Below are 115,343 nucleotides of genomic sequence, written 5' to 3'. Positions count from 1 at the left end.
GGAGCACACCTGGGCCGCGCTGGAGGACGCCGGGTGCCGCCCGGACCGGCTCGCGGGCGGCCGGGTGTGCGTCTTCGCCGGGGTGCAGTTCACCGACTACGAGTCGATGGTGCTGCGCGGCGAGCACGTCAACGCTCACGCCGGCACCGGTCTGGCCCGCACCATGCTGGCCAACCGCATCTCGTACCTGCTCGACCTGCGAGGCCCGAGCGAGAGCGTCGACACCGCCTGCTCCAGCTCGCTGGTCGCCCTGCACCGCGCCGTGCGGTCGCTGCGCGCGGGGGAGAGCGACCTGGCCATCGCCGGCGGGGTGAGCCTCGTGCTGTCCCCCGAGACCGTGGTCGCCGGCAACCAGCTCGGCGTGCTCGCGCCCGACGGCCGGTGCAAGGCGCTCGACGAGCGGGCCGACGGATACGTCAAGGGCGAGGGGGTCGGCGTCGTCGTGCTCAAGACGCTGTCGCGGGCCCTCGCCGACGGCGACCGGGTGCACGCGGTCATCCGCGGCAGCGCGGTCAACCACGGTGGCCGCGCGTCGTCGCTCACCTCACCGAACCCGCTCGCCCAGGCGGACCTGCTGGTCGAGGCATATCGGGACGCGGACGTGCCGATCGAGACGGTGTCCTACGTCGAGCTGCACGGCACCGGCACCGCCCTGGGTGACCCGGTCGAGATCGACGGCCTGATCCGTGCCCAGCGCACGCTGGCCGCCGGGCCCCCGGTCACCTGCGGCATCGGCACGGTCAAGAGCAACATCGGGCACCTGGAGCCGGCCGCGGGCATAGCCGGCGTGATCAAGGTGGTGCTGGCGATGCGGCACCGGCAGCTGCCGCCGACCCTGCACCTGTCCCGGCTCAACCCGCTGATCGAGCTGGACGGCACCCCGTTCGAGCCGGTTCGCGAGACCCGGCCGTGGGCGCCGAACGACGCCGACGGCACGCCCGTGCCGCTGCGCGCCGGGGTCAGCTCGTTCGGCTTCGGCGGGGTCAACGCCCATGTCGTCCTGGAGGAGCCGCCCGCAACGTCCGCGCCGGTGGAGTCGGCCGAGCCGGAGATCTTCCTGCTGTCGGCGCGGGACGAGGCCGCCCTGCACCGGTATGCCCGGGCACACTGGACCTTCCTTGGCGACCAGCAGCCCGCGCTCTCCTCACTCGCCCACACCTCGCAGGTGGGCCGGGTTCCGATGCCGGTGCGCCTGGCGCTGGTCGTCACGTCCGTGGCCGCACTGCGGGACCGGCTGGCCGCCTTCCTGGCCGGTGATATCGAGGCGACCACCGTGACCGGCGCCCACGACTGGCTCACCGAGCCGGAGGGCGTCAGCTACCTGCGCCGGCTGGCCCGGGAGGGGCGGCTCGACCGGATCGCCCGGCTCTGGCAGGACGGTGCGGCCGTGGACTGGGCCGCGCTGCGCACCGATCGGCCCGCCCCGACCTCCATGCCGACATACCCGTTCGCACGGGAACGGCACTGGCTGCCGAGCCCATCCGCCCCGCCGCCGCAGGACGATGCGCGACGCCTGCTGGTCAAGGCGTGGGAACCGGCGCCGGCGTCGTCCGGGCCGGCGCCGCACGCACCGGTGGTCCTGGTCCGGCCCGAGACCGAGGCGCTGGCGACGGCGGCGTTCGGGGACGCGGCCCGGGTGGTCCGCCTGGACGACACGGACGAGGAGACCGGTCTGCGGGCCGCCGCGTCGATCGGCCGGGCGCCGGTCGTGATCGACCTCGTCGACCTGTCCGCGGTGCCGGTGTCCGACGTACGCGTCGACTGGGCCCGCATCGTGCTGGCCCGCGAGCTGATCGCGGCGAACCGGACCGCCGGCTTCGCGTATCTGCACATGACCCGGGGACTTGTGTCCTTCCGCGCGCACAGCCCGACGCTCCGAGGAGCGGCGTTCGCGGGGCTGGTCCGGATGCTCTCCGCCGAGTACCGCGGGGTGTTCGCCCGTACCGTCGACGTCGACGTCATGGATCCGGACGCGCTGCGGGACGTGGTCGCCGCGGAGCTGGCGGCGACCGACCCGGTCACCGAGGTGTGCGTGCGTGACGGCGCCCGGTACACGCCGGCGCTGCGTCCCACCGGCAACTCCCCGGCGCCCGCCCGGTGGTCGGCCGATCTCGCCGGGCAGCCGGTGGTGATCACCGGTGGAACCGGCGCGCTCGGCCGCCTGCTGGCCGCCGAGCTCGTCGAGCGGGGAGCGGACCGGCTGGTCCTGCTCGGGCAGTCCCCGCTGCCCGCCCGCGAGAACTGGGCGGAGCTGCTGACCGCGCCCGACACCGATCCGGCGCTGGCGGCCCGGCTGCGCGATCTCACCGCGCTCGAACGCCCCGGGGTGCGCCTGCTGATCGAGAGCGTCCCGCTGGAGCGCGCCCGGGAGGTGCTGGACCGGATCCGGCAGGAGTGGGGACCGATCGCCGGGATCGTGCACTGCGCCGGTCTCGGTGTGATGACCGACCCGGCCTTCGTCGGCAAACGCACCGCCGACATGCGGCGGGTGCTGGAACCGAAGACCACCGGCTTGCAGGCGCTGCTGGACGCGTGTGCGGACGACCCGCTGCGCTTCGTGGTGCTGTACTCGTCGGTCGCCGGTCAGGTGCCCGCGCTGGCGGCCGGGATGAGCGACTACGCGCTGGCCAACTCGGTGCTGGACCGGGTGGCCGAGTACCGGAGCGGCACCGGCACCGACACGCCGGTCTTCCGGTCGGTGCAGTGGCCGAGCTGGCAGGCGGCCGGCATGCCGGAGGTGGACACCCCGGCGTACCGGGAGCTGGGGCTGCGGACGCTCAGCCCGCGGGACGGCGTGGCGCTGCTGGACGCGGCGCTGGCCGGGCCCGACCCGGTCGTGCTGCCGTGCCTGGTGGACACCACCCGGTTCGACGCCGACGCCCTCCTGACGGTCGCCACGCCCGAGGCCCCCGCGCCGGTCGCCACCCCTGAGGCCCCCGCGCCGGTCGCCGCCGCGGACACGCCCATGGCGTACGGGACCCGGACCGGTAACGGCGTGCGAAGGCTCACCGAGGTCTTCGCGGCGACGTTGCGCCTGGACGCCACGCAGATCCGGCCCGACGCCGACTTCGCCGACCTCGGTGTGGACTCCATCATGATCGCCCAGCTGCTCGCCGCGCTGGAACGTGACCTCGGGGTGGTCGCCGAACCGTCGGCGCTGCTGGAGAACCCGACCATCGCCCAGCTGTCCGCCGCCCTCGACGATCAGCTGCCGGATCAGCCGGTGCCCGAGGAGCCGGAGCCAGTGCGTACGCCGGAACCGGTGCGTACGCCGGAACCGGTGCGTACGCCGGAACCGGTGCGCCCGCCGGAGCCGCACCTCCCGCGGGTGGAGCAGCCGGAGCGGGGCATCGCGGTGGTGGGCATCGCCGCCCACTTCCCCGGAGCGCCCGACCACGCCACGTTCTGGCGCAACCTGGTCGGCGGCGTGGACTCGGTGACCGAGGTGCCGCCGTCGCGCTGGGATGCCGATCGTTTCTGGCACCCGGCCCCGCAGCCGGGCAGGACCGTCAGCAAGTGGGGCGGATTCCTGGACGCCATCGAGGACTTCGACCCGGACTTCTTCCGGCTCGACCCGGCCGGGGCCGCCCACGTCGACCCGCTGGTGCGGCAGTTCCTCGAAGCCGGAGCGGAGTGCCTGGCCGACGCGGGCCTGACACCCGCCGATGTGGCCGGTCGCCGGGTCGGGGTCTTCGCCGGTGCCCGGGCGGCGAACTTCGGCGCGCACCATGCCGCCGCGACGACCCACTCGATCAGCGGCATGGCGCAGAACTTCATCGCCGCCCACCTCTCGCACTACCTCGACGTGCGCGGTCCCGCCGTGGTGGTCGACAGCGCCTGCTCCTCGGCGCTGGTCGCGGTGCACCTGGCCGCGCAGAGCCTGCGCACCGGCGAGTCCGACCTGGTGATCGCCGGCGGCGTCGAGATCCTGCTCGACGAGGTGCCGTTCGTCGGCATGAGCGGCGCCGGGGCGCTGTCGCCCAGCGGCCGGTGCCACACCTTCGACGAGCGCGCCGACGGCATCGTCCTCGGCGAGGGCGTCGGCGCCCTGCTGCTCAAGCGGGTCGAGGACGCGGTCCGCGACGGCGACCGGGTGTACGCGGTGATCGAGGGCAGCGCCGTCAACAACGACGGCCGCACCATGGGCATCACCACGCCGAACCCCCGGGCGCAGCGTGAGGTCATCGAGTCCGCGCTCGCCGCGGCCGAGGTGTCCCCGGCGCAGCTCGGTTACGTCGAGGCGCACGGCACCGGCACCATGATCGGCGACCCGATGGAGCTGAAGGCGCTCACCGAGGTCCTGCGCCAAGCCACCGACGAGGTCGGGTTCTGCGGTGTGGGCAGCGTGAAGACCAACATCGGGCACACGCTCAGCGCGGCCGGGATCGCCGGCCTGATCAAGGTGGTGCTGTCGGTGCACCACGGGCAACTGCCGCCGACCCTGCACTGCGCGACGCTCAACCGGCGCTTCGCATTCGACCGGTCGCCGCTGTTCCCGGTCCGCGAGCTGCGGGACTGGCCCGGGCGGGACGGCGTACGCCGAGCCGGGGTCAGCTCGTTCGGCTTCGGCGGCACGAACGCCCACATGGTGGTGGGCCAGGCCCCGGACGGCTATGTCCCGCGGCGCGAACCCCTGGACCCGCCGCGGTATCGGCGGCGCCGGTTCTGGTTCGACGTGCCGGTGCCGGTGCCGGTGCCGGCCTCCGCCAACGGCAACGGGCGCCACGACGGCCCGACGCCGCCGGCGCCGTTCTTCCAGATCCAGTTCTGATGCGCGGGGGAGAGAACCTGATGGACTCCTTGGACGGGCTGACCTGTACCGTCGTGATCCGGGGCAGCGACCCCGTGCTGCGCGACCACCGTGTGCACGGCACCCGGATCCTGCCCGGGGTGTCGTTTCTCGACATCATCCTGCGGGTGGTGCGAGCCCGGGGCGCCGATCCCGGCGGTGTCGAGCTGCGCCGCGTGCTGTTCCGCAACCCGGTCGCCGCCGGGCCGGACTTCGACACCGAGCTGACGCTGCGCTTCGCCCGCGACGACGGGCACTTCCGGGTGTCGGTCACCGGCACCCGCCGCCCCTCCGGGCAGAGCGAACCGGTCCTGGACTGCCAGCTGTACCTGGGCCTGCCGTTTCCGCAGCGTCGGCGGGACCTGGAGGCCCTGCGCGCCGCCGCACGGCAGACCGTCGACATGGCCGACCTGTACACGACGGTCCGCGCGACCGGTATCGAGCACGGCGAGTTCATGCGGGCTCTCGGCACCCTGCACGCCGGGCCGGACGAACTGCTCGCGGACCTCTCGCTGAGCGCCCAGGCCGCCGAGTACGCCGAGTACTTCCACCTCCATCCCGCCGCGCTGGACTCCTCGACGCTGCTGCCCACCCAGTTCGCCGAGGCCGTACCGGGCGACGAGGCCCGCCCGTACATCCCGATGCTGATCGAATCGGTGCGGGCCGTGGGACCGCTGGGCTCGCAGACCCTGGTGCACGCCGCCCCGCCGCGCCCGGCCGGGCCCGACGGCGACCTGACCACGTGTGACCTGGAGTTCCACGCCCCGGACGGGACCGTCGTCGCCTGGCTGCACGGCCTGACCTCCAAACGGATCCGGGACGCCGCGGCGATCACCCGCCTTGAGGCACGCCCCCCGGCGGCGCAGGACACCGACCGGATCGTCCGTGAGCTGATCGAGGCGAGGACCGGCCGCGCCGACTTCGACGAGACAGCCGGGTTCTACGAGCTCGGCCTGGACTCGACGGCGCTGCTGGGGATCGCCGCCGACCTGGAACGGGTCTTCGGCGTCGACTTCTCCCCGACCCTGCTGTTCGAGCACAACACGTTCACCCTGCTGGCCGACCACCTACGGCAGTACGAGGTCGTGGCGGCCCCGCCCGCGGAACCGGTGACCGAGACGACCGCCGAGACCACGACGACCGCCGACACCGAGGTGCCCGCCGAGGTGGTGTGGTTCGAGGCGCACTGGCACACGGCCGCGCTGCCGCCGCCCGGAGCGCCTGCGACGCACTGGGTCACGACCGGCGTGCACAACCGGGCGCACTGGCCGTCCGCGCTCGCGGACACCGCCGCGGCCGGTGTGCTGTGGCAGCCCTCCGATCCGGCCGACCTCACCGGTGAGGCGGTCGCGCTGAGCGAGTTCCTGGCAGCCGCGATCCGCGCGGGGCGGAGCACCCTGCGGCTGGTCTGCCACGTCGAGGACGACGACGCGCCGGTCACCGCTGTCGCGGGCCTGTTCCGCACCGCGGTGCGGGAGAACCCGGGCATACGGGCCGCGGTGGTCCGTTCGCCACGCCGGGCCGACGCGCTGGCCGAGCTGGCCGCCGGGGCACCGGACGTGGAGGTGCGCTACGCGCACGGCACCCGCCAGATCCGGCTCGCCCGGCCCATGCCGACACCGACGGACAGGGCGTCGCTGCGAGAGCGCGGCGTCTACCTGATCACCGGAGGGCTCGGCGGGGTCGGGCTGGCCCTGGCCCGGCATCTGGCCCGGTCGGTACACGCCCGGCTCGTCCTGGGCGGCCGCACCCCGGCCGATCCGTCCGTGACCGCCGAGCTGACGGCCCTCGGCGCCGAGGTGGTCACCGCGGTGATGGACGTGACCCGCGCGGACGACGTGGACCGCGCGGTGCGCACCGCGGTGGACCGCTTCGGAGTGCTGCACGGGGTGGTGCACGCCGCCGGCGTGCTGCGTGACGGGTTGCTGACGGGGAAGAAAGCCGATGACGTACGGGCGGTGCTCGCCCCCAAGGTCGACGGCGCCCGTCACCTCGAGGCGGCCACCCGGCGCCTGAGCCTGGACTTCCTGGTGCTCTGCTCGTCCACCGCCGGCACCTGGGGCAATCCGGGTCAGGCCGACTACGCGTGTGCGAACGCGTACCTGGACCTGTTCGCCGGCACCCGCCGCGACATCGTGTCGGTGGGCTGGCCGGCCTGGGCGGAAGGCGGCATGCCGGTCGATGACGCCGCGTTGCGCCGGATGGGCCTGCGGGGGATGGAGACCCCGGCCGCCGTCGACGTGCTGCTGGCCGCCGTGGGCAGCGGCCGCTCCCACGTCGTGGTCCTGAACGGGGACGCGGCCCGGATCACGGCCGAGTTCACTCCGCCGGAGGCGGACCGCGAGCCGGTCGGCACTGACGACGACGCGATCGCCGTAGTGGGCATCAGCGGCCGCTACCCGATGGCCCGCGACCTCGACGAGTTCTGGGCGAACCTGCGCGACGGCCGTGACTGCATCAGCACGGTGCCGGCCGACCGCTGGGACCACGCGGCGATCTACTCCGAAGACCGCCGGACGCCGGGACGCTCGTACGGCAAATGGGGCGGGTTCATTTCGGGGGTGGACGAATTCGACGCGGGGTTCTTCCACATCTCGCCGAACGAGGCGGCCGTGCTGGACCCGCAGGAGCGGCTGTTCCTGCAGGAGGCGTGGCACGCGTTCGAGGAGGCCGGCCATGCGCCGTCGGCCTGGCGCGGCCGGTCCGTCGGCGTGTTCGCCGGGGTGATGTACAACCAGTACCAGCTGTACGGCGTCGGCGCGGAGCCGGGCCCGGTGCCCTCGTCGTTCAGCGCGTCGATCGCCAACCGGGTGTCGTACTTCCTGGACCTCCGCGGACCGAGCATCGCCCTGGACAGCATGTGCTCGTCCTCGCTGACCGCGCTGCACCTGGCCGTCGAGGCCATCCGCCGGGGGGAGTGCGAGGCGGCCCTGGCCGGTGGCGTCAACCTGGCCGTGCACCCGAACAAGTACCTCCTGCTGAGCCAGTCCTCCTTCCTGGCCACCGACGGGCGTTGCCGCGCCTTCGGCGAGGGCGGGGACGGCTACGTGCCCGGCGAGGGCGTCGGCGTGGTGCTGCTGCGCCCGCTGCGGGACGCGCTGCGCGACGGCGACCATGTGCACGCCGTCATCCGCGGTACCGCGGTCAACCACGGCGGCCGTACCGCCGGATTCTCCGTGCCGAACCCGGCATCGCAGGCCGCCCTGATCGCCGGGTCGCTGCGGCGCGCCGCGGTCGACCCCGCCCACCTCGGCTACCTGGAGGCGCACGGCACCGGCACCAGCCTCGGTGACCCGATCGAGGTCGCCGCGCTGGAGGACGCCTTCGACCGGATCGGCGCCGGCCCGGGCCCCTGGCCGATCGGGTCGGTCAAGTCGAACATCGGGCACCTGGAGTCCGCGGCCGGCGTCGCGGCGCTCACCAAGGTCGTACTCCAACTGCGCCATCGGGAACTCGTCCCGTCCCTGCACGCCAACCCGCTGTCCAGCGCGGTGCGGTGGGAGACCGCCCGGTTCCGGGTGCAGCGCGAACGGGCGCCGTGGCCGGGACGCGCGGACGCGCCGCGGACCGCGGCGATCAGCTCTTTCGGTGCCGGCGGGGCCAACGCGCACGTCGTCCTCGCCGAGTGGCCGACGCCGCCGGCCGTGCCGGAACCGGCCGAGCCGCGGCTGTTCGTGGTGTCCGCCCGGGACACCGCCCGCCTCGACGAGAGCATGGCCCGGCTGGTGACCCACTTGGAGGGCGCCGGCGGAGATGTGGCCGCGGTCGTGACCGCGCTGCTGACCGAGGTCGGTGCGACCGCGGCACGGCCCGACGAGCCGTTCGCCGAGCTGGGCTTGGACTTCCCGCAACTGGCCGACCTCGCCCACCGCGTCCAGGCGGTGTTCGGAACCCGCCCGGCGATCGACGGAGAGACCACCGCCGACGGCCTGGCCGCCGCCCTGACCACGGCCGCCGTCGCGGTGGACCCGGCAGCGCTGGCGTACACCCTGTGGTCCGGGCGTGAGCACCTGGACGAGCGGCTCGCCATCGTGGCCACGACCACCGCCGAACTCCTGACGGCGCTGCGTACCGGGGTCGGCTGCCATCGGGGCCGCCGGCGGAAACCGGCCGCCGCGGTGACCGGTGACGACCTCGACGCGCTCGCCGCCGCCTGGGTCACCGGGGCCGAGATCACCCCGCCGATGCCGGCGCGAGCGCGCCGACTGTCGCTGCCCGGCTACCCGTTCGCCCGGGACCGGCACTGGGTGACCACCGGCACGGACCCCGACCGGGCGCGGGCCGACCTGGTGGAGCTGCCCGGCGGGCACGTGCTGTCGGCCAGGGTCTCGCGCGACGGCCACGGCTGGCTGGCCGACCACGCCGTCGACGGGACCACGCTGGTGCCCGGCACGTTCTTCGCCGACCTGGCCCTGCAGGCCGGTGCCCTGCTCGGCCGGCCGGTCGTGGCCGAGCTGGTGATCGAGGCGCCGCTGCCGTTCGGCGACGCCGACCTGCGGCTCACCGCGGCACAGCCCGGCGACGACGGGCGGTGCGCCTTCGAGGTGCACGCTCGCGCCGCCGGAGAACCGGGCTGGACCCGGCACGCGACGGGCGCGCTCGCCCCCGCAGGTGGCGTCGCGGCCGAGCCGCCACCGCTGCCCGGCGACGCCGAGGAACTCGACCTCACCGGCTTCTACGACCGGCTGCCCGGCTACGGTCCCGCCTTCCAGGGGCTGCGCCGCGCCTGGCGGGCCGGCGACACCGTGTATGCGGACGTCACCGTGCCCGGAGGTGACGTCGGCCCGTACGCCGTGCACCCGGTTCTTCTCGACGCGGCGCTGCACGCGGTGGCTCTCGGCGGATTCGTCCCCGGCGGCCGGGTCCACCTGCCGTTCGCCTGGTCCGCGATCCGGGTCGCGGCGAGCGGCGCGGTCGCTGCGAGGGCCTGCGTCGCCCCGGTCCGGCCCGGTGTCGTTTCGGTGCGGCTCACCGATGCTGTCGGCGGGCTGGTCGCCTCGGTGGACGCGGTGACCCTGCGCCCTGCCGGAGCCTCGGCCGACCCGCTGCACCACGTCGACTGGGTGCCCCTCGACGACATCGGCCCCGGCTCGCCCGGCCGGTACGCCGTCGTGGGCCCGGACCGGGACGGCATCGGCGCGGCGCTCACCGCCGCGGGCGTGACCGTGACCCGAGCCGACACTCCGACGGCGCTGACCGAACCCGCCGAGGTGGTGATCGTGCCGGTCGCCGCGACGGGGACCGCGGCGTCCGCCGCGTTCGAGCTGACCCGTGACGTCCTCTCCCAGGCCCGGCACTGGCTCGCCGAGACCCGCTTCGGCGGCGCCCGCCTGGTCTTCGTCGCCACCGATCCGGGCCCGGCCACGGCCGCCGCATGGGGGCTGCTGCGCTCGGCGCAGTCCGAGCACCCCGGCCGCTTCGGTCTCGTCGAGCTGTCCGGGACGGACGCGGCGCAGATCCTGCCGCGCGCCCTGGCCACCGGCGAGCCGCAGCTGGCGGTCCGCGACGGGCGGGTGCTGGCGGCCCGCCTGGTGCGCGCCCCGGCCACCGAGGCGCCGCCGCCGCGCCGGCCGGGCACACTGCTCGTCACCGGCGGCAGCGGTGGCCTCGCCACCCCGGTGGTACGTCACCTGGTCGCCGCACACGGATTCACCGACGTGCTCCTGGTCAGCCGTAGCGGGCGCGTCCCCGCCGGCCTCTCCGGGCTGAACGCGCGGATCGAGCCGGTCGCCTGCGACGTCGGTGACCGGGATGCGCTGGCCGCGCTGCTGGCCGGCCGGACGATCGGCACCGTGGTGCACGCCGCCGGGGTGCTCGACGACGGTGTGGTGACCGCGCTGGACACCGGCCGACTGGAGACCGTGTGGCGGGCCAAGGCCGATGGCGCCCACCACCTCCACGAGCTGTTGCCCGAGGCCGAGCTGGTGCTCTTCTCCTCGGCGGCCGGCGTGCTCGGCGGGCCCGGCCAGGGCAACTATGCCGCGGCCAACGCGTATCTGGACGCGCTGGCCCGGCACCGGGTCGCGGCAGGTGGCCGGGCGGTCTCGGTGGCCTGGGGGCCGTGGGACCTCGACGACGGTATGACCGCCGACCGCGAACGGCTGGCCCGCGCCGGCCTCGCACCGCTGACGGTCGAGGCGGGACTGCGCCTGCTGGACGCCGCCCTGGCCGGTACGGAACCGGAGGTGGTCGCGCTGCGGTGGGGCCCGGACACCCCGGCGGTCGTGCCCCCGATACTGCGCGGCCTGGTGAGCGCCGCACCGGCCGTCGTCGCCGACCCGGGCCTGGCCGGGCTGGGATCCGCGGAGCTGCGCGCCAGCCTCTCCGGCCTCGTCCGCGGCGAGGCCGCGGCCGTGCTCGGCTACGCCGGTGCCGCCGCGATCGACCCGGGGCGCTCCTTCCAGGAGCTGGGTTTCGACTCGCTGAGCTCGGTGGAGTTCCGCAACCGCCTCGGCGCGGCGCTCGGCCTGACGCTGGAGGCGACCCTCGTCTTCGACCATCCCACCCCCGGCGACCTGGTGGAGCACCTCGCCGGGCGGTTCGACGGCGACACCGGCGGGGCCGACGACCTGCCGGCGCTGTTCGCCGACTTCGACCGCCTCGCCGCCGGCCTGACCGGGGCGGCCACCGACGAGGTGTTCCGCGGCCGGGTGGTGCAACGGGTGCGTGAGCTGCTCACCGCCCTGAGCCCGGAGACCGCCGAGGCGCCCCTGGACGTGTTCGCCACCGCCACCGACGACGAGGTGTTCGCCCTGATCGACGCCGAGCTCGGCAGCCCCATTCCGGGTCAGGAGGACCGATGAGCAGCGAAGACAAACTCCGTGACTACCTGCGCCGTGTTACTGCGGAGTTGCAGGTCACCCGCCGGCGGCTGCGGGAGGCGGAGAGCCGGTCCGCCGAGCCGATCGCCCTGGTCGGCATGGCCTGCCACTACCCGGGCGGCGTCGAGTCGCCCGAGGACCTCTGGTCGCTGGTCGCCGAGGGCCGCGACGGCATCACGGGATTCCCCCGCGACCGCGGCTGGGATGTGGACGGGCTGTACCACCCCGACCCCGACCACCCCGGCACTTCCACGGTCCGTGACGGCGGATTCCTGCACGACGCCCCGGCCTTCGACGCCGGCTTCTTCGGCATCTCGCCGAAGGAGGCGCTGTACACCGACCCGCAGCAGCGGCTGATCCTGCAGACCTCGTGGGAGGCGGTGGAGCGGGCCGGTCTCGACCCGGCGGTGCTGCGGGACACCCGTACCGGGGTGTTCACCGGGGTGATGCACCACGACTACCACGGCGCCCAGGGCGGCGGCAGCGTCGTGTCCGGGCGGGTCGCGTACCAGCTCGGGCTGCGCGGCCCGGCCGTCACCGTGGACACCGCGTGCTCGTCGTCGCTGGTCGCGCTCCACCAGGCGGTCCGCGCCCTGCAACGCGGCGAATGCGACATGGCGCTGGTCGGCGGGGTCACCGTGATGGCTACGCCGAGCGCGTTCGTCGAGTTCAGCCGGCAACGCGGGCTCGCCCCGGACGGGCGGTGCAAGCCCTTCGCGGCGGCCGCCGACGGCACCGCCTGGTCCGAGGGCGTCGGGGTGCTGGTGCTGGAACGGCACTCCGCCGCGGCGGCTGCCGGCCACCGGGTGCACGCGATCGTCCGCGGCGTCGCGGTCAACTCCGACGGCGCCAGCAACGGCCTGACCGCCCCGAACGGCCCCGCGCAGCGCCGCGTGATCCAGGACGCCCTGGTCGACGCCGGCCTCACCCCGGCCCAGGTCGCGGCGGTGGAGGCGCACGGCACCGGCACCCCGCTGGGTGACCCGGTCGAGGCGCAGGCGGTGCTCGCGGTGTACGGCGGCGACCGCCCGCGACCGCTGTGGCTGGGCTCGATCAAGTCCAACCTCGGGCACACCCAGGCCGCGGCGGGCGTGGCCGGGATCATCAAGATGGTGCTGGCCATGCGGCACGGGGTGCTGCCGCGCACGCTGCACCAGGACCGGCCCACGCCGTACGTGGACTGGTCGGCCGGAGCGGTCGAGCTGCTGGCCGAGCCGGTGCCGTGGCCGGCCGGCGACGAACCGCGCCGCGCGGCCGTCTCGTCCTTCGGCGTCAGCGGCACCAACGCGCACGTCATCCTGGAGGAGCCCGCGGCGGCCACCCCGACACCCGGCATCGAGCCCGCGGCGACCACCCCGGCACCCGGCACCGAGCCCGCAGAGTCATGGCCGTGTGCCTGGGCCGTGTCCGGCCGGTCGCCCGCAGGGCTGCGCGCCCAGGCCGCCGCGCTCGCCGCCGATCTCGCCGCCCGGCCCGACCGGGACCCGCGGGATGTCGCGTCGTCCCTCGTCACGACGCGGACCGCGCACGAGCACCGGGCCGTGGTCTGCGCCGCCGACCGTGACGGACTGCTGGCCGGTCTCGCCGACGTCGCCGCCGGACGGCCGTCACCGACGGTGGTGGAGGGCGTCACCGGAGCGCCCGGTCCGGTGGCCTTCCTCTTTCCCGGCCAGGGATCGCAGTGGCGGGAGATGGCGGTGCGGCTGCTGGAGAGCAACACGGTCTTCCGGGACCGGATCGCCGAGTGCGAGGCCGCGCTTGCGCCGTACGTCGACTTCGAGCTGACCGCCGTACTGCGCGGCGAGCAGGACTACGACCGGGTCGACATCGTGCAGCCGGTGCTGTTCGCGATGATGGTGGCCCTGGCCGAGGTGTGGCGTTCGGTGGGCGTGACCCCGGCCGCGGTCGCCGGCCACAGCCAGGGGGAGATCGCCGGCGCGTACGTCGCCGGTGCGCTGACCCTGCCGGACGCCGCCCGGGTGGTGGCGCTGCGCAGCCAGGCGCTGGTGGAGCTGTCCGGCCTCGGCGGCATGATGTCGGTGGCGCTGCCCGCCGAGCAGGTCCGCGAACGCCTGCGCGCCTGGGGCGGGCGGCTGTCGCTGGCCGCGGTCAACGGCACGTCCTCGGTCGTGGTCTCCGGTGACGGTGACGCCCTGGACGAGCTGCTCGCCGAGCTGGAGGCCGAGGGGGTACGGGCCCGTCGGGTGGACGTGGACTACGCCTCGCACAGCGCGCACGTGGAACGCGTACAGGAGAGGGTCCGCGCCGCGCTGGCCCCGGTGGTCCCGCGCCCACCGGCCGTACCGTTCTTCTCTTCGGTCGAGGGCCGGTGGATCGACGCCGACGACGCGTTCGACGCCGACTACTGGTACCGCAACCTGCGCGAGCCGGTCCGTTTCGACGAGGCCGTCACCGCACTCGCCGGCCACGGCTGCACCACGCTGCTGGAGGTCAGCCCGCACCCTGTGGTGGCCACCGGCGCCCAGGAGACGGTGGATGCGATCGGTGCCGAGGTTGCCGTCCTGCACACGCTGCGCCGCGACGAGGGCGGACCGGACCAGCTGGTCCGGGCGCTGGCGCAGCTGCATGTGCAGGGGGTCCGTCCGGACTGGTCCGCGGTGTGGCCCGGGGCCCGGCCGGTCGAGTTGCCCACCACCGCGTTCGTGACCGAGCGGTACTGGCTGCCGGCTGGCGGTGGAGACCCGTCCGCCCTGGGCCTGGACGCCGTCGAGCATCCGGTCCTGCGGGCCGCCGTGCCCGGGGCCGACCGGCTCGTGCTGACCGGACGGCTGTCGGCCGCGACCCACCCGTGGCTGGCCGACCACACCGTCGAGGGGCATGTCGTGCTCCCCGGCGCCGCCATGGTGGACCTGGTGTCCCGGGCCGGTGACGAGGCCGGTTGCCCGGTGATCGACCAGCTGACCCTGCTCGTCCCGGTCGTGGTGCCGGAAGACGCCGAGGTCCGGCTGCGGATCGAGGCCGGCGAGCCCGGTACGGACGGGTCACGGGACGTGACCGTACAGGGCCGGGTCGGTGCCGGTGGCTGGACCCTGCACGCCACCGCCGTCCTCACGCCCGGCGGTGACCCGCCGCCGCCCGCGGCGACCGCCTGGCCACCGGCCGGCGCCGAGCCGCTCGACGTGGACGAGCTGTACGAACGGCTGGAAAGCGCCGGACTGCGGTACGGGCCGGTGTTCCGCGGCGTCCGCGCACTGTGGCGCGACCGGGCCGGGGACCTGTACGCCGAGGTCGCGCTGCCCGGCGCCGAGCCGGGCGGGTTCGGCGTCCACCCCGCGCTGCTGGACGCCTGTCTGCACCCGCTGGCGCTCAACGACCTCCGCACCGGGGCGCAGGACCGGCCCGCGCTGCCGTTCGAGTGGACAGGGGTCCAGGTGCACGCCGTGGGCGCGGACACCGTCCGGGCCACGCTCACCGGCGCCCGGAACGGCGCCGTCCGCATCGAGCTGACCGACCCGGCAGGGACGCCGGTCGCGTCGGTGCGGTCCCTGGTGCTCAGCCCACTCCCGGACGGCGCACTCGGCCTGCCGGACCGCGGTGACCTGCTGCTTCCGCAGTGGGCGCCCCTGACGCTGGCGGACAGTCCCGGCGCCGGGTACGCGGTCCGTGATCCCGCCCTCGCCCGGTTGCTGCGGGTGTCGCCGAGCGACGACGTCGCGCCGTTCGTCCTGGTCCCGGCCCCGTCCGGCCCGCCCGCCGCGGCTGCCGAGCGGGCGCTCGCCCTGGTGCAGGAGTGGCTGGCCGACGAGCGCCGGGCCACGTCCACTCTCGTCGTGGTGACCCGGCGGGTGCTCGACGATCCCGGCGAGGCCGCGACCGCGGCGCTGGTCCGCTGTGCCCAGCTGGAACATCCGGACCGCTTCGCGGTGCTCGACCTCGCCGACGGCGACGACGCCACCGTCGCTGCGGTGCCGGCCGCGCTGGCCGCCGGCGAGCCGCAGGTGGGCCTCGCCGCCGGCGCCGCGCGGGAGCTGCGGCTGGTCCGGGTGTCCCCGGCGGGCGAACCGGCCGGCGACTTCGGCACCGTCCTGGTGACCGGTGCCTCCGGCACGCTCGGCGGGATCGTCGCCCGGCACCTGGTGCACGACCTGGGCGTCCGCGACCTGGTGCTGGCGAGCCGACGGGGGCCGCAGGCCCCGGAGGCGGCAGCCCTGGCCGCGGAGCTGACCGCCGCCGGCGCGCACGTCGCCGTGGTGGCGTGCGACGTCGCGGACCGGGCGGAGCTGACCGCGCTGCTCGACACGACCGACGTCGGCACGGTGGTGCACGCCGCCGGGGTGCTCGACGACGGGCTGGTCGCCGACCTCACGCCGGAGCGGCTGGCCCGGGTGCTGCGCCCCAAGGTCGACGCGGCCTGGCTCCTGCACGAACTGCTCCCGCAGGCCCGGCTCGTCCTGTTCTCCTCCGCGGTGGGTGTGCTCGGCGGTCTCGGCCAGGCGAACTACGCCGCGGCCAACGCCGCCCTGGACGCGCTGGCCCGGATACGCCAGGCCGCCGGGCTACCGGGTGTCTCGCTGGCCTGGGGCCTGTGGGCCGACGAGAGCACCATGACCGACGGTGCCGACCTGGCCCGATTCCGCAGCTCGGGGTTCCCGCCGCTCCCGCGCGACGCCGCCCTGGCCGTGCTGGACGCCGCCCTGACCGTCGCCGAGCCGGTACTCGTGCCGATCCGGCTCGACCTGGCCGCGCTGCGTGCCACCGGCGACGCCGTGCCGCCGGTCATGCGGGCCCTCGCCGGGACGCCGGCGCGGCGTACGGCCACCCGCGGCGGTGCCGCCGACTCCGAGTTGGCGGCCCGGCTCGCAGGCAAGAGCCCGGCCGACCGGCACCGGGTGCTGCTCGAGCTGGTGCTGGGGCACGCCGCCGCCGTGCTGGGGCACGCCTCACCCGACACGATCGACCCGGACCGGGCGTTCAAGGACGCCGGGTTCGGCTCGCTCAGCGCGGTTCAGTTGCGCAACCGGCTCTCCGGTGCGACCGGGCTGCGGCTGCCGGTCACGCTCGTGTTCGACCACCCCAACCCGGCCGCGCTGGCCCGGCACCTCGGCGACCGCCTGGCCGGCGCGGAGCAGCCGAGTGCCGCCCCGGTGAGCGCCGGCACCGCGGACGACCCGGTGGTGGTGGTCGGCATCGGCTGCCGGCTGCCCGGCGCCGTCCGCGGCCCGGACGACCTGTGGGACCTGCTGGTCTCCGAACGGGACGCGATCGTGCCGTTTCCGGACGACCGCGGCTGGCCCCTCGCGGAGCTGCACGACCCGGACCCGGACGCGCCCGGCACCTCGTACGCCCGGTCCGGCGGGTTCGTCTCCGGCGTGGCCGAGTTCGACGCCGCCTTCTTCGGGGTGTCGCCGCGGGAGGCCGTGGCGATGGACCCGCAGCAGCGGCTGCTGCTGGAGACCGTCTGGGAGACGTGTGAGGACGCCGGCATCGACCCGGACACGCTGCGCGGCACCGGCACCGGCGTGTTCATGGGCGCCATGTACCAGGACTACGGCCGGCTGCTGGAGGGCGCCGCGGCCGAGGGGTTCCTCGCGCCGGGCGTCGGCGGCGGCGTGCTGTCCGGAAGAGTGGCGTACACCTTCGGGCTGCAGGGGCCGACCGTCACCGTGGACACCGCCTGCTCGTCGTCGCTCGTCGCGTTGCACCTGGCCGCACAGGCGATCCGGGCCGGAGAGTGCGACCTCGCGTTCGCCGGCGGGGTGACCGTGCTCGCCACGCCCGTGGTGTTCGTGGAGTTCAGCCGCCAGCGCGGGCTCGCCGCGGACGGCCGGTGCAAACCGTTCGCCGCGGCCGCCGACGGCACCGGCATGGGCGAGGGCGTCGGCGTGGTCCTGGTCGAGCGGTTGTCGCGGGCCCGCGAGCACGGTCACCAGGTGCTGGCCGTGCTGCGCGGCAGCGCGGTCAACTCCGACGGGGCGAGCAACGGGCTCACCGCGCCGAACGGCCCGGCACAGGAGCGGGTGATCCGGGCGGCGCTGACCGCCGCCGGGCTGGGCCCGGCCGACGTCGACGCGGTCGAGGCGCACGGTACGGGCACCGTCCTCGGCGATCCGATCGAGGCGCAGGCGGTGCTCGCGGTGTACGGCGGCGACCGCCCGCGACCGCTGTGGCTGGGCTCGATCAAGTCCAACCTCGGGCACACCCAGGCCGCGGCCGGTGTGGCCGGGGTGATCAAGGCGGTGCTGGCGCTGCGGCACGGCGTGCTGCCGCGCAGTCTGCACATCGACGAGCCGTCTCCGCACGTGGACTGGACCGCCGGCGACGTGGCGCTGCTGGCTTCGGCGCAGCCCTGGCCACAGCACGAGGCGCCGCGGCGCATGGGGGTGTCCTCGTTCGGCATCAGCGGCACCAACGCTCATGTGGTGATCGAGGAGGCGCCGCCGGCGACGGACGCGGAGGAGGAACGGCCGGTTCTCGACGGGGTGCCGTGGCTGCTGTCGGCACGGTCCGAGGCGGCGTTGCGCGAGCAGGCCGCCCGCCTGGCGGCGACCGCTGCCACGGATCCGTCGGCGGTCGCGTACGCGCTGGCCACCACCCGCGCCGTCCACAAGCACCGGGCGATGGTCACCGGCGCGGACGAGACCGCGCTGCGGACCGGGCTGGCCGCCCTCGCCGAGGGGAACACCGTGCCGGCCGTGCTGCGCGCCACCGCCGCGCGGCACCGGCTGGTCCTGGTCCTCACCGGCCAGGGCAGCCAGCTGCCCGGAATGGGGCGCGGACTGTACGAGACGTTCCCTGAGTACGCGCGGGCCTTCGACGAGGTGAGCGCGCACTTCACGCTGGACACGCCGCTGCAGGAGGTGGTGTGGGGCGACGGCAGCCTGCTCGACCGCACGGAGTACACGCAGCCCGCCCTCTTCGCGCTCCAGGTGGCCCAGTTCCGGCTGGTCAGCACCTGGGGATTGCGGCCGGAGATGCTGATCGGCCACTCGATCGGCGAGCTGTCCGCGGCGTACCTGGCGGGCATGCTCACGCTCGACGACGCCGCCACGCTCGTCACCGCCCGAGGGCGGGCCATGGCGGGGCTGCCGGCCGGTGGCGCGATGGTGTCCGTCCGTGCCGCCGAGGCGGTGGTCCTGCCGCTCCTGGCCGGATATGCCGACCGGGTGTCGATCGCCGCGGTGAACGGCCCGGACGCGGTCGTGCTCTCCGGGGACGAGGACGCCGTGCTGGAGCTCGCCGGCGTGCTGTCCGATCGGGGGCATCGCACCCGCCGTCTGCGGGTGGGGACGGCGTTCCACTCGGCCCGGGTGGAACCGGCGCTCGCCGGGTTCCGGGCGGTCGCCGAGGCGGTCACGTTCCAGCAGCCCCGGATTCCGATCGTCTCCACGGTGCGGACCGACGAGAAGATGATCTCGCCGGCGTACTGGGTGGACCAGCTGCGTGGCTCCGTTCGCTTCCTCGACGCGGTGCAGGAGGCGGACCGGGCGGGTGGTACCGCGTTCCTGGAGCTGGGCCCGGACGCGGTGCTCGCTCCGGCCGTCCGCGCCTGTCTGCCCGCGGCGCCGGTTCCCCCGGTGGCGCTGGCCCGGCGGGACCGCCCGGACGCCCGGGCCGCCCTCGGCGCGCTCGGCGCCCTGCACACATACGGGGTGCGCGTCGACTGGCCAGCCGTGTACGCGGGCCATGAGCCGCGGCGCTGCCCCCTGCCGGGGTATGCGTTCCAGGGCCGCCGGTACTGGCCCGAGCCGGTACCACCTGCCCCGGCTCCGGCCCCGGCATCCGACGCTCTCTGGTCGGTGCTGGACTCCGGCGACCCGGCGGCCGCGCTGAGCATGCTCGGCCTGCGCGGCGACGAGACACCGCACCAGGTTCTCGCGGCCGTGGCACGGTTGCGGCCCGGCACCGGTACGACCCGGCGACCGGTGCGGTGGCGACTGGTCCCGGACGCCGTGCCCCCGGTCCTGGACATGACCGTAGCCCTGGTGCCACCGCCCGGGGACGACCAGGACCTGACCGATGCGCTGGCCGGCGCGCTGGCCAGACACGGCGCCCGGGTGACGGTCGACGCCGCCGAGCGGCCCGATCTGGTGATCGTCCTGCCCGGCGCCGAACCGTCCGGGACGCCCGGGGTGCCGTCGTGGGTTCTCACCCGGGACGGCTCGCTGCCGGCCGCGGATCACGTCGTCGACCTTCCGCCGGAGATGGATGCCCGGGCCCGGGCCCGGCTGTGCGCCGTGATCGGGCAGGGGCACACCGCGGCACGGATCCGGCCGGAGGGGGTGTTCGTCGCCGAGTACGGGGACGAGGATCCGGCTGCTCCGGCTGCTCCGGCTGCTCCGGCTGCTCCGGCGCTCCTGAGCGAGGCGGCGCCCGAGCCACCCTCGGGCGCCGAGCCCTCGGTTGCGCCCGCAGGGTCCGGTCCGTCCGGCGGATTGCGGGCGGCGCTGGCGCGGCTGCCCCGCGACCGGTGGGACGCCGAGGTCCTGACCGGAGTGCGGGAACTGGCAGCGGCCGTGCTGGGGCACGACTCGGGCGCCGAGATCGGCGCCGGCGACGAGTTCTTCGATCTGGGACTGTCCTCGGTCACCGCGCTGGAACTGCGTGATCACCTGGGCACGCTGACCGGTCTGGAATGGGCGGCGGATGTGCTTTATGAATGCCCCACTCCGCAGGCTCTCGCGGATCTCGTGATTGCGCGAATGAGTGAGGGGGAATAGTCGGTCGGCTGACGGGCGAATCATTTATTTCGGCGGGACCCGTACCGGGTCTTGCCTGCTGGGGCATGCCAAAAAATGTTCGAAAAATGCCCCGGAAAATCGAGGTGGACAACGCCCCGATTGGTTAATAGCATCGGCGAAGAACGGCTCCGGCGATGCGTGAAAAATTGCCCTGCGTTGATATTTCGATATTCAGGAGAATTGCCAGATGCCAAGCCCTGCCGTGTGGAATGTGGTGCTCGACGCAGCATCGGACGCCGACGTCGTGCTCGCCACCGACTTCCCGGTGACGGGCCGCAACGAGGGCGGCTTCACCGACCTGACGCCCAGCCTGGGACTGGACTGCGCCCTGTGGCAGACCGTCGCCCCGGCCCGGGTCCCCGGCCCCGGCATCGACCAGGACGAGTACCTCGCGCCCTGGCTGGCCGAGGTCGCCGCGAGCGGACGTACGGTCCGGGCGGTCCTCGGCTACTGCGCCGGATCGGTCTTCGCCGGTGCCCTGGCCGAGCGGATCGCCGCCCGGCAGCCGACGGCGCCGCAGGTGGTCGTCTTCGACCCCGAACTCGTCGACGTGCCCACCGTCCACCTGCAGTTCGGCCGGGTCATCGGCAACATGACCGCCGTGCTGACCCCGGCCGAGGTCGACGAGCTGGCCGGCGCGGCGGAGCGCCTGGCCGCCCGGCCTGGCATCACACCGGCCGAGTTCGCCGCCGAGCTCTACGCGATCTTCGAGCCGATCGGCTCGGCCGCGCTGCGCCGCGCCGGCCTCGACGAGGGCTACGCCGGTGAACTGGTGGCACTGGTCGGCTCGTTCATGACCTATCTCGGCGTCGCCGCCGGACTGGACCCGCGGCCCGGCTGGTCCCGGGCCACCGTCATCACCTCGGCGAGCCCGGCCAGCGGACTCAACCGGATGCGCGCCACCCCCGGCCTGGCATCGATCGGAGTCGCCGACGAGGTCCGGTTCGACGTGGAGCACCGCGACCTGTTGCGTACCCCGGAGGTCGCCACGACCGTGGCCGGCCTGCTCGGCGCCGGCTCGCAGGCCCGCCGATGACGGCCGGCGCCGCGGACGCCCACGTGCGCGCCTCGCGCAAGGAGACCGCCCTGTGGCTGCTCGACGACCTCGTGCCCGGCAGCGGTGCCAACAATCTGTCGCTGGCCTTCCGTGTCGCCGGCCGCCTCGACCCGACGGCCCTGGCCGCGGCACTCGACCTGCTGCCACGCCGATACGAGGTGCTGCGTACGGTCTTCCACCGCACCGACGACGCCCTGACCAGGACCATCCTGCCCAGCATCGGCATCGAGCCGGAGCAGGCCGCTGGGCACGGTGACGAGCGCGGCACGCTGACCGCTTTCGTGGCCCGCCCGTTCCGGGCCGACGGGAGCCCGCTGCTGCGCGCCCTGCTGCTGCACGGCCCCGACGAAGACGTCTTCTGTCTCGCACTGCACCACGCCATCGCCGACGTGCAGTCCACCGCCCTCCTACGCGCCCAGTTCGTCGAGTTCTACGAGGCGGCACTGGCCGGCCGGACCCCCGAGCCGGACCCGGTGCCCGCCTGGCACGAGCCCGAGCCCTCCGAACAGAGCGTGACGTTCTGGCGCGACACCATGGCCGGGTTCCGCTCGTCCGGCTTGGAGCTGTGGTGCGAGAAGCCGGCCCTGGCGACCACCACGCTGCAGGGCGACGAGGTCACCCACGTCCTGTCGCCCGAGGCGCACGAGGTCGTCCGGCGGCTGCAACGCGAGCTGCGCGCGCCCGAGTCGGTCGTCCTCCTCACCGCGTACGCGGTGCTGCTGGCCGGGCACGGCGCCGGCCCGGATCTGACCATCGGATCGCCGGTCAACTCGCGCGGCCGGGAGGCGGCCGGGGCCGTCGGCTACCACAGCAACCTGGTCACGCTGCGCCTGCTGACCGAGCGCACGGCCGGTTTCCGGGAGCTGGTCGGCCGGGCGCGCCGGGTGTTCATGGAGGCGATGGCCCATGCGGACATGCCCGCCGACGAACTGCTCGACGTGATCGAGCGCGACGGTTCCGGCTGGCGCAACGTGTTGTTCCGCCATGTGTTCAACTACGTGCCGTTCACCGCCGACCAGCTCACCTTCACGGTGGCCGGCGCCGCGGCGGAACTGGTCGTGGTCGAGAACGGGTTCAGCCAGTTCGACCTGGAATTCTTCGTGACCTCCGACCGTGACAGCGCAACCGTGCGCGCGGCGTTCTACACCGGAGTCCTGGACCGGGCAGACGTCGAGCTGATGGTCCGTCGCTATGACGCGCTGCTGGTCGCCGTCGGCGCCGCCCTGGACACGCCGGTCGGCTCGCTGTCGATCTGGTCGCCCGAGGACCACGCGGTCATCGAAGCCGCCAACGCGACCCACCAGCCGATCGACCTGACGTCGGTGCTCGCCGGATTCGCCGAGCGCGCCGCGGCCGAGCCGGACGCCATCGCGATCCGGGACGGCGATCAGCTGGTGAGCTACGGCCGCCTGTGGTGCGCCGCCGTGCACACCGCCGAGCGACTGACGGCGGCCGGTGTCCGCCCCGGCAACGTCGTCGCGCTGCTCGTGCCGCGCGGTGCGGCGCTGGCCGCCGCGGTGTTCGGCACGTGGCTTGCCGGAGCGTCGTACCTGCCGCTGGACCCGCACCACCCGGCGGAGCGGATCGCCTACCAGCTCGACGACGCGGGCGCCCGGGTGGTGGTGACCGGCGACGGGCTCACCGCGCCCGGCGACCGGCGCACGATCCCGGCCCCTGACGTCGACGCCGCCCCCACCGTCCCCGTAGACGCCGGCATGGCGGGCGTGGCCGGGCCGGACGCCCTCGCGTACGTGATCTACACGTCCGGATCGACGGGACGGCCGAAGGGCATCCCGATCACGCACGGGAGCCTGGTCAACCACATCACCGACTACGCGGTGCGCTTCGGCGTCGCCACGACGGCGCGGCCCACCGGCTGGCTCAGCACATACAGCTTCGACACCTCGTCGCTGGAACTGATGATGCCGCTGCTGCACGGCGGCCACACGGTCGTGCTGCCCGACGAGGCCCGCACCGACGGAGCCCTGCTGGCCGAGGCGATACGCGCCCACGACATCGGGTTCCTCCAGGCGACACCGACCACCTGGCGACTGGTCGCCGACCGCATCACCGATCTGGTCGCCGGCCGCACACTGCTCAGCGGCGGTGAGCCCCTGCCCGGCGGGCTGGCCGCGACCCTGACCGCGGCGGGCGCCGAACTGTGGAACGTCTACGGCCCCACGGAGAGCACGATCTGGGCGACCGCGGGCCGGGTACCGACGGATCCCGGCGACCGAGTGGACGTGGGGACGCCGATCGCCAACACCCGTGTCTTCATCGCCGGCCCGAACGGGGAACCGTTGCCGATCGGCCTGCGCGGCGAACTGTGCGTCGCCGGAGTCGGTGTCGCCTCCGGCTACCACGGACGGCCCGACCTCACCGCCGAGTGCTTCGGGGTGAACTCCCCGTGGGGACGCTTCTACCGCTCGGGAGATGTGGCGCGCTGGCTGCCGGACGGCCGCATCGACCTGTTGGGCCGCATGGACCGGCAGGTGAAGCTGCGCGGCAACCGGATCGAGCTGGGTGAGATCGAGGCGGTGCTGGCCGATCATCCGGACGTCGAGGCGGCCGCCGTGCTGGTGGTCGGCGACCCCGCCGCAGACGGCAGCCTGGCCGCCTTCGTACAGGTGCCGCACCGGCCCGAGGCGGTGGACGAGCTCTGGGAGCACGCCCGGCAGCGGCTGCCACGCTCGGTGGTGCCGCACCGGTTCCTCGCGGTGGAGGCGTTCCCGCGCACCGGAAGCGACAAGGTCGACTACCTGGCACTGGCGGCCCTCGCCGCGCGACAGCCGGCCGCGGCCGGCGGCGACACCGCGGGTGCGGCCGGCGGCGACGCGCTCACCGCCACTCTGACCAAGCTCTTCGCCGAGTTGCTCGGTCGGCCGGACCTGGACGCCGACGCCCACTTCTTCACCAGCGGCGGCCACTCGCTGCTCGCCGCTTCGCTCGCGCAGCGCATCAAGGACGAGACCGGCGTCCGGCTGGCTCTCACCGACGTGTTCGAGAACCCGACCCCCGCCGCGCTGGCCGGCCGCCTGCGCGGGCTCGCGTGAGCGACCGAAGAGGACCCCTCACCATGCTGACACCGGTCTTCCTCTTCGCGGGCCAGGGCTCCCAGTACCACGGCATGGGCCGGTGGCTCTACGGTGCCGACCCGGTCTTCCGCGACACTCTGGACTCTCTGGACGCGGTGGTGCGCGATGTCCACGGCGACTCGGTCATCGCCGCGATCCACGGCGACGGCCGCGGCGCGGAGACGGCGATGACCCGTCTGTCGCTCACGCAGCCGGCCATCTTCATGGTCGAGTACGCGCTGGCCCGCATGCTGCGCGCCCGCGGCTTCGAGCCGGAGCTGGTGCTCGGCGCCAGCCTGGGCGAGGTCGTCGCCGCCACGGTGGCCGGCATTTTCGACTCCGAGGAGTGCCTGCGCTCGCTGCTGGACCAAGTGGCGCTCTTCGAGGCGGAGTGCCCGCGCGGCGGGATGCTGGCGGTCCTCGCCGACGCCGCCCTCGTCGACCGCGATCCCGCGCTGGCCGGGGCACATCTGGCCGCGATCAACGGGCCGGACAACTTCGTGCTCGCGGCCACGGCCGACCGGCTCGACGACATCGAGCGCCACTTGAACGCCTCAGGTGTGCTCTGCCAACGGCTTCCGGTGCTGTACCCGTTCCACTCACCGCTGATCGACGGCGTGCGCGACGCGTTCACGAAGCTCGTGGGCGGTCTCACCCCGCGACCCGCCACGATCCCGCTGATCTCCGGAACGACCGGTGCCGAGATACACCGCCCCGACTCGGACCACTTCTGGCAGGTCCTGCGCGAGCCGTTCGACCTGACACGAGCCCTCGAACCGCTGCTGGCCCGCGACGACCTGCTCTTCCTGGACCTGGGCCCGTCCGGGTCGATGGCCAACCTGGTGCGGGCGCGGCTTCCCGAGGGCAGCCGGTCCCGGGTGTTGCCGCTGCTCTCCCCGTACGCCCGGGACGAGGTGCTGTACCAGGCGGTGCTCGACACCCGCTCGCTCATCGCCGCACCGGCTCGACGAACCGAGGTGACCACCATGACCGTTCAGACGCCCGTGGCCGACCCCGCCACCCCGGGCGACGGCTTCGACGTCTATGTCTTCCCCGGCCAGGGTGCTCAGGCCAAGGGAATGGGCCGAGACCTGTTCGACCGGTTCCCCGAGCTGGTCGAACAGGCCGACGCCGTCCTGAGGTACTCGATCCGGGAGCTGTGCCTGGAGGACCCCGGCCGCAACCTGCGCGACACCCGGTACACCCAGCCCGCCCTGTACGTGGTCGATGCCCTCACCTGGCTGGCCGCCCTGCAAGAGGGTGGCCGCCTGCCCGACTACCTGCTCGGGCACAGCCTCGGTGAGTTCGCCGCCCTGTTCGCCGCGGGCGTGTACGACTTCGAGACCGGGCTGCGCCTGGTCGCCGAACGCGGCCGGCTGATGGGACAGGTCACCGGCGGCACGATGGCGGCGGTCTCGGCCGTCGACGCCGACCTGGTCCGGGAGGTGCTGCGCGACGCCGAGCTGTCCGGACTGGACATCGCCAACTACAACGCGCCGACCCAGACAGTCGTCGCGGGCCCGGCCGACGCGGTCAACCGTGCGCTTGCGGTGTTCAAGGACAAGGGTGCCCGCTGTGCCCCGCTCAACGTCAGCGCCCCCTTCCACAGCCGCTACATGGCGCAGGCCGCGGAGGAGTTCGGGCGCCTGCTGGATGCCACGACGTTCGCCGCCCCGAAGATCCCCGTGATCAGCAACGTCGACGCCCGGCCGTACGCGCCGGACGCCGTGGCCGCCACGCTGCGCCGCCAGATCGTCTCCCCGGTGCAGTGGACTGACAGCATCCGGCTGCTGATGGGCCGAGGTGACTTCCGGGTCCGTGAACTGGGCCCGGGGCAGGTGCTGACCAAGCTGATCGCCCGGATCAGGGAGGAGGCCACACCGCTGCGACCCGAGCCGGAACGGATCGTGGCGCTGACCGAGCCGGTGAGTGCTCCGGCGCCGCAGCGCGCGGAGCTGGGTTCGGCGGCGTTCCGGCGCGACCACGGGGTTCGGCACGCCTACGTCGCCGGTGGCATGCACCACGGCGTCAGCTCCGTCGAGCTGGTCGCCCGGCTGGCCCGCTCCGGCCTGCTCGGCTGTTTCGGTGCGGCCGGGCTCCCGCTCGCGGACGTCGCCGGCGCGATCCGCGGCATCCGAGCGGCAGCCGGGGCCGCCGCGCCGTTCGGGGTCAACATCACCTATGACCCGTTCAACCCGCGCGCCGAGGCCGACCTGGTCGACCTGCTGGTCCGTGAGAACGTGTCCCTCGTCGAGGCGGCCACCTATGTCGAGGTGACCCCCGCGCTGGTGAGGCACCGTCTGACCGGTGCCCGCATCCTGGCGGACGGCACCGTGCACGCCCCACGCAAGCTGCTGGCCAAGGTGACCCGCCTGGACACCGCCCGCCTGTTCTTCGCGCCGCCGCCGCGCTCTCTCGTGGAACGGCTGGTCGACGACGGACTGCTCACCGCCGAGGAGGCCGCGGCCGGCGAGCGGATCGCCCTGGCCGACGACATCTGCGCGATCGGCGACGGGGCCGACTACACCGACCAGGGCGCACTGCCCGCGCTGCTGCCCTCGGTGCGCCGGCTGCGGGCGCAGCTCGGCGGGGTCGCCGTCGGCGTACGCGTCGGTGGCGGTGGAGGCATCGGCTCTCCGGAGTCGGCCGCCGCCGCTTTCGTACTGGGCGCCGACTTCGTCCTCACCGGATCGATCAACCTCTGCACCGCCGAGAGCGGGCTCAGCGAAGCTGCCAAGGACCTGCTGCCGAACCTCGACGTGCACGACACCGCGTACGCCCCGTACGGCGCGCTGTTCGAGCTTGGCGGCCGGGCCCGGGTGCTGCGGAAGGGCGTCCTCTTTCACGTACGCGCCGGCAAGCTCTACGACCTGTGGCGTACCTACGACTCCTGGGACGCCGTGCCCGGCCAGATCCGGTCCCGGGTGGAACGCGACTACTTCGGCGAAGGCTTTCAGGAACTGGCGTCGCGGGTCGTCCCCGCCGACGAGCCGGCCGACCCCAAGCGCCGGATGGCCCTGGTCTTCCGCTGGTACTGCGCCCAGGCCCAGCGGTGGGCGATCGAGGGCACCCCGGAGCGCGTCGCGGACTACCAGGTGGCCTGCGGGCCGGCGCTGGGCGCCTGCAACCACTGGCTGCGCGGCACCCCGTACGAGGCCTGGCGCGACCGGCACGCCGACGAGCTGGCCGACCGACTCATCACCGAAGCCGCCGAGATCGTCGGGTCCACCGGCGTCTAGCAAAGGAGAGCGTTGTGTCCGAGACCGTTCGTCCCGTCGACGGCCTGCCCATGACCCGTGGCACCTGCCCGTTCGACCCCGCACCCGAACTCGCCGAACTGCGCGCGGAGCAGCCGGTGGCCCGCATGGTCTTTCCGGACGGCCACCTCGGCTGGCTGATCACCGGCTACGACCAGGTCCGCCGACTCCTCGCCGCCCGGGGCATGAGCTCGCGTGGCGACCTGCTGCGCACCCCGATTCCGCTGCCGATGGCCGGGGACCGGACCGACTTGGCGCCGGGGATGTTCACGGCGATGGACCCGCCGGAGCACACCCACTACCGGCGCCGGCTGACCGCCTGGTTCTCGGCCCGCCGCACCCGGACCATGGAGCCGAGGCTGGCCGAGCACGTCGAGCTGTATCTCGGCAAGATGATCGAGGAAGGCGGCCCCACCGATCTGGTCGCCGCGTTCGCCGAACCGGTCGCCGGGCTGGTGATCTGCGAGTTGCTCGGTGTCCCCGCCGACCGGCGGGACGTGTTCGTCAAGGGCATCAAGGCGCTGCTGACCGTCCACTCCAGCGCGGAGGAGGCGATCGCCGGCTGGCAGAACGTCGGTGGGCAGCTGATGGAACTGATCCGTTCCAAACGCGAAGAGCCCACTGACGATCTGCTCGGCACACTGGTCGCCGACGGCGATCTCAGCGACGAGGAACTGGCGACCATCGGCAGCGTGCTGCTCGTGGGCGGCTACGACACCAGCAAGAACATGATCGCGCTGGGCACCTTCGCCCTGCTGGCACATCCGGACCAGTACGCGGCACTGGCCGCGGACCCGGGGGGCCTGGGCGCGGGCGCGGTGGAAGAACTGCTGCGTTACGTGACGGTCATGCACGCCGGCTCGATTCGTGCGGCCGGCGTCGACATGGACTTCGACGGGCACCGCTTCACCGCAGGCGACGCCGTGTCCCTGTCACTGGCCGCGGCGAACCGGGACCCGGCGCTCTGCGACGACCCGGACCGCCTCGACATCACCCGGCCGCCGGTGCCGCATCTGTCGTTCGGTTACGGCATCCACCAGTGCGTCGGGCAGCAACTGGCGCGACTGGAACTGCGGATCGCGTTCGAGGCGCTGGCCCGGCGGCTGCCCGAGCTGCGTCTGGCGACACCCGCGGACCGGATCCGCACGAACCCCGAATCGATCATCTACGGCGTCCACGAGCTGCCGGTGACATGGTGAACGGAGACCACCCGGTGTACCGAGAGATGCTCAAGTCGAAGATTCACCGTGCCACGGTGACGCAGGCGGACCTGCACTACGTCGGCTCGCTCACGCTCGACTCGACGCTGATGACCGCCGCGAACCTGCTGCCCGGAGAGAAGGTCGACGTCGTCGACATCGACAACGGCGCCCGGCTCAGCACCTACGTCATCGAGGGGCCGGCCGGCAGCGGCGTGGTCGGCATCAACGGCGCGGCGGCCCGGCTGATCAGCCCCGGCGACCTGGTGATCATCATCTCGTATGCGGCGATGACCGAGGAACAGGCTCGCTCGTACCGGCCGAGTGTGGTCTTCGTCGACGGCGGCAACCGACCGCAGAACGTCGGTTCCGACCCGGCCGAGGCACCCGACGGCGCCGACGACCTGATGCGCGGCGACACCGTCAACGCGTGACCGCACCGATCCGGCGAACTCGGAGACCACAATGAGCCAACCCGATGTGATGACCGCCTTCACCGCCGGTCTGGCGGACATCAACCTCGACGAGTCCAGAGCACCCAGCTCGGGGGTGAAGGCCGCCGGGATGAAGTCGGCCAGTTCCTCCATCTACGACATGGCGGCCACCCTGTCCGGCCGCGGCGAACTGTGGAACTGGGGGATGTACGACCCTGACCTGGCAGCCGAGATCGAGGCCCGGCTGCCCGGGTTCACCGAGTTCGGCACCGACGGTTTCAGCGAGCAGCTCTACTACCTGGCCCTGCGCGATCTTCCCGACGGTCTGGACGGGTGCGCCGGCCGGGCGGTCCTCGAGGTGGGCTGCGGGACGGGCGAGGGGCTCAACTTCCTGTCCCGGCTCGTTCCCGGCGCCCGGATGACCGGCCTGGACCTGTCGCCGAAGGCGATCGCCCGGGCCGAGGCCACTCTGGCCCGGGGCGAGAGCCTGCGCTTCGTGCACGGCGACGCCGAGAAACTGCCGTTCGAAGACTCCTCGGTGGATGTGCTGATCAACATCGAGAGCTCGCACACGTATCCCGATCTGGGCCGCTTTCTGCACGAGGCCGCGCGGGTGCTGCGTCCGGGCGGGACGCTGTCCCACATCGATGTGTTCACCCGTCAGCGGCTGCGGACGATGCGCGGGATCACCGAGGAGATGCCCCAGCTGAAGTGGATCACCGATCACGACGTCTCCGGTGAGGTCCGCGCCGCAGTGCGCCGCCGGATGGCCCCGGGCAGCCGCTTCCGCCGCACGCTGGACCGGCAGCGGATGAACCCGCTGGTGCGCACGATCGCCACGCACAGTCAGATCCTGATGTTCGGTGGCATGTTCGCCGACTACCAGCCGCCCGCCTCGATCAAGGTGCTCAGCCGACTGGGCCTCGTGCCGTGGATGAGCGGCCTGCCGATGGAGAGCTACCGGCACCAGGTCGCCGTCCGAGTGTGAGGGGGAGAAGTGACCGTACGGCTGTTCGCCGTCGCCGCCGAGACCGAGGACGGCCTGCTCGCCGCGATCCGCGGGCACGCCGGCCGGATCCGCGCCGGCCGGGATCTGCCCTCGCTGGCCCGGTACTGCCACGACGCGGCAGCCGGGACGACCGGCCTGGCACACCGGGCCGCTGTCGCCGCCGAGTCGTACGACGACCTCGCCGAGGGCCTGGACAAGCTGGTGCAGGGGTGGGCCGACCGGGCGTCGGCTCCGTCGCCGTCCCGCCGGCCGGGACTGGTGTTCGTCTTCGCAGGTCAGGGCGCTCAGTGGGACGGCATGGGCCTGGAGCTGCTGGCCACCGAGCCGGTATTCCGCGCGGCGCTGCGGCGCTGCGACGAGCGGGTACGTGAGCTGGCCGGCTTCTCGGTGATCCAGCAGCTGCGGGCCGGCCCGGCGGTGTCGCGGCTCGGTGAGATCGACGTGCTGCAGCCGACGATGGTGTCGTTGCAGATCGCCCTCGTGGCCCTGTGGCGCAGTTGGCACGTGGAGCCGGACGCGGTGACCGGGCACAGCATGGGTGAGATCTCCGCCGGGTACGCGGCCGGAGCGCTCACCTTCGACGACGCCCTGCTGATCGCATGCCGCCGCAGCGCTCTGCTGCGGCGGATCGCCGGCCGGGGTGCGCTGGCCACCACCGAGCTGTCACCCGAGGCCGCGCACGCCCTGGCCGCCTCCAGCGGAGGCCGTATCTGCGTCGCCGGGGAGAACAGTCCCCGCTCGACCGTGCTGGCCGGGGACACCGACACGCTGACCGCTGTGGTCGAGGACCTCGACCGGCGCGGCGTCTACTGCCGGATGGTGCGGGGCACGGTCGCCTCGCACAGCCACTACGTCGATGAACTCCGCGACGACCTGGCCACGGCGCTTGCCTCGCTGAGCCCGGTGCCGTCACGGGTGCCGTTCTACTCGACCGTGACCGCGGCGCCGGTGCCCGGCACCGAGCTCGGGCCGACGTACTGGATGCGCAACCTGCGGGAGCCGGTCCGGTTCGCCGCCGCCACCGGCCGGCTGGCCGAGGACGGTCATGAGATCTTCGTCGAGGTCAGCACCCATCCGGTGCTGCTCAGCAGCCTGCGGCAGACGCTGGAGAGCGCCGGACGGCCGGGGGAGGTGCTGCCCTCCGGCCGCCGGCGGACCGAACGCCGGGCCATGCTGTCGTCGCTCGGCACGCTCTTCACGTACGGCCGCGACACGCACTGGCCGATGTCCGCCCCGCCGGCGCCGGTGCTCACGCCCTACCAGGCCGCCGTCCTGGAGGCCGTCCGGTGCCCGCGGCCCTCGCCGGTTGCGGCGGGCTCAGGATGACTGCCGGGGCCCGACGAGGGAAACGAGCCGGTAGGCGCCCGACGCGCGGTGCAGGAAGCCGTCGTCGACCAGGAACCGCCGCAGCGAGACCGGGTCCACGGTGGTGCGCTCGCACCACGGCCGCAGCAGATCGGTCACGGTGCGTTCGTCGTACTCCCGGTCGGCCTCGAAGGTCGTCGCCGCCACATGGTGCAGCACGGCCCGCCGGGTCTCGTCGTCGTCCTCCGGCAACCGGACCAGCACAGTGCCACGGACGTAGCCGCGCAGCCCGGGATCGGGCTGTTCGGCCTCCGCCTGCTCCCGCTGACGGCGTCCGGCGATCTCGGCCGCGGCGTCCAGGGCGGCCTCGTCGACGGCCAGCCGACCCCGGCCCTGGGCGACGACCAGGCCTTCGCGCAGCAGTCGGCCGATCGCCGGGGCGGCCTCCGGGGCGGCGAGCCCGGTCGCGGCGAGAATCTCCGCGGACGTCGACGAGCCCAGGGCTATGGCCGAGAAAACCCGCCGCAGAGCGGAGTCGGAAAGGAGAACGGTGAATGTCTCGGGCGTCATCGTCCCCGCCGCTTGATCTTGATGTTTTCCAGGTCGGTGCAGACGGACCGCAGATCGCGCACATCGGCGCCGAGGTCCCGGACGGCGGCCGTGGCCAGTTCCTCGGCCCCGGCGATGACCTCGTCGATCTTGTCCTCGGCGTCGGCCTTCACGACACAGCGGAAGGTGAAGGTGAGCAGGGTCCGCTCATAGGTGACGGTGCCCTCCTCGGTGAACTTCGACTGGAACAGATCGTGCTTGTCGGCCACGGCCAGCAGCTTGGCGCGCTGCTCGTCGTCGAGCGGCGCGAATTTGCCGTAGACGATGATCTGGTAGTTCTTGCGGGGCATGGTGGTGCACCTCCGGGGTCGGGGGAACGGGGACGGTCAAGACGCGCCCAGCCGCCGCGGTTGCCGCGGCAGCAGGAACAGCAGGCAGATCACCGCGGCCAGGCCTGCGGACGCCCAGTAGAGCGCTTCGCTGAAGGTGGCGATGAACGTCCCGGAGTTGATGTCGGTCAGGGCGTTTCCGATCGCGGTCTGCTGGGCGGGGTCATCGGCGCCGAGGGCGCGGCAGGTCTCGGGCACGGCGGTGAGGTCGGCCTGGCTGTGGGCGTCGACGGCGCAGGCGCGGATTGCGTCCTGCTGCGAGGCGACGGCCGGGACGCTCGCCAGCACCCGGTCGGCTTGCGTGCCCGCATGGGAGGCGAGGCCGGAGAAGAAGATCGCACCGATGACGGCCACGCCGAGGGCGGCGCCGAGCTGACCGGCCGCGTTGATCAGGCCGGACGCCGCGCCGGCCTCCCGCGGCTCGACATCGTTGATGGTCATGCCGGTCAGCGGGGCCAGCAGCATGCCCATGCCGGAGCCGAGCAGCAGCATCGGGACGACGGCGTGCCAGGAGGTGATCCCGGCCCCGGCCAGGTGGGCGATCCACGCGTACAGCAGGAGCCCGGCCATCATCAGCAGCGCCCCGGCGAACAGGCAGTTGCGTCCATAGCGGGGGAACAGCTTGCGGACGGCGAAGTTGCCGGCGATCGGGACGCCCAGCGAGAACGGGATCGCGGTGAGACCGGTGTGCAGCGCCGACCAGCCGAGACCGCCCTGCAGATAGAGCGTCCAGCTGAGGAAGAAGCCGGCCGGGATGCAGCTGAACAGCAGCTGGGCGCCGACCCCGGCACCGAAGGTCCGGATCTTGAACAGGGAGAGGACGACCAGTGGCGATCCGTCCTTGGCGGTCTTGTACCGCTCGTAGTACACGAACGCCACGAGGACCGGCACGGAGGCGATGAGCGAGGCGATGCTCCAGGCCGGCCAGCCGAGTTCGCGACCGCGCAGCAGGGGCAGCAGCAGCAACAGCAGGCCGGTGGTCACCAGCACCATGCCGACCGGGTCCAGCCGGGTGGCGCGGGGCGACTTCGACTCGCGCATCCACATCGCGCCGGCGATCAGGGCGGCCACGCCGAACGGCAGGTTGACCAAGAAGACGGTCCGCCATCCCAGGCCGCCAGGATCCCAGGAGATCAGCACGCCGCCCAGCAACGGTCCGGCGACGATGGCCAGGCCGATCATGCTGGCGTACAGGCCGACGACCCGGCCGATCTCCTCCGCCGGGAAGGTCACATAGATGATCGCCAGGACCTGCGGCACCATGATCGCGGCGGCGATGCCCTGCAGGACCCGGGAGACCACCAGGACTTCGGCGCTGGGTGCGAAGGCGCACAGGGCCGAGGCCACGACGAAGCCGGCGACGCCGAACAGGAAGGCTCGCTTGCGGCCGAAGATGTCACCGAGACGGCCGCCGGTGATCAGGGTGACCGCGAAGGACAGGGTGTAACCGACGTTCAGCGCCTGGACGGCGGCCGAGGAGGCGCCGATGTCCTCCTGGATGCTCGGGATCGCCACGGTGACGATGTTGACGTCGAGCAGGTCCATGAAAGTCGCGGCAAGCAGGACGATCAGCGCCAGCCAGCGCTTGGGGTCCGGACCGTCGGCGGCGACGGGCGGTCCGAGAGCCGCCTCCGCCGTCGTCGACTTCGCTTCCTCGCTCATGGGGGGTACTCCAGTTCTTCGGTATGGCGTGGCCGGGAGAAGGGACCGGCCGACGGCTCAGGGGGTGGTGCCGCTCTCCGGGGCGGGCGGACCGGTGGGTTCGGTGGTCCCGGCGCGGGCCAGCGCGGTCCACGACCGCATCAGCAGATCCACCACGTCCATGACGCCCCCGGCCGGGCTCTCGCCGGCCGAGAGCACGCGCTGGATGGAGAGCCCGTCGTCCAAGGCGTGCACGATCAGGGCAAGCAGCTCCACCGGCGCGGGCGGGGTGACCGAGCGGGCGGCGAAACCCTGCGTGAGGGCCTGGGCCATCGCCTCGCGGGAACGGCGCTCGCGGTCGGCCAGCACGGACAGCACTGCCGGATCGCGCATGCCGTAGAGCCACAGCTCGGTGCGCAGGGCCAGCCAGCTCGCGAAGTTCTTGTCCCGCTCGCGGTGCCAGTTGCGCAGGTGCTCGATCGTCTCCTCGAACGAGTCGGCGTTGGCGCTGAGTGCCTGGACCTCGGCCAGTTCCCGCTCGGTGCGCTGCTCCAGGAGGGCCAGGATCAGCTGTTGCTTGCCGTCGAAGTTGCCGTAGAAGGCGCCCCGGGTGTACCCGGCGCGTTCCACGATCTGTTCGACCGAGGTGCCGTTGACGCCGCATTCGGCGAACAGGTCGGCAGCTGCCTGCAGCAGCTCCTGGCGCGTGATTTCCCGGCTCTCTTGCCGGGTGAGTCGTTTGCTGATGATCGGCCTCCTTCCGAGAACTCGGATACAGTATCGCATTCTGATACAGTCCTGCATCTGAATATCGCATGGTTCAACCCGGGGTGTGCCCCGCCGCTCGCCGGCGGCCCCCGTCAAGACCCGGATCAGCGTTGTGAAGCTAGCGAATGGGGATGTTGGTGACCGGAACATTCGATTGGACGGACGTCGAGTTCGACCTGTCCGACGTCAATTTCGTGACCGACCGCGAGGCGGGGGAACGCTGGACAGGAGCGCCCCGACCGGTGTGCCCGGGCCGCTTCTCCGACGGCAACGACGTCTACGTCGTCACCCGTTACGAGGCGGTCCGCAGCCTGTTCGCCGATCGCCGGGTCAGCAACCACCCGCCGGAGGGCGTCCACCTCGACAGCATGCGCCGCCGCGGCGTGCCCGAGGAACTGCTCAAGTACTTCGACTCGACGATCATGACGATGGTGCCGGAGGACCACCAGCGCGTGCGGTCCCTGATCGACCGGGCGTTCTCGGTGCGCCGGGTCAAGTCCCTGCGCCCCCGGATCGAGTTGCTCGCGGACCAGCTGCTCGACCGGATGGACCCCGAAGGCGAGACGGACCTCGTCGCCGAGTACGCCCACCCGATCTCCACCACGGTCATCTGCGAACTCCTCGGCGTCGACGACGAGTACCGCGACCAGTGGCTGAAGTGGTCCGAGGCGTTCACCACTTTCGTCCGCCCCGACCCGGAGATCCTGCCGCCCGCGCTGCACGGCATGGTCGACACGGTCATCCGGCTGATAGGCGCGCGCCGCGCCCAGCCCGGCGACGACCTGATCTCCGACCTGGTCCAGGTCAGCGACGAGACCGAGAAGCTCGACGAGGTCGAACTCGTCGCTCTGGTCCTGGTTTTGGTGCAGGCCGGCCTCGACACGGTCCGGCACTCGATCTCGCTCAGCTTCTTCAACCTCCTGACCCACCCCGACCAGCTGGAGCTGGTCAGGACGCAGCCGGAGAACACCGTCCGGGCGGTGCGCGAGCTGATGCGCTACTCCGGCCCGATCAAGATGGCCTTGCCGCGCTTCGCCGCGGAGCCGATCGAGATCGACGGGGTGACCATCCCCAAGGACGGCCAGATCCAGCTCGTGGTCGGCGCCGCAAACAACGACCCGGAGCGCTTCACCAACCCGCGCGTCCTCGACGTCACCCGCGCCGACAACCCGCAGCTCAGCTTCGCCGCCGGCGACCACTTCTGCCCCGGGGCGTCGCTGGCCACGGCGGAGACCGAGATCGCGCTGAACAAGCTGTTCGCGCGCTTCCCCGACGTGCGTCTGGCCGCCGACCCCGACGACGTCGGCCCGCGCTTCCTGAAAGCCGTCACACGACTGCCCGTCCGGCTCGTGTGACCACCGTTTCCATGCCCGACAACGACCAGCAGGATGAGTTGTGTTGCAAACAGTATTAGGAACGCAGTACCTGACCCCTCTGCGTGAGGGCGGATCGCTGCCCGGCTTGGTGGAAGCCGACAACGACGGCGTCTACGTCGTGAAGTTCCGTGGCGCCGGCCAGGGCACTGCGGCCCTGGTCGCGGAGATCGTCGTCGGCGAGCTCGGCCGGCGACTCGGCATCCGCGTCCCCGACCTCGTCACCGTCGACATCGACCCGGAGATGGCGCGCCGCGACCCCGACCAGGAGATCCAGGAGCTGCTGCGGGCCAGCGCCGGCGAGAACCTGGGCATGGACTTCCTGCCCGGGTCGGTCGGTTACGACGGTGTCGGGTGGGAGCCGCCCGCCGAGGAGGCCGCCAGGATCTACTGGCTGGACGCGCTGACCGCCAACGTCGACCGCACCTGGTCCAACCCCAACCTGATCATCTGGCACCGCCAGCTCTGGGCCATCGACCACGGTGCCGCACTGCTGTTCCAGCACTCCTGGCCGGCCGTCGCCGCTTGGGCCGAGCGCCGGTACGACCTGTCCCAGCATGTGCTCGCCGACCTGGTCGCCTCCCTCGACCCGGCCGTGCTGGCCAAACTCGACGCCGAGCTCGCCGAGACGGTGACCGCCGAGGCGCTGACCGAGATCACCGCCCTGGTCCCGGACAGCTTCCTGCTGGGCATGAACTCCGTTCCCCAGGACGCGAATCCGGCCGACCTGCGGCAGCGCTACGTGGACTACCTGCTCACCCGATGCGCCGGCGCCCGCGCGTGGTGGCCGGAGGAGGACGCATGACCACCGTCACGCCGTCCGTCCTCAGCTTCGACTACGCCCTGCTGCGTGCCGTCCCGCGAGTCGACCGCAGCGAGCAGATCAACGTCGGGGCGCTGCTCTACTGCCCCGGTGCGGACTTCCTCGGCGCCGCGGTCCATATCGACGCCGATCGGCTTCGCGCGCTCGACCCCGACATCGACATCGACATGGTCACCGCGGCCCTGGACACCATCCGCGCGGTGTGCGCGGGCGGCCCCGAGGGCGGTCCCGCCGGGGCCGGCACGCGCGGGGCGCGCTTCGGCTGGCTCACCGCACCCCGCAGCACCGTGATCCAGACCAGCCCCGTGCACGGTGGACTCACCACCGATCCGGCCGCCGAGCTCAAACGCCTGATGGGACGGCTCGTGCACTGACCCGGGCGGCGGCCCGCCGGTCCCCCTGCTTCCGCAGTCGCGTACACGGAGGAGCACAGATGCAAGACATCATCAGCGCCGTTCTCGACCCGGACACCAGGCCGGAGGACTTCGCCGCACTGCCGGTTCCGGAGAGCTATCGCGCGGTGACCCTGCACGCGGACGAGGTCGAGATGTTCGCCGGAGTCGCGGCCGAGGACCGCGATCCGCGCCGGTCGGTGCATCTCGACGAGGTCGCCGTTCCCCAGGTCGGGCCCGGCGAGGCGCTGGTGGCGGTGATGGCCAGCTCGATCAACTACAACACCGTGTGGTCGTCGCTGTTCGAGCCGTTGCCGACCTTCACGTTCCTGGCCCGGTACGGCCGCCGCTCACCCCTGGCCCGTCGTCATGACCTGCCCTACCACGTCATCGGCTCCGACCTGTCCGGAGTCGTGCTGCGTACCGGGCCCGGCGTGTATGCGTGGAAGCCCGGCGACGAGGTCGTCGCGCACTGCCTGTCGGCCGAGTTGGAGGCACCCGACGGGCACAGCGACACGATGCTCGACCCGGACCAGCGCATCTGGGGTTACGAGACCAACTTCGGCGGCCTGGCCCAGCTGGCGCTGGTCAAAGCGAACCAGCTGATGCCCAAGCCGGCGCACCTGACATGGGAGGAGGCCAGTACGCCCGGTCTGGTCGCCTCCACCGCGTACCGGCAGCTGGTTTCCCGCAACGGCGCCCAGATGAAGCAGGGCGACAACGTGCTCATCTGGGGCGCATCCGGCGGGGTGGGGGCGTTCGCGACGCAGTTCGCGCTGGCCGGCGGCGCGAAGCCGATCTGCGTGGTGTCCAGCCCGGCCAAGGCCGCCGTCTGCCGGGCGATGGGCGCCGTCGCGGTCATCGACCGTGCCGACGAGGGCTACACGTTCTGGAAGGACGCATACACCCAGGACCCGGCGGAATGGAAAAGGTTCGGCCGCCGGATCCGGGAGCTCACCGGCGGGGAGGATCCCGACATCGTCTTCGAACATCCCGGCCGGGACACCTTCGGCGCCTCGGTGTACGTCACCCGCAAGGGCGGCACCATCGTGACCTGTGCATCCACTTCCGGCTACCGCCACGAGTACGACAACCGCTACCTGTGGATGTCGCTCAAACGGATCGTCGGATCGCATTTCGCCAACTACCGGGAGGCGTGGGAGTCCAACCGCCTCATAACCAAAGGCAAGATCCACCCCACCCTCTCCCGAACGTACGCCCTGGAACACGCCGGTCAGGCAGTCGACGCCGTGTACCGCAACCGGCACATCGGCAAGGTCGGCGTGCTGGCCCTGGCACCGCACGAGGGGCTGGGCGTCCGCGACACCGCGATGCGCGACAAGCATCTCGACGCGATCAACCGCTTCCGGAAGACGGAGTCGCCCCGAGACCGTGAACTCGTATGACCGGCGATCCCCCGCTGAACGAGGAGACACCACGTGCCCGTACGCGATGGCGCTCTCCACGTCGTGAGCGACCTCTACATCAAGGAGGTCTTCGACCTGCGCCCCCGCCGCGCTCATCCGCGACCTGAACTGCTGCGCCCGGTCTACCAGCAGACCGCGACGTACGGGCACTTCGGCCGGGAGCTGCCGGACCTGAAATGAGAGAGCACCGAGCGCGCCCAGAGCCTCAAGGACATCGCGTCCTGACCGCACGCCTTCATGGAGGGGAAACAAATGACCGACAAAAACCTCGTCACGGTCCGCTCCGACGCCGATCTCGACCGAGTCTGCAATCTCCTCGAACAGGATGGTGCAGTCGTCGTGGAGGAGTTCCTGGACCCCGACACCCGACAGGCCCTCTGGGCCGACCTGGGTCCCGCGCTGGAGAAGTTCGGCTACGGCGACAATGAATTCTCCGGCCACAAGACCAAACGGATGTCCTCGCTGTTCGCCCGTAGCCGGCACATGGCCGCCGTTGCGCTGCACCCGTTGTTCCTCGGTGCTGCCCGCCGACTCATTCAGCAGCCCGTGCCGGTGTGGTTCAGCGGTCAGCAGGTGAACATCTCACCCAACATCCAGGTGAGTGCAACCCAGGTGATCCAGATCTGGCCCGACGAGGGTGCGCAGTGGCTGCACCGCGACGATACCTCTCACCTGCGGCCCTACCCCGCGCCCACCACCCGGGTCCAGGTCATGGTCGCGATGACCGATTTCACTGCGGAGAACGGCGCGACCATGACGATCCCGGGAAGTCACCGCTGGGACGACGAGCGGGCACCGCAGCGCGACGAGGCGGTGCCGGCCGAGATGCCGGCCGGATCCGCGCTGATCTGGCTCGGCGGTCTCTATCACGGTGGCGGGCGTAACGCGTCTACCGAGCCGCGTACCGGGCTGACCCTGTCGTATATCGCCGGCAACATGCGACAGGAGGAGAATCAGTATCTGGCGGTGCCGATGGATGTGGTCCGCGAGTACCCCGAAGAGTTGCAGCGTCTGCTGGGCTACGACGTCTGTCCTCCATTCCTCGGCTGGTACGAATCCAGTAACCCGCACACCCTGCTCGCCGAGCGCGCCGGTTGACGAGTTTCCCGTGTCGGCCGTCATCCGCCTTCGACTTCCGAGCCACGTCGCACCTCCTGGGTAACCGTTTTCAGGCTCGAAGTGGGAGGAGTACATGGGCAGGATCAGTGAGACCGACCGGACGCGAAACGAGGAAGCGATCCGGGCCGCCATGGATCGGCTCCTTCGCGGCGAACTCCCGCCTGGCGGACGATGCGACCTTAAGACCCTCGCAGCCGAGGCTGGAGTGACCCGCACCGGTTTCTATCCGAAGAAGGACCGTGATGGCAGCGTCAGAGAAGGGCCCTACCAGCACCTCGGCGACGAGTTCGTACGACGCCTGGTGGCTCTCCGGGAGGCCGGGAAGATGCCGGACCCCAGAGACGCTCAGATCGAGCGTCTGAAGGCCCAGAACGCCGAGCTGAAAGAGCGCGTCGCCGACAGGGATAGGACCATCGAAGACTGACTCAGTTCAAAAAGCTCGCGTTGTCCCGGCTTGCCGCCCAGCATGGGTAAATTACCCATTTGCGCGGCATTCTGCCTGACGCCCGCCTCATCGTCGTTCCCCGCGGCTCCACACCCATCGGGTCCAGTAGCTGACGCGTCAGGTCCGGTTGTAGCCCGTGCCTGCCTTGACGCAGGTCAAGGCAGGCACGCAGATGGCCGGCGCACTCCTAATGCGCCTGCCTAGGATGCGTCGCGCGGTGGCGTCCGAGGCTAGCGATCCCGCAAACAGCTTCCCCGGACAGGCTCCAAAAAGGCAAGTTCAACCTGGGACACCCTGGAACGCATTTGGCGCGTAGGTCGCTCCGCTCTGCGCGGCAATGACCGTGACCAGTGCAAACGGCCACCAAGCGGTCTTTGGGACAGCTTGGAACGACCTTTTGAACCCCGGATTCCGGTTGGTCCACAGCATGCACAGTGGGGCAGTATCTATTGCATACGCCGCACCACTGAGGGCTCCTAACCCTGTCTGCGTGGTACGCGGTGGCGTCCGAGGAAGCCGTCCGTTCTAGAAAGGCTCTGTCGTGAGTCGAGTTGTCCCTCGTATCGGTCCGACGATCCGCCGTGTCCGAAAATTCGGCATTGTTGCTGCCGTGGTAATCGTCGTGATTTTTGCTTTCTGCTCCACGACTTGGGAAATCCCTTCCATGGTCGAGATTGAGTTGATCACAGCAGTGATCAGCATGGTTTCTGCCCTGATTGGACTTCTCGTGGTGCTGGCACCTCGGTCGAAGTCCCAGGTCGCCTGACGAGTTGATCGATGGGGCATCACGTTGAGAAATCGACGGCTCCAACGCACAGTTTGCGCGATGTGGCGCGACAGCTAGAGCTGTCGCGCCAGCAAGCTGCGCTTTCTTATGGCCGGCTGTCCGCGATGACCGGATATGGCAAGTCTACTTTGCACCGGGCTTTGACCGGTAAACGCTGTCCGTGGGAAGTCGCCGAAGCCATCGCGAAAGCGTGCGGAGCGAAGGTAGACGAAATAGAGAGGGAATGGCTTGCGGCACAGAGTCATCTTTCGCCGGCACCGGCTCAGCCTAACCCTGACGCAATCAATACGTGGAGTGATCTCTACTCGGCAATGAAAGTGCTGCTGGCCAAAAGTGGGTTAAGCCTGCGGCAACTTGAACTTCGGGCAGGTTCGGGAAGGTTACCGAGAACCACAGTGAACGAGGTCCTGCGAGGTCATCGTCGGCCTCGCGAGGAAATGCTGCTCGATTTCGTCCGAACACTGGATGGAGAAGGCGAATTATCCACGTGGGGGGCGGCTTGGCAGAGGGCCCACGCCAGCCGCAGTAGCGGCTGGACACGATCGCACGAGCCGATTCTCGTCACACCCTCAGCCCGCGTTCTGAGCGCCCTGGGAGACATCGACATGAGCGAGGTGAACTGCTTTGCCGAGCTAGTGGATAACGCCATTGATGCCTGGGCGGCTGACAGCGAATTGATGGGCGCAATACCTAGGATATCGATCCATTTCGAGAGGGATGCCGCGCGGCGCCGGCAGGACATAGTTATCATCCGGGACAACGGCCCAGGAATGGATCGCGAAACTCTGACGAGCGCCGTGGCCCTATCGTGGGTGGGGCGCGCCAGGCAGGCAGGGTTGGGCCTGGGCTTCAACATAGCCACTGCCCGGCTAGGGCGGTACATCACAGTCCGAAGCGCCAAGATCGACAGCCCTGCGTGGACGGTACTTACGATCGATCTCTTAGGCATGAGTCAAAGCGGTAAATGGGATTTGCCGGTGATGACCCAGGAGAAAATCGAGTCGGACGACCATGGCACCGAAATCACGATCAGAGGCCTGCGGGAACCTTGGCAGGAATCCAAGGGGGGCGCGCTACGGAGACATTTGGGGGATCTGTATAGCTATCCGATCAGATCGGGCATGTTGGCGATCGAGGTGAACGGGCGTCAGGTGGGACCTCGCCAGCCCTGCATCTGGGGAGAAACTCGCTCGGTCTCTAGGCGTGGCGGGCCCGTCGGCGCGATGGTGAAAATCGACGTGCCGCTTAGCGATGCAGCGCTTTGCCTCGATTGCCAACACTCCAACCCGGCGAACTCGGAAGCGTGTTCGTGGTGTGGGAATTCCGGCCTCATGGTACAGCGGCGGAAAGTGTGGGGTTGGATTGGCGTCCAGCGATATCTGGACTCAAGCGATTACGGGATCGATTTCATACGCAACGGTCGGAAGATTCTCAGGCGCGACAAGAGCCTCTTCAGCTGGGAGGATCCGGATACGCATAGCAGTCAACTGGAATATCCGTTGGAAGTTCCCGGGAATCGGGGGCGGATCGTTGGAGAGGTTCACTGTGACCACGTCCCTGTGAGTTACAGAAAGGACGACTTCAATCGTGATAGCGCCGAGTGGCGAGCAGTTGTGGGCATCGTGCGCGGCGAAGGTCCTTTGAGGCCACTTTACGGCCGAAAGTATGGTTATCCAGTGAACGATAGTCCGCTGGCTGTAATCTTCAGGGCGTTTTATCGCAATGATCCGGGCCTCAAATGTCTAATTCCTGGCGACGGGATGAGGGCGATTCACTCGCAGGCTGCCGAATGGGCGCGTCTCTTTCATGGCGGAGTGCCGGAATATCAAAGTGATGAAGCGTGGTACCGGGCGGCTCAAGTGCATGATCAGATTCGTACTTCGGGAGGATCCGGCCTGGAACCCCCTGCTCATGAGATCGGTGGGTTGATCTGACGTCGAATGGTTGTGTCGGGAGCGGCTCGCTTTGGGGTGTGACCGAGGTACGCGCCAAAGGGGCAACGAAATGATCTTGAAGCCCTGAGGGCTCGGCCCCCCCCATTTCAGAGGGACACGCGCGCTGTTCTGCCAGCGGCAGAACACCGGCCGGACCGGGCTCGACGATCACTACAGTCCAGTCTCATGACGGCGATTACGACGCGTACGGTCGAGTACCCGGCGGACGGTTTGACGATGATCGGGCACCTCGCGCTCCCGGCCGGAATCGACCGCCGACCCGCGGTGCTGCTCGGACCAGAGGGCATGGGGCTCAGCGACGTCGAGCGCCGCCGGGCCGATGCTCTCGCCGAGCTGGGATATATAGCGCTGGCCTTCGACCTGCACGGCGGGCGCTATTTGGGCGACCCCGAGGAGATGCTGGCCCGTTGCATACCACTGCTCTCTGATCCCGACCGGATGCGGGGCATCGGCCATGCGGCGCTCGATGTGTTGCGCACCGAACCGCGGACCGACCCCGACCGGATCTCCGCCATCGGCTACGGCACCGGAGGCGCCGTCGGGCTGGAACTCGGGCGCGACGGCGTCAACCTGCGCGCGATCGGGACAGTCAACGCACTGACCACGGGCCGACCGGGCGAGGCAGCGCGCATTCGCTGCCCGGTGTGGGCCGGCGTCGGGTCGGAAGACCCGATCATGCCGCCCGCACAACGGAACGCGTTCACCGCCGAGATGCAGGCCGCAGGCGTCGACTGGCGCCTCGCGGTCTACGGCGGCGCCTTGCACGCCTTCCACCACCCGCCGGTCGACCACCCCACGGTCCCCGGCGTCGGCTACCACCCACAGCACGCGCAGCGAGCCTGGCGCGACGTCGTCGACCTGCTCGCCGAGTGCCTGCCCGTGAAGGAGGATCTGGGGGCATGACCCAGGCGAACATGCTGGCGCTAGGCCTGGTCGGCGTCGGGCACTGACAGTCTCCTCTCCTCAAGTCCGCACAGCAGAACCACATTCGGGCGGATACTCGATCGCGGAGACGTATTCACAACTGCCGGAGTAATACCGGATTTACTGCGACGGAGCCCCTGCCGTGATCGTCGCGATCTGCGGGGGTCCGTTCCGGCCGCCAGGGCGAGGTGTACGCATTCACTGCGGCTTCACTGTGCTGGCCACGTGCGAAGTCGCATCAAGATCAACTCATCGCCCCTTTGGTGCGTATCTCGGCTGTACCCCGCTTTGAGTCTCAGGGCGCGACCTGGACGGTGATCAATCACCGCAAAGGTGGCATTCGACAGGTTCGTCATCGAGACACTGATCTCCGGAACTACGCAACACGACTCTCCGCCCCGAACCTGATGAAAGAGACATGACCAGCGCGGGGACACGCTCACTGCTGAAACAAGCGCGGCCACATCCCCGGATCATGCTCCAGCAGCCCCGCATACAGATACGCCGGGAAGTGCGCCTTCAGATACGCGGACTGCAGGGCGGGGACGGCGAAGGCCACCGCGTGCGCGCGGCAGAAGCCGTACGCGCCGAAGGAGGCGATGATCTCCCACACCTCGTGCACCGCCGTGGCGTAGCCGCGCTCACCGGCCGTGCGACGGAACCACATCTCGACCTTCGGCAGCCGGTCGGGGTCGGCCAGGGCGCGGCGGGCGACGTCGCCGGCAGTGCGGTCGCAGCCGGTCATCGTCGTGAGGATCGCGATGATCTGCTCGTGCCAGATGCCCACGCCGTACGTATCGGACAACACCGACTCCAGGTCCGGGTGCGGGTAGGTCGGGGTGGCGCCGTGCCGGGCCGCGATGAAGAGAGCGGGCATGCCTCCGGAGACGGGGCCGGGCCGGAAGAGGCTGATGTCGGCGATGACGTCCTGCATGTGCCGGGGCTGCAGACGGCCCACCAGATCCTGCTGGCCAGGACTTTCGAGCTGGAAGAGGCCGACGGTGTCCGAGGCCCGGATCATCTCGAAGGCCTGTCTGTCGTTGAGGTCGACGTGGTCGGGGTTGTCGAGATCGATCGCGCGGCCGGTGGTGCGGCGGATCTCGGCGACCGCGTGCGCCATCGCGGACTGCATCCGAACACCGAGCACGTCGAGCTTGAGCAGCCCGAGGTCTTCGACGTCCTCCTTGTCGGCCTGCACCATCGGATACCCGGCCGGGGTCGGCTGCACCGGCAGCCGGTCCAGCAGCGCCGCGTTCGAGATGATCACCCCGCACGGGTGCATGGCGTACCCGCGCGGCAGCGCGTCCAGGCCCTCGGCAAGCTCCCACAGCGGCCCGAACTTCCCTGCCTGCGCCGAGAGTTGCCGCAGCTCCGGCAGCTCGGCCAGCGCGCCGGCCTGCACGGTCTTCCCGGCAACCGGCGCCCTCGCGCCAAGCACGTGACCCCATCCGTCACCGACCTGGTGGAGCGGAACTTCACCCGTCACGCCCGGGACCAGCTATGGGTCACGGACATCACCGAGCACCCCACCTTTGAGGGCAAGGTGTACTGCGCGGTCGTCCTGGACACGTTCTCGCGGCGTGTGGTGGGCTGGTCGATCGACGCCTCACCCACCGCGGCACTGACGACCAACGCCCTGGCCATGGCCATCGGCAACCGTTCCCCGCGGCCGGGTGGCACCATCATCCACTCCGATCACGGAGTGCAGTTCGGGTCCTGGGCGTTCACCCAGCGCGCGAGGGCATCCGGGCTGCTGATGCCGAAGGCGCGGCGGAGTTGCGCCATGTCGTGACGATCGCGTTCCGAGGGCTCGTAGCCCTGGTGGAAGTAGACCTGCTGTTCGGCGGACAAGCACGGGACTGGCGTCCCGTGGATGGTGCCTGTCACGAAGCATGAGGACGGGTAGGTGAAGGGACGCTCGGGTTCGGGTGATGCCTGCACTGCTGAGCCGTCGTCGGCGAAGACCAGCGGGTGGAGGTCGATCTCTCGTCCGTCCGGTGCCGTCACGACGAATCGGATGGGCCTCCAGTTCAGGGTCTCAACGAAACCGGCCTCCTGGAGGGCAGTCAACACGGCGTTTTCCTGGTCCTGGCGGTGCATCAGGTCCAGGTCGCGGTGGTCTCGCGTCTGCTCGCCGATCAGAGAGTCGATCCCCCATCCTCCGCCGATCCAGACGTCCGCCTTCGCCTGTCGTAGCAGGGCGAGGACGAACAACACGTCGTCAGCTGTCATCACCTGACGCAGGCTAGAAGCGTCCGCCCAAGGCCGCGAACGTTTTCCTGTCCTTCAGCCTTCCGCTGGCGACCGCACTGTGACTGGTCGAGATGGATGGCACCGGCTCAGCGGCCGACCTGGGCTTCAGTAGCTCAGTGGTCACGCTGCTTGTCACCAGATGGTCGGTCTTGTTGTCACCTGCTGCGGCTTGTCAGCTCAGTTGTCACCGAAGCGGACGGCGATTCCACTGCTCGAAAAAGGTTCCACCGGACGGTCAGAAGCTCCAGCTGTAGAGGCCACCACCCGTGCTCACCGCCGACGCCGCGAGCCGGGCAACTCCCTGCAGTACCGCCAGTAGATCATCGTCGGTCATATCGTCCCCGTCGGCAGATTTGAGTCTCGTGGTCCAGCGACCTGCTAGCTCCTCCAGTTCGGTGGGGCCGGCATTGGCCAACGCCCGGGTCAACCGCTGCGGTAGAGCGAATACCTCAACGCCATCGTTCAAGGGGGCGGTGACCCAATCCGGCCACGACCACCCAAGGAGCTGCTCAAGCGGCGGGACCTCGGCCGAGGGCTCCTCGAAGTACATGTCCCACTCGGCGATGGCACTGTCTGGCTCGATGAAACGGCAGGTCACAGACTCAAAGGCCCGACCAGGTCCCTGCAGGCGCGTCGCAGCGGCAGTCTCGTCGTCGGGAGCGAGGAAGAACACTATGTCGTGGGCCATCTCGGCATCATGGCAGCCCGCCGTACTGGCGCCGGTGACAGGTATCGCGACCAGTCACACGCACCCTCAGTCACCAGATCTTCGCCCGCCAACCAGAATTCAAATCCGCCAACTAACAATCAAAGTCACAGGTCCCGGCCTCCGCTCTGTCAGCTACTGCACTTGATTGGGTGATGTCGGGACCGGTCGACCGGCCTGAGTCGCCCGTCTCGCGGGCCTTTGGGTGTTGCCGGGCTGTCCGTCGGGAGAGGATCCTCCCGTGAGTCAGCCCCTGCCGCAGTTGCCGAAGCCCGAGTTCGTCTTGGTCTCCATTGAGGCCCCACCCGAGGTGCCCACCCAGATCGCTGTCGATCTCAGGGAGACTGGCATCCCAGGCGGGTTCATCGGATACGAGTACCGGCCGCTGAGCGAGCCGGTGTACTTCGGAGGCATCGGTGAGCGGGGGCTGGTCGCCATCGCGACGAGTGGCCTGTTTGGACGCATCGCCGTCGACGTGGCCAGTGGTCACCTGGTGCAGATTCCCATGACCGAGTCAGCGACAGTCAGTCACGTGAACAGAGACCTCGGCGCCTTCAACCGATCCGTCGCGGCCGTGATCGCACGCTTCCCGTTCTATGCAGAGGGCGACGAGGAGAGATGCGAGGAGGTGGCGGAAGAGCTGCGCGATCTCGTCTCCCGCATCGACGAGACTGCTCTCGTTCACGACGGGTTCTGGGAGACCTTCTGCGACGACGTGGCGATCGGGGACTACGCGGACTGGGATGGGTGATCTGGGACTGGTCCCCGCTCCGGTCAGCCGTCCAGGCTCAGGCCGGTGGCAGCGATGCAGCCGTCGACGAGGTCGGGGCGGTACTGGATCCCCTTGAGTCGACGTTTCGCGGCTCTGGTGATCTCACCGAGGTCCGCGGCAGCCAGGTTGCCCAGGTCGCGCTTGACCAGCGCCCAGATGCCCTCGGTCGGATTGAGGTCAGGGGCGTAAGCCGGGAGTTGGAACATGGTCAGCCACTCGGCATTCGCGTCGATGAATTCCTTCATACCGGCGGTCAGGTGGAGGCGGACGTTGTCCCAGACCAGCACGATCGGGCCCCCGAGCTGGGTACGAGCGCGGACGACCAGGTCGCGGAAATCCCGCCAGCCGAAGCCCTTCGGCTCGTCCTTACGGCCCCGATACTCGCGGATCGCATAGATGAGCCGGGACCGCCGGCCCGGCTTGAAGCAGGCCATGCCCGCCATCGACACCCGCCCGGAGCCCCGGCCCCGCACCCGCACGACCGGGGTCTGACCCACCCGACCCCAGGTCCTGGCACGCGGCGGAGTCATCGACTGCCCGGCCTCGTCCTCAAAGACGATCCAGGCGCCGCGCTCCGCCGCGATGCTCTTACCCGCGGCCAGGTCTCCTGCACCGGCAGGCGTGGCCGCCCGCCTTGCTGAGGCGATGGCCCGGGCTGGCGTGCAAGGGTAACCGGCCGGATTAGGTCGACGACCGGCCCATCGCCGTCACCGGAAGCGACGACAACACCGTCCGCGTATGGGACCTCACCACACGTCCTGTCCCCTCCGCGTCGTGGCCGTCCACGGTGTGGGCTATCACGCTGGCCGTTCCATAGGTGTGGCTCCTTTGGAGGGGCGAGCGTACCCAGGTGCGTTCCGCTGGTGGCGGGCTCTGCCCTGGGCCCGGCGGTCAGCGGTAGTAGGGCTCGACCGCGGCCCGTACCTCGTCGAGCAGCGCGGGGCCGTCCTGCGGCACGGGCGGTCGGCTGCTGCCCGGCCTGATGTCCAGGAGCTGTTCGTTGGACAGGGCGAACACCACTCGCCGCAGTCCTGCCCATTGGATGACGGCATTGCACATCCCACACGGCTGGCAGCTGGTGTACATGGTGGTGCCTGCCGCCGTCTGCGCGTCGAGTTCTCTTGCGGCCCACCTCGCCAATTTGAGTTCCGGGTGTGCGGTGACGTCGTTGTCGGTGAGGGTGGTGTTGTGCTCCTCGGCCAGGATCGTCCCGTCCGGTCCTGCCAACAGAGATCCAAAGGGCGGGTTGCCGCTCGTGCGTGCCTTGGCCGCGAGAGAGATGGCCTGTCGGAGGAGGGTGTGGTCGTCGGGTGTGGTCATGACTGCTCCATCGTGGTGCGGGGTGGGGTGTTGGGCGGGAGAAGGTGCACGGCCACGGTGGCGAGGGCTTGCCAGGCCGCCTGCGGGTGACATGTCGCGTGGGGGTCGCCCTGGTAGGTGTCGAGGACGACGGACTTGGCGCCCAGCAGCCGCAGTTGGTCGAGGTCGTCCATGATCTGGTCGATGGTGCCCTCACCGGCGAGCCGTCCCGCTCCGTCGACCGGTTCCTTGGTGAGTCGCAGGGCGATGCGGGGAGCCAGGGCGGGCACGGGCAAGTGTTGCTCGTCCGTGTACGTCTGCAGCCTGCCTGCGGCTTCGCGCAGCCACGGCATGGTGGGGTGCAGCGGATGCCATGCGGCTCCGAGTCGTACGGCCCGGCGCAGCCCCGCGTCGCTGTTGCCGCCGACCCACACCGGGATCCGGCGGTCTCCGTATGAGGCGGTGTCCTTCCAGGCGGCCCGGATGTCCCGCAGGTGGCTGTCGGTCAGCTGTCCGCGCTGTGAGAACGGGATGTCGAGGGCGGTGAACTCCTGCCGCGCCCAGCCCACTCCCACGCCGAGGATCAGCCGGCCGCCGCTCAGCTCATTCAGATTGGCCGCCATTCGGGCGGTGAGCAGCGGGTGCCGGTAGGGAGCGATGAGGACTGTCGTGCCGAGCTGGATACGGGTGGTGAGGCTGGCCAGCCAGGACAAGGTGGTGAAGGGCTCGTAGAAGGGGGCCGGGTAGCGCTCGGCGACATCCGGCGTAATGGCTATGTGGTCCGAGATCATCAGTAGGTCGAAGCCCAGGCCCTCCACGGTCTGGGCCCAGCTTCGCAACACTCCGGGGTCGGTGCCCGGGCCGAAATTGGGGACGTTCACTCCGATCTTCATAGGGCCCAACCCTAGGCAGGGCGTATGGGTCGCCAGAAGGGATTCTCGCCTGTTCAGAGGCGGTTCGGCCGTGGATCCGCCGGTAGAATGGGCGTATGACCGAGAGTCTCGACGTGACGGACTGGGCGATCCTGGCAGAAGTCCAACGGGACGGCCGGATCCCGTTCACCGAGCTGGCGCGGCGGGTGAACCTGAGCGCGTCGGCGACCAAGGAGCGGGTGCGTCGGCTCGAGGAGGCCGGGGTGATCACTGGGTACCGGGCGGAGGTGAACCCGGAGCGGACCGGTTACCCGGTGATGGCGGTGGTCCGGCTCAAGTACCCGGGGCCGGGAACCCGGCACCAGCCGCTGCGCCGGCTGCTGGAGGAGCGCTCGGAGATCCTGGAGTGCCTTCGCACCACCGGAGACGACTGCTACGTCATGAAGGTGGTGGCCACGTCGATGGCCCACCTGGAGGAGATCGTTGACGAGCTGGCCGAGTTCGGGAGCACCACCACCAACCTCGTCCTCAGCCGGACGCTCCCGTTGCGCGGTCCGGGGGTGCTTCGGGTGAACACCGTCAGGTAGGCGCTGACGTTGCGCAGACGCCACTCCATCGCTGGGGCCCGGCCTGGCGTCCAGCAGCGGCAACCATCAACTGCCCGTCATCCGCTGTCACATGGAGATGGGACCGAGGTCGGCGGCGGTCTGGGCCAGTGCGCGGAGGGTGGGGCCGTCGGCGGTGGATCGCCACGTGAGGGCCCAGTGCATGGTGGGGGCGTCGTGAACGGGGAGGAAGACGATGCCGGGGGGACGGTTGTAGCGGGCGGCGATCTCGCCCAGCGGGTGGACGCACTGTCCGGAGGCGACCAGGGAGAGAACCTCGTGGAAAGTCCGCGCGGCGGGCCCGCGCGGGATACGGCGGCCGAGCGGCGTACGCGTGGGGACCATGGCCGTGACCCAGTACTCGGGGGCGCCGGGGCCGAGGTCGACGACATGGTTGTCGCCGAGGTCTTCCAGCGACGCGGTGCCGCGCTCGGCCAGCGGATGGTCTGCCGCCACGGCGAGCACGCGGCCTCCGGTCAGCACGGTCGGACCGACCGTGAGGTCCGGTTCGGCCACCGGAAGCCACAGCACGTGCGCGTCGTGCTCTCCGGTGCGCAGCGCGCCGAACGGATCGCTGCCGTTGATCTCGCCGAACTGGACATCGCTGCCGGGGTGGCGGGAGCGGAAGGCCTCGATGAGGGGGCGCAGTTCGTGGCCGGCATGGCCGAACACACCCAGGCGCAGGGTCTGCCCCGTCGCCGCGCCGGCCGCTTCGGCGCGGGCGAGCCCCTCCCGGAGGAGGTCGACGGCTTGCTGGAGGTCCTCGCGCAGACGCCGGCCGACCGGGGTCAGGGCGACGCGTCGGCTTGAGCGGTCGAACAGGACGACGCCGAGGCGCCGTTCCTGCTTGGCGATGGCCTGGCTGACGCGGGCCTGGGACACATGAAGCCGCTCCGCGGTGCGGCCGAAGTGCAGTTCCTCGGCCAGGGTCAGGAAGATCTCGATGTCACGCAGCTCCATGCACAACCCCCACCCATGCATAACCGCCACATTATGAATAGCCCAAGGAACCTTACATTGTTCCGCCGGCCGCCCGCGCCGATGCTGGATCCATCACCACCAGCCAGGCGGCACGCGCCTGACGCACACATGGATGGGGAGGGAACCGATGGGCGACATGCGGGCCATCGCCGATCGCGTCGAGATAGAGGCGCTGCGAGCGGAGCTCACGGACGCGGTGATGATGCGTGACTTCGACCGCGCCGTCTCGCTGTTCACGCCCGAGGGCGCCATGCGCTGGCCGCACATCGACAAGGAGTTCGTCGGCCGCGAGGAGATCCGCGCGGGGATCGAGTGGGGCCAGTCGCTCTGGGAGTTCTTCGTGCAGAACGTCCACCCGGGCGTCATCCGGCTGGACGGCGACACCGCGGCCGGCCGGGCGCACATCCAGGAGTTCGGACGGATGCGCGACGGCAGCTCGCACCTGAACTACGCCTTGTACCACGACCGTTACGAGCGCACCGCCGACGGCTGGAAGTTCAGCGAACGCGTCTACGAGGTCCGGTACCTGGACTCCACCCCGCTCCGCGGCTCGGCGCCGCAGCGCCTCAGCTGATCCGTCCCACACGCCGTGACGGCGTGCCAAGTCGACATCTTGCGCGCCAAGTCGACATCTGGCGTGCGCATCCCTGAAAGCGGAGGAGATAAACCATGGCTGAGAACATCGAGGTCGTCGTGATCGGCGGCGGTTACGCCGGGGTCATGGCGGCCAACCGGCTGACGCAGCGCGACGACGTGACCGTGACGCTGATCAACGCCCGCCCGGACTTCGTCGAGCGCATCCGACTGCACCAGCTGGCGGGCGGGACGCACAAGGCCGTCAACGACTACCGGAAGGTCCTGGGCGAGCGCGTCCGGCTGGTGGTCGACACCGTGACCCAGATCGACGCGACGGGGCGCCGGGTGGAGCTGGCGAGCGGCGGCACGGTCGGCTACGACTACCTGCTCTACGCGGTGGGCAGCGGCAGCGCCGACCCGGGCGTGCCCGGAGCGGCCGAGTTCGCCCACCCGATCGCCACGTTCGAGGAGGCGCTGCGGCTGCGGTCGGTCCTCGACGCCGCTCCCGCCACGGCCCCTGTGACGGTGGTCGGAGCCGGTCCGACCGGCATCGAGACCGCGGCCGAACTGGCGGAGGCGGGCCGCACCGTGACCCTGGTCTGCGGCGGGCTGCTCGGGCCCTACCTGCACCCGAACGGCCGCCGCTCGGTCGCCGAGCGGCTGGCCGGCCTCGGTGTGACCGTGCTGCAGGGCCCCGACACGAAGGTCACGGAGGTGACCGGCGACACCGTGCGGCTCGGCGACGGCCGTGAGCTGTCGAGCGAGGTCACCATCTGGACCGCCGGGTTCGGCGTGCCGGACCTGGCCGCCCGCAGCGGGCTCAGCACCGACACCCTGGGCCGCCTGCTCACCGACGAGACCCTGACGAGCATCGACGACGAGCGGATCGTCGCCGCCGGGGACTCGGCGGCACCGTCGGACATGCCGTTCCGGATGAGCTGCCAGGCCGCCGGCCCACTGGGCGCACACGCCGCCGACACGGTGCTCAGCCGCATCGCGAGCAAGCGGCCCGCACCGATCGACCTGGGGTTCGCAGGCCAGTGCATCAGCCTGGGGCGCCGCGCGGGCATTTTCCAGTTCGCCCACAAGGACGACACCGCCAAGCGGCTCCACCTAGGCGGCCGGACAGGCGCCAAGGTGAAGGAGTTCGTGTGCAAGCACACCATCAAGCAGCTGGTGAACGAGGCACGCAAGCCCGGCTCCCACACCTGGGCCAAGGGCGAGCAGGGCCGCCGACTGCTGCGGGCCCAGCGCCGCGAGACGACGGCCACCGCCGAACAGTCCTGAACCACGCACCGGCAGCCGACGTGGGTCCCGGCACTCGGCTGTGTTCTTTGTGCGGCGCGGCGCAAGTTCAATAGCGACGAAGCTGTTGTAGTAGGCGGGTGTTCATTGCTGAAGAGAGTGACGCCGTAGCCAACTCCGTTGGCTGGTAGGTGTATCGGTACGACCTGGAGTGTGCCCGGCACTTCGGCGCTCGACTGATATGCGCCGGTGGTCAGCCGGTGAAGGACTCGGGGCCGAAACGGCCCCATGCGATGAAGGCGGCAAGGGCGAGGTAGATCAGGTCGCCGGCGATCGTGGCCTTCTCGCCACGGCGCAGACGCATGGTGACCGCGCAGGCGAACAGCAGAACGAGTCCGGTGGCGGCCAGCGGCACCAGCACCGGCGCGATGTCGAGCACCGCGGGCAGAATCAGGCCGACCGCAGCCAGCAGCTCGACGGCGCCGATGGCCTTGAGAGTCCCGGGGCTGAACTCCAGGACCCACTGCGCAGAGGAGCCCATCGCGGCCAGGTTCTCCTGCGGCACGAACATCTTGGAGCTGCCCACCAGGCAGACAGCGGCGAGCACCCCAGCGATGATCCACAGCGCGACGTTCATCATCAACTCCCTGATCGAGGACTTCCGTACCCGAGACGAGGCAGCGACTCGGCCTGTGACATGCCCGAACCCAGACAGTGGAGAGACGTGGGTCACACCGCGTCGTGTCACAGGCGTGAGGGCCGCCTCGTCTCGGGGGTGAAGGCATCGACGAACGTGGAGGAGCACACGATGGACGCGCGATTGAACTACTTCGCCAACCCGACCGCCGGCAAGGCGCTCAAGTACTTCATGTCGGCTGGCCGGGAGCTGAAGGAATTGCCGCTGTCGGCCACGACGCAGGAGTTGGTGGCGCTGCGCGTGAGCCAGATCAACGGCTGCGCGGTCTGCATCGACATGCACACCAAGGAAGCCGCCGCGGCCGGCGAGAGCCCGGTGCGGCTGAACTTGATCGGGGCTTGGCGGGAAGCAACGGTCTTCACCGAGGCTGAACGCGCCGCGCTCGCATTGGCGGAGCAGGGAACCCGGGTCGCGGACGCGGCCACCGGGGTCAGTGACGAGGTGTGGGCGCGTGCCGCCCAGCACTATGACGAGGAGCAGCTCACGGCCCTCGTGCTGCTGGTCTCGTTCATGAACACGGTGAACCGGCTGAACATCATCACCCAGCAGCCGGCCGGCGATTACCAGGTCGGCCAGTTCCACTGAACCGCCACCGCACCCCTGGCCCGGGTCAGGCCTGCCGGGGCCGGGACGCCATGCTCAAGGCCATCAGGTCGTCCGCGGGCGCGGGCGTTGTCCGCTCCGCTCACACATCGGATGATCTTCGAAAGATGCCTCGTCGGCGCGGGTCCGGCCGGGCACTCAGACCGCAAGGGGGAGTCGGCGTGAGCAAGGTCGAGGAGTTCGAGGAGCTGCGGCCGCTGCTGTTCTCAATCGCGTACCGGATCCTGGGCAGCGTGGGCGAGGCGGAGGACGCGGTGCAGGAAACCTGGCTCCGCTACGACGCCTCGACCACCCGGCCCGTGTCGGCCAAGGCGTTCTTGTCAGCCACGGTGACCCGGATTGCCATCGACGTGCTGCGCTCCGCCCGGGTGCGGCGGGAGGAGTACGTCGGACCGTGGTTGCCCGAGCCGCTGCTGGACGATCCGTACGAGGACCCGGCCCACGCGGCGGAGCTGGCCGACTCGGTGTCGATGGCGGCGCTGCTGCTCCTGGAGCGGCTCAGTCCGCTGGAGCGGTCGGTGTTCGTGCTGCGGGAGGTCTTCGCCTTCGGCTTCGACGAGATCGCCGCCGCGGTGGGGCGCTCAGAGGCCGCGTGCCGACAGCTGCTCGTACGGGCACGCCGCCACATGCACGAGGGACGGCCCCGGTTCGAAGCGGACCGCCAGGAGCGGCAGGAGCTGGCGAGGCGGTTCTTCGAGGCACTGACGCAGGGAGACGTGGACGGACTGCAGAATCTGCTGTCCGCCGACGTCCAGCTCATCGGGGACGGCGGTGGCAAGGCACCGCAGCTGGCCAGGGCCGTCACCGGCGCCGAGAACGTGGCCAGGCTGCTCGCCACCGTCTACCCGCTCATGGCCCGGATCGACATCACATTCGAACCTCACGAGGTCAACGGCCAGCCGGGCGCGCTCTTCCGCGACCGCGACGGCAAAATCCTCCACATCCTCGCCCTCGACACACTCGACGGGCAGATCCAGACCATCCGCGCAGTCATCAACCCCGACAAGCTCAGCCACCTCGGCCCGGTCGCCGACGCCTGGGCCGTCGACCAGGAAGTGAAGCAGACCCGTAAAACCCAGTGATCTCTCCCCCCGACCAGCCTGACAGGGCAGGAACGGGAGGTTTCAGTGCCGCATGCCGATGATCCTGGCGCACGGCTCGCCCGTGACGTCTTCCCGCGATCCGAACCGCGATCATCCACCGCGCAAGATCGACTATCGACACACCTACTGGGGGTTCAGTCATGATCCTGATTACCGGGGCCACCGGCGTCGTCGGCCGGGAAACCGTCCGCCTCCTGGTCGAGGGGGGAGCGGAAGTCGCCGCTGTCACCCGCGACCCGCACGCCGAATTCCCCGCGGGGACACAGCTCGTCCACCCCGCGAAGGTTCCCACCCTCGACGGCGTGGAGGCCATCCTGCTCAGCCCGCGTGCCGCCGGATCCACCGCTGTCGACCTGTTGGCCCGCGCCCGCGAGACGGGCGCGGCAAGAGTGGTCGTCCTGTCCGCCGTGACCGTGCAGTACCCGGCCGGGCACGCACGCTTCCGGAAGCAGTTCCACGCGGTCGAGGACGTCGCCAAGGGAAGCGGCCTGGACTGGACGATCCTGCGCTGCGCCGATTTCGCCGCCAACACCCGGGCCTGGGCCGGCCAGATCCGGGCGACCGGGACCGTGCGAGGGGCATACCCGCACGCGAGGACCTCGACCGTCGACGAGCGTGACATCGCCGCGGTGGCCGCCCTCGCCCTGACCCACCCGCAGCACCGCGGTCAGACGTACCTGCTCACCGGAGAGCAGTCGCTGAGCCAGCCGGAGAAGGTCGCCGCGCTCGGCGCGGCGCTCGACCGGACACTGTCGTTCGTCGAGGCCGCACCGGACGAGATCCGCCGCGGCATGCTCGCCGCCGGCCTGCCCGAGGAGGTACCCGACCGGCTGCTCGGCTCGCTGGCCGACTACGCCCGCGAAGCCGGGCCCACCACCGACACCGTGCGGCGGCTGCTGGGCCGCCCGGCACGCACGTACGCCACCTGGGCGCAAGACCACCGTGCCGCCTTCACCGCGGGAGGACCCCGATGAAACTCACGATCGTGGCCGCCACCGGCGGTATCGGACGGCACCTGGTCGAGCAGGCGGTAGCCGGCGGGCACGACGTGACCGCCGTGGCCCGCCGCCCACGTGAGCTGCCGGGCGGCGTCCGGGCGGTCGCCGTCGACCTCACCCGACCCGACATGCGGACGCTCGCCGCGGCGGTACGCGGCGCCGACGCCGTACTGTCCGCGCTCGGCCCGCGAAACCCACGCGCGGACGCGGGCATCACCTCGCGTGGCACCCGCGCGATCGTCGCGGCGATGCATGCCGAGCACGTCCGGCGGATCATCATCGTCAGCGCCGCACCCGTCGGACCGGTGCCGGTGCCTGGCCGGTCGACGCCACCCAGGCACGATCCCGGCGACGGCTTCTTCATGCGCTACCTGGGCGGCCCGTTGACCCGGGCCATGTTCGGCCGGCACTACGCCGACCTCGCCGTCACCGAGCAGACCCTGCGCGACAGCGGACTGCAATGGACGGTGTCGCGCCCGCCCAAGCTCACCGACAAGCCCCTGACCGGCACGTACCGGACCGCGTGGAACCGCAACATCCGGGGCGGGTTCTCCGTGCCACGCGCCGACGTCGCCCACCACATGCTCGCCATGGTGAACCAGCCGGACACCATCGAGCAGGTCGTCGGAATCGCGAACTGACGAATACCAGCCACGCACACGACCCGGGCTGCGGGTGAGAAGGCGAGCGACGATCCGCGACGGTAGCCAACAAGGTGGTGAAAATGCCTCGGCCGTCCCGCCCGTCACTTCGCCGTCCGGGTCACCCCTCACGAAAGAACGTGATCATGACGAAGTACGCCCGTTTCGTCAGCCTCGTGTTCGCGGGGCTGTTCGCCGGATTCCTCACGTCGGTCCTTGTCCTGGAACTCTCGCTGCGCAGCTTCGACAGCACCATCTACACCCAGGTCCGCCTGGTCGAACTCGACGCCCTCGACAAACTCGCCGTCGCCACACTCCTGCCGGCGCTGATCGCCACCGCGGTACTGGCTTACCAGACCTACCGAACAGACACCCGCTGGCTGACCGTGGCCGCGCTCGTGCTCCTGGTCTTCGTTCTCGGCCTCACGCTCATCGTCAACCTGCCCATCAACTCCGACCAGCTCCACTGGAACGCCCAGTCCCCGCCCTCCGACTGGACCGACGTCCGGGACCGCTGGCAGATCGCCCACGCCGTCCGGACGACGGCCGCGGTCCTCGCCTTCGCGGTCCTCGTCCTTGCGGCGCCGTCGCCTCGTACACGTCGTTCAAGCCCGCCGAACACCTCGACGCGGACGGATCGGCTGCGCACATGAGGTGAGGAAGCCCAACGTCATTGTGTGAAGACAGAGTTGGACTCCCTTGCGACCGCACTCCATGTGAAGACAGAGGATCTGCCAAGGGACTCGCCGCATCTCGCTCCGTGGCGGCCGACGGTGGAGATCACCCCGCCGCTGAGCGACGCCGAGCTGGTCACGCTCGCGACGATGCAGGCCATGCGCGGTCTCACCTCCGAGGCCAGGTGGCTCCGCCACCCCCGCTCCCACCTGCGGCATCTCTTCCCGTACCTGCCCCAACGGCCCCGGCTACAACAAGCGGCTGCGCAAGGCCGCCGAGCTGTTGCATCGGTCACCCCGGCTACTGGCCACCGACACCTCCGTGTGGAGCGACGACGTGTGGATCGTGGACTCCACGCCGGTGGAGTGCGGACGCTCCCTTGAGGCCGTGAAACGCTCCGACCCGGCCGGATGGGCCGAGTACGGGTACTGCGCCAGTCACAGCCGCTTCTTCTGGGGCCTGCGCCTGCACCTGGTGTGCACCCTCCGGGGCCTGCCCGTCGCTTTCGCCCTGACCGGGGCCAAGGCTGACGAGCGCGAGACCCTGCTGAACCTGCTCGCCGCCGAACCGGGCCTGGTCATGACGGGCATCCTCATTGGTGGCCACCCCTTCTTGCTATGGCGGGACCTCACCTTCGGGGAAAGGCACTGGGGCCCACTGAGGGTTCGTTCGGACCTCCGAGGCGGAGAGGCGATCGTGGTGGTCAGTTGCGCTGGGGACGGGTGGTCGGGATGCCGAGGGCGACGGGTGACCGATGTGCGAGTCGAGCGGCGTCGGCTTGTTTGGTGCGGACGAAGGTCAGGGTCATGTCGATGCCGTCGATCTCGCCGAGCCACTGCTCTTCCTCGGCTCTCTTGCGGCGGAGGATCAAGTCCTTCTCGATTTCGGCGAGTCGGGGCAGCATCAGCGACTCCTCGTACGGCGTGAGTCGGCCGAACACCGAGGTGAGTACGGCGGCCTGGGTCGGGATGCCCAGGGTGAGTACTCCCACCAACTGGCCGGCCGGGGGCGCGGCGGTGTCGATGAGGCCGTAGGCGAAGCGGACGGCCGGGTTTATCTGCAGCTGTCAAGCATGAGCACTGGTCAAGGACACGGAGCCCTGAAGTCATGTAAGGCACGATGCTGTCGTTGGTGAGCCTCCAGCCACCCGGCCCAATTCGTCGAGGAGGGGCTGTGGAGCAGAGTGGAAGCCAAGCGACGTCACTTGCCGAAGAGAGAGCCGAGATGTTCAATCGCCCGCCGGGTGAGCCGACGGCCGTCCATCCTTGGGGCATGACGCAGTTCCCCGCTTCCCCGGCACCACACAGCACGCAACGGATCACGAGACTCACGCGGCGCGATATTCTCGACTACCTGAGCGGTGAGGGTGGCCCCTGGTGGGGACGGTTCGACGAGATCGACTTCCTTGGTTCCCTGTACGACCCGACAATCGTCCGGCCAGAGTGCGGTGTAGTCGATCGACCGAAGGGGATGGAAGCGGCCGGTGCCCGTTCCGCCACCGATCAACCGCAGCAACAACCTTGTGGGTCAATGAACTCCCGAGATCATGGCGTCTCGTTCACACCGTAGTTGAGGTACCAGGCGCTGTCGGCGAGCCCGTAACGCAGGGCGGTGTCCCAGGCGTTGGGCCCGTGTGTGCTGGCGTGCTGGTCAGCGTCCTCTCGCAGGTGCGCGGCCAGCGCTGGTGGGCCGCCGTCGCGCCATATCTTCTGGTGGATCCACTGGCTGCTGGTCAGCGGCGATATGGAGAACTCGGCATATATCGCTGCGCTAGGGCGAAGACGCGGAAATGGTGTGCGACGCGCTGGCTGAGCTCAGCGTCCCATCCTGGCAGCGGCTGAATGCGGAACTGCACGGGCCAGCCCGGGACGTCAGCGATGAGATAGCGTCCCGCTGCACCCGGGCGGTCATAGTACAGGTGGAGGGTGCGCTGGCTCGGGGTGGTGCCGATCCGGTCCCCTTTGGCCTGGTTGCACTTGCCGCAGGCTGGCACCAGATTAGCGGGGCAGATGGTGTAGAGCGGGAGCGAGTCTTTGGGCAGGTGGTGGTCCAGCGAGCCGATTTCGGTGTTGCCGCACAGGAGACAACGACCGAACGGTGCTCGAGCCTTGAGCTCGTCATACTTGATCCGTCCGTTTTTCCGACCGACCAGCCCGGCACTGTACAGGCTCCGTAGCTGCTCACCATCGGGATCGGGGCTGTGCTTCTCTGCGGCCTGTGCTGCTAGGGCGAGAGCGTAGAGGCCGTTGTGTTCGGCAGCATCTGTGTACGCCTTCTCCGCAGCAGACAGATCTGACTCCCTGACCAGCAGCCTCTTCTTCAGGTCGAGGTCCTGCATGCCGGTGCAGCTAGGGGGTGTTTTGAAAGCCCCGCACAGCACCCGCGGCGCCCGGCACGCACCCTCGCCGCACCGGCCAAAGACCCAAGTAGCTCCTCCCCCACTCTCGGCTTCGCTCGAGCGGGGGGACCCCCATCGAGGGCCTTCGTCCGGCACGCCGAGGGCACGCACCGAACACCGCGGGCACCGCACTGGACTTTCAAAACACCCCCTAGCCGTCAGCGTGTCCTTGACATGCATGTCGGGGGGATCGAGCGAAATCATGTGGACGCCGCACCCCGGTTGAGGGTTAGGACACGTAGCAGGCCCCGGGCCTCGCTGCCCAGGGAGTCGAAGTCGTCGAGGATTTCCTGATAACTGCGGCCATCGGCCACCTGCTTCGCTAGGCCGTTTCTGATGGCTCTTGGTCGGCTGGATGGATCTCGTGGTTGGCCGGGCAGGACGCTCGTATGGTGCGGCGACACGAACTCACGGACGCGCAGTGGCAGAAGATCGAACCCCTCCTGCCCGGCAACGGAAAGCCGGGCGGGCAGTGGGCGGATCACCGCAGGGTGGGTGATCAACGGGGTACTGTTCCGGGCCCGGCCCGGGGTGCCCTGGCCTGACCTGCCCGAACGGTACGGTCCCTGGCAGACCGTCTACGAACGTCACCGTCGCTGGTCGGCCGACGGCACCTGGCAGGCCATCCTTCAGGAGTTACAGATCGAGGCCGATGCCGGTGACCCGGACAGGGCACTTGCTCGCCAGGCGGACCGGCAGGAGTGGGCCGTCAACATCGACTCCACCTCCTGCCGGGCGCATCAGCACGCGGCCGGAGCACCACGCAAGCCCACGGCCGACTACCCGCAAAAGGGGGGTCAGCGAGGTGACAGCCCGATGTTCGCTCCGGTGCTGGACGGTTTACGCATCCGGCGCCGCGGCACGGGCCGCCCGCGCAGTCAGCCGGACCGGGTGCGCGGCGACAAGGCGTACTCCAGCCGCGAGAACCGTGCCTACCTGCGACGACGCGGGATCAAGGCCACCATCGCGCAGCCCGACGATCAGCGGGCTCATCGCAAGCGCCGGGGACGAGCCGGAGGCCGGCCCCCGGCCTTCGACAAGTCCCAGTACCGCCGTCGCAACGCAGTCGAGCGGTGCGTGAACAAGTGGAAGCAGTTCCGCGCTGTGGCCATCCGGTACGACTGTGAGGATGTTGGGGTGCCGCCTCGGGCGGTGGTCTGGCCCGCGATACGACTGGCCCTGGTGCCTTGCGTTTGATCTGCCGACTGCTGTCTGAGGCGGTGCGTGCTGCCGCCGAAACGGGGGGCGTGTCCCGATAGGGGCATCAAGCGCGACTACATCTTCAACGGCACCTTGACCATCACCGCAATCGTCATCTGGCTCCGCGACACTGTCCAAGAGCCATCAGAAACGGCCTAGTGGTCGGCGCGGCCTTCGTCCGAGCTCAAGTCGTACTGCTCCCGCGCCTCGTGCACCTCATCGATGTGCGACTCCGCCCAGGCTGCCACGGCGAGGAGCAGCAGGCACAGGCTGTGGCCGAGAGGCGTGAGCTCGTAGTCGACCCGGACAGGGACGGACGGGGTGACCGTACGCGTCACCAGACCGTCCCGCTCCAGTGAACGCAGCGTCTGCGTCAGCATCTTGGGGCTGACGCCCGCGATCCGGCGCCCGAGGTCGCTGTAGCGCATCGACCCGCCGGCGAGCGCGCCGACGACGAGACTGACCCACTTGTCGCTGATGCGGTTGAGCAGCTGGTTGGTCGGACACCCGTTCATGAACACGTCGTAGTCCGCCCGCGCCTGCTCGCGCCGTTGCGCCGCCGTCATGGTCGCGATGGTTCACCTCCAGGTGACGTACGCACCTTCAGGTGCCTACTTACGAATGCATAGTAGCTCTTCCTAGGGTTGTGACCACGGGAGCCAATACCTCGCAAAAGCTCCCGTTCTCTGGTCAACTACTCTTTTGGAGACACGACATGAGCATGCGCACCGCAGTGGTGACGACCTTCGGCGGACCCGAGGCCGTGGAGATCATTGAGACCGAGATCCCGGAACCGGCCACCGGCCAGATACGGATCAAGGTGGCGGCCGCGGCCCTCAACCCCGTGGATGCGGGCGCTCGTTCAGGCGCCTACGGCGAAGCGGGCGGACGATTCGCCCTCGGCTGGGACGTGGCAGGAACGGTCGACGCGGCAGGCCAGGACGCTCACTGGAAGGCCGGCGACGAGGTGGTGGCCCTGGCGCCCGGCCTGTTCAAGCCCCTCGGCACGGGCACCCACGCGGAGTACCTGATCGTCGACGCCGACGCGGCGGCCAGGGCCCCCAAGAGCTGGGACACCACCCTCGCCGCCACCCTTCCCCTCAACGCCCGCACCGCCGCCCAGTGCCTCGACCTCCTCGACCTCAGCCCCGGCCAGAGCCTCCTGGTGACCGGCGCGGCGGGCGCGGTCGGCGCCTACGCCGTCCAGCTCGCCGTCCACCAGCGCATCGAGGTCACGGCCCTGGCCCGCGAGACTGACGAGGAGTACGTACGCTCCCTGGGCGCCGCCCACTTCACCTCGACCACCGCCGGACCGGCAAGCGTGGACGCGGTCCTGGACACGGCCATCCTCGGCGACACGGCCCTGTCCTGGGTCCGCGACGGCGGCGCCTTCGTAGGCTTGCGCTTCGGCGCCGAACCGGCGCCCACGCGCGGCATCCGCCCCACTTCCGTCGGCGTCATCGCCACCGACGGCCCTCGCCTCGCGGCCCTGGTCGCCCTCGCGGACAAGGGCGTCCTGACGTCCCGCGTCGCCCAGACCTACCCCCTCGCCGAGGCCGCGAAGGCCCACGCCCACCTGGCGGAGGGCGGGGTACGGGGACGACTGGTACTGGTTCCCTGAGGGCACCTATAACCCCACAAGGGTGAACCCTGTTTCTTCGACTTCGCCCTGACCGGCGACGCGGCGGAGGGACTGAGTGTTCGAGTGGACGGCCAGTGGGGGCGGCGCTGTCCGGATTCGCCTTGTACGCCGTCGTCATCGGCCTCGTCCCACTGCTGACCGCACGCGGCGCGGACGTGACGACGGCCGTCTGGGCACTAGGACTTGAGGGCGCCGGCCAGATCCTCGGCCGCACCCTCTCTACGCGACCCTCATCCGCCGCACGGGCGTCACGACCCGCACCGTGGCCCTGATCGCCACCGGAGGAATCACCACACTGGCACTCGGCCTCACCTCTGGCCCGATCCCGCTTCTGATCCTGCTCGCCGTACTGGCCGGAGTCGTCCGCGGAAACCTTCACTCTCCTCCAGGCCACCGCCATCACCGACTGTGCGACATCCCGTGAGTTCCCCTGAGCCCCGCTGAGTCCCCGTGCCCGTGGCCAGGGGGTTGTTCCCCCTTCGGGTGGCCTGCGGTCGCGTGACGTAACTTCGGGATTCTTGAAGCGTTTTCACCGTGTCCGACCAATCCGCAGTCGGGCCGAAGGCGAGGACCCGAGCCACGACGATCCCGCACGCTTCCCCGGCTCCAGAGCGGCAGCTCGGTCCCGTTCGCAGCTCATGGCCTCCCGGATTCCGCGAACCCGCGCGCTTTGGGGAGGTCGACGCCGTCGCTGGAGCGCGTGGGGGTGAGGACATCACCGGATCAGTCATCCTGGTCGGACTCCGCCTCCTGGCGGTCGATGCCGGTGGTACGGAACCGGCTGCGGTAGCCGCGCGGTGAGACGCCGAGGTTGCGGCGGAGGATCCGTCTCATCGTCTCCGGGGAGCCGAAGCCGGCACGCCGTGCCATGGACTCCTGGCTTTCGTCACCGGTCAAAAGGAGGACCTTGGCCGCCTCCAGCCGGGTCTGCTGAACTGCTCGACAACTCGGCCTCGCCGGATGAGTCCACTCCTACCCCGCGCAGCTGTCAGGGGAGAGCAGCAACGAGTCGCCATCGCCCGGGCACTCGCCATGACCCCGAGATCATCCTCTTCGACGAACCCACCAGAGCACTCGACCCCGAACGGGTCGGCGAGGTTCTGGATATCACCAGACCCTCGCGTCCGGGCCACGCGAGGCGATATTCAACGCACCGTTGCTCGACCGGACATGACCCTTCGTCGAAGCCCTCGCCAACCGCTGGCCGACGGGCACGAACCGCCCGCGACAAGCGAGTCGGCCGACCCGCGCCCGGTCCGGCGAACCCCCTTTCTGGCATTCTCCGGCCGGCATGCGTAGAAGCGCGGGTTCAGATGGTGAAGAACCGGTCGGCGAAGAGCTCCCACTGGGCGAGGAAGTCGATGTCCGAGTCGCGCAGCCAGTGGAGCTGCAGGCCGTCAAGGAAGGAGAGCAGTTCCACCGCGGCCAGGTCTGGACGGGGGTGCCAGGCCAGGAGGTAGTGCTCGAACATGGCGCGGCCGTCGCTCAGGCGCGTCTGGAAGTAGGTGTGGGCGGGGTGGTCGGGGTTGAGGGCCTCGGCGGCCAGCACGGCGTACAGCTGCAGGATCGAACGCTGGGTGAGGTTGCGCTGGACGACGTCGGTCATGAGGGCGCGTGCGGCGGCCGGGTCCGGGGCGGATTCCAGCGTGCCGACGACGCTGGCGAGGTCGAGTTCGTCGCGGCGTTCGAGGACCGCGACGAGCAGGGCGTCCTTGGAGGGGAAGTGGTGGAGCATTCCGGCCTTGGTCATGCCGCACGCAGTAGCGAACGCCTCCAGCGGAACGCCTTTGAAGCCGGAGGAGGCGATGAGTTCGGTGGCCGCCTTCAGGATCTCCTCGCGGCGTTCGGCGAGCGGCAGCCGACGGCGGCCGGTGGCTGAGGACATGCGCACGCGGCTCCTTCCGTACGGGGATTGACGTCGGGCATGCTACCGACCTAGCTTATCTACGGTTTGGTAGATAAAGCACCGTGGCCTGCTCACAGAAGGGTCGTGCGATGGCGACGACCGCAGACTCCACCGCCTTCTCGACCGCCGTGGCCGCCGTACGCGTCGGCACCTCCCCGGACGAGGCGGCCGAGGAACTGCTGGAACGGCTCAGCCTGGAAGAACGCCTGGGGCTGCTCGATGGCGACCTGCCGTTCTGGCAGGGCCTGGCCGAGATGATGGCGGAGGGATACAACCGCACGCCCGTCCCGATGGGCCGGATCGAGAGACTCGGCATCCCGGGCCTGCTGTTCTCCGACGGCCCGCGCGGGGTGGTCGTGGGCGCCTCGACCGCCTTCCCCGTCTCCATGGCGCGCGGCGCCACCTGGGACGTGGAACTCAAGGAGCGCGTCGGCGTCGCGATCGGCCTGGAGGTGCGGGCCCAGGGCGGCAACTTCTTCGGCGGTGTGTGCATCAACCTGCCCCGCCATCCAGCCTGGGGGCGGTCGCACCGCGACGGCCACCCGGCCGCCTTCCCTCTCGGTTACGGGCTCTCCGACACCACCTTCACGCTCACCGAACTAGCCGTCGGCGCCCCTGACGGCGGCGCGTTCACTGCCACCGTGACCGTGACCAACACCGGCTCGCGCGCGGGCCGCCACGTCGTCCAGTTCTACGGACTCCCCATCGGCGCGGGCGAGGACTTCCCCACTCGGGTGCTGCTCGGTTTCGCAGCCGTCGATCTCGCGGCCGGCGCGTCGGCATCGATCAGCGTCGCCGCCTCGCCCCGGCCCCTGCAGCGCTGGATGTCCGACGGCTTCGTTCCCGCGTCTCCCACAGCCGTGATCGAGGCAGCCTCCTACGCCGGGGACCCCGGCGCCATCACCGCTGCAAGCGAGCTCGAACTCACCTGACCTTCCCATCAGATCCGCCCGACGGCCCGGACGGCCCGTAGCAACGCGAAGAGGAAGAGAGCCCATGCTCCGTATCAGCTTCAATGACGGCTGGCAGATCCGGCCCAAGGTCAACCCGTTCGCCGAGATGGCTGGCGGGGCCATCACCCCCTACCGGAACGTCACGCTGCCGCACGATGCGCTGATCGAGCAGGACCGGGTAGTTCCGGACGGCGAAGGCGCGATCGAGGACGGGGTCCGTGCCCACTTCCCCGGCGGTGCCTTCGAATATCGCAAGACCTTCTTCGTCCCGCAGGAGCATCAGGGCAAGCGGGTCTTCCTGGAGTTCGAAGGCGTTTACCGCGACGCGACCGTGTACGTCAACGGGGACTACGCCGGGCAGCGCCCCTACGGCTACTCCCGCTTCCGCGTCGACGCCGGCCGCTTCCTACGCTTCGGGCAGGACAACGAGGTCCGTGTCGAAGCCCGCGTCCACCAGGACTCCCGCTGGTACTCGGGCGCGGGGATCTACCGGGACACCTGGATGCTCGTCGGTGATCTGGTGCGGGTCACCCCGGACGGCCTGTGCGTGACCACCCCCGACATCGACCGGGATCGAGCAGTGGTGCAGGTGGCGACCACGCTCGAGAACGACACGATCGCGATCCGCACCCTCGACCTGGTGACCGAGATCCGCGACGCCGCCGGGGCCGTCGTCGCCACCGACACGGCAAAGGTCACGGTGCTGCCCGGTGAGCCCGCGACCGCTCGGCAGCATCTCTATGTCTTCGATCCCTCGCTGTGGAGCCCCGAATCACCCTCCCTGTATTCCTGCGAGGTCCGGCTCCACGACGAGAACGGCACGGTGGACACCGAGTCTTCTGTCTTCGGCATTCGCTCCCTGCAACTCGACCCCCGATCCGGACTGCGCATCAACGGCGAAACCGTCAAGCTGCGCGGCGCATGCCTCCACCACGACAACGGGGTGCTGGGCGCGGCGACCTACGCCCGCGCCGAAGAGCGGCGAGTCGAGATCCTCAAAGAGTCCGGGTTCAACGCCCTTCGCATGGCGCACCACCCGATGAGCCGCGCGATGCTGGAGGCATGTGATCGCCTGGGCATGCTGGTGATGGACGAAGCGTTCGACGTGTGGACCTCGGCCAAGAGCGACTTCGACTACAGTCTCAGCTTCCCCGAATGGTGGGAACGCGACATCGAGTCCATGATCGCCAAGGATTTCAACCACCCCAGCGTCGTCCTCTACTCGATCGGCAACGAGATTCCCGAGACCGGCTCGCCCACCGGGGCAGCCCTGGGACGCACGCTCGCCGAGAAGATCCGCTCCCTGGACGGTACCCGCTACGTCACCAACGGGATCAACAACATGCTGGCCGTGCAGTCGGACCTGGCGCAGATGAGCGAGCAGGCGCAGCAGGCGGAGGGAGAGAGCACGGGGATCAACACCTTCATGGCCAACGCCTTGGACATGATGAACGTCATCGGTGCCTCGGAGGTGGTGACCGAACGGACCGCCGAGTCCTACGGCGTGCTGGATATCGCGGGCATGAACTACTCCGACGCCCGCTACGCCCTGGACCGCGAACTGTTCCCGAACCGGATCATCGTGGGGACCGAGACCTTCCCGACCCACATCGACACCAACTGGAAGCTGGTGAAGCAGTACGGCCACGTCATCGGCGACTTCACCTGGACCGGCTGGGAGTACCTGGGCGAGGCCGGCCTCGGCCGCCCCCAGTACCTCACCTCCGAACCCCCTTCCGGCCTCCTCGCGCCCTATCCGTACCTCCTGGCCGGGTGCGGCGACATCGACATCACCGGCCACCGCCGGCCCGCCTCCTACTACCGGGAGATCGTCTTCGGCCTGCGCACCCAGCCCTACATCGCCGTCCAGCGGCCCGAGCACCACGGCAAGACCTGGGCCGGATCCCCCTGGGCCTGGAGCGACACCATCTCCAGCTGGACCTGGCCGGGGTTTACGGGCAAGCCGGTCAAGGTCGAGGTCTACAGCGCCGCCGACGAGGTGGAACTCCTGGTCAACGGCCGCTCCCTAGGCCGCGAACCGGCCGGTGAACAACACCGGTTCCGCGCCGAGTTCGACACCGTCTATGAACCCGGCGAGCTGGTGGCCATCGCCTACCAGGACGGCGCCGAGACCGGCCGCCACCTCCTGCGCTCGGCCACCGGCTCCGTACGACTGCGCGCCGAAGCCGACCGCCCCACCATCACCGCCGCAAACGGCGACCTCGCCTACGTCACCCTCACCCTGACCGACACCGACGGCACCCTCCACACCGCGGCCGACCGCACCGTGAGCCTAGAGATCTCCGGAAGCGGCGCCCTTGCAGGCTTCGGCAGCGCCGCCCCCTCCACCGAGGAGCGCTTCGACACCACCGCACATCACACCTACGAAGGCCGCGCCCTGGCCGTTCTCCGCCCCACCGGCACTGGGAAAATCCGCCTCCACGCCTCCGCGCCTGAGTGTGAGCCGGTCGAAATCTTGATCATCGTGGCATAGGTCCCTGACGGCCTCGTCCCCCAGACCGCGCCCAGCAGGTCGCGGTGAGTTTGTCCGGAGCGACCGGCTTGTTCCAGGCTGCAAAGGAACAGACCAGTGACCCTTTCCGCGAAACCTGACAACCCCTCGAGCGAACCGTTCCGGGTTCCGTAGAGATTTCGGAGTGCCCCGAGTCGGGGCGGTTCAGTCCGGATCAGCTGTGCGAACACCCTCGGCCAGGTCGAACAAGCCCGCGTTCTCGACCAGAACACTCCGCTTGACCAGGCGTTTCAACCGCGCCCGCAGCGTCTCGACCCGACGGTGATCCACCACCAGGCCCACCGCCTCGCACAGCTCCTTGGCCCGCATCCCCTGCCCGGCCCTGGTCAGCGCCTCGACCACAGCCTGGTCGTCCACGCTCAGCACGCCGACGACCTCACCGACCACGCCTTCCGCTGACTCCAGCGGTCCGGCACCGTTCTGCTCGGACCGCAGCAACATCACGTGCTCACGCGTGGTCGTCCAGCCCGCCAGGGACCCTTCCTCCGCCGCGAGCTCGGCCGTGATCCGCTCCAGCTCCGCCCGCAGGCCCTCCACCCGAGCCCGCGCCGCGGACTCCTTGGCCTGCACCTGTCTCATCAGCTCGTCTATGCCGGGCACGGTAGGAGAGGACCACGATCAACCGCAGGCGAACCCGGAGGGATCGTCCCTCAAATCAGGCCGCACCCTTCACGGTTTTGTGGACTTGCGGGTGGTGGCGGATCAACTGCGGTGCCAGGTCGAGGTCGGCCAGGCCCTGGACGAGACCTCTTGTGGAGGCGTGGGCGCTACGATACTGTCATTTACACGTCGTAAACCCTTCCTGGTGTGACGTAAACCAGTGCTTGCGGCATGTAAATGACTGCTACGGGACGTATGAATCCCATTGCGGAACGTAAGAACCCTCGGTGGAGAGACGTACATGAGCCAGTGGTCGTCGAAGCGACGGTCGGCCGACCTCGGCCGTTCGCGAATGCCTGATCAGGCCGCAACTGCCAGCCTTTCAACGAAGGAATCCATTCGATGTCGTCTATCGCACCCTTCATCAATCTGCGCACGTCGGGCCTTGGTCACCAACTGCTCGCCGACCCTGTCCCTGAGCTGTCCTGGGAGTTCGCGACCGGCGCGGAAGCCCCGGACCGGGGCGTCGTGGAGGTCTATCAGGCGGGGGCGAGCGTGCCGATATGGCAGGGCACCTGGCGGCTGGGGGCGCTGCCCACCGTCCGGTACGAGGGGCCGCCGCTGGAAAGGTCCGCTGCGTACACGTGGCGAGTCGGGGCGACTGTTCGTGACACCCAGGTCTGGAGCGAGGCCGCGAGCTTCGAAACCCATCCGGGTCCGCTGCACGAGCTCGCCGAGTGGATCGGACTGCGGGTGACCGAGCCCGCGGACGCGCCGACACCGGTGCAGTACCTGCGTCGTACGTTCGACCTCGAGGCCGCGCCTGTCCGCGCACGCCTCTATGCCAGTGCCCGCGGTTGGTACGGCGTGGCCGTCAACGGAGGCGACGTGACGGGAGTGCGCATCACCCCGCGCTTCACCGCGTACGACCAGCGGTTCGAGTACGAGGGATACGACGTCACCGATGAGCTGGTAGCTGGTTCCAACACGATCGGGATCGAACTCGCGGAAGGCCGCTATCGCGGCCGGAACAGCGCCTTTGGGCAGCGGAATACGTACGGGGAGCAGCTCGCCGCGATCGCGTATCTGCTGATGGAATTCGAGTCCGGGCGCCGCGAGATCATCACGACGGATGCGGCTTGGGAGGGTGGATATGGTCCACGCCGGTTCGCTGACCCGATGGAAGGGGCGACCATCGATGCCCGGATCCCCGGGGCGCAATTCACTACCGGGGCCTCGCTGACAGACGCTCGACCGGTCGTGGTGTTCCCCCATGGGACCGAGCGGGTGGATGCGGCGCGGAGCGAGCCAGTCGTCGTGGCCGACGTGCTCGAGCCGGCTCGGGTGACCACGATCGACGACCGGACTGTGGTCGACTTCGGGCAGAACCTCGTCGGTGTTGTCCGACTGACCGTCGCCGGGCCCGCCGGGGCAACGCTGGCGGTACATCACAGTGAGCTGGTCGACAAGGCCGGGCGAGTCCGGACGGACTACCTGCTGGGAGACGGAGTGCTTCCTCCCAGCGTGCCGGCCATCGACCGGTATGTCCTGGCTGGGGGAGGCAGTGAGATCTTTGAGCCGCGATACACGATGCGTGGCTTCCGGTACATCGAGATCGAAGGCGCCTCGCGGGTCGAACTCGAGCGCATCGAGGCCCTGGTTCTCCAGGCAGACCTCCGGTATGACGGGGAGTTCAGCAGTTCCGATTCCGGACTGAATCAGCTGCACGACAACATCGTGTGGAGCATGCGGGGAAACTTCACCGATGTCCCCACCGACTGCCCCACTCGGGAACGGTCCGGCTGGACCGGCGACGCGCAGGTGTTCGCTCCGGCCGCAACTCATCTCGCCGACGTCAGCCTCTTCCTTCGGGACTGGCTGCGTGACGTGGTGCTGCAGCAGGGCGAGGACGGAGCCCTCCGCGACGTCGTTCCGCGCGATTCGAGCCCGGGGCCGGAACTCTCGCAGCTTGCCGAGCTGATGGACGGCAAGGGTTCCGCGGGCTGGGCGGACGCGATCACGATGGTGCCGTGGACCCTGTACCAGCGCTACGGATCCACTGAGGTGCTCGCGGAGAACTGGGACGCGATGGTCGCATGGGTGCAGTTCTGCCTCCGCCGGGCCGCGGACCGCCACCCCTCCCGGACCGGCGACCCGTTGCCCCATGAGCGGTACGTCGTCGACACCGGCTTCCACTGGGGCGAATGGCTGGAACCCGGCAATGAGTTCGATGGCCCTGAAGCCTTGCAGATGATCCTCAACCTGGCCAACAATCCCGATGCCGAGGTTGCCACGGCGTACTTCGCGCACTCGGCCAGGCTCGTAGCCGAAGCGGCAGCCGTTCTCGGCAAGACCCAGAGCGCACAGGAGTACGCCGAGCTGCACGAGCAGATCCGGGCCGCGTATCAGGCCGAGTTCCTCGATGCCGACGGGATGCCGAGGACAGTGACGCAGGCGAAACTGGTCCGGCCTCTCACATTCGGTCTGATTCCGGAACACGCCAGGCAGCGCGTCGCGGACCGGCTCGCCGACCTTGTCGTGGCCAACGGCACACGACTTGCGACCGGATTTCTGTCCACCGGGTATCTCCTGCCCGCCCTCTCGGCAGGGGGACACGACGACCTTGCGCTCGACCTGCTGCTGCAGGAGGAGCAGCCGTCCTGGCTCGGTCAGGTCGCGCAGGGCGCCACGACCATGCTCGAATCCTGGAACGGGGCGGGCTCCCAGAACCACTACGCACTCGGGGCGGTGGCCCGGTGGATGTACGAGAACCTGGCCGGCCTGCGAGCAGCCGCTCCCGGGTGGCAGCAGATCGAGATCCGCCCGGTGCTCACGCACCGTCTCGAGCACGTCCAGGGGCAGACCATGACACCGTTCGGGCCCGTGTCCAGCGCATGGCGGCGCAGCGAATCGGGCTGGGACCTGGAGGTAACCGTCCCGGCAGGTGCCGAAGCCCGCATTCGTCTCGACGGTGCCAACATGCTCGAGGACGGGACGCGGATCGCGGTGCTTCCCAGCGGGACCTCGACCTGGCGAGTGCGGTCGGCCCCGGCCGATACACTCTGACGATGTCGGCAACACCACTGGTCAACGAGTCGTGGGAACGGTTCCGCGATACCCAGCGAGCCGGGATCGTCGCGGCGATCATCGAGCTCGTCAATGAACAGGACAGCGTCATCACGATCGCGCAGATCGCCGACCGTGCCGGCGTGAGCCGACCCACGTTCTACAAGTACTTCCCGACCCTCGGTGCGGCGATGCTTCACGTGCATCGCCAGGTCATCGACACCATCGCGGAGCACGGCAGGCAAAGCCCCGCCGAAGAGGATCTCGACGGGCGGACACAGGTTCTCCAGCGGATGGCCACCTTCGCCTCTCTTGCCAGTGTCCGGCCGGACCTCATCCGGTTCAGCAGCTACTTCGACTACACCTTCCGCCGCCATGGGCTGACCGACGACGAACTTCGTGCCCTCCACGAGCGGGAGGCCTTCCTCATGGAGATCGCCCGGGAGTCGTTCAGGAAAGGTCAGCAGGACGGCTCGATCCGTCCCGAACTGGATATCCCCCAGACGGTCGAGGTCATCGGTGAGAGCATCCTGGGTCTTGCGCAACGAGCCCTGGTGACCGCCGATGGTCCATCGGCCCGCGAAATAGACATCGAGCAGCACTTGGCCATGGCGCTCGATGCTTGGCGCGCCTACCTGACACCACAGAACGGAACCTGAGCGAGCGGTGACGGGCGGGGTCTTCCCCGTGCAAAGGAACAGACCAGTGACCCTTTCCGCGAAACCAGACAACCCCTCGAGCGACCATGAACCGAGTCGGGAGCCGGCCCGGCTCGGCAGGGTCGGACCGCTGCTGTTCCTATGATCCGGGAACGCTGCGCGTCCCGCTCCGCGGGTGTCTCTGTCCGATTCACGTACCCGCCCCGGCGGGCTGATAAGAGGAGGATTCATGTCGGTCTTCCATCCCGACCTGCGCAGCGCCCGCTTCATCCCGCCCATCCCGGCGAGAATGCCCGTCGTCCGCCTCATGCGCCGCACGCCGAAGCCGAAGCCGGCGCCCCACGACGTCCGGATCGAGGAACTCGACGTGCCCGGCGCCGAGGGTGCCCCGGCCGTTCGGCTCCGCATCTACCGGCCAACGGCGCTCGACGCCGCGGATGCGGCTCCCGCACCCGCGATGCTGTGGATCCACGGCGGCGGGTTCCTCCTTGGCAGCCCCGCCCAGGACGAGGCGTCGAGCATCGCGTTCGCCCGCGCGCTCGGCATGGTCGTCGTCGCCGTCAGGTACCGGCTCGCGCCGGAGTATCCGTCACCCGCCGCTGTGGAGGACGCGTACGCCGCACTCACGTGGCTGTTCGAGAACGCCGCCCGGCTCGGCGTCGACGACGAGCGGATCGCGGTCGGCGGCGCCAGCGCCGGCGGCGGGCTCGCAGCCTCCCTCGTGCTCTACGCACACGACCGCGGCGAGATTCGACCCGCCTTCCAGCTACTCGTCTACCCGATGCTCGATGACCGCACGGTCACCCGGCGCGACCACGACACCCGCAACGTGCGCCTCTGGTCGCCGGCGCAAAACCGCATCGGCTGGACCTCGTACCTCGGCCGTGAGCCCGGCAGCCCGGATGTCTCGCCCTACGCCGCGGCCGCCCGCCGGCAGGACCTCACCGGCCTGCCGGCGGCGTGGATCGGCGTCGGCACGCTCGACCTCTTCCACGACGAGGACGTCGAGTACGCCAGGCGGTTGCGCGAGGCCGGCGTGCCGTGCGAGTTCCACGTCGTCGACGGCGCGTTCCACGGCTTCGACGCGCTGTACCGGGGGGCGCGAGTGTCACGCGAGTTCCACGCCGAGCAGGCGCGAGCGCTTCGCGCGGCGCTCAGCCGCTGAGGCGCACGCTCACTCGCTGAGGCTGCGGGGGCACGCGCCGAAGCGGCCGGCCCCACGGGCGCGCCGCCTCAGCGGGCGGGCAGCTCGAACCAGCGTCCGTGCACCTCGGTCGGCTGGATCCGTACCCGGCGCTCCTTTAGGTCCGCGTCGGGCGCCCACGGCTCGACACCGAGCGTCGACGCACCGCCGACCGCGTCGTGCCATTCGCCGCGATCACCGTCCCCGCAGCCGCCCGGCAGCGCGAGGAAGGCCGCCGGATCAACCAGGGCGCAGCGAACGCTCACGACATCTCGCGACCCGCCAACCTGGCTCACCCGGGCACCAAGACCGCTCTCGATCTGAAGCAGGCCGGCCTACAGCGGCGAGGCACAGGGCCGCGGCCTCCACGCAGCGCTTCCTTGATATAGGACGCCCAGGCGCTGCTGCGGCTCTGGCTCACCGCGGCACATCAAGCGTGAGAGGCATCACCACTCTTTGCATGGTCTGAAATTTTGCAGACCATGCAAGTTTGATAGAGTGTCGGTATGGCTGAGGAGATGTCCCTGCGGGAGCGGAAGAAGGCGGAGACGCGAGCCGCTCTGTGCAGGGCTGCAATGCGGATCGTGGCGGAGGAAGGGCTTGACCGGTTGACGGTCGAGGCCGTCGCCGCGGAGGGCGGGGTCTCAGTCAGGACGTTCCACAACTATTTCGGCAGCAAGGAGGAAGCGGTCTTCGCCCACGTGAGCGAAGTACTTCACGATGCGGTCCAGCGGTTCGCGGCCAGGCCGGCCGGGGAAAAGATCTGGGACGCCTTCCGTAATGCGGTACTTGCCTCGGTCGACGAGGCGCCCACCAAGTGGGCGGACGGGCTGGCGGTGATGCGGACTCTGCGGACCGAACCCGAGCAATTGGCCCAGCACATCGCGAAGGTGACGGCGGTCCACTTCTCCGCGGTAGAGACGGTCGCCGCACGAACAGGGACCGACCCCAAGACCGACCTCTACCCACATCTCGTGGCCAATGCCTGCGGCTCGGTACTGGACTCGGCCATCGTCATCTGGGACGGCGAACCTCTCGAAGAGTTCCGCAACCGTCTGATCGATGGCGTCGAGCAGCTGCGCGCGGGACTGCCCCAACCCGCCTGACTTTCGGCAAGATCACCCAACTCCCATTCCAGGGTCACGCGTTCCCTCCGGCGCGCCCGGAATCCCCTTAGCGGGTCCACTTCACTTCACGGGCCGCGCGTTGCCTTCGCGCGCCTGTAACCCCTTTCGAGAGCAAGGAGCTCGGTTCGTCATGGCCTCATACCTCTACAGGTTGGGTAAGGCCGCTTTCCGCGGCCGGAAATTCGTGTTGGCCCTGTGGTTGGCAGTGCTCCTCGCCGCAGGGGTGGGCGCGGCCGCACTCAGCGGGCCGACTTCCAACTCGTTCTCGATCCCGGGAACTGAGGCACAGCGCGCATTGGACCTGCTCAAGACGAGGATGCCTGAGGCCTCCGCCGATGGTGCTACCGCCCGGGTCGTGTTCCAGGCGCCGCACGGGCAGAAGGTCGCGAAGGAGCCGGTGGAGAAGGTTGTCCGCGAGCTGAACAAGCTCGACGATGTGGCGTCCGTCACGGATCCGTTCGAGGCGGAGCTGGTATCGCCGGACGGGTCCATCGCATTTGCCCAGGTCGCCTACAAGGTGCAGGGCGTCGAGCTTGAGCACGCGGACCGGGACGCGCTGGTGGGGGCGACACAGGTCGCGAAGGACGCCGGCCTGACCGTCGAGGTCGGCGGCGACGCGATGCAGGAGCCCGCGGGGGTGTCGGCGACCGAGGCCATCGGCGTCGGTGTCGCCGCTCTGGTGCTCGCTATGACCTTCGGATCTCTGGTCGCTGCCGGGCTGCCGCTGCTGAACGCGCTGATCGGAGTGGGGATCGCGATGGCGGCGATCATGGCGGCCAGCGGGTTCACCAAGATCGGGTCAACCACGCCCATCCTCGCATTGATGCTGGGCCTCGCCGTGGCGATCGACTACACCCTGTTCATCGTCTCCCGGTACCGCAAGGAGCTCCAGGATGGGCGTGAGCCGGAGGAGGCCGCCGGCCGGGCGTTGGGCACCGCCGGCTCGGCCGTTGTGTTTGCCGGGCTCACCGTGGTCATCGCACTGGCGGGGCTTGCCGTCGCGGGCATCCCGACGCTGACCGAGATGGGGCTGGCCGCGAGCTTCGCGGTGACCGTCGCGATGCTCGTCGCGCTGACACTGGGCCCGGCACTGCTCGGCTTCGCCGGCCGCCGGGTCCTGGGCAAGAGTGCGGAAAGGAAGGCCAATCCGAACCCGCTGAGCCGCCGTTGGGCGACGGCAATCACCCGCCGGCCACTGGCCGCACTGTTGGCCGCCACCGCACTACTCGGCGTCGTCGCGCTGCCCGCGCTCGACCTGCGCCTGGGCATCTCGGGCGACGAGGCGCTCAGCACCGAGAGGACCGAGCGCCGCGCGTACGAGCTGCTCGAGGAGGGGTTCGGGCCGGGCTTCAACGGCCCGCTCTTGCTGGTCGTCGACAGCCCGGACGCCGCTGCCACTGCGGACGGCTTCGCCAGGGAGGTCTCGTCCTTCGACGGCGTCGCCGCCGTCACCGCGCCCACTCCCAACACGAGCGGCGACACTGCCGTGTTCACCGTCGTCCCCAAATCCGGGCCGAGCGAGCAGGCCACTACGGACCTGGTCGAACACCTGCGGGACACAGCCCCCAACGGCACCATGGTCACCGGGAACACCGCGGTCGGCATTGACATCTCCGCGAAGCTCGGAAGTGCCCTGGCGCCCTATCTCGCGCTGATCGTAGGCCTCGCGCTTGTGCTGCTCCTGCTCGTGTTCCGCTCGATCCTGGTACCGCTCAAGGCTGCGCTCGGCTTCCTGCTGACCATGGCCGCCACGTTCGGCGCAGTCGTCGCGGTCTTCCAGTGGGGCTGGCTCTCTGACCTGTTCGGTGTGCCGGTCGCCGGCCCGATCCAGAGCCTCACCCCGATCTTCCTTGTGGGCGTCGTTTTCGGTCTCGCCATGGACTACCAGGTGTTCCTGGTGACGCCCATGCGCGAGGAATACGTGAACGGCGCGTCCCCCAAACGGGCCGTGGAGGCCGGGTTCCAGCACGGAGCGCGAGTGGTGACCGCGGCCGCCGTCATCATGATCGCGGTCTTCGCCGGCTTCCTCTTCTCACACGACCCGATGATCAAACTGATGGGCTTCGCAATGGCCGCCGGAGTCTTCTTCGACGCCTTCGTGGTCCGGATGACCATCGTTCCCGCTGTCCTCGCCCTGCTCGGTCGGCGGGCATGGAGCCTGCCGCAGTGGCTGGACCGCGTCCTCCCCGACATGGACGTCGAAGGCGCGAAGCTCGACGCCGACGTGGACGAGCGCAAGCCCGCCCACGTCTAGTAGGAGTCCGTTAGGTCTTTCGGTCGGTGGTGTTCAGCGGCATGGTGGGTGTGTGGACGCACATGAAGTGAACCGTGCTCGGGCGAAGTTGGCGTTATTCGTCGCTGATGTGTTCGCGTCGGTGCCGCGCAAGGATCAGCGGGGCGCTGTCACGTTGGTTGACCGGATGGGATGATCTTCGGGTTGATCATGCCGGAGGGGAGTTTATGGAGAGCGGGTCGCCGTCGAACAAGGGGCACCGGTATCCGGTCGAGGTCATCTCCCACTGTGTGTGGCTGTACCACCGCTTCCCGCTCAGCTTCCGCGAGGTCGAGGAGCTCATGCTGGAGCGCGGCGTGTGCGTCTCCTACGAGACCATCCGGCAGTGGTGTCTGAAGTTCGGGCAGCAGTACGCCAACGCGCTGCGCCGCCGACAGCCCCGGCTCGGTGACAAGTGGCACCTGGACGAAGTCTTCGTCAAGATCAACGGGCGGAGCCGCTACCTGTGGCGGGCCGTCGACCGGGACGGGATGGTGCTGGACATCCTCGTGCAGAACCGCCGCGACAAGGCCGCGGCCAGGCGCTTCTTTCGTCGCCTTCTCAAGAAGACGGGTGCGGTGCCCCGGGTGATCGTCACGGACAAGCTCCGCTCCTACGGCGCGGCCCACCGCGAGGTCATGGCCTCCGTCGAGCACCGCTCCCACAAGGGCCTGAACAACCGGGCCGAGAACAGCCACCAACCGACCCGGCAGCGCGAACGGGCGATGAAAGGCTTCCGCAGTACCGGCGCAGCCCAGCGGTTCCTGTCCGCGTTCAGCGGCATCTCACCCCACTTTCCGACCCCGCCGCCACCTGATGACCGCTCCCGGCTACCGAACCGAGATGATCATCCGCTTCGCCATCTGGGACCACATCACCGGCCGGCCCGAAGCGGCCTGAGCAACAGGCCCGGGGCCCGACTGAACCATGCCTCGACACACCGTCAGGCCCTACCCACCCAACAACGTGACAACGCCCGGCCGAGTGCTCCCGGCCGGAGCCCGCGCATTCGTCGCCGAGGTGACGGACATCCGGGTGTGAACCCCGTCGGATTGTCGATGTAACGACAAAACTGACCCCCGCCTATAGGGTCGGACAATCTGTCACCGACAAGCCCATGGGGGTCTCGTGACACAACGCCCGCTCGCCGGATCATTCAGAGGGTTACGCCGTATCGCGGTCCTCACCGTACTCGCCCTGACCGTCCCGCTGACGGCCACCACTGCCGAGGCACACAGCGGCGTGGAGGCTGCCCCGGGCAATCCCGTCATCGCCTGGAACATCCACGCCCAGACCGCCATCTACGACACCGCCAAGCAGTCGCCCACCACCAGCACCCGCAGCTTCGCCATCGTGCAGGGCGCCGTGTACGACGCGGTCAACGCCGTCGCCGGCCGTCCGTACGAGCCCCTGGTCAGCGCGCCCCGCAGCCGCCCCGGGGACTCCACCGCCGCGGCGGTGGCCGCGGCCGCCCACGACACGCTGCTGTGGCTCTTCCCCGGGCAGGCCGAGTCGCTGAACGCCCGGTACGACGAGGCGCTGGCCGCGATCCCCGACGGCCGCGCCGAGGACGGCGGGGTGGCCGTCGGCAGGGCCGCCGCCGCGGCGATGACCGAGAGCCGCCGTGACGACGGCTTCGACCCCACCGCGCCGTGGACCGTCGGCACCGAGCCGGGCGATTACCGGCTCACCCCGCCCGGCTACGTCAACGTCGGCGCCTGGGTGCCGAATCTGAAGCCGTTCGTCGTCCCCGACGCCGGCGCCTACCGGGTCAAGCCCCCGCCGGCCCTGACCGGCGCCGCCTGGGCCCGCGACCTGAACGAGGTCAAGAGCCTCGGCGCGGCCACCAGCACCGTCCGCACCGAGGACCAGACCGAGGCGGCGATCTGGTGGGACGACCCCCGGATGGTCGAATGGTCGATCACCCGGCAACTGGCCGGCGCGCACCGCCTCAGCAGCCTCCGGACGGCCCGGCTGCTCGCCATGGTGTACGTGGCTTCCGCCGACACCCTGATCGCCTGCTACAAGGCCAAGGCGCACTGGAACTTCTGGCGCCCAGTGACGGCCATTCCGCTCGCCGGCACCGACGGCAACGCGGCCACCGATCCCGACCCGGACTGGACGCCGCTGCGGGTCACCGCCCCGTCGCCGGAGTACCCGTCGGGCCACGCCTGCTTCACCACGGCGGTCATGACGGCCCTGGGGTCGTTCTTCGGCCGTGACGACCTCACGTTCGCCGCGTACAGCCCCGCCTCCGGCACGACCCGCCACTACGACAGCCTTCAGGCGGCGACAGCCGAACTCCTGGAGGCGCGAATCTGGGCCGGCGTGCATTACCGCTTCGCCTCCGAGCACGGGCACCGGCTCGGGCTGGCGGTCACCCTCGACGTCCTGAACCGCGCCTTCCAGCGGCGCTGACGCGGCCGTCCCTTCCACCACCGTCGGGAGGACAGCTCGGGACAGCACCGACACCGGCGCCCTGGCCCGTCGCCTCGAAGCCGACAGATACCGCTTACGGCCGGTCCGTCGCCGTATCCGGTCATGCTGCCTGGTTGTTGCGGGCAGGGTGCGACACTGAGCATCCAACGGAGTTCCTCGTGCGACAGAAGGATCTTGGTCGATCTCCTGTCTATGGGGAACTCCGTTGCCGCGAGGGGCTTTCGCCGGACAACCACCCAAATCGGGGCAGAGTTCACAGAGCTAGAGCCCTTACAGACTCGCTCCCCAACCCCCGCCACCTGCGGTAACACGCTAAGAGGTCATCTCATTTGGCGAGTCTGCGGTAGCAGATGAGGGTGCGGGGGCCGGGCTGGTGAAGGCGAGGAAGCGTTCGGCCTTGCGTTCGTCGCGGCGGTGGAGTCGGCGGTAGCCGGCGAGCCAGGCCATGGTCGTTCTATGGTCCAGCGGTGGCGTCCGAGCCGCTGCGAGGACTCGATTCCCCTGCGGGCGATGCGGTGGCGGATGCCGCGCTGGCGCAACCTCGCGGGCGCACCTTCTGGTGCTGCCGTACATCCTCGCCCGGGCCGCGACCGGCAGTCAGGCCGGAGGCGGACCGGGCCGCGGCCGGTACTCGGCACCTCGGTGCAGGGTGACTGCCGACGGCCCGCCACGGTGGTCATGGACGGAGCGCGGGCCCGGTCAGAACACGTCGGTGGTCCACAGGAGGTGCATATCCCATGCGATGTCCAGGGATTCCTTCGCTCCCTGATACCACGCACGTTGCGCGGTGTCGTCCGGCACGGTGTGAAGGGCCGCGAGCACATCGGCCGGCATCCATGCTCCACCCCAGTGGCCCAGCCAGGTCCCAGGCGTCTCGGCGGGTTCCGGGGTCCGCGGTATGGCGTAGCCCTCGCTCCGGAGAATCTCCAGAGCGGTATCCCGTTGATTCCTCATCAGATGCTGCGGAGAGAAGATCCCGTAGGCATCCAGACTGATTCTGTTCCCGTTCAGGTAGGCCTCCCATGCCGCCTCCGCCGTGGGCTGATCGCGCCAATCGACCACGGGGATCTCCACGGAGGGCCGCGCCGCCCGCGGGCCGCCGGTACTCGCGCGCACCTCCTGCGGTGCGGATCCCGCCACGCCGAATGCGAGCTCGTGGCACGGGACAGGGAGCTCGCTGCTCTGTCCCGTCCCGCTGTCCCAGCTGGTCGTCATTCCCGCCGCGATCCGGACGATGTACTCGCCATCGTCAAGCCCCTCATGCGCGTCGAACAGAGCGCCCTCGCGTATCTCGGCCGGCACGCCGTCCCAGTTGAAGAACCTCCGGATCGGAGGGCCCCCCGTCGCAGAAGCGATCTCGAAATCGTAGTTGCCCGGGCTGCCCAGGTCGCGGCCGAGTGCGTAGGACGAAACCCGACAGGCAATACCGTCTTTCACCACGTACGTCTTCCGGGCCAGACCGCAGGTGATGAACTTGCGACCCTCAGACGTAGGAACTCTCACCTCCAAGCGCGTCTGCATCAGGTGCAGGCCGTCCTGAGACACCGTCTCCACCCAGTCGGTGTGGATCCTCCCGTTGGTCATGCTGCTCTCCCTGCCGTTCGGTGCGAGTGGATTCGATGCCCGGCCGCGGGCAGGGCCCGATGCCGCCCGGCCCGGAGGTGGGCGATCACGGCGTGCCGGACGTCGGTCTCCGGGGTGAGGGACAACGCGACGGTGGCCTTGCCGCTGCTCAAGGCACATCTACGGGCTCGTAGAGCACGTCGGTTCTGAGTATTGTCTTCGTACCCTCAAGAAGCGGGGCCGAGTCGTGAAGCGTCCGATGCCAGAAGAGGAGCGCATCGCCCGGTTCGGGGCGGTGGGCACTCAATATTTCCTCAGGCTTCGCGAGCCGCGGCCAGTCAGAGAAGTCACGTTGCGCAAAGGGAAGATCGTTCTGCTTATCGGCGATGAACCGCGTTTCTCCGCCCACGGCCTCATACGACAGGTAGACGACGACCGTCAGGAGAGTGCGTCTTCCGTCGGGGGCGAAATAGGGCGAATCGTAGTGCGGGACAATGAATCCGCCGTGTTCGTACGTGATGAAGCGCATACGCGGATTGACGGCCGCCGGCCTCCAGGGCCTTCCATCCGAATCCGTCGGATCGTCCGATCCCACTTCAAGCGATAGAAGCGTCCGCAGCCTGCGGTAGAATTCTGCCGCCAGGGATGTGGATTCGGCCGTGGCGCGGAGATGAGCGACCGGATCTCCCTCTGCATAGTTGGCGGCAATGCCGTCTCGGCCCACCGGGGCAAAGCACTGGGCGGCCAGTTCGGTCGCGAATGCCTCCACTTCGGCCGGAGTGAGGAAATGGCGAATCACCTTGGCGTTGGCCTTTGGGATCTCCGATTCGATCGGGGTCCATGAGTCATCGGCAGATATTCGGCTCAGCGCTTCTTCGGAGAGCTCAAAGGGATTTACCGGCATTTCGAACATGATCACTTCTCCGTGCTGAGGCCGTCGTCGATCCCAACGTGGCCGTGGGCCCCACAGCCCGGAACGGCCGCGGGCAGCGCATTGAGGTGGACGGCGGGACCGCGGGCCACGTACTTGTGCGCTTCGAGTCCGTGGAGGGACTCGAAGCCCCTGGAGTCAATGCCTGCAGGGAGCGGGGACCACTGGGCGATTATCGTCACGATGACGATATTAGGTCGGGGTGAGCCCACAAAGCAAGCAGGACGTACCCAACGCGGCGGAGAGGGCCGGGAGACGGGGCGGGGACCGGCTCAGGGGACTACCGAGGCGAGGTAGTCCCACGCGGCGCTGGGCTGCTCCGTACCGCAGCGGCTGACGCCATCGAGGGCGTCGACCTTGCCGGGCACCGACCAGGTGCGAGTTCCCTCCGCGGGCGCCCTTCGCGCGCTACTGATGGTTTCAGAATGAGGTCGCGAGCGTATGGGGCGCCGCCGGATGAGGCGAGGGCCTGTCCGGTCTGCCCCATGCAGTTCTGTCTCACGGCCTGACCCACGACGGCCGGCAGCCGTGCAGGCTCATCCGGTCGGCCTAGCCACTGTGCATAGTGTGCTCATGGATCGATTCGTGGGTCAGGGCCGCCTCGAATGGTGGGCCAATCACTCGACTTGCCTTGAGATGTACGACATCGACATCGACATCACCGTCACTGTCGACGCGGTCGGCAAGTGGCAGGCAACCGGGCGGCATGCCAGCGCCCTTGACACGACCCAACGCGAGGGCTGGGACTTCCTCATGGAGATGGACCCCCACTTCTCCATTGCGTTTCCCGGTGAGGACCGCGGCGGGATCACGGTGCGAGTCGTCGAGGCCGAGGATGGAACCCTCACGCTTATGGAGGCACCGGACTGGGACGGCTCGGTGAGCGTCACCTTCGACCTCACCTGAGTTCAGCTCGGAAGGGCAGGAACCCGACTTCGCCACCCTCCTACCGACTCCGGTGCGTCGCCGCCCCTTACTGATCTTTCAGAATGAAGTTCGGAGGCGGCGAAGACATATGAGGCAGCAGGCCAGTTCGAGCAGGCCCTGGTGGAGATCTGCGCGTCGTTCGTAGCGGATGCGGAGCCGCTTGAACTGGTGCAGCCAGGCGAAGGCGGGCTCGACCACCCAGCGCACCTTGCCCAGTCCGGAGCCGTGCGCGACGCCGCGTCGGGCGATCACCGGCTTGATGCCGCGCTTCCACAGCAGACGGCGGTACTTGTCGAAGTCGTAGCCCCGGTCGGCGTACAGGCGTCGGGGCTTGCGGCGGGGGCGTCCTCGTAGGCCCCGAATCGCTGGGACGGCGTCCAGCAGCGGCAGCAACTGGGTGACGCCATGTCGGTTCCCGCCGGTGAGCGTGACGGCGAGCGGGGTGCCGTGGCGGTCGACGATTAGATGGTGTTTGGAGCCGGGACGGGCGCGGTCGACGGGCGAGGGGCCGACGTGATCCCCCCTTTCAGGGCCCGGACATGCGACCCGTCCACGGCGCAGTCGTCCAAGCCGAGAAGGCCAGCGCGGCGTAGTTCGGTGAGTAGGGCGGCGTGCAGGCACGGCCAGACACCGGCCTCGGTCCAGTCTCGCAGCCGGCGCCATGCCGTCACCCCGGAGCAGCCCACGGTCTCGGCAGGGACATCACGCCAGGCGACACCGGTCCGCAACACGTACATGACGCCCGCGAGGGCGGCCCGGTCGGGAACACGCAGGCGACCCGGGTAGCGATGGCGCCGTGCGGTCTCGGGCGGCAGAAGCGGGGCCACCCGCTCCCACAGGTCATCCGGAACAAGATCAGCACGCACCCCGGACACCCTGCCGACCAAGATCATGGAGCGCAAGACCCACAGCTGAACTCATTCTGAAACGATCAGTAAGGCAGGACCAGGTGCCCGTCGTGGCCGGCCTCCCCGGCGTTATCGCCGTGGTGACCGATCCATGGCCCACTGCGTACGGTTCGGCGGAGTTCCTCAGGGCATGGGCTCAGCAGCCCTGCTTCCAGCTGCTGAAGTAGCCGGAACTCGGCCAGCCAGCTCAGGCGAGTAGTACCCGCTTGCGTAAGAGCCTGAAGCCCGCGCGGCCGAGCCGCGTGCCCTCACTGGTCGGTGGCGGGAGGCACCTCCCGGGCGGGCGGTGTCACCCGGCGTTGCCGGTGGGCGCGCCACCAGGCCGCCACAGCCGCCGCAACCGCAGCGGTGAGCAACTGGGCGGGCAGTTCGGTCAGGAGTCCGTTCAGCATCATGCGAACGGCGTGCTGAAGAAGATCGGGCATCGGTAAGGTCTCCAGAACGTGCGTACGAATGGCAGGCCCGGGCCGCGGTGTTCCGTCGCGGCACTGGGTGTGGGAACCACGGTGCGACGTCCGCCCGGAGCGCGTCGACTTGTCCGGCCCCACGCCAGGACAAGACCGGACGGGGTTCGGTTGTCCGTGACGAGTAGGGGAGCAGCAAGTTGGCTGACCGAAGCCGACGCACCCGGCCCTGGGGGCCGTTGAAGGGCGCCACCGCGCAGGCCAACCAGACAGCACTACTGCTGCGAAGTTGGATGGATGCTGCAGGCATGACGATCGACGGCCTCCGGGCTCAGCTGACCGCCGAGCATTTCCGCCACGGCCGAGTCCCCAGGCGGACAACGGCCGCCGAGCGACTGGCCGGAGTGAACCTCACAGAGGACTTCGTCCAGGCGGTCGCGGACGTGTGCTCCCGCGACGCCACCGAGCGGGAACGCTGGCTGAAGGAGGCCAGCGCTCTCATGGCCGGCCAAGGCGTCCTTCGTCCCGGGCCCGGCACCGACCCGTTATCCCCTCACCCGGCCGAACCGAATGGCCGTGCGGAACTCGTCGAGGAACTGGTGCAGGTCCAGCGACAGACCCTGGACGTGCACGACAGGCTGCTTCGGGCCTGGGAACGGGCCGCCGACCTGGAACGCGAACGGGGCAACGCCAACCGGATGGTGGTGGTGCTGCTGACCATGGTGGACAAACTCCACCGTGACACTGCGTCCTTGACCGCCGAACGCGACCGGTTGCGCCGCCACGAGCGCCGGCCAGACCTGCTGGAGAAGGTCCGCGAACGCCTCGCCCGCAGCGAGATCCAGCGCAAGAAGGCCGAGGCTGAACTGGAGCGCGCCCGGTCCGAGCGGAACAGGGCCGACCGCCTGGCCGAACAGGCCGCACAACAGGTCCGCGCCCTCACCGAGGAACTCGAACGACTGCGGCACCAGAACGGACAAACGGACAACTCCCCCTTCGAGACCATCCTCACCCCCCGCTCCACGAGCCGGGAGAGCGCCGACGCGGACGCGGACGACATCGACGAAGCGCTGGCCAAGGCAGCCCGGCACCTGGACGACGGGGCCGAGCGCCTCGAACGCCTGGCGCAGGACCTGCACGCGGACAACCTGCCGGACAACCCTGCCACCGGCATGCTCACCGTGCCGCTCCAGCCTGAACCGAGCGAAGCCAGTACCCCTGACACCAAGGACGGGAAGACCGCCGAACAACTGACGCAGGAAGTACTCCAGATGTTCCGCAAGGTCAGGCAAATCCCGGCCAGCTTTCAGATGATGGCCACGGAAGACTCCGAGATCTTCCTCGGCTCCCTGCGCGTCCTTCTGCAGTCGGACGACGACTATGAGATGGCCTTCGATCTACTCGACGTCGCCGGAGAACACGGAACCGCCGACCACGTGGCCGCTCTGACCGCCGGGCTGCGCAGAATGGCCGGCGCCAGCTACGCCTTCCAACTGCTCAGCACGGCCGGACGGACCCGCTCTCCCCACGACATCGTCACCATGGCGGACACGCTGCGTGCCGCAGCCCAGGAAGCGGATGCCTACCAGTTGTTGTCCGCAGTGGGCCGCGAGCGACCGGCTCAGACGATTGCACCCGTCGTGGAAGCCCTCAACAGCGTGGACGCTGGATGGGTGCTCGAAACCGTGCACCGCGACCGCAGCGAGCATGAGGTCACACTGATCGCCGATGCGCTCAGCAAAGACGGGTTCGACGAGTACCTCTTCCGGCTCCTGCCAGACCCTTGGAGTAGCCGACGACGAACAGCAGCGGACCTGCACTACACGCAGGACACGCTGGTGCTGCGCCTACCGCAAGCGGAGTAACGGAAAACTAGGACTGGCCATGCGCCGCTGTCTGCCCCGTGTACCGGAGAAGCGCTGTACGCGGCAGGGCCTGCGGGGTCTGGCGTGCGGCCGGCACGACGTCGGTCACGACCACGCTGGTTACCAAACAAGGCTCCAGGGAGATGCGCACCGATACCTGGCTTCGAACGAGTCGATTGGCCCCACGGGAACGAGTCCGTTGGCCCTGATTATCGATCTTGGGTGCTCTTCGTGAACGAGTTGATTGGCCCCACCTGGGCGAGGGTCGCGTTGGGTGTCGACGCCGGTTCAACCGCCCGTGTCGGCGTGCACCCGCATCTGTTCAGGACGGTACAAGCGAAGGTGCTCAGCTCCCGTGGCCGAGACGAAGGTGCTCGGCGAATAGGAAGGCGGTAGGGGCGCGGGATGCGGAACACTTCGCTGGGTGATCGTGATGCAGCCCGTCCTGGAGATATACGCACCTGACGGCTTCGACCTCTGGCCTGTCGCCGAGATCAAGTCGTTCGGCTTCCTGCCTCTCAGCGGTGAGCTCTCACCCGCTGAGGTCGGGACGGCGATGATGCGCATCGCCAGCTGCAATGACATCGACCCGGACGGCGATCGCCCGCCTCTGCCGGCCGCCTCACGTGACTCGTTCCTTCACGGACTCCTGACCTCCGACAACCTCTTCGCGGCAGGCGGCCTGCAGGTCACCGACAACTCCACAACACCGAGTTGGTCATTACCGTGGCCAGCCCCACCGCAGGACGCGCGACCCGCCTGAACCTGGACGAGTACATCGACACCACCGAGAACGCCATCGCCGCGTTCACCGGCGCCGAGACCGCGAAAGTCCTCGTCAACATCAGCCCGGCCACCCCGCCGCCACCGTTCCGGGTCGCGATGACGGTCCTGGCATCCGGCATGGACCCATCACGCGTCCACGCGGCCGTCCAGACCGCGGCGACGATGGTGCAGACATCCGTCCCGGGATTCGAGATCACCTCCTGCACCGTCACCGACGAAAAGACAACGGTCGCCGCCGAGGTGACGGCACAGGGCGCACGGCTTCCCCGCCACGCAGGAAACCTCCACATCATCAACGCCGCCGCCGTGCTCCTGGCGGAGCAGCGCGCCACCGCGAAAGCCCGGTGAACGACATGACATCCACGACCGACAACAACACTCCCCAGGTCCTGATCTACGACCCGACCCTGCGCGACGGCCACCACGCCGTACGCCACCAGCTCGACGCCGCGCAGTTACGCGCCTACGCGGCGGCCGCCGACGTGGCCGGCGTCCCCGTGGTGGAGGTCGGCCACGGCAACGGCTTAGGGGCGTCGTCGCTCCAAATCGGCCGGGCCCGCCTCAGCGACGACGAGATGCTCAGCACCGTCCGCGACGCCCTCACCCACAGCAAGATGGGCGTCTTCATGGTCCCGGGCTGGGGAACCTCCGAAGACCTGCGCAACGCGGTCGCGCGCGGCGCGGACGTCGCCCGGATCGGCGCGCACTGCACCGAGGCCGATATCACCGAACGGCACCTGGTCGAGCTGCGGGACATGGGCGTGGAAGCGCAAGCCGTGCTGCTCATGAGCCACATGACCAGCCCCGCCCAACTCGCCGAGCAGTGCGCCCTGATGGCCGGGTGGGGAGCGCAGGCGATCGGCATTATGGACTCCGCCGGCCACTACCTCCCGGCCGACGTGACCCAGCGGATCAGCGCGATCGCCGCGGCGGTCGACGTGCCCGTCATCTTCCACGGGCACAACAACCTCGGCATGGCCGTCGCCAACTCGGTTGCCGCGGTCACCGCAGGCGCCACCGTCATTGACGGCTGCGCGCGCGGCTTCGGAGCCGGTGCCGGCAACACCCAGCTGGAAGTCGTCGTGGCGGTCCTGGAGCGTCTCGGCTACGCCACCGGTATCGACCTCAAGTCCCTGTTGCACGCGGCGGACATCGCCCATGAGCAGCTGATGCCCGCCCCTCCGGTCATCGACTCGGTGAGCCTGGTCAGCGGACTGGCCGGGGTGTTCTCCGGTTTCAAGAAGCCGGTCCTTCAGGTCGCCGAACGCGAGCAGGTCGATCCGGTCGACTTGTTCTTCGCGCTCGGGCAGCGGGGTGTCGTCGCCGGACAGGAAGACCTGATCGCCGAGACCGCCCTCCAGCTGAAGACCCGGGCGGGAGTATGACCAGCCCCCAGACGGGCCCGGCCGCCGTGATCTGCGGGCTCGGTGCCGTCCTCCCGCACCGCGCGGTGCCGAACGAAGAGCTGTGCGCCGAACTGGACACGACCGACGAGTGGATCCGCACCCGGACCGGGATCCGGGAGCGGCGCATCGCGGACGCCGGGGTGTCCACCGAGGACCTGGCGGTCGCCGCGGCCACCCAGGCACTGGAGTCCTCCGGCACCAACGACGTCCACGCCGTGGTGCTCGCCACCACCACCCCCGACCACCTGATGCCGGCCACCGCCCCGTCGGTGGCCGCCCGACTCGGCCTGACCGGTGTAGCCGCCTTCGACGTCGCCGCCGTGTGCACCGGCTTCGTGTACGCCCTGGCCGCCGCCGCCGGCCTCATCACCACCCAAACGGCCCGCACGGTCCTGGTCGTCGGCGCGGACCGCATGTCCCAACTCCCGGCCGCCGACGACCGCACCACCCGCCCCTTGTTCGCCGACGGCGCCGGCGCCGTCGTGCTCCGCTCCGGCACCGCCACCGAGCCCGGCGCGCTCGGACCGATGGTCCTCGGCAGCGACGGCGCACACCGCGACCTCCTCATCGTCCCGCACGGCGGGCACATGAAGATGCAGGGCCCGAACCTGTTCCGGCACGCCGTCGACCGGATGTCCGCTGTCACCCGGCAAGCCGTCCAGCTCGCGGGCTGGCGCCTCGCGGACGTCGACCGGATCGTCCCCCACCAGGCCAACGCCCGCATCACCGCCGCTGTCGGCCGCCACCTCACGATCGACGCCGACCGGCGGGTGCAGAACATCGAGTACGTCGGCAACACCGGTGCCGCCTCCATCCCACTCGCCCTGGCCCAGGCGTCCGCGGGCGGCACCCTCCGGCCCGGGCACCGCGTCTGCCTGACCGCGTTCGGCGCCGGACTGACCTGGGGCGCCACCACCGTCACCTGGCCCGACCTCAAACCGGCCGCTCACCCGCACCACGACACCGCCATGGAGCGCACATGACCACGAACAAGGCGAACCCTCAGCTGGTCCGGATCCTCGTCGAGGACCTGGGCATCAGCGAGGACGACCTGCGCCCGGACGCCAGCCTCAACGACACCGGCCTCGACTCCCTCGCGCTCGCCGAACTGCTGCCCGAGCGGCTCGGCGTACACCTCGGCGACGACGTCCTGAACAAGGCCGCCACCGTCGGAGCCCTGAACACGCTGGTCGAGCAGCAACTCGCCGCGCAGGAGCAGCAGTGAACCGGCCCGCACCGCAGCCACTGAGGGCCTGGCTGATCACCCCCGCGCTGAACGCCGACCGGTTCGAGAAGGCCAAGTCGTACGGTGCCGACGTCGCCCTGGCGGACCTGGAGGACTCCGTCGCCCCCGCCGACAAGGCGACCGCCCAGGCGACCGCCGACCGCTTCCTGTACCCGGCGGCGGACGGCGGGGCGACGCTGGGACTGCGCGTGAACACGCCCGTCACCGCCGACGGCATACGGGACCTCGCAGCCATCACCGGCTACACCCACCAGCCGGGCATCGTCCTGGTCCCGAAGGTGGAGTCCGCCCGCGACATCGAGGTCGTCGCCGGCGCTCTGGACACCGACCAGCACGCCCCCGTCATCTACGCACTGATCGAAACACCGCGCGCCATCGACCGGCTGCCCGCGATCGTGACCGCCGACCGGCTCGGCGGCCTCCTGTTCGGGGCGGCCGACTACGCCGCCCTCACCGGCTGCGCCCGCACCTGGGAGGCCCTGCTGTACGCGCGGTCCGCCGTGGCCAACAACGCCGGCACCGCCGGCATCCCCGCGATCGACAGCCCCTACTTCGACGTCCAGGACCTTGAGGGCCTCCGCCGGGAGGCCAAACGCGCCCGGGCCCTCGGCTTCCAGGGCAAGGGAGCCGTCCACCCCCGGCAGATCCCCGTCATCACACAGGCGTTCACCCCGTCCGAAGACGAGGTCGCCGCAGCCCAGGCCGTCGTCGCCGCCGGCCACCAAGCCTCGGCGGCCGTGACCACCGTCGGCGGCCAGATGGTCGGCCCGCCCCTTGTCGCCGCCGCCCAGGCCGTCGTCAACCAGGCCGCCGCGTCCGCGTCCACCCGCCTCCCGCAGCTGAAGGAGCCACCCATGAACAGCAGCACCGCCACCACGACCCCGCAGGGCTACCGGGAGGTCGGCAAGGGCCGCTTCCGCGAGAACGTCGGAGCCGGGCTAACCGACTTCGTCGTCGGCCAGGTCTTCGAGCACCGGCCCGGACGGACAGTCACCGAGACCGACCACGTCCTGAACCTCGCCCTGACCGGCAACGTGGCACCGATCCACTCCGACATCGAGTTCTGCGAGCACCTCGACAGGGACCGGGTGCTGGTATGCGGCATGGTCACCCTCGGGATTGTCATGGGCGCCAGTGTCCGCAGCATCAGCGGCCTGACCACCGCCAACCTCGCGATAGACGAATTGCGCCTGGAACACCCCGTGTTCGTCGGCGACACCCTCTACGCCCAGACGGAGATCACCGAAGCCCGGCAGTCCCGGAGCCGCCCCGAGTACGGCGTCGTCACTTGCAAGATCAGCGGCTTCAACCAGGACCGCCGAAGGGTCATCGTCTTCCAGCGGACCTTCTTCGTCCCGGCCGACGCCGCCGCCGTCCGCGACACCACCAACTACTAGGAGCAACTCATGGGTGAGGCCATCACCGTCGTCCCCGCGGACGAGGACCTCCTGACCGAGTACGACGCCCTCGCGACCCGGGCCTTCGGGCGCCGCATCGACGATGTCACCCAGCTGGCTGGGCACGCCGACATCCGCGTCGCCCTCCACGGCGGCAGCGTCATCGCCGGCGGGCTGGGCATGCTCATCGCACAGCACTTCGGCGGCCGCCCGGTCCCCAGCGCCTGCCTCGGCTCGGGATGCGTCGCCCCCGAATACCGCGGCGACCGCCTGACCGTCCGCATGCTCAACGACCGCATCCGCCCCCTCCAGGAGCAAGGCGCGGTACTCGCCAGCCTGTGGACGTCCTCCAACGGCTACGCCCGCCGCATGGGCTGGGAGGCACCCGTCCCGGTGTTCTCATGGTCCGTGCAAGCCGACGCCCTCAAACGCGACTTCGCCCCCGGCGACCTCGACATCGAGCACGGCCTCACGCCGGACAGCGAGGAACTCCAGCGGCGCCTCGCCCCGCGCTGGAACGGCACGCTCCTGCGACCCACCTGGTGGACCGCCCACAAGCAGCGCCAGCACGACCTGACCTTCTACCGGTTCAACCGCCCCAGCCAGCCCACGGCCGGCTACCTGTCACTGGCCACCCGCCAACATGACAGGCACGGTGCACACCTGGACGTCCACGACTTCTGGGCCGCCGACGACACCGTAGCCTCCGCAATGCTCGCCTTCCTCGGCCGCCACAACAGCCGGATCCCCACCATCACCTTCCAGCGCACCAGCCTCCCGCCCCACCCACTGCTCCTCAACGGCCTCCACCACTACGGCAACGCCACCACCGAGTCCTGGCACCCCTGGATGCTGCGCATCCTCGACCTACCCGAAGCCGTACGGCTCCGCGGCTGGCCCGCCGACCTGGACACCACCCTCCCCATCGGCGTCGAACAGGGCAACGGCACCACCGACCGCTAACTCCTGCAGATCGCGCACGGCGCGGCCGAACTCCAGCCCACCACCACCGAGCCCCGGGTCACGGTCAACCGCCGCCAGGCCACCCTCTGGTACGCCGGCGGCGACCGCAGCACCGCCGCCGCCTCCATGGCGGGAGTCCGCGCCACCGACGAACAGAGCCTAGCCACCCTCATCCGGAGCACCACGGAACACGAACTCTGGTGTGCCGAGCACTTCTGACCCACCACCCGGTCAGGAAGCACCACGCAGGGGTCGACTTCTCTAACGAAACAGACACCCCCGTGGGAACAAGGTCTCCTGTGTGACAGCCTGCGGCGGTGACCCAACCCTCAACGCACCCACCCGTTGACGTCATCGAGGCCACCGAGCTCCGCCTCGTCGAAGAGCCACCGCCGCAGCTGTCCGCCGAACACCGAGCGGCACGAGACCGCGTCTGGGACGAACTGGCCAGCAGCAACCCCGCCCTCTTCGACGGTCCCGTCGTCGCCTGCACCAGCCTCACCCAGCCCCACCCGCACGAACTCCTCCTCGGCTGGGCTCGCGTGACCTACCGCAACTTCGCCCTGCGCCGGGTGCCCAGCGCCACCGCCCTGCCATCCCTGTTCGTCGACGTCCTCCAGCCCACCGACGACGGAGCCCTGCTGGTCGCCCAGATGTCGACCGCCACCGCCCACCCCGGCCGCTGGCACCTGCCCGGCGGATCGGTTGAGCCCCCCGACGCCGGCCAGCCGCTGGACACCGCGTCACTGCGCCACAACGCAGCACGCGAACTTCTCGAAGAACTCGGCGTCGACACCGCCCCCGACGACCTGACGCTGTGGGCCGTCACCTGCGGAAACTACGGCAACATCGGCATCCACTTCGCGGCCCCGCCCCAGCCTGCGACGGTCCTCAACGAGCGGTTCGCCGCAGTCGTCTCCGCCACCACCACCGCCGTCGGCCAGGCCCCCGAGCTCGAACAGATCACGTTCGTCCACAGCCCGGCCGACCTCACGGCCCTCATCGGCCCGCATGCCGACTACCTCGAACTCCTCGTCGACAGGTACGCACGGATACTCCTGTAACCGCACGGGAGCAGACTCAACTACAGGAAGGACGTTGACGGAGACTGCAGACCAACGCGTGGAAGACACGGACACAGACGCGACAGTGCTCGCCGTCCAATCCACCGGCTTACGAGCGCTCCTGGGAGAGGTATGGCACCGTGGACGCAGGCGGGTCCGCCACTCCCCCCGTGGTGGCGGACCCGCCTGTCTACGTGGCCGACGGAGCCGGCTCCGGCGAGGGGCCTCATCGAGGACCTGCCGCATGTCGGTGTACATCCGCAGGGGATTCACCAGACCGGGCGAGTTGTCAGTGGCGACGTCTATCGTCCCTTGCATGACCAGTTCGCCGAACTCCCCTGAGAGCGCATGGGTGTTGGAGGCCACCATCCGGACAGCGCCGGCCGCCGATTCTCAATGGCAGAAGCAACTCGACAGGCTCCGCCAAATCGCCTCGTACGATCCGGAGACCCAGACGTGGCATGCCCGCCTTGGCGCGCTCGACCTGGCGGGCGTGGAGATGCTGCAGGCCCTCTTCGACGCCGCGCGCGTCCATGGCACCGAAGCGTGCCTTACACCCGTGGCGGTCCCGACGTACTGGGACGGTCCCGTCTTCACGCGGGGCCTGGACGTGGCCACTCTGCTGGAGGTGCAGAATGACCGCAGCCGGCCGCTCGGTCAATTGCCTCTGGCCTGAGCTTGTCTTTTATGGTCTGAGTAGGTTTCGTTCGGTGATGCTCTCGGGTCGTTTGACGGTTTTGCCTACGTCGTAGCGGGTGGCGAGTCGTCGGTTCTTCGAGCCGAGTGGCCGTCCGGGCCCGGGCCGCGATGGTTTGGGTGCACGGGCGGGGCAGGTGAGGTGAGGGCGGAGGTTCCTGAACCCGCGGCGGACCCGGGCGGGGGTGAGCCGGCCGGGCTCAGCGGGTTTCTCCCAGGGGTGCCGCAGGTCGGCGGCGGCCCGGCGGAGGAGTCGCAGTTGGGTGTGGGCGGCGATGATCAGCCAGGTCCAGCGGTCGCCGGCCTCCGGGGTACGAAGCTTCGGCCGGGTCCATCCCAGGGTCTGTTTGATCATGCGGAAGGTGTGCTCCACGTCGAATCTCCTCAGGAACGCCTGCCAGCGCACGTCGACGTCCTCGTCGCTCAGGCCGGTGGCGGACGACCACAGCCAGACCGGGAACGGTTCGCCGCCGCCGGGCAGGTGGTCGACCTTCAGGCGGATCAACGTGCCCTCGATGATGGGGAGTTCGCCGGTGTGGTCGATCCATGCGGAGCGGGTGGTCAGGCGGGGGTGGATGCGGTCCCAGGCCATCGCGCGGGCTGTGCCATATCGGTCGGTGACGTGCACGGTTGCCGCGTCCGGCTCGCCCCAGGTGTCCGGCTTGGCGAAGCGGAACTCCTTGCCGTGCTTCGGGGGCCGCCCGCCCTGCGGCGGGGAGAGCCACGGGACTGGGATCGGCTTGCGCATGACCCGGTCCGAACGCATCCGGCCGAGGACCTCCACCGGCAGACCGGCCAGGAGGTGGGACATGCGCGGGGCGTCGTATCCGGCGTCGAAGACGATGAGGATGTCGCGGTCGCCGAAGTGCCAGCGGCCCATGTCGATGAGGTCTTCGACCACTCGTCGGACTTGGGCGGCGGTGACCTCGGCGACGTCGTCCTCGGGACCGAGGCGGACCGCGTCCAGCAGTTGGCACCAAGACGTGCGGCCCGTCTCCAGGGCGGCGACGAAGGAGTACGGCCAGCCCGGGATCATCTGATCGCTGGAGCGGCCGTTGCGGCCGTAGACGTGGCAGAACAGGCGGTCCGGGCTGGTCGGCGGGTCGGGGCGGAGCCAGTTGCTGATGTCGACGGCGAGGACCAGGCGCCCGTCGGCTGCCTGCGGCATGGGTAGGCCGGCCAGCACCTGCCGCAGCCGGGGCACGTCGACGATCCCGTTGTTCAGCGCGTCGTACATCGCGCCGTGCCCGCGCCGGTGCTCAGCCACCAGCGTCAGATCCACCGGCGCCTTCACCGGCCCGTCGGCACACAGCAGCGCATCCGTGAGGTCGAACAGTTCGTCCCCGCGAGCGGTCAGGCAGTCGAATAAGTCGTCCCGGAAGCGTGACGCTTTCGCGAACGCTTCCCCCGGAACATGATCAGGCAGCAGACTCACCTTCACGGCCTTCGTCGTGGTCACGTGCATCCTTGGTCGGAGCACATGATCGGACGAAGGCCGCCTCAGCGTCCGGCGAACACCCAGGTGAGCGGCCTAGTTCGAGGAGTATTTCGACTCATCGGTAGCCTGCATCACCATGATGCGCGCTTGGATCCTGCCGATGCTGCTTGTGCTCAGCGGCTCAGCCGTCGCGACTGGGCAGATCTTCAAGGGGAGCCCCGGCGCGGCCGCAGCACTCCTGCTGGCGTTCCTGGCGCTCGCCAGCGTGAACTCACCCCTGATCTTCCCGAGGTCGATCAGTGCGCAGGAGGCACAACGCCGCAGCGCGGTCGACGGCCGACCGGTCGTCTTCTGGCGGCCGGGCTGCAAGTACTGTATACGACTGCGCATCCGGCTGGGCCGCAGCGCCCGCCAGTTGCACTGGGTCAACATCTGGCGCGACCCGGCAGGAGCCGCAGCGGTGAGAGCAGCCAACGACGGCAACGAGACCGTGCCGACCCTCGTCGTGGCGGGCCAACCACACACCAACCCCGATCCCGAATGGGTGCGCGAACAGCTCTCCCCTTCCGCGTGATCAGAAACCGCGCCCTACGGAGAGGAACCCGCAGACACAAGCGCACAGAGGTTAAAAGACAAGCTGAGAAGCTGTGTCAGATCCGGTGATCTGTGACGTTCTGTGACTGATGGGCCGGTCAGTGGAGCTAGGCGAGGAACGACAGCCGCCCGAGCTTGTCGACGTGGATGGCATGGTCGGACCACTCGACGTGCTGGACGTCGTCGGTGCAGCCCACATCGATGTCCTGGCAGAAGTAGCCGGTTTCCTCGCCGGGCTCTGCGGTGAACACCTTCGGAAGCCGGTCGCACCGCGGATCCACCGGTGCCGTTGGGCCCTTCCGTCGTCCCGTTCTTCCCGGTCTCCCAGGCGAACCTGTCGTAGACCGACTGGGCGGTGTGAACGGTCTTCAGCGGCTGGGCCGTGTAGACGAAGTCCTGGCTGAAGGCCCCGGCGCTGCCCGACGTGTTGCCCTTGCTGGTGACCAGCCACGGTACCGTCACCCCCTCGAAGGACACGGTGCAGCGGACGGTCTCGCCGCGTGGCCGCATGACCTCGCCATCGCACTTGCCGGGACCGGTCTCGCCGATGACGCCGGCCATGCGCAGCGTCTCCTGCCGCAGGTGGTTGAGCACCTTCTCGACGGGCTCCGCCTCGAGCTCCGGCGACGGGAGGGCGTCCTCCAACTCGGAGTCGACGATGCCGGGATGCCGTTGGCTCGGTTCGATCTCCACCGGCCGCTTCTCGCCCTCTGCCTCCGAGAGCTTCGGCTTCGCATCGCAGCCGCTCGGCTCGTCGGCGCAGCCACCGACCAGGGCCACGACTGCTGCCACGGCCGGGATCACAAGACGCCTCATCGCCTCATCTCACCGTCCATCCGCTCGAGCTCGCTGGCGCACCCTTCGCCGCGAGGGCCGACGAGGCGCGTGGCCTCCGAGACCGAGAAGTTCCACCGGAGGGCCGCCGCCAGGTATCTGATCGTCCGTCTCTACCGCGATCGCGACGGCCAGCACCGTCCCGATCACGCCGACTGTTGTTCATGGCTCAGCATGTCGAACGCCGCGTAGCCGACTTGCTGCTTCCTCCTCTGCGCTCCATGAGACGGACCAGCACGGTAACAATCTGAGGCGGGGAGGGGTCCCGAGGAGCAGCCTGAACGCTGAACTGGACAACCCGCGCTGCACCGCTACCCAGATTGCCTCCCTGCTGCGCACCTGGAAACCCTGACCGTCCGCTGTCCTGCCTGCTCGTCACACGGCACGGTGCAGGCCGTCCGCAACACCGGACGGGGCTGAGCCTAAGCTCCGTCCGGTGGAGACGTTCTGGATCACTGCGGCTGCCGTCCTGTGGGGTGTCGGCACGGGCCTGCTCATACCGCGCGCCGCGTACCGGCTTTCCGTACCGCCCGGTGAGCCGTGGCGGGCGGTGTGTCCTGCTGGACACCCCGTCGCCGGTGCCGGGAACGGTTGGCTGGGGCGAGCCCGCTGCGCCGACGGCGACTCGTACGGCCCCAGCATGCCCGTCCTCGCCACCGTTTCAGCTGCGGCCTGCGCCGTCCTGGCGGCCGCCACGGGTGTGCGCCCCGAGCTGGTGGTCTGGCTGCTGCTCGCCCCGGCCGGGGTGCTGCTCGCCATCGTCGACGCCAGGGCGCACCGGCTGCCCGACGTGCTTACGCTGCCGCTTGCCGTGGCCGTGCTCGTTCTGCTCGGCGTTGTCGCGTTGCTGCCCGGGGCCGACGGCAGTTGGAAGACCGCGCTGCTCGGCTCGGTCGCGCTGGGCGCGGGCTTCTTCGCGATGTTCCTGATCGCACCCCGGGGCTTGGGGTTCGGCGATGTGAAGCTCGCCCTCGCCCTCGGCGCTGTTCTGGGCTGGCGCGGCTGGGGAATCTTGCTGGCCGGCACCTTCGCCGGATACCTGCTGTTCTCCCTGTACGGGATCGGCCTCATCCTCACTCGCCGCTCGAGCCGTACCAAGGCGATCCCGGTCGGGCCGTTCGTTCTCGCCGGGACGCTTGTGGGCACGCTTCTTGGCTCGTGCGCCCAGTGACCTTGGGCCGGTCTGCCCCCGGCTACGCGGCGGCGAACTGAAGGAGTCCGGGAACGCCCTGTAAAGCGTGGTGCAGAAGGCCGTGATCAGGGCATTTCCCTTGTGCGACTGGGGTGTTGAGGGCTGATCCGTTGTGGGTGGAGACGTTCACGGTGCTGCGCATGAAGCAGTTCGAGCGGTTGCTGAAGATGGTGCGGGAGCGGGGTGGCGACGGGCCGCGGATCGGGTGATCGTGGTGTCTGCCGCTTGCCGACCGGGTGCTGGTGGTGGCTGTCTACTACCGGACGAACCTGACCATGCGGCAGCTTGCGCCGCTGTTCGGGCTCTCGCCTGCCACGGTGTGCTGGGTCATCCAGCGGCTCCGACCTCTCCTCGCGCTTGAGCCGGCCTCCCGTCCGGTCGATGCCGCGGACCGGCTGTGGATCGTGGACGGCACACTTGTCCCGGTCCACGACCGCAAGGTCGGTGCTTCGAGCCACAGCTCTTTCTCCGCACAACCCAGCGGCGGGCACAGAAGACTGACGGCTATCCGAGCACGGTCGGGCGTGCCCGACTGACCTTTCTTCCGTCAAGCCGACTCGACACGGCAGGATCGCCGCCATGAGAATTCTTGTACTCGGCGGGACCTGGTTCCTGGGGCGGGCGGTCGCGCAGACCGCGTTCGATCGCGGCTGGGAAGTGACGGTGTTCAATCGCGGCCGTTCCGGCTCCGCACCAGAAGGAGCCCGGACGGTCCGCGGCGACCGCACAGACGCCGCAGACCTCGCGCGCCTGGCCGGTGAAGGCCCGTGGGATGCCGTCGTGGACACGTCCGCCTCCGAGATGGCGCCGCGCGATGTCCTCGCCGGCGCCCGCGCGCTGGAGCCGGTATCCGGCCGGTACGTGTACGTCTCCACCGTGAACGCCTACCGTGGATGGCCGAACGATCCGCTGACGGAGGACTCTGAAGTCCTGGACGGCCCGCCGGATGCCGACGCCGACTACGGGCGGCTCCCGGACGACTGGGACGGCCCGGACTGGTACTACGGCAGGCAGAAGGCGGGCGCGGAGAGGGCGACCACCGCAGCGTTCGGTGAAGACCGGGCGGTGATACTGCGCCCAGGCGTCATCCTCGGGCCCGGCGAGTACGTCGGCCGGCTCCCGTGGTGGCTCCACCGCGCCACCCGCGGCTGACGCTCGAGGGAGGGCTTGTTGGTGTACAGGGTGGCGGCTGGCCTGGTGTGTTGCTGGTTTGTTGAGAGGCCGGGTGACCGGTTCCAGCGGGGTGGCCGGGGTGTGTGAGCTGGGGTTGTGTGTTGTGTGCTGAGTCTGGCTTGGTTCGTCGTTGGTAGCTCTGGCGTGAAAAGGATCGGCCGGTGTTTGTGCTGGTCAGGGCTGTTTGTGCTGGCGGGGTGGTGGGGTTAGCGGCCTCGTGTGCGGGGGCGGTGGTGGGTTTCGGCGAGGTGGTCGAGGCGGATGGCCTCGAGTGATTGCTTGGTGATGCGTTCGGTGCCGTCACTGATGGCGGTGATGGCGGCTTGGCGGATGAGTCGTGTGAGGGATCCGATGCGGCCGGCGGTGCGCTGGTGGAGGTAGGGGGCGTGGCGGGGGAGGGCGCCGTTTTTGTGGTGGGTGAGGTCGAGGTTGTTCTCGATGTCGGTGATGACGTCGCGGAAGGGTTCACGTGATCCGTGGCGGGCGGGGAGGGGGCCGCAGGTGATGAGGGTGGCGCGTCCGGCGAGCTGGGCGCCGCGGGTGCCGGAGAAGAGAGGTGTGTCGGTGACGTCGATGCCGGCGTAGACGAACGTGGCCCGCAGGCGTTCGGTGAGATCTTTCAAGAGGTCGGCGGCCTGCGCGCCGGTGGTGGTGCGGGGGTTGAGGCGGTGGATTTCGTCGATGAGGACGAGTTGGACACCCGCCTGGGTGTAGGTGTGGCAGACGGCGTCGGTGATCTGGGTCTGGGTCATGCGGGTGGTGGTGGGGATGCCGAGGTAGCGGGCGAATTCGGTGATGAGGGTTTTCGCGGTGGCGCCGGGCGGGACGAGGACGTACGCGACGGGTACCGCGGCGTGGGTTGACCCGGGTGGTGCGGGGTTTTTGCGGGTGTGGGCGAGGTGGCAGGCGCGGCCGACGTGGAGGAGGGCGGTGGTTTTCCCGGCTGCGGCGGGTCCGGTGACGATCAGTGAGGGTCGTGCGGTGGCCTGTTGGTGGCGGCCGAGGATCATCAGGGTGCGGACCTGGGTGGCGAGGGTGCTGATCGCGGGGGTGCGGATGGTGACGAAGCTGGAGTGGTAGGCGAGGCGCTCTTCGGTACTGCGGGGCGGGGCGCCGGGCTGGGGCGGGGTGACGGGGGCGGCGGTGGCGAAGCGGTGCCAGCCCTGCCAGGTGGTCAGGGGCCACGACGGCTCGGCGGCACCGCCGTCCGCGCCGCCGGCGGTGGCTGCTGTGCTGCTTGGGCTCTGTGGGCATGGGCTTACCACTTGTCGGCTTCCTCGTATGCGTCGTAGAGCCCGAATCCGGTGGCCGCGGCGGGGTGGGTGTCGTCGTGGGGGAGGTCGTCGATGCTGTCGTCCTCGTCCCACTGCGCTGGGTCGTCGGCGCTCTGGCCCGTGTCGTGTTCTGGGCGGCGGGCTGCGGGGAGGGGGAGGGCGGCGGTGCGGGCTACGAGTGCCTGTTCTGCTTTGGTGGCGTGGCCGCTGTGGACGCGTCGCATGAGCTGGTCGAGAGCGTCGGCGAGGTCGGCTTCGTACTGCTCGGCGTCGTGGTGGTTGCCGTGCAGGGTGAGGGTTCTGATGTGCTGCCAGGTGCGGTCGTTGAACGGCTGGTGGACGTGGTCGCGGTGGATCCAGCCGATCTCGGTGAGCTGGCCGTCGGGCAGGCGGATCCAGATCTGGCGGACGTTGGGGGTTGTAGTGGATCTCCCATTTCCCGCCTCGGCCGGTGTGGGGGGAGGGCTGGCCGCGGTAGGGGGCGAGGAGGTCCGCGTCGTAGGTGCGGTGGTGGATGCGGATGCCGGAGGCGGTGATGGCCTGCCAGCGCACGGGCAGCAGTTCGAGGTAGTCGTGGCCGGTCAACGGGACGGGGACGTATCCGGCGACGGCGACGAGCGCGGCCCACATCTGGTTCGGAGTGAGGGCCTTGCGGGGCATCATCGGGTGGCGCAGGCCTTCGTGGGGGCGGTGGTGGTAGTGCACCAGCCACTCATCAAGCAGGTCCTGCAGCTGGGCGACGCTGTAGCAGGCGTCTTGTTCGGCGTCGGGGCCGCGGCGGGTGACGTCGGATCCGGTGTAGCCGGGCAGGTGCTGGCAGAACAGATGGTTGATGGTGCCGAAGGCGCGCTCGACGATGCCTTTGGCGGTGGGAGCGAAGGGCGGGGCGGGCTGGACGCTGATGCCGAGGGTTTCGCAGGCGGCGGTGAACGCCCGGGAGACGAAAACTTTGCCCCGGTCGACGACGATCGTCTCGGGCAGGACGACCGGCCTAGCCGCCGCCCCCGCCAGGCGCTCATCGAGCGTGGTCAGCCGTTGGTAGGGGAGTGCGGGGGCGTGGTCCATGCGCAGGATGTTGGGCCAGGTGGGGCGGGCGGGGTGCGGGACGGCCATCTCCGCCAGCAGCAGGGCCGCGTCGACGGCCTTGGTCGCACTCGGGCGCAGCACGGCGGCGAGGATGGCGCGGGTGGCGACGTCGATGGCGATGGTGAGTTCGGGGCGGGCGAGGGTGCCGTCGTCGAAGAGGGCGAGGACGTCCAGGCGGGTGGTGTCGACCTGGACCTGCTCGCCGGGCCGCAAGGCCGTGGTGGGGGTGAAGGCCCGCCCGTCGAAGCTCGCGGGCGTCTGCCGCACGGGCCCTGCGGGTAGTTCGCCGGGGCGGGCGAGGGTGGTGACGAGCCGGTACAGGGTGGCCTGGGACGGCGCGGGCACCGTACCGGGCCCGTGCCGGTCCTGAAGGATCTGGTTGATCAGCGGGAACAGGCCGTTGATGGTGCCCTTGGAGCGGCCGCGCCGGCGGCGCAGCGCCTCGCGGACGGCGGCGACGACCCGTTCGTCGGCCCGCCCCGTGGGACTGGGGGCGCGCGTGCTGCGGTGGTCGAGAAGCCCCCACAGACCTTGTTTGCGGTAGGCGAGCCGCATGCGCTGCACCGTGGTGCGTGAGACGCGGCGAAGCCGAGCGCGGTCAGTTCCTCGGCTTTGGCCTGCTCGCGCTGGGCCAGCGTGTACTGTTCGGGGTCGTACTGCGGCCGCACCGCGCCGTCGCTGCCGGGTCCGCCGGCAAGGCCGCATTCAACCTCTCTCACGTGCCGCTGCCAGGCCAGTGCCTTCTCGCGCGCCGCGGCGGGGGCGGTCTCGAACAGCCCCCACTGCGGGGCCGCCTGGGGCACATCAGCCCCGATGACGGTGAAGCCGGGGTCGGCGAACAGGTGCCCGGCGAGCACGGCCTGGCCGCCGCCGTCCGGGCCGACGAGGTGGATGTCCTGCCCGGACAGGGCGACCACCTGCCACTTCACGCCGCGGAAGCGGACGTGAGCTCCGACCTTCACGGCCGGCCGGGCATTGCGCCGCGCGCTCACCCGGCACCTTCCGTCTTGCCGGGGCCGCTCCAGCCCTGCGGGCCGATCAGGACGCGTTCGTGCAGTGGCGTTTCCAGGTCTGCTGTCAGCTGTCTGTGCCACAGGGCGTGGAAGACGGCGGGGAGGACTGCGATCGGGTCGCCGGTGGCTTCGGCGCCTTCGATCAGCGGCCGCGGCCGCGCGAACGCCTCAAGGACGGCCGCTGTCAGGCCGGTCGGGCCGGCGTTGCGGGGGTGGCGGTAGCCGGCCAGCCATTTCAGGTTGGCGGCCAGGATGTCGTCGAGCGGTGGGAGGCGGCGGTAGGTCCAGCCGATGTGTGCGCACGCTTCCGCGACGGCCCTTGCGGCGTTGAGGGCACGTTCGCCGCCGGTGTCGGGGTGGCTGGGGCAGTCGGCGAGCAGGGCGGTGCCGTCGGTGTAGCGGGCGAAGAGCTGCGGCACCCAGGAACGCACCTGCCCGCGGGGGTTGCGCCACAGCAGCCGTGCCGGCCGCCCCGCCAGGGCGGTCACGCGCGGATCGCGGTCGAGGACGATCAGCTGGGTGCGCATCGCGTTCGATCCCGCAGAAACGTGCCGTCCGGTCGTGGACGACCACCACAGGCCCGGTCCCCACCGCCGCCCCGGGATCACCGGGAATGCGGACACCGGCGCCAGGTCCTCGAACGCCACCGCGAGGGCGGCGTCCGCCCACCGCTGCTGGACCACCTGCCCGACGGGGTCGAGAAAGACCACCTCGAACCCGGTAGGGCGACCGGCCGCCACCCGCCCTGCCCGGCTTCCTGGCCTGGCCGTATCTGCGTTGATCACCTGCTTCAGCCAAGCCGTGTCCGCGTGCAGGCAGGGTGGTTTTGGGGATTCCTGCCGCGAACGGGTACCGCGTGCGCTAACGGTTGACGAGCCCCCTCTGGCGGCTGTTCCGCGCTTGCCGGGCGGTCCTTCAGCCGCTGTCTTCCTGGCCGGCCGTCAGTATGTCCATCAAGGCGTCGGGAGACATGTCCGCCCACTGGGCGACCTCGTCCAGGGGCATCCCGGCGTTCGCCGCGGCCAGGGCGGTCCGCTTCCACGCGTTCTCGATCAGGTCGGCGCTGTGGCGGAGGCTGCGCAGGAGCTGCCGGGCAACATCGGCGGTAGGCCCGGTCTGCGCTCCGCGCAGTTGGAGCAGCTGTTCCTCGGCGCTCTCGATCGCCCGGGTGATCAGCGCCCGCTGTTCGGCGGGCACCGCCGCGCGCCACATCCTGCCCGACCCGGGCGCCTTCTTCTCCTTGCCCAATACCCGCAGTTGCCCGGCCATGGTCGCGCACTGGTGCTCCTGGCGCAGCCACCATGGATCGTTGTCGTATCCGGGTGGCCCGCCAGCGCCGCGGCGAAGGCGGATGACGCTACCCATCCAGGAGGTCAGCGGGCCGCCGTAGTCGGTCGCGGCCAGCGGCCCCAGCCACGGTCGGCCGACCCGCTCACCGAGTCGGCGGCAGAACATTCCATCGGCGGGCAGCGCCCGCGGCCGTCCGGCGCCGCTGTCCGCCCACGCCAGCTCGGCCATGGCCGGGTCCAGCAGCGCGTCGGCGACGGCCACCACCTCGGGGAAGACGACCGCGTCCCGCCCCACGATCCGCCACCGTTCCAGATCACCGCCGGCGTTACCGCCTGCGACCTGGTGCAGGCGCCGCGGCCAGATGGTCTCCCGCTCCCAGTTGAGGGCCTGTTCCCACCACCGGGCCACCACCGCGTGCGCCAGCGCGAACACCCGCTCTGGCTCCGCGCCGGTCCGTACCGCTCGCCGCGCCACCCCGGTCCACCGCCGCTGCGCCGCGGCCACTTCCGGCAGATGCCGCACGTCCAGATACTCCAGGGGCTGGTCGGCGTCCGCGTCCAGGAGCCACCGCCCGTGCCGGACACACACCCGGGACCACCGCGGCGCGTACCGCACCACCCGCACGGCCGTCCCCGTACGCCGGGCCGTGCACAGGCGGCAGCCGAATGCCACCGGCCCCGCGACCGCGCCGCCGATCCGCCACGCCGCCGCCGGCGCTCCGTCCTCCCCGGCGGGCAGCTTGGCGTCCTCCTGTTCCCAGGACGGCAGCGCCCGCACCAGCACGTCTTCCTTGACCCCGCACAGGCCTGCCAGGAGCTGCCGTCCGGCTGCGTTCAGCAGCGCCTCGGCATCGGCTCGCGCGCCCCCGCCGTCGTGTCCGGGCTGGTAGTTGCGCCAGTGCCAGCAGGACCGCAGCACCTTCGCTTCCATCCCGTAGCGGCTCGCGATGCGGCAGATCAGCGACGAGGTCGTCTCTCCCTGCAGGGGAGCGGTGCGCAGCAGGCCGGGGGGAGGGGTCACTCCACCACGGTCTCGTGTTCGCCGTCCCGGGCGGGCACTTTCACAACGGATGCCCAACGGATCAGGCACACCGGATTGGCGCGGGAGGCTGTGGAGAGCTGACCCGCTCGATGAAGCGGCTTCGCCCTCTGACAGCGCGTCCACGGAGCTCCTCAGCCACCTGGGCATGGCGCATCCGCCGACCACGGCCCGGCCCGCCGCATTCCCGCCCTCCCCCAGACAGCCAGCCCCCTAAAAGCCGCGCCCCCTGCTGCCCGTCAGTCCTGTGCGCTGGTACGCAGCCGGTGGGCGAGGGTTTGCTGCCATGCCTGGTCGGTGGCCGGGAGGGCAGCGTGGCAGATACGTGTGAGGGTGCCGTCGGCCAGCCAGCTCAGGTAGCGGCGTCGGCAGGTCTGGAAGGAGCCCAGGGCCTGGGGGAGGCGTCGCCAGGCCTGCCGGGTGCAGGCGATGTGGATGATGGCTTCCAGGATCTGCCGTTCGCTGCGGCGGCCGCCGGTGTGCGAGGGCGGGGGCAGCAGGGCGGACAGGGAGTGCCAGGCGGTGTCGCTGATCCGCGGCTGCCACACCAACACCCTGCCGGCCAGCGCCTCCAGTTGGTCGATCAGGTCCTGCTGTTCTGGGTGCGGCAGTGGCTGCCGGTCCTGCTGCTCGCCCAGCCATGCGGTGGCCTGTTCGGCATCCGGTGCGCCCGGCCACCAGGCGATGCCGTCGGGGAGGCCGGCCAGGTGGTGGCGGCAGGCCCACCACATGCGCTGCCAGGCGACCGGCCAGGGCGGGTTCCACCAGGTATCGATAGCGGTCAGTTGCCGGCCCAGGCGGGTGGGCCGGCCGTGGGGGTGCTGACGCTGGCGTACCTGGTTGAGCCAGGTTCCCAGGGCGAATCCGGTGTCGGTGCGGGTGGGCTTGGAGACGGCGAGGTGGCCGTGGCGGGCGGCGTAGGCGCGGGCCTGGGCCAGGCCGTCGGCGGCCGGGCGGCGCCGGCCGGGCCAGGCGTTAAACCGTTCGGCCTCGGCCGCGGGCAGCCCGAGCTCGGCGAGCAGCTGCTGCTGGCCGTCGTGCAGCTGCGGGTAGTGGGTGATCTGGTGGCGCAGCCACCGCTCAAGCCAGCGCGGCAGCCCCTGCAGGTTGTCCCCGCCGTGTACCGGCCCGCGCTCCCTCACGTGGGTGCGGGCGCGGTACCAGGCCCGCTGCCAGTCGACCGGCCACGGCGGGTTCCACCAGGCATCCAGTGCGCCGAGCTGTTCCGCCTGCCGGCGGGTCAGCGACGCCGCGTCGGCACGCCGGTTGGCCAGCCACCGCCCCAGATCGAAGCCCGCACCGGCCCGGCCGCTGGTGTGGGGGAGCGCCAGGTGTCCCCACCGCGCCGCGTGAGCCCGCGCGTGCTCGAGCCCCTCGGCGAACAGCTCCTCGTGCCGCCGCGTCAGGCCCTGACCGTGCCCGGTACGCCGCGGCACAGCCGGCTCCGCCCGCCACCCTCCCGCCCCCGCCCCCGCAGCCCCGCCCGGACCCGCGCCGGTATCGAAGGCGGGTGCCAGCAGACGCAGGCCCGGGCCCACCTCCACGGGCCGGTGCGCGCTGCGCACCCACCACATCCCCCGCCCGGGCGGCGGCAGCACCGCCGCGGGCCGGCGCTGCTCGCGGGCCACCGCCTGCACCCACACCGACAACGGCCCTGCCTGATCAGGCTGTTCGACCTCCCCCAGCCAGTCCCGTCCCAGCCGGGCACCCAACGCGGCCACGAACCCCTCCCCACCCGGCCTGCGCACCAGCCCCGGCGCTGCGCCCCCGGCAGCCAGCTCCCGTACCACCGGATCGCTCAACGCCGCCGCCACCGTCACCACCTCGGGAAAGACCACCACGTCCCGCACCAGCAGCCGCCACTGCCGCTCCCCCCAGCCCGGCGGTTCCGGATACCGCCGGCAGGTGGCCGCCACCACCTGTTCCAGACGCGGCCCCCACACCCGCTCCCGCGCCCAGAACTCCTCCCGCTCCCACCACCCGCACACCACCGCCCGCGCCAGCGCGAACACCTCCCCGCCCACCACCCCCACCCCCACCCCCACGCCCGCGCCCGCCTCAGCCCGGACTATTCGGCCAAAACGCCGCTGCGCACCGTCCAGCTCCCGCCCCAGGCACCCGACATCGGCGAACTCCCACGGATGCCCCTCACCCGCATCCAGCAGCCACCGCCCATGGCGCACACACAAACCGCCGCCACCGCGCCCGGTACACCCACACCCGCCCCGCACCCGGGCCGCCCCTAGCCGCACACAGCCGGCAGCCGGACACCACCGGCCCCCACTCCGAGGACCCCACCCGCCACCCGCCCACCCTTGTCTCCCACCGCCACGGCCGGCCAGCGCTGCAGGCCCGGCCGACCACGACGGCAACGCCCGCGCCAGATGCCCGCCCGGCACCCGGCACCAGCCGGCCAGCTGCTCCTGCGCCGCCTCGTCGAGAAGGACCTCGCCGTCCGGGCGCACACCGCGCGCTTGGTGCACGGGATTCGCCCACCGCCAGCACGCCGTCAGGTCGCCGGCCTGCAGCCCGTAGGCGGCCGCGACCCGGTGCAGGAACGACCACGTCGTCTCACCGGACATCGGCACCACCCGCAACACTCCACGCACACGCTCACTCGCCTTCCGGCGCAGCCCTCTCAGCAGGTCGCGGCTCTCGTCGGACCGAGGCTGCCCTGCTGCACCTTCCTCCTCGCTTTCTCCTACTGCCACGTCCCACCGCTTGTTCCAGGTAGAGGGCACTGGTCGCTGCTCCACGCAGACCACATCGGGCAGGTCGGACTCTGGAAAGCTGAGGATAGGGACGCCGGCGCGCTGCGGCGCTCCTTCCGGACGGTCCACGCCGCGCAGGCCCAGCACGCCCTGTGCGCCGAGGCCGACTTCGAGATGCCGCACGAGTCGTGAGGACGCGGGCTGTCCAGGGCTGTGCGCTGGGCGACCGGCCCGCAGGGGGCGGCCTGGGGCAGGGCCACGGCCGCCGCCGATACATAGAACACCTGCCGTACGCATTTCGTACGGCAAACGTACGCTATCCGTACGGTTAGTGGGCTAGGGTGTTGCTCAGGAGGTGTTCGATGTCCGAGTTGTTCGATCGGATCGATGCGCTGGTCGCGTCCCGGTCTGTGCTGCCGCCGTCGGCGGAACGTAAGCGGCTGCGCCAGGCACACGGCCTGACGCTGGACGAAGTTGCCGCAGCCCTGGACGTTCGGCGGGCAACCGTCAGCGGCTGGGAGGCCGGTAAGACCGAGCCCAGACCGCCGGAGCGTGACGCGTATGCGCGGATGCTCAAGCAGCTCGCGGAGCTCTACCCCGCCCCCACCAACCCCGCCGCACCCGAGCAGGACACGGCGGTGCCTGAGACATTCACCGGCGAGCCTGCCCCCGCTCCACAAGTCCGGACTCTGGCCGCGGCGCCGGTCTCCGAGGCTGCGGCCATGACTGCGACCGAGAACACCCAGACCTCTGCCCCCGTCGCCCCAGCTCCGGCCGCTGCGTCGCGTCCGGCGCGCACCGCCAGGCCGTCGTCGACGTCGCGCCGTCCGGGCGCGCGGAAGGCGCCTCCGGCCGGTACTCCTGCGGGTGGCACGGATCCGCGGTTTGTGAACGGTCCGCTGGCGGTCGTCGATGTCGAGGACGGGCAGGTGCTGGCGTACTGCGTCGGCGGCCTGGTCCTGGAGGTGCCCGCCAAGAGCATCCCGGCCCTGGTGGAGTGGACGCTCAAGGAGGCGCGGCTCGGGCAGCCGAAGCTGTCCGGGCCGGGCAAGGACGCCGATCCGCTACTTGTGCTCACCGAGTCCGCGCTGGAGCGTTACGGCCTCCCCGTCGCCCTCACGGAGGAGGAGCGGCTCGCCGGGCGGATTCCGGAGGGTCACAAGGTCATCAAGCAACTGGCGCGTGCCGACTGGAAGCTGACCAAGCGCGGGTTCGGGCCGTGGGCGAGGATCTACCGTCCCGCCACCGGTTCGGAGCGTGCCTGCGTGCAGCTGTGCATCCCGTCGTGGCACGCGCTCGACACCCGGCACTGGGGCGAGGCCGGGAAGCTGGCGCCGGCGGAACTCGCCCGCGTGCTGGGCGTGTACGCGTCCCGGGTGATGACGCCGCGCGGATCGACCGCCGTGACCGGTCTGGAGCTGATGACCGCGCTGCACCCGCCGACCCGGGCCTCCGAGCCGGACGCCGACGGCAAGCGGCACTCCGAGCACAACCCCGGCTCGCTCGGGAAGGACCCGGTGGACTGCGCGCCGTGCGAGGCCCCCGACGGGCACCCGCTCCTGGCGGACCTGCCGCGGTTCCACGTGCGCGGTCCGGCGGAGAAGTTGTTCGAGGAGGCGTACGACTGGGCGCGGCCGATGACGGATGCCGAGTGCACCCTGCGGCACCTGGTGGGCATCGACGTGAACATGGCCTTCGCCGCCGGAGCCAACGGCCTGGTCGTCGGCCTCGGTGCGCCGACGCATGTGAAGGCGCCGGTGTTCGATGCGAAGCTGCCCGGCTCGTGGCTGGTGGACCTCTCGCACGTCGACCTGTCCCGGGTGAGGGTCGCCAAGAACAAATGGGCAGACTTGGACGCGAGTCTGCTGCCGAGCCCGTTCACGCCGAAGGGCGAGCGGCCCGAGGGGCCGGCCTGGTACGCGACGCCGACCGTGGCGTACGCGGTGGAGCTCGGCTACGACGTCGCGCCGATCGAGGCGTACGTCCGGTACGAGAGCGGCCGCTACCTGGACGGCTGGTACAACCGGCTGCGGGACGCCTACCTGACCACGATGGCTGACCTCGGCGTGCACGCGGACCTGTCGCCGGAGGACTTCCTGGCGGCGATGGACGGCTACAAGGAGCGTGACCCGGAGCTGGCGATCGTCGTCTCTGCGGTCAAGGCGACGGTCAAGGGCGGCCTGGGCAAGCTGCGCGAGCGCCCGCGCGGTGAGCGCTGGCGGCCGGGCGAGCCGTGGCGGGCCTTGTCCCGGCCGACGTGGCGGCCGGACATCCGCGCGGCGGTCATCTCCCGCACCCGGATCAACCTGCACCGAAAGATCGTCAAGCACGCGGCGTTCACCGGGCAGTACCCGGTCGCGGTCCTGTCCGACTGCGTCGTCTACGCCGTCGACGGCACCAGCCCGCTGGACTTCCTGCCGTACCGGGACGGCAAGCCGCTGCCGGGCGGCTTCAAGCTCGGCATCAACCCGGGCCTGGTCAAGCACGAGGGCACCCAGAGCGTCTTGTGGGGCGAAGAGGTCCGCGAGCGGTTCAACGCGCCGGAGCTCAACCTCGCCCGGTACATCAAGGACGGCACCGTCACCGACGTCGACAACGGAGAGTAGGAGAAGGCGACGATGAGCCTGTTCGGGGACGGCCTGGAAGCCGCGGTGCAGAAGGCGTTCACCCGCCCCGCGCCCAAGAGCGCGCCCGCGCAGATGCGGTACCTGGTCAAGCAGCTCAAGGGCACCAAGGCGGTCGCCCAGATGCTGCGGATCTCCCAGCGCACCGTCGAGCGGTACGTGAAGGACCAGATCAAAAAGCCGCGCCCGGACCTCGCAGCCCGGCTGGAGCGCGAGGTGAAGAAGCGGTGGCAGCCGCAGATTAGGGCCAAGGCCCGGCAGAAGGCGGCGACCACGGGCGGCATCGTCGTCGACACCCGGGCCCGGCTCGGCTACACCGCGCCGATCGGGTCGACGGATCAGGACCGCATCCGGCACCTGACCGTCGCCCTGCCGCCCCGCTACGCCGCCCGCCTCTTCGACGCCCAGGAGCAGGGCGCCACCGAGCAGCGCCTGCAGGAGATCGCGGCTGAGGCACTCAAGGAGGTGTACTTCCAGGACGGCGGCCGCCGCGCCGGGCAGTTGGAGGAGGTCCGCTTCACGGACATCGAGCACCTCGAGTTCGACCTGTAGATCTCGAACAGCCGCGAGCCCCGTCGACAGCATCATGCTGTGGTCAGAGCCGGTCGGCAGCTCGGAGTTCGATGTCGACCACGGTGGAGGCGATTTCGTCCTTGCGCCACTGCTCGGGGGAGTTGTGGCGCACCAGGCCGCCCGCGTAGGCCATGTGCAGCAGTTCTGCCTTGGTGTGGTTGCGCATCAGCTCGTTCTTGCGCTGCGCCCGCGCCCGGCCCCGTGCTGCCTGGGTCTCGCGCTCTTCCCCCGTCACCGTGTCGCCCTGGTCGTGGTCCTCCTGGGCCTGTGCGTCCGACGACGCGGGCCGGACGGAACCGTCGCCCATGCCGCCGGACGGGGCCGGCACCGCTGCGGCCTTCGCCCAGGGCGCACCCAAGGCGGCGAGGGCGGCCTGCTGCTCGGAAGTGAGCTTGTCCCACCTCGCCCGGGCGTTCGAAGTCCATACGCCCAGTTTCACGACCATCGGTTCCGTCTCGCCGTCGACCGTGATCTCCTCAGCGTGGCTGCGTGGTACAGGCCGGTTGGCGCCTTCCCGTTCCACCCACTGTGCGAGGGCGGTCAGGCCACGCTGGAACGCTTGCTGCGCCTTGCTCGGGCCCTTGGTCGCACGCGTTGCCGCCGGGGCGGGAGTCGGCGCCTCAGTGGGCTTGATGCCCAGCTTGGATAGCCGTTCCTGCTGCTCGGTGGACAGTTGCGCCCAGGTGCTCGCCTCGCGTTGCCGTGCGAGCCATCGTCCGATGTCGTCGCCGTCGAAGGTCACGCCGGGTGCGATCTCGGGCAGGTGGCCGTCGGTGTCGACGAGGTCGGCGAGGATGCGGTAGTGACGTTGCCAGTCCAGAGGCCACGGACAGTCCCAGTCCTCGTCGATGGCGGTCAGTTGCGCGGCCCGAGCCTGCGCGCGTTCGGGGTTTTTTCCGAGGCCGCCTTTGCGGCGGAGGTTGGCCATGTGCTGTCCGATGGGCACCAGGCCCTCGGCCTCGCTCTCGCCCCAGACGGCGTCCTGGCGGGGTGCGAGATGCCCGGTGGCCCGCCGGTAGGAGCGGAGCGTGGCGAGTTTGTTCTCCCATGCCTCTTCCCCCGGCTCCCAGACCATCCCGGCCTCGGGAGCGTCCAGGAGCTCCCTGCGCCGCAGCTCCAGTTCCCCGGCCCGCAGTGCCTTTCGCTGCTGGTGCACCCACCTGCCCAACGGGAAGCCCTTTGTGACGCCGACCGTCGTCTCGGTGTCGTAGGGGACGGCGTAGAGGCCGGTGATGTGGTTCTCCTTCCGCCAGCGCAGCAGGGCTTGGTAGCCCTCGAGCCACACCAGGGACTCCGGCCGGTAGACCCGGGTGCGCAGGAAGGCCGCGATGGTCGACGCGTCGCGCGGGCTGGAGAAGTGGAGCAGGGCCGACTCGGCGGCGGCGTCGGTGTCGTCCTGCTCCTGGTCCTTGCCGTCGCTCTCGCCGCCGGTCCCGACGATCCGCCCGTTCTCATCGCGCTGGACGTGCACCTTGCGTTTCCCGCTGCTGAGGGCGCGGGAGGCGAGTTGCTCAACGAGTCGTTCATCATGACTGCGGAGGCCTTGGAGGACGGCTACGAGAGGGCGGAACGAGGCGGAGGCCACCATGTCCGTCGGGTCCTCGCCGGGCTCCAGGAAGATCGGCACGATGATGCGCGCGATCTTCGTGCTGCCGTCGCGGTTCAGCCGGAGCGTGCGGCCGATGTTCTGCACGATCTCGACCTGGGAGCCGCGGGTGTCGGCGAAGCAGATCGCCTCCACTCCGCGTTCGCCGGTGATGTCGACGCCTTCCCCGAGGACCCGCACCGAGGCGAGGAACGCGCGGTGGACCCGGCGGCCGGCGGCGTCGATGCCGTTGGCGAACTGCCGCAGCACCTCGCGGCGTTCGGATACGAGGTGGTCGCCGCACAGCCATGCCGACCACACCCGGTCCGGGGGTACGTGGCGACCTGCTTCCAGCTCGTAGAACTCCGCGTCGATCGACGATGCGGGGAGCCGGTCTGCGGCCGCCAGGTCGTCGTCGGAGGCGTCATTCATGTACAGCTCCGCGGCCGTCTCCGCCATCTTCTCCGCGAACGCCGCTGCCTCCTCAACCTTCTGATGGAAGGTCATCACGGTGCGCAGGTTCCACCTTGCGGCGTGCTCCAGGAGCGCGGTCTGCAGTAGGGCCAGGCGCCGGCCTCGCTGCGCCTCCTCCGATTCCCCGAGGACCGGGGAGGGGTCGCGGATCTCCAGCACGTCGATCTCGAACCCGGCGAGGATTGCGCGTTCGATCGCCTCGCTTAGCCCAAGCTCAGCCAGCCACGGCCCGTAGGTTTCCGAGTCCTGGCCCATGGTCGCGATCTCCACCTCCTGGCCGTCCGTGCCCTTCTGCGGGCGGGGCGAGGCGAGGATGCGGGGGGTGGCGGTGAGGTAGAGCCGGAAGTCGGCGGGGATACGGGCGTTGTCGTGGATCGCCGCCCACGGACGACCAAGATCACCGGCAGTTCCATGAGCCTCATCCACGATCGCGAGGTCGAAGCCCGCCATCTGCTGGCCGTACAGCCGCTCTCCGCCCGCCAGAGCGGCCTCCAGCGGCCCGCGGACCTTCCGCTGGCCCACGGGTGCATCGATGTCCTCACGGTCCACCAGAGAGGCGTATGTGGCAAGCACGACGACCGGCCCGGACCCGGCCCACAGGGCGAGCTGGATCGGGTTGGTGGTGGTGCGCACCCCCAGCGAGTTGAGCACCGGGTCGTTCTCCAGTGAGCAGACCGCGACCATGGGGGAGCGGTGGCCGACCAGGCGCCACGCCTGGGCGGTCTGCACGAGCAGGTCCAGGGTCGGCACGGTCACGAGGATCCGGCCGCCCGGGAAGCACTCCAGCGCACACGCGGCTGCCGTGATCGTCTTGCCGGATCCGGTCGCGGACACGATCGTGCCCCGAGCACCCTGAGGGGGCACAGACGATCTTGCAGGAAATCCCACCCATTTACGGAAGGCGGCCTTCTGGTCGATCTGGTGTTCCCTGAGCGAGATGACCTGCATTTCTGATTCCCTTTTCGGGTAGGACCCGGCGGTGTTGTGTGAGGTTATTTCGAGGGTGTGTCGGTGCCGTCGAGTCCTCTGAGTCCCCATGCGTCGAGTCCGGCGTAGATGGTGGCGGTCTGGCAGCGGGGCGCTTCCATGACCTCGGCTTCGCCGCGGTAGATGGCGATCAGCGAGTCGTTGCCGCGCCACCAGGCGTCTGCGAGGCCGGCAACCTCCGGCACGGCCTCGAACCCGTCCAGCTCGAGGTCGTCCACGGCAGCGCCCGTCAACGTCGCAGTGGTACGCGCGCACCTACGGGCGTGATCCGCCAGGGCCAGAGACTCAACCCACCCTGCGATGCTGGCATGCAAGGGCACCCACGTCCCGGCGTGAAGCCCGAACTCTCCGTTCGGACCGATCACGAACGCATAGGGAAGAGCCGTACGCTGCGCGCCGGCTTCGAAGAGCCAGTCACGGGCCGGCCTCTCGGGTACGTCCCCGCGGAACGCCCGAGGCCCCCCGTCATAGTGAGGAGAAGGAGGAAGGACCAGGCCGCCCCAGACAGCCTCGAAGGCGGACACCCGATCGATCTGCCCCTCAGGTACCCCGTGCTCCATCCATCGAGCCCTGTACTGCTCTATATTTCCGCGACCAGTCCAGTAGCCGTGGCACCTAATGAAATACTTAGCCCTGCGGGTGAGCCCTCCAGGGATTACCTCACTGACGACCATCGTTCCGCCCCTACTCCATTTTTGCCAATAATACATGCTGCATCAAGCTGGGGCAGCGATACACTAGAACCGACACGAACGAGCAACCCCCCTCGTAGCCAGCCCGGCCCGCGGCAGCGGGCCCCAAGGTTCTGGAGGCGCAGCCGGAAAGACCGTCAGGCGGGGGAGCGCAGCGGACCCGCCCCCCAAGGCTGGAGCGCAGCGGAGGCCTGACAACGGGGCGTAGCCCCGCCGGTCCGGGAGCGCAGCGGACGGACCGTCAACCTGACTGCGCAGCAGTCAGGTTGAGCGGGCCGCGGAGCGGCCCGCCAGCGCTCCCGCGGTGCGGGAGCGCAACACCCATGCGCAGCATGGGTGTTCGCTTGCACATCGCGCAGCGATGTGGTA

General features: G+C 70.1%; 86 protein-coding genes and 10 pseudogenes (1 of these 96 running past the window's edge). 62 read left to right on the top strand and 34 right to left on the bottom strand.

The annotated features are described in order from the left end of the window. The 10 genes from JIX56_RS00475 to JIX56_RS00430 form a co-directional block, all read left to right on the top strand. Positions 1-4,771 carry the 3' end of an L-histidine N(alpha)-methyltransferase gene (locus tag JIX56_RS00475; RefSeq protein ID WP_257536759.1) on the top strand. The gene continues 14,369 nt to the left of window position 1, outside the view, so 4,771 of the gene's 19,140 nt are visible here — the last part of the coding sequence; its start codon lies beyond the left edge, outside the window; the stop codon is at positions 4,769-4,771. A 20-nt stretch (positions 4,772-4,791) separates the two neighbouring features. Beyond that, entirely contained in the window at positions 4,792-11,592 is a 6,801-nt protein-coding gene (locus JIX56_RS00470) for an SDR family NAD(P)-dependent oxidoreductase (RefSeq protein ID WP_257536758.1), read from the top strand. Further along, positions 11,589-20,288 (top strand): type I polyketide synthase, encoded by an 8,700-nt coding sequence (locus JIX56_RS00465; RefSeq protein ID WP_257536757.1) that lies wholly within the window; start codon positions 11,589-11,591, stop codon positions 20,286-20,288. The genes JIX56_RS00470 and JIX56_RS00465 overlap by 4 nt, the downstream gene beginning before the upstream one ends. 208 nt (positions 20,289-20,496) lie before the next feature. After that, a complete protein-coding gene (locus tag JIX56_RS00460; RefSeq protein WP_257536756.1) occupies positions 20,497-21,345 on the top strand; it encodes a hypothetical protein in 849 nt (282 codons plus the stop codon). After that, positions 21,342-24,419 carry a non-ribosomal peptide synthetase gene (locus JIX56_RS00455; RefSeq protein WP_257536755.1) on the top strand — a complete coding sequence of 1,026 codons (3,078 nt, stop codon included), beginning with the start codon at positions 21,342-21,344 and terminating at the stop codon, positions 24,417-24,419. Before JIX56_RS00460 ends, JIX56_RS00455 begins: the two co-directional genes overlap by 4 nt. A 23-nt stretch (positions 24,420-24,442) precedes the next feature. After that, positions 24,443-27,679, top strand: coding sequence for an ACP S-malonyltransferase (fabD, locus tag JIX56_RS00450; protein WP_257536754.1), 3,237 nt, complete (start codon positions 24,443-24,445; stop codon positions 27,677-27,679). Between the two features lie 14 nt (positions 27,680-27,693). Continuing rightward, on the top strand, positions 27,694-28,896 hold the full coding sequence (locus tag JIX56_RS00445) for a cytochrome P450 (protein WP_257536753.1): 1,203 nt from the start codon (positions 27,694-27,696) through the stop codon (positions 28,894-28,896). A gap of 14 nt (positions 28,897-28,910) precedes the next feature. Then, the gene (gene panD, locus JIX56_RS00440; protein WP_257550683.1) at positions 28,911-29,330 is read left to right on the top strand and encodes an aspartate 1-decarboxylase; all 420 of its coding nucleotides are present in this window, start codon (positions 28,911-28,913) and stop codon (positions 29,328-29,330) included. A 31-nt stretch (positions 29,331-29,361) separates the two neighbouring features. Further along, positions 29,362-30,318, top strand: coding sequence for a class I SAM-dependent methyltransferase (locus tag JIX56_RS00435; RefSeq protein WP_257536752.1), 957 nt, complete (start codon positions 29,362-29,364; stop codon positions 30,316-30,318). Positions 30,319-30,327: 9 nt separating this feature from the next. After that, complete coding sequence (locus JIX56_RS00430) at positions 30,328-31,665, top strand: acyltransferase domain-containing protein (protein ID WP_257536751.1); 1,338 nt, start codon at positions 30,328-30,330, stop codon at positions 31,663-31,665. Here JIX56_RS00430 and JIX56_RS00425 read toward each other — a convergent pair. From JIX56_RS00425 to JIX56_RS00410, 4 genes are read right to left on the bottom strand one after another with little or no spacing between them, the layout of a single operon-like run. Next, positions 31,657-32,214 (bottom strand): DUF2087 domain-containing protein, encoded by a 558-nt coding sequence (locus tag JIX56_RS00425; RefSeq protein WP_257536750.1) that lies wholly within the window; start codon positions 32,212-32,214, stop codon positions 31,657-31,659. The two genes, JIX56_RS00430 and JIX56_RS00425, sit on opposite strands and share 9 nt — an antisense overlap. Further along, on the bottom strand, positions 32,211-32,543 hold the full coding sequence (locus JIX56_RS00420; protein WP_257536749.1) for a DUF6204 family protein: 333 nt from the start codon (positions 32,541-32,543) through the stop codon (positions 32,211-32,213). Before JIX56_RS00420 ends, JIX56_RS00425 begins: the two co-directional genes overlap by 4 nt. 36 nt (positions 32,544-32,579) lie before the next feature. Then, positions 32,580-34,244, bottom strand: coding sequence for an MFS transporter (locus JIX56_RS00415; RefSeq protein ID WP_306819811.1), 1,665 nt, complete (start codon positions 34,242-34,244; stop codon positions 32,580-32,582). A gap of 57 nt (positions 34,245-34,301) precedes the next feature. Continuing rightward, complete coding sequence (locus JIX56_RS00410; protein ID WP_257536748.1) at positions 34,302-35,009, bottom strand: TetR/AcrR family transcriptional regulator; 708 nt, start codon at positions 35,007-35,009, stop codon at positions 34,302-34,304. A gap of 119 nt (positions 35,010-35,128) precedes the next feature. Here JIX56_RS00410 and JIX56_RS00405 point away from each other — a divergent pair, with 119 nt between their 5' ends. The 10 genes from JIX56_RS00405 to JIX56_RS00360 all read left to right on the top strand — a co-directional run bounded on the left by JIX56_RS00405 (position 35,129) and on the right by JIX56_RS00360 (position 44,215). Beyond that, positions 35,129-36,346: a cytochrome P450 family protein gene (locus tag JIX56_RS00405; protein ID WP_257536747.1), complete on the top strand. Its 1,218-nt coding sequence runs from the start codon at positions 35,129-35,131 to the stop codon at positions 36,344-36,346. 40 nt (positions 36,347-36,386) lie between these two features. Next, complete coding sequence (locus tag JIX56_RS00400; RefSeq protein ID WP_257536746.1) at positions 36,387-37,169, top strand: HipA family kinase; 783 nt, start codon at positions 36,387-36,389, stop codon at positions 37,167-37,169. After that, the gene (locus JIX56_RS00395) at positions 37,166-37,561 is read left to right on the top strand and encodes a DUF3037 domain-containing protein (protein ID WP_257536745.1); all 396 of its coding nucleotides are present in this window, start codon (positions 37,166-37,168) and stop codon (positions 37,559-37,561) included. Before JIX56_RS00400 ends, JIX56_RS00395 begins: the two co-directional genes overlap by 4 nt. Positions 37,562-37,620: 59 nt before the next feature. Continuing rightward, positions 37,621-38,985, top strand: coding sequence for a crotonyl-CoA carboxylase/reductase (gene ccrA, locus JIX56_RS00390; RefSeq protein ID WP_257536744.1), 1,365 nt, complete (start codon positions 37,621-37,623; stop codon positions 38,983-38,985). A 33-nt stretch (positions 38,986-39,018) separates the two neighbouring features. Then, positions 39,019-39,186, top strand: a complete 168-nt coding sequence (locus tag JIX56_RS00385) for a methionine adenosyltransferase domain-containing protein (protein WP_257536743.1) — start codon at positions 39,019-39,021, stop codon at positions 39,184-39,186. Between the two features lie 72 nt (positions 39,187-39,258). Further along, on the top strand, positions 39,259-40,104 hold the full coding sequence (locus JIX56_RS00380; protein ID WP_257536742.1) for a phytanoyl-CoA dioxygenase family protein: 846 nt from the start codon (positions 39,259-39,261) through the stop codon (positions 40,102-40,104). 94 nt (positions 40,105-40,198) lie between these two features. Then, positions 40,199-40,549, top strand: coding sequence for a hypothetical protein (locus tag JIX56_RS00375; protein ID WP_306819810.1), 351 nt, complete (start codon positions 40,199-40,201; stop codon positions 40,547-40,549). Between the two features lie 562 nt (positions 40,550-41,111). Beyond that, positions 41,112-41,336, top strand: coding sequence for a hypothetical protein (locus JIX56_RS00370; protein WP_257536741.1), 225 nt, complete (start codon positions 41,112-41,114; stop codon positions 41,334-41,336). A gap of 11 nt (positions 41,337-41,347) precedes the next feature. Further along, the gene (locus JIX56_RS00365; RefSeq protein ID WP_257536740.1) at positions 41,348-43,291 is read left to right on the top strand and encodes a helix-turn-helix domain-containing protein; all 1,944 of its coding nucleotides are present in this window, start codon (positions 41,348-41,350) and stop codon (positions 43,289-43,291) included. A 186-nt stretch (positions 43,292-43,477) separates the two neighbouring features. After that, a complete protein-coding gene (locus JIX56_RS00360; protein WP_257536739.1) occupies positions 43,478-44,215 on the top strand; it encodes a dienelactone hydrolase family protein in 738 nt (245 codons plus the stop codon). Between the two features lie 478 nt (positions 44,216-44,693). On the opposite strand, the pseudogene JIX56_RS00355 reads toward JIX56_RS00360, so the two are convergent. Next, positions 44,694-45,626: pseudogene (locus JIX56_RS00355) on the bottom strand (DNA polymerase III subunit alpha); the annotation flags it as partial. A 48-nt stretch (positions 45,627-45,674) separates the two neighbouring features. On the opposite strand from JIX56_RS00355, the gene JIX56_RS00350 reads away from it, so the two are divergent. Further along, the gene (locus tag JIX56_RS00350) at positions 45,675-46,028 is read left to right on the top strand and encodes a DDE-type integrase/transposase/recombinase (RefSeq protein WP_443031719.1); all 354 of its coding nucleotides are present in this window, start codon (positions 45,675-45,677) and stop codon (positions 46,026-46,028) included. Here the strand turns inward: JIX56_RS00350 and JIX56_RS00345 are convergent. After that, complete coding sequence (locus JIX56_RS00345) at positions 45,932-46,468, bottom strand: nucleotidyltransferase domain-containing protein (RefSeq protein WP_257536738.1); 537 nt, start codon at positions 46,466-46,468, stop codon at positions 45,932-45,934. The genes JIX56_RS00350 and JIX56_RS00345 overlap by 97 nt on opposite strands. A gap of 256 nt (positions 46,469-46,724) precedes the next feature. Beyond that, complete coding sequence (locus tag JIX56_RS00340) at positions 46,725-47,177, bottom strand: hypothetical protein (protein ID WP_257536737.1); 453 nt, start codon at positions 47,175-47,177, stop codon at positions 46,725-46,727. Positions 47,178-47,436: 259 nt separating this feature from the next. Here JIX56_RS00340 and JIX56_RS00335 point away from each other — a divergent pair, with 259 nt between their 5' ends. Next, on the top strand, positions 47,437-47,946 hold the full coding sequence (locus JIX56_RS00335) for an SUKH-4 family immunity protein (RefSeq protein ID WP_257536736.1): 510 nt from the start codon (positions 47,437-47,439) through the stop codon (positions 47,944-47,946). A gap of 23 nt (positions 47,947-47,969) precedes the next feature. Here the strand turns inward: JIX56_RS00335 and JIX56_RS00330 are convergent. The 3 genes and pseudogenes from JIX56_RS00330 to JIX56_RS00320 form a co-directional block, all read right to left on the bottom strand. Continuing rightward, a pseudogene (locus JIX56_RS00330) lies at positions 47,970-48,575 on the bottom strand (transposase); the annotation flags it as partial. A 283-nt stretch (positions 48,576-48,858) separates the two neighbouring features. Beyond that, entirely contained in the window at positions 48,859-49,287 is a 429-nt protein-coding gene (locus tag JIX56_RS00325; RefSeq protein ID WP_257536734.1) for a nucleoside deaminase, read from the bottom strand. Then, positions 49,284-50,159 (bottom strand): TIGR03619 family F420-dependent LLM class oxidoreductase, encoded by an 876-nt coding sequence (locus JIX56_RS00320; RefSeq protein WP_257536733.1) that lies wholly within the window; start codon positions 50,157-50,159, stop codon positions 49,284-49,286. The genes JIX56_RS00325 and JIX56_RS00320 overlap by 4 nt, the downstream gene beginning before the upstream one ends. Before the next feature lie 95 nt (positions 50,160-50,254). Here JIX56_RS00320 and JIX56_RS00315 point away from each other — a divergent pair, with 95 nt between their 5' ends. Continuing rightward, positions 50,255-50,725, top strand: coding sequence for an Lrp/AsnC family transcriptional regulator (locus JIX56_RS00315; protein ID WP_257536732.1), 471 nt, complete (start codon positions 50,255-50,257; stop codon positions 50,723-50,725). Between the two features lie 87 nt (positions 50,726-50,812). Here JIX56_RS00315 and JIX56_RS00310 read toward each other — a convergent pair whose 3' ends face one another. Next, positions 50,813-51,703, bottom strand: coding sequence for a LysR family transcriptional regulator (locus JIX56_RS00310; protein ID WP_257536731.1), 891 nt, complete (start codon positions 51,701-51,703; stop codon positions 50,813-50,815). 148 nt (positions 51,704-51,851) lie between these two features. Here JIX56_RS00310 and JIX56_RS00305 point away from each other — a divergent pair, with 148 nt between their 5' ends. Continuing rightward, the gene (locus JIX56_RS00305) at positions 51,852-52,298 is read left to right on the top strand and encodes a nuclear transport factor 2 family protein (protein ID WP_257536730.1); all 447 of its coding nucleotides are present in this window, start codon (positions 51,852-51,854) and stop codon (positions 52,296-52,298) included. A 95-nt stretch (positions 52,299-52,393) separates the two neighbouring features. After that, complete coding sequence (locus tag JIX56_RS00300; RefSeq protein WP_257536729.1) at positions 52,394-53,587, top strand: NAD(P)/FAD-dependent oxidoreductase; 1,194 nt, start codon at positions 52,394-52,396, stop codon at positions 53,585-53,587. 211 nt (positions 53,588-53,798) lie between these two features. On the opposite strand, the gene JIX56_RS00295 is transcribed toward JIX56_RS00300, so the two are convergent. Then, the gene (locus JIX56_RS00295) at positions 53,799-54,182 is read right to left on the bottom strand and encodes a DoxX family protein (RefSeq protein ID WP_257536728.1); all 384 of its coding nucleotides are present in this window, start codon (positions 54,180-54,182) and stop codon (positions 53,799-53,801) included. Positions 54,183-54,353: 171 nt separating this feature from the next. Here JIX56_RS00295 and JIX56_RS00290 point away from each other — a divergent pair, with 171 nt between their 5' ends. From JIX56_RS00290 to JIX56_RS00265, 6 genes and pseudogenes are all read left to right on the top strand, one after another. Next, on the top strand, positions 54,354-54,827 hold the full coding sequence (locus JIX56_RS00290; protein ID WP_257536727.1) for a carboxymuconolactone decarboxylase family protein: 474 nt from the start codon (positions 54,354-54,356) through the stop codon (positions 54,825-54,827). 179 nt (positions 54,828-55,006) lie between these two features. Further along, positions 55,007-55,927, top strand: a complete 921-nt coding sequence (locus JIX56_RS00285; protein ID WP_257536726.1) for an RNA polymerase sigma-70 factor — start codon at positions 55,007-55,009, stop codon at positions 55,925-55,927. Positions 55,928-56,088: 161 nt separating this feature from the next. Then, a complete protein-coding gene (locus tag JIX56_RS00280; protein WP_257536725.1) occupies positions 56,089-56,922 on the top strand; it encodes an NAD(P)H-binding protein in 834 nt (277 codons plus the stop codon). After that, on the top strand, positions 56,919-57,587 hold the full coding sequence (locus tag JIX56_RS00275; RefSeq protein WP_257536724.1) for an NAD(P)-dependent oxidoreductase: 669 nt from the start codon (positions 56,919-56,921) through the stop codon (positions 57,585-57,587). The genes JIX56_RS00280 and JIX56_RS00275 overlap by 4 nt, the downstream gene beginning before the upstream one ends. A gap of 146 nt (positions 57,588-57,733) precedes the next feature. Next, a complete protein-coding gene (locus JIX56_RS00270) occupies positions 57,734-58,240 on the top strand; it encodes an anthrone oxygenase family protein (RefSeq protein ID WP_257536723.1) in 507 nt (168 codons plus the stop codon). 24 nt (positions 58,241-58,264) lie between these two features. Beyond that, a pseudogene (locus tag JIX56_RS00265) lies at positions 58,265-58,841 on the top strand (transposase); the annotation flags it as partial. A 124-nt stretch (positions 58,842-58,965) separates the two neighbouring features. On the opposite strand, the gene JIX56_RS00260 reads toward JIX56_RS00265, so the two are convergent. Both JIX56_RS00260 and JIX56_RS00255 read right to left on the bottom strand, forming a co-directional pair. Beyond that, positions 58,966-59,253 carry a hypothetical protein gene (locus JIX56_RS00260; protein WP_257551536.1) on the bottom strand — a complete coding sequence of 96 codons (288 nt, stop codon included), beginning with the start codon at positions 59,251-59,253 and terminating at the stop codon, positions 58,966-58,968. Positions 59,254-59,994: 741 nt separating this feature from the next. Next, on the bottom strand, positions 59,995-60,600 hold the full coding sequence (locus JIX56_RS00255; RefSeq protein WP_257536722.1) for an HNH endonuclease: 606 nt from the start codon (positions 60,598-60,600) through the stop codon (positions 59,995-59,997). A 449-nt stretch (positions 60,601-61,049) separates the two neighbouring features. On the opposite strand from JIX56_RS00255, the pseudogene JIX56_RS00250 reads away from it, so the two are divergent. Next, positions 61,050-61,857, top strand: a pseudogene (locus JIX56_RS00250) (IS5 family transposase). Between the two features lie 158 nt (positions 61,858-62,015). Here JIX56_RS00250 and JIX56_RS00245 read toward each other — a convergent pair. Continuing rightward, positions 62,016-62,435 (bottom strand): winged helix-turn-helix transcriptional regulator, encoded by a 420-nt coding sequence (locus JIX56_RS00245; RefSeq protein ID WP_257550681.1) that lies wholly within the window; start codon positions 62,433-62,435, stop codon positions 62,016-62,018. Between the two features lie 146 nt (positions 62,436-62,581). Here JIX56_RS00245 and JIX56_RS00240 point away from each other — a divergent pair, with 146 nt between their 5' ends. Together JIX56_RS00240 and JIX56_RS00235 are read left to right on the top strand one after the other, a co-directional pair. Further along, the gene (locus JIX56_RS00240) at positions 62,582-63,481 is read left to right on the top strand and encodes an NADP-dependent oxidoreductase (RefSeq protein WP_257550679.1); all 900 of its coding nucleotides are present in this window, start codon (positions 62,582-62,584) and stop codon (positions 63,479-63,481) included. Positions 63,482-63,588: 107 nt separating this feature from the next. Further along, positions 63,589-63,909, top strand: a pseudogene (locus JIX56_RS00235) (MFS transporter); the annotation flags it as partial. A 316-nt stretch (positions 63,910-64,225) separates the two neighbouring features. On the opposite strand, the gene JIX56_RS00230 reads toward JIX56_RS00235, so the two are convergent. After that, a complete protein-coding gene (locus JIX56_RS00230) occupies positions 64,226-64,399 on the bottom strand; it encodes a hypothetical protein (protein ID WP_257536721.1) in 174 nt (57 codons plus the stop codon). Between the two features lie 76 nt (positions 64,400-64,475). Between JIX56_RS00230 and JIX56_RS47885 the strand changes: the two are divergent. Then, positions 64,476-64,611, top strand: a pseudogene (locus JIX56_RS47885) (ATP-binding cassette domain-containing protein); the annotation flags it as partial. 200 nt (positions 64,612-64,811) lie between these two features. Here the strand turns inward: JIX56_RS47885 and JIX56_RS00220 are convergent. Further along, positions 64,812-65,387, bottom strand: coding sequence for a TetR/AcrR family transcriptional regulator (locus JIX56_RS00220; RefSeq protein ID WP_257536720.1), 576 nt, complete (start codon positions 65,385-65,387; stop codon positions 64,812-64,814). Positions 65,388-65,497: 110 nt separating this feature from the next. Here JIX56_RS00220 and JIX56_RS00215 point away from each other — a divergent pair, with 110 nt between their 5' ends. Both JIX56_RS00215 and JIX56_RS00210 read left to right on the top strand, forming a co-directional pair. Further along, the gene (locus JIX56_RS00215) at positions 65,498-66,340 is read left to right on the top strand and encodes a fibronectin type III-like domain-contianing protein (RefSeq protein ID WP_257536719.1); all 843 of its coding nucleotides are present in this window, start codon (positions 65,498-65,500) and stop codon (positions 66,338-66,340) included. A gap of 64 nt (positions 66,341-66,404) precedes the next feature. Then, positions 66,405-68,855 (top strand): glycoside hydrolase family 2 protein, encoded by a 2,451-nt coding sequence (locus JIX56_RS00210; protein WP_257536718.1) that lies wholly within the window; start codon positions 66,405-66,407, stop codon positions 68,853-68,855. Positions 68,856-69,038: 183 nt separating this feature from the next. On the opposite strand, the gene JIX56_RS00205 is transcribed toward JIX56_RS00210, so the two are convergent. Next, positions 69,039-69,494 carry a hypothetical protein gene (locus JIX56_RS00205; RefSeq protein ID WP_257536717.1) on the bottom strand — a complete coding sequence of 152 codons (456 nt, stop codon included), beginning with the start codon at positions 69,492-69,494 and terminating at the stop codon, positions 69,039-69,041. Between the two features lie 402 nt (positions 69,495-69,896). Here JIX56_RS00205 and JIX56_RS00200 point away from each other — a divergent pair, with 402 nt between their 5' ends. From JIX56_RS00200 to JIX56_RS00190, 3 genes are all read left to right on the top strand, one after another. Then, on the top strand, positions 69,897-72,560 hold the full coding sequence (locus tag JIX56_RS00200) for an alpha-L-rhamnosidase (protein ID WP_257536716.1): 2,664 nt from the start codon (positions 69,897-69,899) through the stop codon (positions 72,558-72,560). A 2-nt stretch (positions 72,561-72,562) separates the two neighbouring features. Further along, a complete protein-coding gene (locus JIX56_RS00195) occupies positions 72,563-73,219 on the top strand; it encodes a TetR/AcrR family transcriptional regulator (protein WP_257536715.1) in 657 nt (218 codons plus the stop codon). A gap of 229 nt (positions 73,220-73,448) precedes the next feature. Further along, complete coding sequence (locus JIX56_RS00190; RefSeq protein ID WP_257536714.1) at positions 73,449-74,384, top strand: alpha/beta hydrolase; 936 nt, start codon at positions 73,449-73,451, stop codon at positions 74,382-74,384. 68 nt (positions 74,385-74,452) lie between these two features. Here JIX56_RS00190 and JIX56_RS00185 read toward each other — a convergent pair whose 3' ends face one another. Further along, positions 74,453-74,668, bottom strand: a complete 216-nt coding sequence (locus JIX56_RS00185) for a hypothetical protein (RefSeq protein WP_257536713.1) — start codon at positions 74,666-74,668, stop codon at positions 74,453-74,455. Between the two features lie 240 nt (positions 74,669-74,908). Between JIX56_RS00185 and JIX56_RS00180 the strand changes: the two genes are divergently transcribed. From JIX56_RS00180 to JIX56_RS00165, 4 genes and pseudogenes are all read left to right on the top strand, one after another. Next, entirely contained in the window at positions 74,909-75,508 is a 600-nt protein-coding gene (locus tag JIX56_RS00180; protein ID WP_257536712.1) for a TetR/AcrR family transcriptional regulator, read from the top strand. A 151-nt stretch (positions 75,509-75,659) separates the two neighbouring features. Next, positions 75,660-77,783, top strand: a complete 2,124-nt coding sequence (locus JIX56_RS00175) for an MMPL family transporter (RefSeq protein WP_257536711.1) — start codon at positions 75,660-75,662, stop codon at positions 77,781-77,783. Between the two features lie 206 nt (positions 77,784-77,989). Continuing rightward, positions 77,990-78,701, top strand: a pseudogene (locus JIX56_RS00170) (IS6 family transposase). Between the two features lie 228 nt (positions 78,702-78,929). Then, positions 78,930-80,219 (top strand): vanadium-dependent haloperoxidase, encoded by a 1,290-nt coding sequence (locus JIX56_RS00165; protein WP_257536710.1) that lies wholly within the window; start codon positions 78,930-78,932, stop codon positions 80,217-80,219. Positions 80,220-80,565: 346 nt separating this feature from the next. Here JIX56_RS00165 and JIX56_RS00160 read toward each other — a convergent pair. The 4 genes and pseudogenes from JIX56_RS00160 to JIX56_RS00145 all read right to left on the bottom strand — a co-directional run. Then, positions 80,566-80,776, bottom strand: a pseudogene (locus tag JIX56_RS00160) (IS5/IS1182 family transposase); the annotation flags it as partial. 163 nt (positions 80,777-80,939) lie between these two features. Further along, positions 80,940-81,824: a hypothetical protein gene (locus JIX56_RS00155; protein ID WP_257536709.1), complete on the bottom strand. Its 885-nt coding sequence runs from the start codon at positions 81,822-81,824 to the stop codon at positions 80,940-80,942. Between the two features lie 148 nt (positions 81,825-81,972). After that, positions 81,973-82,716 (bottom strand): 2OG-Fe(II) oxygenase, encoded by a 744-nt coding sequence (locus JIX56_RS00150; protein WP_244172650.1) that lies wholly within the window; start codon positions 82,714-82,716, stop codon positions 81,973-81,975. Positions 82,717-82,718: 2 nt separating this feature from the next. Beyond that, positions 82,719-82,916 carry a hypothetical protein gene (locus tag JIX56_RS00145; RefSeq protein ID WP_257536708.1) on the bottom strand — a complete coding sequence of 66 codons (198 nt, stop codon included), beginning with the start codon at positions 82,914-82,916 and terminating at the stop codon, positions 82,719-82,721. 454 nt (positions 82,917-83,370) lie between these two features. On the opposite strand from JIX56_RS00145, the gene JIX56_RS00140 reads away from it, so the two are divergent. After that, entirely contained in the window at positions 83,371-83,640 is a 270-nt protein-coding gene (locus JIX56_RS00140) for a hypothetical protein (protein WP_257536707.1), read from the top strand. 78 nt (positions 83,641-83,718) lie between these two features. Here JIX56_RS00140 and JIX56_RS00135 read toward each other — a convergent pair. Then, positions 83,719-84,527 (bottom strand): IS5 family transposase gene (locus tag JIX56_RS00135; RefSeq protein WP_257550678.1). Its coding sequence is split into 2 segments (ribosomal slippage): positions 83,719-84,188 and positions 84,188-84,527, totalling 810 coding nucleotides; the frame shifts between segments, so codons are not numbered across the junction. On the opposite strand from JIX56_RS00135, the gene JIX56_RS47880 reads away from it, so the two are divergent. After that, complete coding sequence (locus JIX56_RS47880; RefSeq protein ID WP_443031717.1) at positions 84,458-84,736, top strand: DUF6368 family protein; 279 nt, start codon at positions 84,458-84,460, stop codon at positions 84,734-84,736. The genes JIX56_RS00135 and JIX56_RS47880 overlap by 70 nt on opposite strands. Before the next feature lie 81 nt (positions 84,737-84,817). Here the strand turns inward: JIX56_RS47880 and JIX56_RS00130 are convergent, their stop codons facing one another. After that, positions 84,818-84,994: a hypothetical protein gene (locus JIX56_RS00130; protein WP_257536706.1), complete on the bottom strand. Its 177-nt coding sequence runs from the start codon at positions 84,992-84,994 to the stop codon at positions 84,818-84,820. A gap of 287 nt (positions 84,995-85,281) precedes the next feature. On the opposite strand from JIX56_RS00130, the gene JIX56_RS00125 reads away from it, so the two are divergent. From JIX56_RS00125 to JIX56_RS00080, 10 genes are all read left to right on the top strand, one after another. Beyond that, entirely contained in the window at positions 85,282-86,838 is a 1,557-nt protein-coding gene (locus tag JIX56_RS00125; RefSeq protein WP_257536705.1) for a hypothetical protein, read from the top strand. A gap of 424 nt (positions 86,839-87,262) precedes the next feature. After that, a complete protein-coding gene (locus JIX56_RS00120) occupies positions 87,263-87,601 on the top strand; it encodes a hypothetical protein (RefSeq protein ID WP_257536704.1) in 339 nt (112 codons plus the stop codon). Continuing rightward, entirely contained in the window at positions 87,565-87,972 is a 408-nt protein-coding gene (locus JIX56_RS00115) for a hypothetical protein (RefSeq protein WP_257536703.1), read from the top strand. Before JIX56_RS00120 ends, JIX56_RS00115 begins: the two co-directional genes overlap by 37 nt. 5 nt (positions 87,973-87,977) lie before the next feature. Continuing rightward, on the top strand, positions 87,978-89,009 hold the full coding sequence (gene dmpG, locus JIX56_RS00110) for a 4-hydroxy-2-oxovalerate aldolase (RefSeq protein ID WP_257536702.1): 1,032 nt from the start codon (positions 87,978-87,980) through the stop codon (positions 89,007-89,009). Then, the gene (locus JIX56_RS00105) at positions 89,006-90,013 is read left to right on the top strand and encodes a beta-ketoacyl-ACP synthase III (RefSeq protein ID WP_257536701.1); all 1,008 of its coding nucleotides are present in this window, start codon (positions 89,006-89,008) and stop codon (positions 90,011-90,013) included. Before dmpG ends, JIX56_RS00105 begins: the two co-directional genes overlap by 4 nt. Continuing rightward, positions 90,010-90,255: an acyl carrier protein gene (locus tag JIX56_RS00100; RefSeq protein WP_257536700.1), complete on the top strand. Its 246-nt coding sequence runs from the start codon at positions 90,010-90,012 to the stop codon at positions 90,253-90,255. The genes JIX56_RS00105 and JIX56_RS00100 overlap by 4 nt, the downstream gene beginning before the upstream one ends. Continuing rightward, on the top strand, positions 90,252-91,673 hold the full coding sequence (locus JIX56_RS00095) for an aldolase/citrate lyase family protein (protein ID WP_257536699.1): 1,422 nt from the start codon (positions 90,252-90,254) through the stop codon (positions 91,671-91,673). The genes JIX56_RS00100 and JIX56_RS00095 overlap by 4 nt, the downstream gene beginning before the upstream one ends. A 9-nt stretch (positions 91,674-91,682) precedes the next feature. Further along, positions 91,683-92,636, top strand: a complete 954-nt coding sequence (locus JIX56_RS00090; protein WP_257536698.1) for a GNAT family N-acetyltransferase — start codon at positions 91,683-91,685, stop codon at positions 92,634-92,636. 317 nt (positions 92,637-92,953) lie between these two features. Continuing rightward, complete coding sequence (locus JIX56_RS00085) at positions 92,954-93,700, top strand: NUDIX hydrolase (RefSeq protein ID WP_257536697.1); 747 nt, start codon at positions 92,954-92,956, stop codon at positions 93,698-93,700. A 316-nt stretch (positions 93,701-94,016) separates the two neighbouring features. Next, positions 94,017-94,376 carry a hypothetical protein gene (locus JIX56_RS00080; protein ID WP_257536696.1) on the top strand — a complete coding sequence of 120 codons (360 nt, stop codon included), beginning with the start codon at positions 94,017-94,019 and terminating at the stop codon, positions 94,374-94,376. Between the two features lie 9 nt (positions 94,377-94,385). Here JIX56_RS00080 and JIX56_RS00075 read toward each other — a convergent pair whose 3' ends face one another. Beyond that, positions 94,386-95,831 carry an NF041680 family putative transposase gene (locus JIX56_RS00075; protein WP_306819933.1) on the bottom strand — a complete coding sequence of 482 codons (1,446 nt, stop codon included), beginning with the start codon at positions 95,829-95,831 and terminating at the stop codon, positions 94,386-94,388. A 139-nt stretch (positions 95,832-95,970) separates the two neighbouring features. On the opposite strand from JIX56_RS00075, the gene JIX56_RS00070 reads away from it, so the two are divergent. Continuing rightward, a complete protein-coding gene (locus JIX56_RS00070) occupies positions 95,971-96,408 on the top strand; it encodes a glutaredoxin domain-containing protein (RefSeq protein WP_257536694.1) in 438 nt (145 codons plus the stop codon). Positions 96,409-96,535: 127 nt separating this feature from the next. Here JIX56_RS00070 and JIX56_RS00065 read toward each other — a convergent pair whose 3' ends face one another. Further along, positions 96,536-96,679 carry a hypothetical protein gene (locus tag JIX56_RS00065; protein ID WP_257536693.1) on the bottom strand — a complete coding sequence of 48 codons (144 nt, stop codon included), beginning with the start codon at positions 96,677-96,679 and terminating at the stop codon, positions 96,536-96,538. A 1,019-nt stretch (positions 96,680-97,698) separates the two neighbouring features. Between JIX56_RS00065 and JIX56_RS00060 the strand changes: the two genes are divergently transcribed. From JIX56_RS00060 to JIX56_RS00050, 3 genes and pseudogenes are all read left to right on the top strand, one after another. Next, positions 97,699-98,433 (top strand): prepilin peptidase, encoded by a 735-nt coding sequence (locus JIX56_RS00060; RefSeq protein ID WP_257536692.1) that lies wholly within the window; start codon positions 97,699-97,701, stop codon positions 98,431-98,433. 161 nt (positions 98,434-98,594) lie between these two features. Continuing rightward, positions 98,595-98,927: pseudogene (locus JIX56_RS00055) on the top strand (helix-turn-helix domain-containing protein); the annotation flags it as partial. Between the two features lie 106 nt (positions 98,928-99,033). Next, a pseudogene (locus tag JIX56_RS00050) lies at positions 99,034-99,603 on the top strand (NAD-dependent epimerase/dehydratase family protein); the annotation flags it as partial. Between the two features lie 230 nt (positions 99,604-99,833). On the opposite strand, the gene JIX56_RS00045 reads toward JIX56_RS00050, so the two are convergent. The 5 genes from JIX56_RS00045 to JIX56_RS00025 form a co-directional block, all read right to left on the bottom strand. Next, positions 99,834-100,805 carry a TniB family NTP-binding protein gene (locus tag JIX56_RS00045; RefSeq protein ID WP_257550676.1) on the bottom strand — a complete coding sequence of 324 codons (972 nt, stop codon included), beginning with the start codon at positions 100,803-100,805 and terminating at the stop codon, positions 99,834-99,836. A gap of 1,565 nt (positions 100,806-102,370) precedes the next feature. Beyond that, positions 102,371-102,979 carry a hypothetical protein gene (locus JIX56_RS47570; protein WP_306819809.1) on the bottom strand — a complete coding sequence of 203 codons (609 nt, stop codon included), beginning with the start codon at positions 102,977-102,979 and terminating at the stop codon, positions 102,371-102,373. Next, a complete protein-coding gene (locus tag JIX56_RS00035; RefSeq protein WP_257536691.1) occupies positions 102,976-103,710 on the bottom strand; it encodes a TnsA-like heteromeric transposase endonuclease subunit in 735 nt (244 codons plus the stop codon). The genes JIX56_RS47570 and JIX56_RS00035 overlap by 4 nt, the downstream gene beginning before the upstream one ends. Positions 103,711-103,915: 205 nt before the next feature. Next, positions 103,916-105,310, bottom strand: a complete 1,395-nt coding sequence (locus JIX56_RS00030; RefSeq protein WP_257536690.1) for a TniQ family protein — start codon at positions 105,308-105,310, stop codon at positions 103,916-103,918. A gap of 257 nt (positions 105,311-105,567) precedes the next feature. Then, a complete protein-coding gene (locus JIX56_RS00025; protein WP_257536689.1) occupies positions 105,568-107,511 on the bottom strand; it encodes a Helicase associated domain protein in 1,944 nt (647 codons plus the stop codon). Between the two features lie 890 nt (positions 107,512-108,401). Here JIX56_RS00025 and tap point away from each other — a divergent pair. Next, entirely contained in the window at positions 108,402-110,645 is a 2,244-nt protein-coding gene (tap, locus tag JIX56_RS00020; RefSeq protein WP_257536688.1) for a telomere-associated protein Tap, read from the top strand. A gap of 12 nt (positions 110,646-110,657) precedes the next feature. Continuing rightward, complete coding sequence (gene tpg, locus JIX56_RS00015) at positions 110,658-111,215, top strand: telomere-protecting terminal protein Tpg (protein ID WP_257536687.1); 558 nt, start codon at positions 110,658-110,660, stop codon at positions 111,213-111,215. A 43-nt stretch (positions 111,216-111,258) separates the two neighbouring features. Here tpg and JIX56_RS00010 read toward each other — a convergent pair whose 3' ends face one another. Together JIX56_RS00010 and JIX56_RS47565 are read right to left on the bottom strand one after the other, a co-directional pair. Further along, the gene (locus tag JIX56_RS00010; RefSeq protein ID WP_257536686.1) at positions 111,259-114,243 is read right to left on the bottom strand and encodes a DEAD/DEAH box helicase; all 2,985 of its coding nucleotides are present in this window, start codon (positions 114,241-114,243) and stop codon (positions 111,259-111,261) included. Between the two features lie 44 nt (positions 114,244-114,287). Beyond that, a complete protein-coding gene (locus JIX56_RS47565) occupies positions 114,288-114,515 on the bottom strand; it encodes a hypothetical protein (protein WP_306819808.1) in 228 nt (75 codons plus the stop codon). Positions 114,516-115,343 lie beyond the last annotated feature (828 nt).

The organism is Streptomyces sp. CA-210063, from assembly GCF_024612015.1.
GTDB lineage: Bacteria > Actinomycetota > Actinomycetes > Streptomycetales > Streptomycetaceae > Streptomyces.
This window is presented reverse-complemented; position numbering and strand designations above follow the sequence as displayed.

Bases quoted from the DNA above. Each gene is read 5' to 3' on its own strand.
- JIX56_RS00470 (WP_257536758.1), top strand. From the start codon at position 4,792: ATGGACTCCTTGGACGGGCTGACCTGTACCGTCGTGATCCGGGGCAGC.
- JIX56_RS00465 (WP_257536757.1), top strand. From the start codon at position 11,589: ATGAGCAGCGAAGACAAACTCCGTGACTACCTGCGCCGTGTTACTGCG.
- JIX56_RS00460 (WP_257536756.1), top strand. From the start codon at position 20,497: ATGCCAAGCCCTGCCGTGTGGAATGTGGTGCTCGACGCAGCATCGGAC.
- JIX56_RS00455 (WP_257536755.1), top strand. From the start codon at position 21,342: ATGACGGCCGGCGCCGCGGACGCCCACGTGCGCGCCTCGCGCAAGGAG.
- fabD (WP_257536754.1), top strand. From the start codon at position 24,443: ATGCTGACACCGGTCTTCCTCTTCGCGGGCCAGGGCTCCCAGTACCAC.
- JIX56_RS00435 (WP_257536752.1), top strand. From the start codon at position 29,362: ATGAGCCAACCCGATGTGATGACCGCCTTCACCGCCGGTCTGGCGGAC.
- JIX56_RS00425 (WP_257536750.1), bottom strand. From the start codon at position 32,214: ATGACGCCCGAGACATTCACCGTTCTCCTTTCCGACTCCGCTCTGCGG.
- JIX56_RS00420 (WP_257536749.1), bottom strand. From the start codon at position 32,543: ATGCCCCGCAAGAACTACCAGATCATCGTCTACGGCAAATTCGCGCCG.
- JIX56_RS00415 (WP_306819811.1), bottom strand. From the start codon at position 34,244: ATGAGCGAGGAAGCGAAGTCGACGACGGCGGAGGCGGCTCTCGGACCG.
- JIX56_RS00410 (WP_257536748.1), bottom strand. From the start codon at position 35,009: ATGCGATACTGTATCCGAGTTCTCGGAAGGAGGCCGATCATCAGCAAA.
- JIX56_RS00395 (WP_257536745.1), top strand. From the start codon at position 37,166: ATGACCACCGTCACGCCGTCCGTCCTCAGCTTCGACTACGCCCTGCTG.
- ccrA (WP_257536744.1), top strand. From the start codon at position 37,621: ATGCAAGACATCATCAGCGCCGTTCTCGACCCGGACACCAGGCCGGAG.
- JIX56_RS00380 (WP_257536742.1), top strand. From the start codon at position 39,259: ATGACCGACAAAAACCTCGTCACGGTCCGCTCCGACGCCGATCTCGAC.
- JIX56_RS00375 (WP_306819810.1), top strand. From the start codon at position 40,199: ATGGGCAGGATCAGTGAGACCGACCGGACGCGAAACGAGGAAGCGATC.
- JIX56_RS00365 (WP_257536740.1), top strand. From the start codon at position 41,348: ATGGGGCATCACGTTGAGAAATCGACGGCTCCAACGCACAGTTTGCGC.
- JIX56_RS00360 (WP_257536739.1), top strand. From the start codon at position 43,478: ATGACGGCGATTACGACGCGTACGGTCGAGTACCCGGCGGACGGTTTG.
- JIX56_RS00345 (WP_257536738.1), bottom strand. From the start codon at position 46,468: ATGACAGCTGACGACGTGTTGTTCGTCCTCGCCCTGCTACGACAGGCG.
- JIX56_RS00340 (WP_257536737.1), bottom strand. From the start codon at position 47,177: ATGGCCCACGACATAGTGTTCTTCCTCGCTCCCGACGACGAGACTGCC.
- JIX56_RS00325 (WP_257536734.1), bottom strand. From the start codon at position 49,287: ATGACCACACCCGACGACCACACCCTCCTCCGACAGGCCATCTCTCTC.
- JIX56_RS00320 (WP_257536733.1), bottom strand. From the start codon at position 50,159: ATGAAGATCGGAGTGAACGTCCCCAATTTCGGCCCGGGCACCGACCCC.
- JIX56_RS00315 (WP_257536732.1), top strand. From the start codon at position 50,255: ATGACCGAGAGTCTCGACGTGACGGACTGGGCGATCCTGGCAGAAGTC.
- JIX56_RS00310 (WP_257536731.1), bottom strand. From the start codon at position 51,703: ATGGAGCTGCGTGACATCGAGATCTTCCTGACCCTGGCCGAGGAACTG.
- JIX56_RS00305 (WP_257536730.1), top strand. From the start codon at position 51,852: ATGGGCGACATGCGGGCCATCGCCGATCGCGTCGAGATAGAGGCGCTG.
- JIX56_RS00300 (WP_257536729.1), top strand. From the start codon at position 52,394: ATGGCTGAGAACATCGAGGTCGTCGTGATCGGCGGCGGTTACGCCGGG.
- JIX56_RS00295 (WP_257536728.1), bottom strand. From the start codon at position 54,182: ATGAACGTCGCGCTGTGGATCATCGCTGGGGTGCTCGCCGCTGTCTGC.
- JIX56_RS00290 (WP_257536727.1), top strand. From the start codon at position 54,354: ATGGACGCGCGATTGAACTACTTCGCCAACCCGACCGCCGGCAAGGCG.
- JIX56_RS00280 (WP_257536725.1), top strand. From the start codon at position 56,089: ATGATCCTGATTACCGGGGCCACCGGCGTCGTCGGCCGGGAAACCGTC.
- JIX56_RS00275 (WP_257536724.1), top strand. From the start codon at position 56,919: ATGAAACTCACGATCGTGGCCGCCACCGGCGGTATCGGACGGCACCTG.
- JIX56_RS00270 (WP_257536723.1), top strand. From the start codon at position 57,734: ATGACGAAGTACGCCCGTTTCGTCAGCCTCGTGTTCGCGGGGCTGTTC.
- JIX56_RS00255 (WP_257536722.1), bottom strand. From the start codon at position 60,600: ATGCAGGACCTCGACCTGAAGAAGAGGCTGCTGGTCAGGGAGTCAGAT.
- JIX56_RS00240 (WP_257550679.1), top strand. From the start codon at position 62,582: ATGCGCACCGCAGTGGTGACGACCTTCGGCGGACCCGAGGCCGTGGAG.
- JIX56_RS00220 (WP_257536720.1), bottom strand. From the start codon at position 65,387: ATGTCCTCAGCCACCGGCCGCCGTCGGCTGCCGCTCGCCGAACGCCGC.
- JIX56_RS00215 (WP_257536719.1), top strand. From the start codon at position 65,498: ATGGCGACGACCGCAGACTCCACCGCCTTCTCGACCGCCGTGGCCGCC.
- JIX56_RS00210 (WP_257536718.1), top strand. From the start codon at position 66,405: ATGCTCCGTATCAGCTTCAATGACGGCTGGCAGATCCGGCCCAAGGTC.
- JIX56_RS00200 (WP_257536716.1), top strand. From the start codon at position 69,897: ATGTCGTCTATCGCACCCTTCATCAATCTGCGCACGTCGGGCCTTGGT.
- JIX56_RS00195 (WP_257536715.1), top strand. From the start codon at position 72,563: ATGTCGGCAACACCACTGGTCAACGAGTCGTGGGAACGGTTCCGCGAT.
- JIX56_RS00190 (WP_257536714.1), top strand. From the start codon at position 73,449: ATGTCGGTCTTCCATCCCGACCTGCGCAGCGCCCGCTTCATCCCGCCC.
- JIX56_RS00180 (WP_257536712.1), top strand. From the start codon at position 74,909: ATGGCTGAGGAGATGTCCCTGCGGGAGCGGAAGAAGGCGGAGACGCGA.
- JIX56_RS00175 (WP_257536711.1), top strand. From the start codon at position 75,660: ATGGCCTCATACCTCTACAGGTTGGGTAAGGCCGCTTTCCGCGGCCGG.
- JIX56_RS00155 (WP_257536709.1), bottom strand. From the start codon at position 81,824: ATGACCAACGGGAGGATCCACACCGACTGGGTGGAGACGGTGTCTCAG.
- JIX56_RS00150 (WP_244172650.1), bottom strand. From the start codon at position 82,716: ATGTTCGAAATGCCGGTAAATCCCTTTGAGCTCTCCGAAGAAGCGCTG.
- JIX56_RS00140 (WP_257536707.1), top strand. From the start codon at position 83,371: ATGTACGACATCGACATCGACATCACCGTCACTGTCGACGCGGTCGGC.
- JIX56_RS00130 (WP_257536706.1), bottom strand. From the start codon at position 84,994: ATGCCCGATCTTCTTCAGCACGCCGTTCGCATGATGCTGAACGGACTC.
- JIX56_RS00125 (WP_257536705.1), top strand. From the start codon at position 85,282: ATGACGATCGACGGCCTCCGGGCTCAGCTGACCGCCGAGCATTTCCGC.
- dmpG (WP_257536702.1), top strand. From the start codon at position 87,978: ATGACATCCACGACCGACAACAACACTCCCCAGGTCCTGATCTACGAC.
- JIX56_RS00105 (WP_257536701.1), top strand. From the start codon at position 89,006: ATGACCAGCCCCCAGACGGGCCCGGCCGCCGTGATCTGCGGGCTCGGT.
- JIX56_RS00100 (WP_257536700.1), top strand. From the start codon at position 90,010: ATGACCACGAACAAGGCGAACCCTCAGCTGGTCCGGATCCTCGTCGAG.
- JIX56_RS00090 (WP_257536698.1), top strand. From the start codon at position 91,683: ATGGGTGAGGCCATCACCGTCGTCCCCGCGGACGAGGACCTCCTGACC.
- JIX56_RS00080 (WP_257536696.1), top strand. From the start codon at position 94,017: ATGACCAGTTCGCCGAACTCCCCTGAGAGCGCATGGGTGTTGGAGGCC.
- JIX56_RS00070 (WP_257536694.1), top strand. From the start codon at position 95,971: ATGATGCGCGCTTGGATCCTGCCGATGCTGCTTGTGCTCAGCGGCTCA.
- tap (WP_257536688.1), top strand. From the start codon at position 108,402: ATGTCCGAGTTGTTCGATCGGATCGATGCGCTGGTCGCGTCCCGGTCT.
- tpg (WP_257536687.1), top strand. From the start codon at position 110,658: ATGAGCCTGTTCGGGGACGGCCTGGAAGCCGCGGTGCAGAAGGCGTTC.
- JIX56_RS00010 (WP_257536686.1), bottom strand. From the start codon at position 114,243: ATGCAGGTCATCTCGCTCAGGGAACACCAGATCGACCAGAAGGCCGCC.